At 71.5% G+C, this 112,133-nt stretch carries 108 protein-coding genes and 3 pseudogenes (1 of these 111 cut by a window edge); 55 read left to right on the top strand and 56 right to left on the bottom strand.

Annotated features, from left to right (window positions below):
• Window positions 1-171 precede the first annotated feature (171 nt).
• The 4 genes from ABT057_RS01050 to ABT057_RS01035 all read right to left on the bottom strand — a co-directional run bounded on the left by ABT057_RS01050 (window position 172) and on the right by ABT057_RS01035 (window position 4,823).
• Window positions 172-1,164, bottom strand: coding sequence for a LacI family DNA-binding transcriptional regulator (locus tag ABT057_RS01050; protein ID WP_352340584.1), 993 nt, complete (start codon window positions 1,162-1,164; stop codon window positions 172-174).
• Window positions 1,165-1,439: 275 nt separating this feature from the next.
• Window positions 1,440-2,894, bottom strand: a complete 1,455-nt coding sequence (locus ABT057_RS01045) for a glyceraldehyde-3-phosphate dehydrogenase (protein ID WP_352340126.1) — start codon at window positions 2,892-2,894, stop codon at window positions 1,440-1,442.
• A 167-nt stretch (window positions 2,895-3,061) separates the two neighbouring features.
• The gene (locus ABT057_RS01040; RefSeq protein WP_352340125.1) at window positions 3,062-4,504 is read right to left on the bottom strand and encodes an MFS transporter; all 1,443 of its coding nucleotides are present in this window, start codon (window positions 4,502-4,504) and stop codon (window positions 3,062-3,064) included.
• Window positions 4,505-4,532: 28 nt separating this feature from the next.
• Entirely contained in the window at window positions 4,533-4,823 is a 291-nt protein-coding gene (locus ABT057_RS01035) for a DUF3291 domain-containing protein (protein WP_352340123.1), read from the bottom strand.
• Between the two features lie 118 nt (window positions 4,824-4,941).
• On the opposite strand from ABT057_RS01035, the gene ABT057_RS01030 reads away from it, so the two are divergent.
• Entirely contained in the window at window positions 4,942-5,559 is a 618-nt protein-coding gene (locus tag ABT057_RS01030; RefSeq protein WP_352340121.1) for a MerR family transcriptional regulator, read from the top strand.
• A gap of 116 nt (window positions 5,560-5,675) precedes the next feature.
• Here ABT057_RS01030 and ABT057_RS01025 read toward each other — a convergent pair whose 3' ends face one another.
• From ABT057_RS01025 to ABT057_RS01010, 4 genes are read right to left on the bottom strand one after another with little or no spacing between them, the layout of a single operon-like run.
• Window positions 5,676-6,941: an ABC transporter permease gene (locus ABT057_RS01025; RefSeq protein ID WP_352340119.1), complete on the bottom strand. Its 1,266-nt coding sequence runs from the start codon at window positions 6,939-6,941 to the stop codon at window positions 5,676-5,678.
• The gene (locus ABT057_RS01020; RefSeq protein ID WP_352340117.1) at window positions 6,938-7,627 is read right to left on the bottom strand and encodes an ABC transporter ATP-binding protein; all 690 of its coding nucleotides are present in this window, start codon (window positions 7,625-7,627) and stop codon (window positions 6,938-6,940) included. Before ABT057_RS01020 ends, ABT057_RS01025 begins: the two co-directional genes overlap by 4 nt.
• Entirely contained in the window at window positions 7,624-8,958 is a 1,335-nt protein-coding gene (locus ABT057_RS01015) for a peptidoglycan-binding protein (protein WP_352340115.1), read from the bottom strand. The genes ABT057_RS01020 and ABT057_RS01015 overlap by 4 nt, the downstream gene beginning before the upstream one ends.
• Complete coding sequence (locus ABT057_RS01010; protein ID WP_352340113.1) at window positions 8,948-9,544, bottom strand: hypothetical protein; 597 nt, start codon at window positions 9,542-9,544, stop codon at window positions 8,948-8,950. The genes ABT057_RS01015 and ABT057_RS01010 overlap by 11 nt, the downstream gene beginning before the upstream one ends.
• A 145-nt stretch (window positions 9,545-9,689) precedes the next feature.
• On the opposite strand from ABT057_RS01010, the gene ABT057_RS01005 reads away from it, so the two are divergent.
• From ABT057_RS01005 to ABT057_RS00990, 4 genes are all read left to right on the top strand, one after another.
• Window positions 9,690-10,388, top strand: coding sequence for a response regulator transcription factor (locus ABT057_RS01005; protein WP_352340111.1), 699 nt, complete (start codon window positions 9,690-9,692; stop codon window positions 10,386-10,388).
• Window positions 10,378-12,162: a sensor histidine kinase gene (locus tag ABT057_RS01000; RefSeq protein WP_352340109.1), complete on the top strand. Its 1,785-nt coding sequence runs from the start codon at window positions 10,378-10,380 to the stop codon at window positions 12,160-12,162. The genes ABT057_RS01005 and ABT057_RS01000 overlap by 11 nt, the downstream gene beginning before the upstream one ends.
• A 153-nt stretch (window positions 12,163-12,315) precedes the next feature.
• On the top strand, window positions 12,316-12,750 hold the full coding sequence (locus ABT057_RS00995) for a VOC family protein (protein ID WP_352340107.1): 435 nt from the start codon (window positions 12,316-12,318) through the stop codon (window positions 12,748-12,750).
• Window positions 12,751-12,911: 161 nt separating this feature from the next.
• Entirely contained in the window at window positions 12,912-13,310 is a 399-nt protein-coding gene (locus ABT057_RS00990; protein WP_352340105.1) for an SseB family protein, read from the top strand.
• Window positions 13,311-13,319: 9 nt separating this feature from the next.
• Here ABT057_RS00990 and ABT057_RS00985 read toward each other — a convergent pair whose 3' ends face one another.
• The 9 genes from ABT057_RS00985 to ABT057_RS00945 are packed head-to-tail and all read right to left on the bottom strand — an operon-like array spanning window position 13,320 to window position 22,075.
• Entirely contained in the window at window positions 13,320-14,690 is a 1,371-nt protein-coding gene (locus tag ABT057_RS00985) for an FAD-binding oxidoreductase (protein ID WP_352340103.1), read from the bottom strand.
• The gene (locus ABT057_RS00980; RefSeq protein WP_352340101.1) at window positions 14,687-15,850 is read right to left on the bottom strand and encodes an acyl-CoA dehydrogenase family protein; all 1,164 of its coding nucleotides are present in this window, start codon (window positions 15,848-15,850) and stop codon (window positions 14,687-14,689) included. Before ABT057_RS00980 ends, ABT057_RS00985 begins: the two co-directional genes overlap by 4 nt.
• A complete protein-coding gene (locus ABT057_RS00975; RefSeq protein WP_352340100.1) occupies window positions 15,847-16,845 on the bottom strand; it encodes an ABC transporter substrate-binding protein in 999 nt (332 codons plus the stop codon). Before ABT057_RS00975 ends, ABT057_RS00980 begins: the two co-directional genes overlap by 4 nt.
• A gap of 10 nt (window positions 16,846-16,855) precedes the next feature.
• Entirely contained in the window at window positions 16,856-17,953 is a 1,098-nt protein-coding gene (locus ABT057_RS00970) for an LLM class flavin-dependent oxidoreductase (RefSeq protein WP_352340098.1), read from the bottom strand.
• Between the two features lie 22 nt (window positions 17,954-17,975).
• The gene (locus tag ABT057_RS00965) at window positions 17,976-18,956 is read right to left on the bottom strand and encodes an ABC transporter substrate-binding protein (RefSeq protein ID WP_502973742.1); all 981 of its coding nucleotides are present in this window, start codon (window positions 18,954-18,956) and stop codon (window positions 17,976-17,978) included.
• Window positions 18,953-19,669, bottom strand: coding sequence for an ABC transporter ATP-binding protein (locus ABT057_RS00960; protein WP_352340096.1), 717 nt, complete (start codon window positions 19,667-19,669; stop codon window positions 18,953-18,955). The genes ABT057_RS00965 and ABT057_RS00960 overlap by 4 nt, the downstream gene beginning before the upstream one ends.
• Window positions 19,670-19,674: 5 nt before the next feature.
• Window positions 19,675-20,559, bottom strand: coding sequence for an ABC transporter permease (locus ABT057_RS00955; RefSeq protein ID WP_352340094.1), 885 nt, complete (start codon window positions 20,557-20,559; stop codon window positions 19,675-19,677).
• Window positions 20,556-21,395 carry a sulfurtransferase gene (locus tag ABT057_RS00950; RefSeq protein ID WP_352340092.1) on the bottom strand — a complete coding sequence of 280 codons (840 nt, stop codon included), beginning with the start codon at window positions 21,393-21,395 and terminating at the stop codon, window positions 20,556-20,558. The genes ABT057_RS00955 and ABT057_RS00950 overlap by 4 nt, the downstream gene beginning before the upstream one ends.
• On the bottom strand, window positions 21,392-22,075 hold the full coding sequence (locus ABT057_RS00945; RefSeq protein ID WP_352340090.1) for an alpha/beta hydrolase: 684 nt from the start codon (window positions 22,073-22,075) through the stop codon (window positions 21,392-21,394). The genes ABT057_RS00950 and ABT057_RS00945 overlap by 4 nt, the downstream gene beginning before the upstream one ends.
• A gap of 305 nt (window positions 22,076-22,380) precedes the next feature.
• On the opposite strand from ABT057_RS00945, the gene ABT057_RS00940 reads away from it, so the two are divergent.
• A complete protein-coding gene (locus ABT057_RS00940) occupies window positions 22,381-23,265 on the top strand; it encodes a LysR family transcriptional regulator (RefSeq protein ID WP_352340088.1) in 885 nt (294 codons plus the stop codon).
• A gap of 4 nt (window positions 23,266-23,269) precedes the next feature.
• Entirely contained in the window at window positions 23,270-24,361 is a 1,092-nt protein-coding gene (locus tag ABT057_RS00935; protein WP_352340086.1) for a hypothetical protein, read from the top strand.
• Here the strand turns inward: ABT057_RS00935 and ABT057_RS00930 are convergent.
• The 6 genes from ABT057_RS00930 to ABT057_RS00905 all read right to left on the bottom strand — a co-directional run bounded on the left by ABT057_RS00930 (window position 24,358) and on the right by ABT057_RS00905 (window position 29,454).
• Complete coding sequence (locus ABT057_RS00930; RefSeq protein ID WP_352340084.1) at window positions 24,358-24,750, bottom strand: MarR family winged helix-turn-helix transcriptional regulator; 393 nt, start codon at window positions 24,748-24,750, stop codon at window positions 24,358-24,360. The genes ABT057_RS00935 and ABT057_RS00930 overlap by 4 nt on opposite strands.
• A 65-nt stretch (window positions 24,751-24,815) precedes the next feature.
• Entirely contained in the window at window positions 24,816-25,166 is a 351-nt protein-coding gene (locus ABT057_RS00925; protein ID WP_352340082.1) for a VOC family protein, read from the bottom strand.
• Between the two features lie 106 nt (window positions 25,167-25,272).
• Complete coding sequence (locus tag ABT057_RS00920; protein ID WP_352340080.1) at window positions 25,273-26,307, bottom strand: LacI family DNA-binding transcriptional regulator; 1,035 nt, start codon at window positions 26,305-26,307, stop codon at window positions 25,273-25,275.
• The gene (locus ABT057_RS00915; protein ID WP_352340078.1) at window positions 26,304-27,209 is read right to left on the bottom strand and encodes a carbohydrate ABC transporter permease; all 906 of its coding nucleotides are present in this window, start codon (window positions 27,207-27,209) and stop codon (window positions 26,304-26,306) included. Before ABT057_RS00915 ends, ABT057_RS00920 begins: the two co-directional genes overlap by 4 nt.
• Entirely contained in the window at window positions 27,206-28,129 is a 924-nt protein-coding gene (locus tag ABT057_RS00910) for a carbohydrate ABC transporter permease (protein ID WP_352340076.1), read from the bottom strand. The genes ABT057_RS00915 and ABT057_RS00910 overlap by 4 nt, the downstream gene beginning before the upstream one ends.
• Window positions 28,126-29,454: an ABC transporter substrate-binding protein gene (locus ABT057_RS00905; protein ID WP_352340074.1), complete on the bottom strand. Its 1,329-nt coding sequence runs from the start codon at window positions 29,452-29,454 to the stop codon at window positions 28,126-28,128. Before ABT057_RS00905 ends, ABT057_RS00910 begins: the two co-directional genes overlap by 4 nt.
• Window positions 29,455-29,684: 230 nt before the next feature.
• Between ABT057_RS00905 and ABT057_RS00900 the strand changes: the two genes are divergently transcribed.
• From ABT057_RS00900 to ABT057_RS00830, 15 genes are all read left to right on the top strand, one after another.
• On the top strand, window positions 29,685-31,706 hold the full coding sequence (locus ABT057_RS00900; protein ID WP_352340072.1) for a beta-galactosidase: 2,022 nt from the start codon (window positions 29,685-29,687) through the stop codon (window positions 31,704-31,706).
• 97 nt (window positions 31,707-31,803) lie between these two features.
• Complete coding sequence (locus tag ABT057_RS00895) at window positions 31,804-33,363, top strand: glycosyl hydrolase 53 family protein (RefSeq protein WP_352340070.1); 1,560 nt, start codon at window positions 31,804-31,806, stop codon at window positions 33,361-33,363.
• A 182-nt stretch (window positions 33,364-33,545) separates the two neighbouring features.
• The gene (locus ABT057_RS00890; protein ID WP_352340068.1) at window positions 33,546-33,833 is read left to right on the top strand and encodes an ArsR family transcriptional regulator; all 288 of its coding nucleotides are present in this window, start codon (window positions 33,546-33,548) and stop codon (window positions 33,831-33,833) included.
• A 180-nt stretch (window positions 33,834-34,013) separates the two neighbouring features.
• A complete protein-coding gene (locus tag ABT057_RS00885) occupies window positions 34,014-34,982 on the top strand; it encodes an SMP-30/gluconolactonase/LRE family protein (protein WP_352340067.1) in 969 nt (322 codons plus the stop codon).
• Window positions 34,983-35,052: 70 nt separating this feature from the next.
• Complete coding sequence (gene crcB, locus ABT057_RS00880) at window positions 35,053-35,508, top strand: fluoride efflux transporter CrcB (protein ID WP_352340066.1); 456 nt, start codon at window positions 35,053-35,055, stop codon at window positions 35,506-35,508.
• A complete protein-coding gene (locus ABT057_RS00875) occupies window positions 35,505-35,885 on the top strand; it encodes a DUF190 domain-containing protein (protein WP_352340064.1) in 381 nt (126 codons plus the stop codon). The genes crcB (ABT057_RS00880) and ABT057_RS00875 overlap by 4 nt, the downstream gene beginning before the upstream one ends.
• Window positions 35,882-36,247: a fluoride efflux transporter CrcB gene (crcB, locus tag ABT057_RS00870; protein ID WP_352340062.1), complete on the top strand. Its 366-nt coding sequence runs from the start codon at window positions 35,882-35,884 to the stop codon at window positions 36,245-36,247. The genes ABT057_RS00875 and crcB (ABT057_RS00870) overlap by 4 nt, the downstream gene beginning before the upstream one ends.
• A gap of 82 nt (window positions 36,248-36,329) precedes the next feature.
• The gene (locus ABT057_RS00865; RefSeq protein ID WP_352340060.1) at window positions 36,330-37,166 is read left to right on the top strand and encodes an undecaprenyl-diphosphate phosphatase; all 837 of its coding nucleotides are present in this window, start codon (window positions 36,330-36,332) and stop codon (window positions 37,164-37,166) included.
• Between the two features lie 166 nt (window positions 37,167-37,332).
• Window positions 37,333-38,010 (top strand): FadR/GntR family transcriptional regulator, encoded by a 678-nt coding sequence (locus tag ABT057_RS00860; protein ID WP_352340582.1) that lies wholly within the window; start codon window positions 37,333-37,335, stop codon window positions 38,008-38,010.
• On the top strand, window positions 38,007-39,446 hold the full coding sequence (locus tag ABT057_RS00855) for an amino acid permease (RefSeq protein WP_352340059.1): 1,440 nt from the start codon (window positions 38,007-38,009) through the stop codon (window positions 39,444-39,446). The genes ABT057_RS00860 and ABT057_RS00855 overlap by 4 nt, the downstream gene beginning before the upstream one ends.
• A 43-nt stretch (window positions 39,447-39,489) precedes the next feature.
• Window positions 39,490-40,506: an asparaginase gene (locus ABT057_RS00850; RefSeq protein ID WP_352340057.1), complete on the top strand. Its 1,017-nt coding sequence runs from the start codon at window positions 39,490-39,492 to the stop codon at window positions 40,504-40,506.
• 204 nt (window positions 40,507-40,710) lie between these two features.
• Window positions 40,711-42,123, top strand: coding sequence for an aspartate ammonia-lyase (gene aspA, locus ABT057_RS00845; protein ID WP_352340055.1), 1,413 nt, complete (start codon window positions 40,711-40,713; stop codon window positions 42,121-42,123).
• Window positions 42,124-42,179: 56 nt separating this feature from the next.
• Window positions 42,180-43,109, top strand: coding sequence for a glutaminase (locus ABT057_RS00840; protein WP_352340053.1), 930 nt, complete (start codon window positions 42,180-42,182; stop codon window positions 43,107-43,109).
• Between the two features lie 164 nt (window positions 43,110-43,273).
• On the top strand, window positions 43,274-44,671 hold the full coding sequence (gene mptB / locus ABT057_RS00835) for a polyprenol phosphomannose-dependent alpha 1,6 mannosyltransferase MptB (RefSeq protein ID WP_352340051.1): 1,398 nt from the start codon (window positions 43,274-43,276) through the stop codon (window positions 44,669-44,671).
• The gene (locus ABT057_RS00830) at window positions 44,668-46,032 is read left to right on the top strand and encodes a glycosyltransferase family 87 protein (protein ID WP_352340049.1); all 1,365 of its coding nucleotides are present in this window, start codon (window positions 44,668-44,670) and stop codon (window positions 46,030-46,032) included. The genes mptB and ABT057_RS00830 overlap by 4 nt, the downstream gene beginning before the upstream one ends.
• Window positions 46,033-46,067: 35 nt before the next feature.
• On the opposite strand, the pseudogene ABT057_RS00825 reads toward ABT057_RS00830, so the two are convergent.
• The 4 genes and pseudogenes from ABT057_RS00825 to ABT057_RS00810 all read right to left on the bottom strand — a co-directional run.
• Window positions 46,068-46,961: pseudogene (locus tag ABT057_RS00825) on the bottom strand (D-alanyl-D-alanine carboxypeptidase family protein); the annotation flags it as partial.
• Between the two features lie 83 nt (window positions 46,962-47,044).
• Window positions 47,045-48,190, bottom strand: coding sequence for a transcription termination factor Rho (gene rho, locus ABT057_RS00820; RefSeq protein ID WP_352340047.1), 1,146 nt, complete (start codon window positions 48,188-48,190; stop codon window positions 47,045-47,047).
• 398 nt (window positions 48,191-48,588) lie between these two features.
• Window positions 48,589-50,889 carry an eCIS core domain-containing protein gene (locus tag ABT057_RS00815; RefSeq protein ID WP_352340045.1) on the bottom strand — a complete coding sequence of 767 codons (2,301 nt, stop codon included), beginning with the start codon at window positions 50,887-50,889 and terminating at the stop codon, window positions 48,589-48,591.
• 110 nt (window positions 50,890-50,999) lie between these two features.
• Window positions 51,000-51,458, bottom strand: a complete 459-nt coding sequence (locus ABT057_RS00810; protein WP_352340044.1) for a MarR family winged helix-turn-helix transcriptional regulator — start codon at window positions 51,456-51,458, stop codon at window positions 51,000-51,002.
• A gap of 110 nt (window positions 51,459-51,568) precedes the next feature.
• Here ABT057_RS00810 and ABT057_RS00805 point away from each other — a divergent pair, with 110 nt between their 5' ends.
• The 5 genes from ABT057_RS00805 (at window position 51,569) to ABT057_RS00785 (ending at window position 56,329) form a co-directional block, all read left to right on the top strand.
• Window positions 51,569-52,390 carry an alpha/beta fold hydrolase gene (locus ABT057_RS00805; protein ID WP_352340042.1) on the top strand — a complete coding sequence of 274 codons (822 nt, stop codon included), beginning with the start codon at window positions 51,569-51,571 and terminating at the stop codon, window positions 52,388-52,390.
• Between the two features lie 166 nt (window positions 52,391-52,556).
• Window positions 52,557-53,327, top strand: coding sequence for an SDR family NAD(P)-dependent oxidoreductase (locus tag ABT057_RS00800; protein WP_352340040.1), 771 nt, complete (start codon window positions 52,557-52,559; stop codon window positions 53,325-53,327).
• 6 nt (window positions 53,328-53,333) lie between these two features.
• A complete protein-coding gene (locus ABT057_RS00795; RefSeq protein ID WP_352340038.1) occupies window positions 53,334-53,750 on the top strand; it encodes a VOC family protein in 417 nt (138 codons plus the stop codon).
• Window positions 53,747-55,264, top strand: coding sequence for an MFS transporter (locus ABT057_RS00790; protein WP_352340036.1), 1,518 nt, complete (start codon window positions 53,747-53,749; stop codon window positions 55,262-55,264). The genes ABT057_RS00795 and ABT057_RS00790 overlap by 4 nt, the downstream gene beginning before the upstream one ends.
• A gap of 162 nt (window positions 55,265-55,426) precedes the next feature.
• On the top strand, window positions 55,427-56,329 hold the full coding sequence (locus tag ABT057_RS00785) for a hypothetical protein (protein ID WP_352340034.1): 903 nt from the start codon (window positions 55,427-55,429) through the stop codon (window positions 56,327-56,329).
• Between the two features lie 41 nt (window positions 56,330-56,370).
• Here ABT057_RS00785 and ABT057_RS00780 read toward each other — a convergent pair whose 3' ends face one another.
• The 8 genes from ABT057_RS00780 to ABT057_RS00745 all read right to left on the bottom strand — a co-directional run bounded on the left by ABT057_RS00780 (window position 56,371) and on the right by ABT057_RS00745 (window position 64,126).
• On the bottom strand, window positions 56,371-57,153 hold the full coding sequence (locus ABT057_RS00780) for an SDR family NAD(P)-dependent oxidoreductase (protein WP_352340032.1): 783 nt from the start codon (window positions 57,151-57,153) through the stop codon (window positions 56,371-56,373).
• A 44-nt stretch (window positions 57,154-57,197) separates the two neighbouring features.
• Entirely contained in the window at window positions 57,198-58,172 is a 975-nt protein-coding gene (locus ABT057_RS00775) for a LysR family transcriptional regulator (protein ID WP_352340031.1), read from the bottom strand.
• Window positions 58,173-58,322: 150 nt separating this feature from the next.
• A complete protein-coding gene (locus ABT057_RS00770; RefSeq protein WP_352340029.1) occupies window positions 58,323-59,279 on the bottom strand; it encodes a fumarylacetoacetate hydrolase family protein in 957 nt (318 codons plus the stop codon).
• 3 nt (window positions 59,280-59,282) lie between these two features.
• Window positions 59,283-60,653 (bottom strand): FAD-binding oxidoreductase, encoded by a 1,371-nt coding sequence (locus ABT057_RS00765; RefSeq protein ID WP_352340027.1) that lies wholly within the window; start codon window positions 60,651-60,653, stop codon window positions 59,283-59,285.
• Between the two features lie 11 nt (window positions 60,654-60,664).
• Window positions 60,665-61,633: a cyclase family protein gene (locus ABT057_RS00760; protein ID WP_352340025.1), complete on the bottom strand. Its 969-nt coding sequence runs from the start codon at window positions 61,631-61,633 to the stop codon at window positions 60,665-60,667.
• Window positions 61,630-62,664, bottom strand: a complete 1,035-nt coding sequence (locus ABT057_RS00755; RefSeq protein WP_352340023.1) for an amidohydrolase family protein — start codon at window positions 62,662-62,664, stop codon at window positions 61,630-61,632. Before ABT057_RS00755 ends, ABT057_RS00760 begins: the two co-directional genes overlap by 4 nt.
• The gene (locus tag ABT057_RS00750; RefSeq protein ID WP_352340021.1) at window positions 62,661-63,785 is read right to left on the bottom strand and encodes an FAD-dependent monooxygenase; all 1,125 of its coding nucleotides are present in this window, start codon (window positions 63,783-63,785) and stop codon (window positions 62,661-62,663) included. The genes ABT057_RS00755 and ABT057_RS00750 overlap by 4 nt, the downstream gene beginning before the upstream one ends.
• A 35-nt stretch (window positions 63,786-63,820) precedes the next feature.
• Entirely contained in the window at window positions 63,821-64,126 is a 306-nt protein-coding gene (locus tag ABT057_RS00745; RefSeq protein WP_352340019.1) for an antibiotic biosynthesis monooxygenase family protein, read from the bottom strand.
• A gap of 248 nt (window positions 64,127-64,374) precedes the next feature.
• Here ABT057_RS00745 and ABT057_RS00740 point away from each other — a divergent pair, with 248 nt between their 5' ends.
• From ABT057_RS00740 to ABT057_RS00720, 5 genes are read left to right on the top strand one after another with little or no spacing between them, the layout of a single operon-like run.
• Entirely contained in the window at window positions 64,375-65,343 is a 969-nt protein-coding gene (locus ABT057_RS00740) for a fumarylacetoacetate hydrolase family protein (protein ID WP_352340017.1), read from the top strand.
• Window positions 65,340-66,272 carry a VOC family protein gene (locus ABT057_RS00735; protein WP_352340015.1) on the top strand — a complete coding sequence of 311 codons (933 nt, stop codon included), beginning with the start codon at window positions 65,340-65,342 and terminating at the stop codon, window positions 66,270-66,272. Before ABT057_RS00740 ends, ABT057_RS00735 begins: the two co-directional genes overlap by 4 nt.
• A 35-nt stretch (window positions 66,273-66,307) precedes the next feature.
• Window positions 66,308-67,609 carry a histidinol dehydrogenase gene (gene hisD, locus ABT057_RS00730; RefSeq protein ID WP_352340013.1) on the top strand — a complete coding sequence of 434 codons (1,302 nt, stop codon included), beginning with the start codon at window positions 66,308-66,310 and terminating at the stop codon, window positions 67,607-67,609.
• Window positions 67,594-68,376: an SDR family NAD(P)-dependent oxidoreductase gene (locus ABT057_RS00725; RefSeq protein WP_352340011.1), complete on the top strand. Its 783-nt coding sequence runs from the start codon at window positions 67,594-67,596 to the stop codon at window positions 68,374-68,376. Before hisD ends, ABT057_RS00725 begins: the two co-directional genes overlap by 16 nt.
• Before the next feature lie 18 nt (window positions 68,377-68,394).
• Window positions 68,395-68,604: a hypothetical protein gene (locus tag ABT057_RS00720; protein WP_352340009.1), complete on the top strand. Its 210-nt coding sequence runs from the start codon at window positions 68,395-68,397 to the stop codon at window positions 68,602-68,604.
• A 15-nt stretch (window positions 68,605-68,619) separates the two neighbouring features.
• Here the strand turns inward: ABT057_RS00720 and ABT057_RS00715 are convergent, their stop codons facing one another.
• Window positions 68,620-69,027, bottom strand: a complete 408-nt coding sequence (locus tag ABT057_RS00715) for a nuclear transport factor 2 family protein (RefSeq protein WP_352340007.1) — start codon at window positions 69,025-69,027, stop codon at window positions 68,620-68,622.
• A gap of 106 nt (window positions 69,028-69,133) precedes the next feature.
• Between ABT057_RS00715 and ABT057_RS00710 the strand changes: the two genes are divergently transcribed.
• Both ABT057_RS00710 and ABT057_RS00705 read left to right on the top strand, forming a co-directional pair.
• Complete coding sequence (locus ABT057_RS00710) at window positions 69,134-69,697, top strand: PadR family transcriptional regulator (RefSeq protein WP_352340005.1); 564 nt, start codon at window positions 69,134-69,136, stop codon at window positions 69,695-69,697.
• A 5-nt stretch (window positions 69,698-69,702) separates the two neighbouring features.
• Window positions 69,703-70,428, top strand: coding sequence for a class I SAM-dependent methyltransferase (locus ABT057_RS00705; protein WP_352340003.1), 726 nt, complete (start codon window positions 69,703-69,705; stop codon window positions 70,426-70,428).
• A gap of 16 nt (window positions 70,429-70,444) precedes the next feature.
• Here ABT057_RS00705 and ABT057_RS00700 read toward each other — a convergent pair whose 3' ends face one another.
• The 4 genes from ABT057_RS00700 to ABT057_RS00685 all read right to left on the bottom strand — a co-directional run bounded on the left by ABT057_RS00700 (window position 70,445) and on the right by ABT057_RS00685 (window position 73,825).
• On the bottom strand, window positions 70,445-71,611 hold the full coding sequence (locus ABT057_RS00700; protein ID WP_352340001.1) for a serine hydrolase domain-containing protein: 1,167 nt from the start codon (window positions 71,609-71,611) through the stop codon (window positions 70,445-70,447).
• A gap of 106 nt (window positions 71,612-71,717) precedes the next feature.
• A complete protein-coding gene (locus ABT057_RS00695; protein ID WP_352339999.1) occupies window positions 71,718-72,122 on the bottom strand; it encodes a nuclear transport factor 2 family protein in 405 nt (134 codons plus the stop codon).
• Between the two features lie 10 nt (window positions 72,123-72,132).
• The gene (locus ABT057_RS00690) at window positions 72,133-73,101 is read right to left on the bottom strand and encodes an acetylxylan esterase (RefSeq protein ID WP_352339997.1); all 969 of its coding nucleotides are present in this window, start codon (window positions 73,099-73,101) and stop codon (window positions 72,133-72,135) included.
• Window positions 73,102-73,231: 130 nt separating this feature from the next.
• Window positions 73,232-73,825: an Rv1733c family protein gene (locus ABT057_RS00685; protein WP_352339995.1), complete on the bottom strand. Its 594-nt coding sequence runs from the start codon at window positions 73,823-73,825 to the stop codon at window positions 73,232-73,234.
• Between the two features lie 310 nt (window positions 73,826-74,135).
• Between ABT057_RS00685 and ABT057_RS00680 the strand changes: the two genes are divergently transcribed.
• Together ABT057_RS00680 and ABT057_RS00675 are read left to right on the top strand one after the other, a co-directional pair.
• Window positions 74,136-75,068 (top strand): NADP-dependent oxidoreductase, encoded by a 933-nt coding sequence (locus tag ABT057_RS00680; protein ID WP_352339993.1) that lies wholly within the window; start codon window positions 74,136-74,138, stop codon window positions 75,066-75,068.
• The gene (locus tag ABT057_RS00675) at window positions 75,065-75,766 is read left to right on the top strand and encodes a GNAT family N-acetyltransferase (protein ID WP_352339991.1); all 702 of its coding nucleotides are present in this window, start codon (window positions 75,065-75,067) and stop codon (window positions 75,764-75,766) included. Before ABT057_RS00680 ends, ABT057_RS00675 begins: the two co-directional genes overlap by 4 nt.
• Before the next feature lie 47 nt (window positions 75,767-75,813).
• On the opposite strand, the gene ABT057_RS00670 is transcribed toward ABT057_RS00675, so the two are convergent.
• A complete protein-coding gene (locus ABT057_RS00670; protein ID WP_352339989.1) occupies window positions 75,814-76,242 on the bottom strand; it encodes a MarR family winged helix-turn-helix transcriptional regulator in 429 nt (142 codons plus the stop codon).
• A gap of 223 nt (window positions 76,243-76,465) precedes the next feature.
• Here ABT057_RS00670 and ABT057_RS00665 point away from each other — a divergent pair, with 223 nt between their 5' ends.
• A complete protein-coding gene (locus tag ABT057_RS00665; protein ID WP_352339987.1) occupies window positions 76,466-77,284 on the top strand; it encodes a putative protein N(5)-glutamine methyltransferase in 819 nt (272 codons plus the stop codon).
• Here the strand turns inward: ABT057_RS00665 and ABT057_RS00660 are convergent.
• Together ABT057_RS00660 and ABT057_RS00655 are read right to left on the bottom strand one after the other, a co-directional pair.
• Window positions 77,277-77,993 (bottom strand): hypothetical protein, encoded by a 717-nt coding sequence (locus ABT057_RS00660; protein WP_352339985.1) that lies wholly within the window; start codon window positions 77,991-77,993, stop codon window positions 77,277-77,279. The two genes, ABT057_RS00665 and ABT057_RS00660, sit on opposite strands and share 8 nt — an antisense overlap.
• Window positions 77,994-78,101: 108 nt before the next feature.
• Entirely contained in the window at window positions 78,102-80,162 is a 2,061-nt protein-coding gene (locus ABT057_RS00655; RefSeq protein WP_352339983.1) for a SpoIIE family protein phosphatase, read from the bottom strand.
• 279 nt (window positions 80,163-80,441) lie between these two features.
• Here ABT057_RS00655 and ABT057_RS00650 point away from each other — a divergent pair, with 279 nt between their 5' ends.
• From ABT057_RS00650 to ABT057_RS00635, 4 genes are all read left to right on the top strand, one after another.
• Window positions 80,442-81,326, top strand: a complete 885-nt coding sequence (locus ABT057_RS00650; RefSeq protein WP_352339981.1) for a hypothetical protein — start codon at window positions 80,442-80,444, stop codon at window positions 81,324-81,326.
• Window positions 81,327-81,429: 103 nt separating this feature from the next.
• The gene (locus ABT057_RS00645) at window positions 81,430-81,798 is read left to right on the top strand and encodes a hypothetical protein (RefSeq protein WP_352339979.1); all 369 of its coding nucleotides are present in this window, start codon (window positions 81,430-81,432) and stop codon (window positions 81,796-81,798) included.
• Window positions 81,799-81,897: 99 nt separating this feature from the next.
• Window positions 81,898-83,913, top strand: coding sequence for an oxidoreductase (locus ABT057_RS00640; protein WP_352339977.1), 2,016 nt, complete (start codon window positions 81,898-81,900; stop codon window positions 83,911-83,913).
• A 21-nt stretch (window positions 83,914-83,934) separates the two neighbouring features.
• Window positions 83,935-84,489, top strand: a complete 555-nt coding sequence (locus ABT057_RS00635; RefSeq protein WP_352339975.1) for a PadR family transcriptional regulator — start codon at window positions 83,935-83,937, stop codon at window positions 84,487-84,489.
• Between the two features lie 21 nt (window positions 84,490-84,510).
• Here the strand turns inward: ABT057_RS00635 and ABT057_RS00630 are convergent, their stop codons facing one another.
• Entirely contained in the window at window positions 84,511-85,053 is a 543-nt protein-coding gene (locus tag ABT057_RS00630; protein WP_352339973.1) for a hypothetical protein, read from the bottom strand.
• A 162-nt stretch (window positions 85,054-85,215) separates the two neighbouring features.
• Entirely contained in the window at window positions 85,216-86,181 is a 966-nt protein-coding gene (locus ABT057_RS00625) for a fibronectin type III domain-containing protein (protein WP_352339971.1), read from the bottom strand.
• A gap of 310 nt (window positions 86,182-86,491) precedes the next feature.
• On the opposite strand from ABT057_RS00625, the pseudogene ABT057_RS00620 reads away from it, so the two are divergent.
• Window positions 86,492-87,163: pseudogene (locus tag ABT057_RS00620) on the top strand (glycoside hydrolase family 75 protein); the annotation flags it as partial.
• 345 nt (window positions 87,164-87,508) lie between these two features.
• Here ABT057_RS00620 and ABT057_RS00615 read toward each other — a convergent pair.
• Window positions 87,509-88,270 carry an SDR family NAD(P)-dependent oxidoreductase gene (locus ABT057_RS00615; protein WP_352339969.1) on the bottom strand — a complete coding sequence of 254 codons (762 nt, stop codon included), beginning with the start codon at window positions 88,268-88,270 and terminating at the stop codon, window positions 87,509-87,511.
• Window positions 88,271-88,420: 150 nt separating this feature from the next.
• On the opposite strand from ABT057_RS00615, the gene ABT057_RS00610 reads away from it, so the two are divergent.
• Window positions 88,421-89,065 (top strand): TetR/AcrR family transcriptional regulator, encoded by a 645-nt coding sequence (locus ABT057_RS00610; protein ID WP_352340581.1) that lies wholly within the window; start codon window positions 88,421-88,423, stop codon window positions 89,063-89,065.
• Between the two features lie 90 nt (window positions 89,066-89,155).
• Here ABT057_RS00610 and ABT057_RS00605 read toward each other — a convergent pair whose 3' ends face one another.
• The 4 genes from ABT057_RS00605 to ABT057_RS00590 all read right to left on the bottom strand — a co-directional run bounded on the left by ABT057_RS00605 (window position 89,156) and on the right by ABT057_RS00590 (window position 92,652).
• Window positions 89,156-89,566, bottom strand: a complete 411-nt coding sequence (locus ABT057_RS00605; RefSeq protein ID WP_352339967.1) for a PTS-dependent dihydroxyacetone kinase phosphotransferase subunit DhaM — start codon at window positions 89,564-89,566, stop codon at window positions 89,156-89,158.
• 7 nt (window positions 89,567-89,573) lie between these two features.
• Window positions 89,574-90,182 (bottom strand): dihydroxyacetone kinase subunit DhaL, encoded by a 609-nt coding sequence (dhaL, locus tag ABT057_RS00600; RefSeq protein ID WP_352339965.1) that lies wholly within the window; start codon window positions 90,180-90,182, stop codon window positions 89,574-89,576.
• A 33-nt stretch (window positions 90,183-90,215) separates the two neighbouring features.
• On the bottom strand, window positions 90,216-91,208 hold the full coding sequence (gene dhaK, locus ABT057_RS00595) for a dihydroxyacetone kinase subunit DhaK (RefSeq protein WP_352339963.1): 993 nt from the start codon (window positions 91,206-91,208) through the stop codon (window positions 90,216-90,218).
• A gap of 367 nt (window positions 91,209-91,575) precedes the next feature.
• A complete protein-coding gene (locus tag ABT057_RS00590; protein WP_352340580.1) occupies window positions 91,576-92,652 on the bottom strand; it encodes an endonuclease/exonuclease/phosphatase family protein in 1,077 nt (358 codons plus the stop codon).
• Between the two features lie 412 nt (window positions 92,653-93,064).
• Here ABT057_RS00590 and ABT057_RS00585 point away from each other — a divergent pair, with 412 nt between their 5' ends.
• Window positions 93,065-93,760: a response regulator transcription factor gene (locus tag ABT057_RS00585; protein ID WP_352339961.1), complete on the top strand. Its 696-nt coding sequence runs from the start codon at window positions 93,065-93,067 to the stop codon at window positions 93,758-93,760.
• The gene (locus ABT057_RS00580; RefSeq protein ID WP_352339959.1) at window positions 93,753-94,895 is read left to right on the top strand and encodes a sensor histidine kinase; all 1,143 of its coding nucleotides are present in this window, start codon (window positions 93,753-93,755) and stop codon (window positions 94,893-94,895) included. Before ABT057_RS00585 ends, ABT057_RS00580 begins: the two co-directional genes overlap by 8 nt.
• A gap of 36 nt (window positions 94,896-94,931) precedes the next feature.
• Here the strand turns inward: ABT057_RS00580 and ABT057_RS00575 are convergent, their stop codons facing one another.
• Entirely contained in the window at window positions 94,932-95,132 is a 201-nt protein-coding gene (locus ABT057_RS00575; protein WP_352339957.1) for a type II toxin-antitoxin system VapB family antitoxin, read from the bottom strand.
• A 75-nt stretch (window positions 95,133-95,207) separates the two neighbouring features.
• On the opposite strand from ABT057_RS00575, the pseudogene ABT057_RS00570 reads away from it, so the two are divergent.
• Window positions 95,208-95,333 (top strand): annotated as a pseudogene (locus ABT057_RS00570) (IS5/IS1182 family transposase); the annotation flags it as partial.
• Between the two features lie 141 nt (window positions 95,334-95,474).
• On the opposite strand, the gene ABT057_RS00565 reads toward ABT057_RS00570, so the two are convergent.
• Entirely contained in the window at window positions 95,475-96,185 is a 711-nt protein-coding gene (locus ABT057_RS00565) for a TetR/AcrR family transcriptional regulator (protein WP_352339955.1), read from the bottom strand.
• A gap of 359 nt (window positions 96,186-96,544) precedes the next feature.
• Between ABT057_RS00565 and ABT057_RS00560 the strand changes: the two genes are divergently transcribed.
• From ABT057_RS00560 to ABT057_RS00540, 5 genes are all read left to right on the top strand, one after another.
• Window positions 96,545-97,576 carry a hypothetical protein gene (locus ABT057_RS00560; protein WP_352339953.1) on the top strand — a complete coding sequence of 344 codons (1,032 nt, stop codon included), beginning with the start codon at window positions 96,545-96,547 and terminating at the stop codon, window positions 97,574-97,576.
• Window positions 97,561-100,623, top strand: a complete 3,063-nt coding sequence (locus tag ABT057_RS00555) for a CHAT domain-containing protein (RefSeq protein WP_352339951.1) — start codon at window positions 97,561-97,563, stop codon at window positions 100,621-100,623. The genes ABT057_RS00560 and ABT057_RS00555 overlap by 16 nt, the downstream gene beginning before the upstream one ends.
• Window positions 100,624-100,813: 190 nt before the next feature.
• Window positions 100,814-101,704 (top strand): alkaline phosphatase family protein, encoded by an 891-nt coding sequence (locus tag ABT057_RS00550; protein WP_352339949.1) that lies wholly within the window; start codon window positions 100,814-100,816, stop codon window positions 101,702-101,704.
• Between the two features lie 5 nt (window positions 101,705-101,709).
• On the top strand, window positions 101,710-102,984 hold the full coding sequence (locus tag ABT057_RS00545; protein WP_352339947.1) for an MFS transporter: 1,275 nt from the start codon (window positions 101,710-101,712) through the stop codon (window positions 102,982-102,984).
• A 10-nt stretch (window positions 102,985-102,994) separates the two neighbouring features.
• Window positions 102,995-104,017, top strand: coding sequence for a TolB family protein (locus tag ABT057_RS00540; protein ID WP_352339945.1), 1,023 nt, complete (start codon window positions 102,995-102,997; stop codon window positions 104,015-104,017).
• 30 nt (window positions 104,018-104,047) lie between these two features.
• Here ABT057_RS00540 and ABT057_RS00535 read toward each other — a convergent pair whose 3' ends face one another.
• Both ABT057_RS00535 and ABT057_RS00530 read right to left on the bottom strand, forming a co-directional pair.
• Window positions 104,048-104,860 (bottom strand): SigB/SigF/SigG family RNA polymerase sigma factor, encoded by an 813-nt coding sequence (locus ABT057_RS00535; RefSeq protein WP_352339943.1) that lies wholly within the window; start codon window positions 104,858-104,860, stop codon window positions 104,048-104,050.
• 459 nt (window positions 104,861-105,319) lie between these two features.
• Window positions 105,320-106,183: an isocitrate lyase/PEP mutase family protein gene (locus tag ABT057_RS00530; protein ID WP_352339941.1), complete on the bottom strand. Its 864-nt coding sequence runs from the start codon at window positions 106,181-106,183 to the stop codon at window positions 105,320-105,322.
• 179 nt (window positions 106,184-106,362) lie between these two features.
• Between ABT057_RS00530 and ABT057_RS00525 the strand changes: the two genes are divergently transcribed.
• The 4 genes from ABT057_RS00525 to ABT057_RS00510 all read left to right on the top strand — a co-directional run bounded on the left by ABT057_RS00525 (window position 106,363) and on the right by ABT057_RS00510 (window position 110,392).
• Entirely contained in the window at window positions 106,363-107,109 is a 747-nt protein-coding gene (locus ABT057_RS00525; RefSeq protein ID WP_352339939.1) for a cobalt-precorrin-6A reductase, read from the top strand.
• Window positions 107,110-107,220: 111 nt separating this feature from the next.
• Window positions 107,221-108,336 (top strand): Nickel transporter NicT, encoded by a 1,116-nt coding sequence (gene nicT / locus ABT057_RS00520; RefSeq protein ID WP_352339937.1) that lies wholly within the window; start codon window positions 107,221-107,223, stop codon window positions 108,334-108,336.
• A 201-nt stretch (window positions 108,337-108,537) separates the two neighbouring features.
• Complete coding sequence (locus ABT057_RS00515; protein WP_352339935.1) at window positions 108,538-108,876, top strand: hypothetical protein; 339 nt, start codon at window positions 108,538-108,540, stop codon at window positions 108,874-108,876.
• A 166-nt stretch (window positions 108,877-109,042) separates the two neighbouring features.
• Window positions 109,043-110,392 carry an FAD-binding oxidoreductase gene (locus ABT057_RS00510; protein WP_502973759.1) on the top strand — a complete coding sequence of 450 codons (1,350 nt, stop codon included), beginning with the start codon at window positions 109,043-109,045 and terminating at the stop codon, window positions 110,390-110,392.
• Between the two features lie 133 nt (window positions 110,393-110,525).
• On the opposite strand, the gene ABT057_RS00505 is transcribed toward ABT057_RS00510, so the two are convergent.
• Together ABT057_RS00505 and ABT057_RS00500 are read right to left on the bottom strand one after the other, a co-directional pair.
• Window positions 110,526-111,872 (bottom strand): DUF3500 domain-containing protein, encoded by a 1,347-nt coding sequence (locus ABT057_RS00505; RefSeq protein WP_352339933.1) that lies wholly within the window; start codon window positions 111,870-111,872, stop codon window positions 110,526-110,528.
• Window positions 111,873-112,067: 195 nt separating this feature from the next.
• On the bottom strand, window positions 112,068-112,133 hold the end of the coding sequence (locus ABT057_RS00500; RefSeq protein ID WP_502973739.1) for a sensor histidine kinase. 1,422 nt of this gene lie beyond the right edge of the window; only the last 66 of its 1,488 coding nucleotides appear in the window; its start codon lies beyond the right edge, outside the window; it ends in the stop codon at window positions 112,068-112,070.

Below are 112,133 nucleotides of genomic sequence, written 5' to 3'. Positions count from 1 at the left end.
AACATGCGCGGCTGGCTCAGTGGCTGAGATTTCTAGAACCGTGGCTTCACCAGCATCAGCGAGCACTGCCCGCACTCCAGTAATGCGGACTGCACAGGTTTCGAGTTCGGCGCATGATACTGAGCCCTGACGCCCGGAACGTCCTTGAAGGCCTCCTGTTCCGCGCGCGGCTCAGCCCCGCGGCACCGCCGACTGCCGGATCACGAGCTGCGTGCTCAGTACCACATGGTCGTCCCCGGAGACCCGTTCCTCCCGCTCCAGCGCCAGCCGTACGGCGGTCCGGCCCAGGTCCTCGTAGGGGACGCGGACGGTGGTCAGGGCCGGTGTCAGATCGGCGGCGAACGGCACGTCGTCGTAGCCGATCACCGAGACGTCGTCGGGCACGCCGAGGCCGAACTCGCGCAGCGCGGCCAGCGCCCCGAGGGCCACCATGTCGGTGCCCGCGAAGACGGCCGTGAACTCCACCCCGGCGCGCAGGGCGTTCCGGGTGCGCAGATAGCCCGAGGTGCGGGTGTACGGACCGGGCACGTCCAGTTCCTTCTCGTACGGCACCCCGTGCGCGCGCATCGCGTCCTGGTGGCCGGTCCGGCGCTCCTGGGCGGTGCTGAGGGTCGGTTCGCCGCCGAGGAAGAGGACGCGCCGGTGCCCGGCGGCCATCAGATGGGTGGCGGCCTGGAAGGCACCGCCGCGGTTGTCGTACTCGATCACCGTGGCCGGCAGGCCCCCGGGCAGCGGCGGGCGGCCGACCAGAACCAGCCGGGACCCCGCCGAGGCCAGGCCCTTCGCGTATCCGGCCATGCGCGCGTGGTAGGCGTCGTCGATGTCCGCGCCGCCGACGAGCACCACCGCGGCCGCGTGCTGCTCCCGCATCAGCTGGACGAGGTCGTCCTCGCGGGCCGGGTCCCCGTGGGTGGCGCAGACCAGGCTGAGCCGCCCGCGGGCCGCCGCCTCCTGCTCGACCCCGGCGGCCACATGGGCGAGGGAGGGGCCGGTGATGTCGCGGATGACCAGCGCGACGGGGCCGGGGACGCCGCCCGACAGCGCCTTGGCGTGCACGTTCACCACGTAGTGCAGTGCCTCGACGGCGGCCGTCACCCGGGCCCGGGTCGCCTCGGAGACCGGGTAGTTGCCGGCCAGGGTCCGCGAGACGGTGGCCACCGACACGCCGGCCCTGGCGGCGACGTCGCGGATGGTGCTGGGCTTGTCCTGGCCGGCGGTGCCGCGGCGGCGCTTTCCGCCGCCCGTGGGACGTCGGCCCGCACTGTCTGCGGTTGCGTGATCCGTCACGGCCCGACGTTACTGCATCGGGGTCGGCACCAGGGGTGCCGAGACGGGAAAGCGCCTTACCGGAAGCCAGAAAACGTTTCCTGCCGCCCTCGCCCCCATCACCCCGGCGCGCCGCGCCACCGCCCGGCCGGGTGGACGCGGCTGGACAGCCCTCAGAGGCTCGTCGCCGGATACGTCGGGTATTCCACCCCGGTGACGTGCTGGACGACGCGGACGACCTGGCAGGAGTATCCGAACTCGTTGTCGTACCAGAGGTAGAGGATGGCGTTGTCGCCGTCGACCTTGGTGGCGCCGGCGTCGATGATCGAGGCGTGGCGTGAGCCGATGAAGTCCATCGAGACCGCGTCGGGCGCCGTGGTGAAGTCGATCTGGCGCCTCAGCGGCGAGGTCAGCGAGACCTCGCGGAGGTGGTCGAGGACCTCCTCGCGGGTGGTCTCGCGGCCGAGCCGCAGGCTGAGGATCGCGATCGAGACGTCCGGCACCGGGACCCGGATGGAACTGCCGGTGATCGGCGCCTTGAGGTCGGGCAGCGCCTTGGCGACTGCGGAGGCCGCGCCGGTCTCGGTGATGACCATGTTCAGCGGCGCCGAGCGGCCACGGCGGTCGGCCTTGTGGTAGTTGTCCAGCAGGTTCTGGTCGTTGGTGAAGGAGTGGACGGTCTCCACGTGGCCGCGGAGCACGCCGTACTCGTCGGCCATCGCCTTCAGCGGCGGGACGATCGCGTTGGTGGTGCAGGAGGCGCAGGACAGGATCCGCTCGTCCGGCTTGACGGTGTCGTGGTTGACGCCGTGGACGATGTTCGGGACGTCGCCCTTGCCCGGCGCGGTGAGGACGACCTTGTCGATACCGGGCCGCAGGTGCTTCGACAGGCCCTCGCGGTCGCGCCACTTGCCGGTGTTGTCGATCAGGACGGCGTTGCGGATGCCGTACGCGGTGTAGTCGACCTCGGTCGGGTCGTCGGCGTAGATCACCGTGATCTCGTTGCCGTTGGCGATGATCCGGTTGTTCGCCTCGTCGACCGTGATCGTGCCCTGGAACTGGCCGTGGACGGAGTCGCGGCGCAGCAGCGAGGCGCGCTTGACGATGTCCTCGGCGGCCCGCTCGCCGCCGCCGCGCACCACGATGGCGCGCAGCCGCAGACCGTTGCCGGAGCCGGACTTCTCGATGAGCAGGCGGGCCACCAGCCGGCCGATGCGGCCGAAGCCGTACAGGACGACGTCGCGCGGCTCGCGGCGGTCGATCTTGTTCGCGCCCGTGGCGCCGGCGACGGCCTCGGCGGTGAACTCCAGCACCGACAGACCGCGGTCGTCGGCCCGGTGGGCCTCGGCGAGGATGCCGATGTCGATCTGCGAGGGGCCGAGGTCGAGGGTGGTGAGGGCCTCGAGGAACGGCAGGGTCTCGGTGACCGAGAGTTCCTCGCCCGCGATCTGCCGGGCGAACCGGTGGGTCTTGAGGATGCTGACCACCGACCTGTTCACCAGGGAGCGGCTGTGCAGCAGGATCGTCACGTCCCGCTCGCGGTGCAGCTTCCCGATCATCGGGATCATCGACTCCGCGATCTCCTCGCGGTTCTTCCAGTTGGTGAACGAGTCGTCGTTGAGCGTCACGGGCCTATCTTTCGAGCTAGGTGGCGCTCAGATGCTAACCCGATGGTCATTTGATCATTCAAGCGGGGGTCCGCTCAGGTGTGCAGGGGGCCGGAACGGACGCCTCGGCGGGGGAGGGCGGAGGCGTCCGCCCCGGTCTCCGGTCGGGGGAGGGCGGGGCTGTGGGGTCAGGCCTCCTCGGGCGCCCGCTGCCGGCGCGGGACGGCCAGGGCGCACAGCGCGCCGGCGAAGACCACCGCGACACCGATCCACACCGCCGGGTGCAGGCCGTCGACGAACTGCTGCGGGCTCTCGGTGCTGCCGTACGCCACGAACACCGTGCTCAGCACGGCGATCCCGAGCGCGCCGCCGATCTCGCGGACCGTGGTGTTGGCGCCGGACGCCTTGCCCGCGTGTTCCCTGGCGACCGAGCCGAGCACGACCGCGGCCGTCGGTGCGAACACGAAGCCCATGCCGGTACCGGCCACGATCATGGGCCCGACCAGGGACGAGTACGCCGTGTCGACGTCGGCGGCCAGGTTGATCCAGCCCAGGCCGACGCCCTGCAGGAAGAGCCCGAGTGCCATCAGCCGGCCGCCGCCGACCTTGTCGGTGAGCAGGCCGGCGACGGGGGCGACGAACATCGGCATCAGGGTCCAGGCGAGAGTGCGCACCCCCGCCTCCAGTGGGGTGCGCGCAGGCACGATCTGGAGGAACTGGGCGAGCAGGAACAGTGAGCCGAAGACGCCGAAGTACATCGTCGCGGACACGATGTTGGTGAGGGTGAAGGAGCGCACCTTGTAGAAGGACAGCGGCAGCATCGGCTCGGACACCCGGGCCTCCCAGGCGACGAACACCGCCAGCAGTACCGTGCCCGCCGCGAACGCGCCCAGCACCTTGCCCGAGGTCCAGCCGTCCGCCTCGCCGTGCACGATCGCCCAGACCACCGCGCACAGACCGGTCGCCGCCAGCGCCATGCCGACCAGGTCCAGCCGGACGCCGGGCAGCGAGCTCTCGCGGAGCGCGAACAGCACCAGCGGGATGGCGATCACACACACCGGCACGTTGATCCAGAAGATCCACCGCCAGTCCAGGCCGTCCAGGACGGCGCCGCCGACCACGGGGCCCATCGCCACGGCCAGACCGCTCACGCCGGACCACACGCCGAGCGCCATGCCGCGCAGCCGCTCGGGCACCGCCTGCGAGAGCAGGGTCAGGGACAGCGGCATCACGGCGGCCGCGCCGAAGCCCTGGACGGCACGGAAGGTGATCAGCTGGGTGCTGGTGTCGGCGAGGCCGCAGCCGATCGAGGCCAGCGTGAACAGGGCGATCCCGAGCACGAACACCAGTCGCCGCCCGAACCGGTCGCCGAGCGCGGCCCCGGTCATCAGCAGACAGGCGAAGCTCAGGACGTACGCGTTGACGAACCACTGCAGTTCCTGCGTGTTCGCCTTCAGGTCGACGGCCAGCGTGTGCAGGGCCGTGGAGACGACGAGGTTGTCGAGCGCGACCATGAACATGGGCACGCTCGCCGCGACGATCGCCGGCCAGAGGGGTGCCCGGCGGCCCTCGGTGGACGGGGTGGAGGCGGCCGCCCCGTCGAGGACGGGGTTCTCTTCGGACAGCGTCATGGTGAGGGTCTCTCTCGGGTGAGGGGTGTCAGGCACCGGCGCGTTCCTGCTCCGCGAGGCGCCGCCGGGTGTCCTCCCGGTCGATCGGCAGGTCCGCCGCGGGGACCTGCCAGAAGGTGAAGGTGCGCTCGAGGGGCTGGGCGATCAGCGAGGCGCCGTACGCGCCCGGCGCGCCGGACACCTGCTTCCACGCGAGCAGGGACTTCAGGAAGACACGTGGCACGTCGTCGAGCGAGCGGACCTCGAACCGGGACGCCATGGCGAACGCGTCGGTGTCGGATGCGGGGGTGCTGACAGTGGTCCAGCGCAGGGTGGGCATGGCTGCGGCCTTCTCTCCGAAGACACGGGGAAATATTGGATACCTCTACTATCTATGTTAGACAGTAGAGGTATCCAGTTTTCAAGTGCGGGGCCGAACGAAGTCGGAGCGGAACCGAATGCGCATCTCCGAGTTGAGCCGCCGCAGCGGCGTCTCCGTGACGACGATCAAGTACTACCTCCGCGAGGGCCTGCTCCCGCCCGGCCGCCAGACGGCCGCCACCCAGGCCGAGTACGACGACCAGCATCTGCGCCGGCTCCGCCTGATTCGCGCCCTGACCGGCGTACGGGGCCTGTCCGTCAGCACCACCCGTGAGGTGCTGGACGCCCTCGCCGAGCACACCGGCGACACCCACCGACTGCTGGGTCTCGCCCTGGGCTCGGTCCGGGTGGGGGACCAGCCCGCCGAGGACGCCCCTGAGTCGGCCGAAGTCGACGCCCTCGTCGAGGAGTTGGGCTGGGACGTGCATGAGAAGGCGCCCGCCCGCACCACCCTCGCCGAGACCCTGCGCTCACTGCGCGCCCTGGGTGTCCCGCTCGACTGGCGGACCCTCCTGCCGTACGCGCACCTCGCCGAGCGCACCGCGGTCCTCGATCTCGACCAGCTCAAGGGGCTCGAAGACCCGTTGGAGACCGCCGAACGCGCCCTGCTGCTGACCGTCCTCCTGGAACCCGCGCTGATGGCCCTGCGGCGCATGGCCCAGGAGAACGAGTCGGCACACCGCCACACGACCTGACGGCCGAACCCCACAGAAATGACGGTGCCTCACCGAGGTCCGCCACGAGGGCCGCACCGCCGTCCACGGCACTCTCGCGCCCGACGGCGTCGGCGGGTGGTACCGCCGCTCGCCGCTCACGTCGACGCCAGTGCCTCCGTAGGAGGAAGGCGTGCCGCGCGGACCGAGGGATAGACGCCGGCCGCCATGCCGATCAGCACCGCGCCGAGGCATCCGCCCGCGACCGAGAGCAGGGGGATCACCGTCGGCCAGCCCTGGTAGGCCGCGTAGCCGATGTCGGCCAGGACGCCGAACAGGGTTCCGGCGACGGCGCCGAGCAGCGACAGTCCCACGGACTCCGTGAGGAACTGGACGCGTATCTGACCGCGGGTCGCGCCCAGCGCCCGGCGGAGCCCGATGTCCTTTCGGCGCTCCAGGACCGAGATGACCATGGTGTTCGCCACGCCGATTCCACCGACCAGCAGGGCGACACCGGCCAGGCCGAGGAAGAGGGAGGAGAAGGTGTTCTGCGTGGCGCGCTTGGCCGCCAGGGCGTCGGACGGGCGGCTGACCTGGACCTGACCGGGCTGCTCCGGGAACACGGTGGCGGGAAGTACGCTCCGTACGTCCTCCAGATAGGTCTCCCGTGCCTTGACGTAGATCACCGTGGGGTTTCCCTCGAAGCGCAGTGTCTTCTTGGCGGCCGGCCATCCCGTCAGCACGGCGTTGTCGAGGTCGTTGGCCAGCGGTATCGAGTGCAGGATGCCGATCACGGTGAACCACGACTTGTTGATCTGTATCTGTGGAGCCGGGTCGTTCTCGGGGATTTCCCCGATGCCGAGTTGGCCGGCGGCCCGGTAGCCCAGTACGGCCGTGGGGAACTGTTCGTCGGCGGCGCTGAAGAACCTTCCCGAGAACACCTTTCCGCCCACCACGCTCAGCAGATCGCGTCGTGCCGCGAGCACGCTGAGTCCCGCACCGGAGAAGTCGTCGTCACCGATGAGGTCGGAACGCCGGACCTCGGCATGGGTGTTGGCCACCGCGCTCACCTCGGTGACCGGTTTGATGCGACGCACCATGTCGACCGATTCCTCGGGCAGCAGAACGGGCTCGTTCTGTCCCGAATACGGCTGCACCCGCAGCATGTTGGACCCCAGCGCCGATATCTCGTCCATCAGCGCCCGCTGGCTGGAGGCCGGGATCCCGGTCACCACCACCATCGTGGCGACGCCGATCGAGATACCGAGCGCCGACAGCGCGGCGCGCAGCTTCCGGGTGCGCAGGCCGAGGAGTCCCAGGCCCAACAGGTCGAGAAAGGCGAGACGTACCGGCTTGATCCTCTCTTCGGCACGCCGGCGAGAGCGTCGCAGCGCGGCGCGTGACGGCTTGGCGGGGGCGCTCATGACGGGCTCTCGATCAGTGCGGTGTCCGCGACCAGGCGGCCGTCACGCATGCTGACCCTGCGTGGCAGCTGGTTGGCGATGTCACGGTCGTGGGTGATGATCGCGATCGTGGTGCCCGCCGCGTTGAGTTCGGTCAACAGGGCGAGCGCCGCGACGCCGTTGGCGGTGTCGAGTGCGCCGGTCGGCTCGTCGGCGAGGACCAGAGCCGGCTCATGGACGACCGCGCGGGCTATCGCGACCCGCTGGCGCTCTCCTCCGGAAAGCTGCCCTGGCAGGTGGTCGGCCCGGCGGGCGAGCCCGACCCGGGCCAGGGCCTCCTCGGCCAGCTTCTTGCGGTGCTTCCTGGGCACACCGGCGTACAGCAGGCCGGTCGCCACGTTCTCAGCGGCGGTGAGTCCGTCCGTCAGATGGAAGTGCTGGAAGACGAAACCCAGGCGCCGCCCCCGCAGGGCGGACAGTTGACGGTCGGACAGCTCCGCCACGTCCTGCCCCTCGATGACCACGCTGCCGCTGGTGGGCGAGGCCAGTGTGCCCATGATGTTGAGCAGCGTGGACTTGCCGGAGCCGGAAGGGCCGACGATGGCCAGCAGTTCGCCCTGCGCGACGGTCAGGGAGACCCGGTCGAGGGCTCTCACCGCGGGGGGATAGGTCACGCTCGCCTCGTGCACGCTGATGACCTGGGTCATGCCGTGGTCTCCACCTTCATGCCCTCGCTGACGCCCTGGCCGCTGATCTCGACCAGCCCCTTGGCGAACATGCCCGTGTCGACCGGGACGAGCCTGCCGCCGGAGAGCCGGACCGCGTACCCTCCCTCGCGCAGGGCGAGCAGGGCGCCGACCGGGACGGCGAGTACGCCCTTCTTCGACTCTCCCTGGAACTGGGCCTGTACGGGAGCGGAGTCGATGCCCTTGACGGCCTGCGGGTCGTCCAGCGACACGGTGACGTTGGTCTTGGTCTGCCCCGTGTCGCCGGCGGCATCCTGGCTTGCCTGCACGACGGAGCCGATCGCGGAGACCCGGCCCGTGGCGGTGGACCGGTCGGGCAGCACCACGGTGACCTGTTGGCCCGACTTGATGGACCCCATGTCGAGCGACCCCACCGGCACGGTCACGGACTTGGTGGTGGAGGTCACCGTCATCAGGTCCCTCGACGCGTCGTCCCCCGGCTGGGCGAGGACGTCCGAGACCCGCACCGCCGACTTCGTCACGACCACGTCGGAGACGTCGAGGATGCCGGTCTGGTCCATGCCCACGGCCTTCTGCCAGCGCTTGATCGCGGACATCAGGGACGTGGTGAGCACACCGTCACCCTCCCTGACCGTGGACTGCGACGGACTCGGGCTCGCCGGCTGTTCCTGTGGCGCATCGGTTGCCTGGCCGCTTCCGCCGTCCGGCGGCGAGGACTGGCCGGCCGGGGGTGTGGTCTCCCCCTGCCCAGGGGCCGTTGTCGTGGGTGCGGGGTCGCCCGCGGGGGTCTGCTGCCGGACGACCGCGCCCGGCGCCGGCTGTACACCGATGTCGTAGCCGAGAGCCTTGAGGTTGTCGGCGACGACCCGTATGTCACGTCCGACGCTGCCGGGGGTGTCGAGCCTGCGATACAGCGGTGTGCTGCCGTAGAAGACCACGGCGGGACGCTCGTCGACGCGGTACAGCTGCCCGCCGCGCTTGACCGTCGCACCCCGGTTCGCAAGCCAGGTGATCCGTCCTTCGCCGGCACTGCGGATCGTGCGCGGGGAGTCATAGCCGAGCGTGCCGTCCATCTCTCTGCTGCCCGACAGATCCGTCCTGACCACGGCGATCTGTTTGACCTTCGGGCCGGACTCGGGTTCGGAGCCGTTCCCGCCCCGGCCGGCCCACAGCAGACCGGCGCCCGTTCCTCCTGCCAGCAGCACGGCGACGAGGGCGAGATACAGGGCCTTCTTCTTCCGGCGGCCCGCCCTCGGCTCACGGGGGTCCGTCCCTTCCTGGACCGTCACCCGCAGGGCCATGGTGTCCCCGGAGTCGCGCTCACTTACCACTGAACGCCTCTATCATGCATTCCTTGTCGATCTGGTCCTCGTTCCTGGGCTGAGTCGCACCGGCCTTGTAGTTCCAGCCGCCTCCGTCAGGAAGGGGGTTCACCTTGAGCCCTCTTCGGTTGTCGCACTCGATCCACTTGGTGTAATCGTCCATGTAGTCGGGGTTTGTCTTCGGGTCCAGCTCCGGGGGCGGCAGCGGCCTCTTGCCGTGACATGCCTTTTCCGCGTCGGGACGCTCTTTGGCCACGTCTATACCGGGGAACCACAATGTTCCGGGGGCGGCTTCCGGCATTTTGTTCCCCGGCCCCGAAATGGGCACTCCGTGATCCTTGAGGCAGCGCAGGTAGCCCTGGAACATGCGTATTTGCTCGACTTCTGTGGTGTCCAGCCGAATCTGGGGAGCGCCGGACTCGGAATCGTCGGCCGCCGGACTCTTCGTCGCCGTGCTCTTTCCACCTCCGTCGGACTCCGCGACGGAGACGACCCCGTCGTCCTTGCCCTCGGCGTCTCCCCCTGAGGAGCAGCCGGTGATCAGTGTCACCGCCAGCACGGCGCAGGGGACAAAGAGGTTCTTCTTGTTTCGCATGCCGGGAAGCGTGCCAAGGCTTTGTCAGAAAGATGTCAACCCTTCCCTCCCGCCGAACCCTTCACGCGATTGTCAAGAAGTTGTCAGAGAATTGAGCCGAGAGTTCCGTCGTTCACTCCGCGCTCCGCAGGTTTATCATCGGGCCATGTCCGCATACGTACTGGTGGCCGAAGACGACGAAAAGCAGGCAGAACTGATCCGTCGTTACCTGGTGCACGACGGCCATGCCGTAACCGTGGTGCACGACGGTCCGACAGCCCTCGATGCAGCCACCCGGCGGCCACCCGACCTGCTCGTTCTCGACTGGATGCTGCCCGGTCTCGACGGGCTGGAGATATGCCGACGTATACGGGCCACGGGCGATATGCCCATTCTGATGCTCACCGCTCGCTCCACAGAGGACGATCTGCTCCTCGGCCTGGACATCGGGGCGGACGACTACATGACCAAGCCGTTCAGGCCGCGCGAACTGGTGGCCCGCATCAGGACCCTGCTGCGGCGCACCCGGCACCAGGAGCAAACGGAGGAAGTGCTGCTCAAGGCCGGACCGCTGACCCTGGCCCCGGACCGGCACGAGGTGTCCGTCAACGGCCGTCCGGTGAACTGCACTCCCGGCGAATTCCGCCTGCTCAGCACGTTGGCGGCCGCACCCGAGCGGGTCTTCACCCGGGCTCAGCTGCTGCACTGCATCACCGACCACGGCCGAGTGGTCACCGAACGCACCGTGGACATGCACATAGTGAACCTGCGGAAGAAGATCGAGACCTCGCCGCGCAGACCGGAGTTCCTGCTGACCGTCCACGGCATCGGCTACAAACTGTCCCGAGGCCGCCGTGACGTCTGAAGTCCCGCTCCGCAACAGCCTGCTGTTCCGGCTGCTGGTCACCTCCGTGCTGATCTCCCTGGTGTCCATCGGGGCCACGGCCTGGCTGACGGTACGCGGCACCACCGTCGCCATCGAGCAGGAGCGGGGCCAGGTCCTCGCGGACGACGCCACCATCCAGGAGCAGCTGGAGGGCTTCGCCGCGACGCACCGAGACTGGGACGGTGTCGAGCGCACCGTCCTCGATCTCTCCCGGTCGACGGGGCGCACCATCATCCTGACCACGCGGGCGCGCCGGGTCATCGCCGCGTCGCAGCGGTCGGCCGCGCAACGGCTGCCCCTCAACGAGAGCGCGGTGATCGATCCGCTGCACCTCGCTCCGTCCAAGGATCAGGGTGTCGGCGAGACGGAGCAGGCCTCCCGCATCGACCCACGCGCCGTCGGCCCCTACCGCCTGCCCGCCGAGGAGCGGGCGAAGCTGCGAAGGGTCGCCCGCGACGAGGCCAAGTGCATCTACGACCAGACGCGAATACGCCCGTACGTCGTCGAGGAGGCCAGCGGCAGACCCGCCCTGCGCACGGCCACCAACCCGGTGGACTTCATCCCGGTCTGCGCGACCAAGCTTCTGCTGGTACCCACCCCGACCGAGGCCACGGCCCTCGCCGAACTCGCCGGACTCGTCCGTGACTGCGCCGAGCGCAACCACGTACGCCTGCCCGACCCGCTGACCATCACCGTGGACTTCCGGGTGGAGGGCGACGACTCCGCGGAGGGTTCCGCCGCTGTCGACGACTGTGTGGAGGAAGGCCGGCGGGAGCAGTTGGCGGCGTATGTCGCCCCCGCTGCCCTCCTGTTCGTCACCAGCCCGCCCCGCACGGCCACCGCCGCCTTCGACCTGTCACCGGCCGGTACCCTCCGGATCCTGGCCACCACCGGTCTGGTCCTGGCCGCGACCATCGCCGTGACCGCCGTCATCGCGATCAGGCTGGTACGTCCGCTGCGCGCGCTGACCAACGCGGCCCGCGCCCCCTCTGGCCGGCACCTCCGTATCCCCGTCACCGCCAAGGACGAGACCGGATATCTGGCCGCCGCCCTCAACGACCTGTCGGAACGCCGCGAACGCACAGACGAGCAGCGCCGGGTCATGGTCAGCGACATCGCCCACGAACTGCGCACGCCCCTCACCAACATCCGCGGCTGGCTGGACGCGGCACAGGACGGCCTGGCAGAGCCCGACTCGGCGCTCCTCGCCTCGCTCCAGGAGGAGGCGGGCCTGCTCCAGCACATCGTGGACGACCTCCAGGTGCTCGCCGCCGCCGACGCCGGCACCCTGCGTCTGCGTCCACAGGAGCTCGACCTCCGGGAGCTGATCGAGCAGACCATCGGCGCGCACCGGGCGACCGCACACGCCGGCGGTGTCGAGACCGCCGTCCATGCCCCGGACGGCCTCTTGATCCACGCCGACCCGGTCCGCCTCCGCCAGGTCCTGGGCAACCTTCTGTCCAACGCGATACGCCACACCCCGCCGGACGGCCGCGTCACCCTCAGCGCCCGCCGTGTGGCAGGCGCCGTCGCCATCGAGGTGAAGGACACGGGCAGCGGCATCCGTGAGGAGGACCTGCCCCGGGTCTTCGACCGCTTCTGGCGGGCCGAACAGTCCCGCAGCAGGCGGACCGGAGGCAGCGGGCTGGGGCTGTCCATCGTCAGACAGCTGGTGCGGGCACACGGCGGAGATGTCTCCGTGGTCAGCCGGCCGCACGTGGAGACGGTGTTCCTGGTGCGGTTGCCGTGCTGATCCGCGCGTCATGGTCCTGGCGGCTGCCCCGCGGCCGGCAGACCGGCGACCGGCTCGGCGGCCCCGAGCGCGGATCCGCGCCGTGGACGGTCCGAGTGGCCCTGGCCAGGGGCGGGGCCCGTGGCGACGACGACAGACCCCTACGATGGACCGATGGCGTCGATCAAGAAGGTCCAGGTCACCTTCGACTGCGCAGAACCTGAGCGCGTGGCTCGTTTCTGGTGCGAGGTGCTGGGATACGTCGTACCGCCGCCACCGGAGGGGTTTGCCGCTTGGGGCGATTTCGATCGCACACTGCCGCCGGAGCGTCAGGGCTCGGCGTTCGCCTGCATCGATCCCTCGGGTGTCGGCCCGCGACTGTTCTTCCAGCGCGTTCCCGAAGGCAAGATCGTCAAGAATCGGCTGCATCTTGATGTACGGGTCGGCACCGGGCTCGTGGGCGAAGAGCGCGTGGCCGCGCTCGAGGCCGAGTGCGCACGCCTGGTCGCGCTGGGCGCGACACGGGTGCGGCTACTGGTCGCCGATGGATTCAACGAGTCGTGTCTCCGCATGCAGGACATCGAGGGCAACGAGTTCTGTCTCGACTGAGTGGGGTGCGCCGCTTTCGTGGGCCCGCCGCCCCGGACGCAGGGGAAACGCCGAGGCAGGTGGGGATTGATCCTCGCCCGACCGGGTACGCGAGGCCGGACCCCGCCTGGAGGGAAGGATTCCGGAGCGGGCCGCCTGCGACCGCGACGAGGAGACCCGTCATGGAGACACCCGCCCACGACCGCAACGCCAACCCCGCCCGGTGGGCGCTGGACGCGCTGGCCCTGGACACCGAGGACACCGCGGCACTGGACACGCTCGCGCACTGCGACGTGCTCGTGCCGGTGCCCGACGACGCCACCGACGAGGACGTGACCGACCCCGCCACCGTGGCGCTGCCGGTCCTGGAGAACCCCGGCGGCGCGCCCGTCGTGCCCGTGTTCACCTCCGAACCGGAGATGGCCGGACTGCTGCCGGGCGTCGACCGCTACCGTCTGGTGCCCCTCGGCGCGCTCGCCGCCCAGTGGCCGACCGGAGAACTGTCGCTGGCCATCGACGCGGCCGGCGACCACCCGCTCACGCTCACCTCGGAAGGTGTCCGCACCCTGCTGGCCCGCTGAACGAGCACGTCACAGGCCTTTGCCGGGATTGAGGATCCCGCGGGGATCGAACGCGTCCTTCAGCCTGCGCTGGAGCGCGTGCGCCGCGGGTCCCAGTTCCTCGGCGACCCACTGCCGCTTGAGCACGCCCACCCCGTGCTCACCGGTGAGTGTGCCGCCCAGCCGCAGGGCCAGCGCGAAGATCTCCCCGGCCGCCTCCCAGACGGCGTCGGGCAGTCCGTCCTGCGCCGGATCCACCACGACGATCGGATGCAGGTTGCCGTCCGCTGCGTGTGCGATCGTGAACACGGGCACGTCGTGGCGGGCGGAGATCGCCCGGATCCCCGCGGCGGCCTCCGCCAGCCGGGAGCGGGGCACCGCGATGTCCTCTATCAGCGGCCGCCCCAGCCGCTCCAGGGCGGGCAGTGCGAGCCGCCGGGCCGCGAGCAGCGTCTCCGCCTCCGCGGGATCCTCCGTCGTCTCCAGGCGCGCGGCCGTCGGCGCCAGCAGGGCGGCGACCGCCGCCGCCTCCACGGCCGCCCCGGCCCCGTCGCACTGCACGATCAGCAACGCCGCACCCCGGGCCCGCAGCGCCGGGTCCACGGCCTCCAGCACCGGCCCGTCGACCAGCTCGGCCAGCGCGGGCACGACCCCCGCGCGCCCGATCGCGTACGAGGCCTCGGCGGCCGCCTCGAAGGTGGCGAAGTACGCGGCGACCGTGGCCGTCGCCACCGGCACGGGCCGCAGCCGCAGCGTCGCCGAGGTGATCACCGCGAGCGTCCCCTCGGAACCGGTGAGCAGCGCCGTCAGGTCGTATCCGGTGACTCCCTTCACGGTACGGCGGCCCGTGCGCACCACCGTGCCGTCGGCGAGAACGGCCTCCAGACCGAGGACGCTGTCCCGGGTCACCCCGTATTTCGCGCACCGCAGACCGCCCGCGTTGGTCGCGATGTTCCCGCCGATCGTCGACCAGGCGGCACTCGCCGGGTCGGGCGCGTAGCGCAGCCCGTGCGCGGCGGCCGCCCGGTCCAGGTCGGCGGTGACGACACCGGGGCCGACCACGGCGAGCTGGTCCTCGGCGGACAGCTCGTGGATCCGGTCCATCCGGGACAGGTCCAGGACCAGCGTGCCCTCGCCGGCCGTCGCCCCGCCCGACAGACCGGTGCCCGCGCCCCGGGGCACCACCGGGACACGCAGGGCGTGCGCGTGCCGGAGCGTGACCGTCACCTCCTCCGTGCGCCGGGCGTGCACCACCGCGAGCGGCAGCCCCTCGGGGGGCGTGCCCGAGCGGTCGGCGGCGTGCGCGGCCAGCACGCGCGGGTCGGTGGCCAGCCGGTCGGGCGGCAGGTCCCGGGCGAGGAGGCCGAGGAGGCGGGCGGTGGTGGGGAGTACGAGGGTCACAGCGCCGGCGCCTTCGTCTCGGGGACCTCGGCCGGGTCGTCCGCCGTGAGGGCCTTCGTGCCGATCGCGAGCAGGGAGACGTCCTCCTGGGGCGCGTGCACGGGCGCGCACTGGATGTCGCGCCAGTGCCGCTCCAGCGCCTGGCCGCGGGCCAGGCCCGGATTGCCCAGCAGCCGTACGGCCAGCTCCACGGCCCGCACCCCGTGCCGGTCGGCCAGCACACGCGCGCCGAGCGCCTGCTCCGGCGTGTACGAGGCATCCCGTGCGTCGATGCGCCCCGCCCCGCCGAACACCAGCTGCTCCGCGCCCGCGAGCAGCACCTCGATCTCCCCGGCCGTCCGCCGGAACCGTTCCGTACGGGCCACGGCATGACCGAGGTTGGCGGGCACGCGCGTGTGGGCGAAGGCGTGGAAGGCCGACTGCGCCGCCCGTGCCACGCCCAGGTACAGCGCGGCGAGCGGCAGATGCAGGGAGGCGCCCGCCCGGTTGTCCTGTTCGGCGGCGGGACCGTACGGCCCGAGTCCGATCACATGCTCGTACGGCACCTCCACCGCGGAGAAGGTCACGTCGTGACTGCCGCTCGCGCGCAGGCCCAGCTGGTCCCAGCGGCCGGTGACCTCGACGCCGGGGGAGCCGCCGGGCACCAGGAACGTGCCGACGCGGGGCTCGGGTTCGTCGGTGGTGGCCCACACCAGGAACCAGTCCAGTCCGTCCGCGCCGGTCACGAAACGTTTCGTGCCGCTGAGCGCCCAGCCGTCCGCGGTGCGCCGGGCGCGGGTCGCGGGCAGCCCGCCACGGGCGGGGGAGCCGAGTTCGGGCTCCACACGCGCGTGGTTGATCAGAACGGGCCGGGCGAAGGACTCCTTCACCACGCGCGCGTACAGCTCCGCCGGCCAGTGCGGCTGCGCCGCCTGACGGGCGTGGGTGGCCAGGGTCATCGCCGTGATGAGCGCGACGGAGGGGTCGAGCCGGCCCAGCCGGTGCAGGATCCGCGCCGACTCCTCGACCCCGGCGCCCCGGCCGCCGTACTGCTCGCCGATGGTCGGGGTGAGCAGTCCCGCCTCGTGCGCGAGGCGGAGCGACTCCTCGGGGAAGGCGCCCGAGCGGTCGTACCCGGCGGCCAGTCCGGCGATCCGGGCGGTCACGGTGTGGGCGGTCACAGGGCTTTCCTCAGGTCGGCGTCGAGGGTGTTCGTCCAGAACGACTTCACGTCGAGCCGGGACTTCAGCGCCCCGAGTTCGGTGAAGGCGTCCGCGACCCGCTGCTGCGAGGCGGCTGCCGCGTCGGTGACCGGCTGGGCCTTCGTCGGCCGCTGCTTCTGCTGCGCGACGAGATCCGACTCGGCCTGGGCGAGCGGCTGGTGGGTGTTCCGGGCGATCACTTTCGCGAACTCCGTCTCGTGTCCGGCACGGACGTACGCGTACGCCTTCGTGATCCGGGCGATGAGATCCGCCGCGGCCGCCTTCCGCGCATCGCTCTTCAGGACGCTGTCCCTGGCGGACCACAGGAAGTTGCCCGACAGGATGTCCGCACCCGAGCCGATCGTCGTCGCGCCCTGCTGGTGGGCGGTGATGACCGAGGTGCCGTAGGAGGCGAAGGCGTCGATGGAACCGCCGCCCAGGGCGGCCAGCCCGTCGTTGGGCAGGAGCGGCTTCGCGTCGATGTCGGACCACTTCAGACCCGCCCGCTTCAGCAACTCGTAGAGGAAGTAGTGGGCGGTGGTGTTCTGGACGTAGCCGACCTTCCTGCCCTTCAGGCCGGCGATGCCGGTGATCTTCGAGCCCTTCGGGACGACCACCTCCTGGTTGAGGGTGGCGGCCCGCTGCACGGCGACCACCTTGAAGTTCGGCCTGCCGTCGGCGGCCGCGAAGACGGGCGGGATCTCGCTGGAGGAGGCCAGGTCGAGCGCCCCGGCACGGACGGCCTGGAGCTGCTGGTCGCCTCCCTGGAACACGCTCCACTTCACGGTGTAAGGGGTGTCGTCGAGGTGGGCGAACTTCAGCACCGCCTCCTCGACCTTCCACCCGGTGGCACCGACGTGCAGGGTGACATCGGCCGGGGAGTCGGCCTGCGCGTCGCCGCCGCAGGCCGCCGCGAACGGCAGGAGCAGGGCGAGCACGGCGGCGGACGTGCGCAGGGAACGGCGGAACAACACGGGATCTCCATCAGGCTGCGTGGGTGGTGGCGCGGTGGGCGAGCTCCTGCCGGACCAGCGGCAGGATGTGACGGGCGTAGTCGATGGCGTCGTTCAGCGGGTCGTAGCCCCGGATCGACAGCAGGTCACAGCCGATGTCGACGTAGTCGAGCAGTGCCTTGGCGACCGTCTCCGGCGAGCCGACGAGCGCGGTGGAGGCACCGGCCGCGTTGGTGGCGACCGCCGGGGCGGTCCACAGGCAGCGGTCGTGGACCTCCCCGCGCTCGGCGATGTCCAGCAGCCGCTGGGAACCGACGTTCGCCGGGCGGCCGGTGGTCCTGTAGTGCCGCAGCAACTCGGTGTTGCGTGTCCGGTCCCTGAGCACACCCAGCGTGCGGTGCGCCTTCTCCCAGGCCAGCTCGTCGGTGGGCGCGATGATCGGCCGGAACGACACCCAGATACGGGGGCGGGGACGGCCGGCGGCGTCCGCGACCGCGTTGACGGCGGCGATCTGCTCCGCCGTCTCCTTCAGCGGCTCACCCCACAGCCCGAAGATGTCGCCCTGCTGCCCGCCCACCCGGTAGGCGTCCTGCGAGGAGCCGCCGACCGAGATCGGCACCAGTCCGTTCACCGGCTTCACGTCGGAGTGGTAGCCCTCGAAGCGGAAGTACTTCCCCTCGTGCGAGACGGGACCCTCGGCCTGCCACACCTTCCTGAGGATCTGGATGTATTCGTCCGAACGCTCGTACCGCTCCGCCTTGTCGAGATAGTCGCCCTCGCGGCGCTGCTCCTCGTCACTGCCGCCGGAAATGATGTGCAGGGTCAGCCGGCCGTCGCTGATCCGGTCGAGTGTGGCCAGCGCCCGGGCCGCGTGCGTCGGGAAGATCACCCCCGGCCGGTGCGCCAGGATCGGACGGACCCGCTCGGTGTGCGTGGCGACGAACTGAGCGATCTGGAAGGCGTCGGGCGAGGCCGAGTGGTAGGCGACCAGGGTGTGGTCGAAGCCCCCGTCGTCCAGCGCGCGGGCGTACTTGCGGAGATGGCGGACATCGAGGCCGGTGCGGCTCGAGGCGGCCGGCCCGGAGGCGGCGGAGTCGGTGTGGACGGCGCTGATGAACTCGACAGGCATGAGCAACTCCTTCTGAGAACGCCTACTTGAGGACGGATGTGTCGGCCGACTTCGCCACGTCGACGTTCGGGTCGAGGACGCCGATGCCGTTCATGAGGTCGGCCACGTCCTGCACGGTCGTGTTCACGTCGCCGTTGATCGGCAGCACCTTGCTGTACGCGGCCGAGGCGAGCGTCTTCGCGACGGAGGCGTCGGCGCCGTTGCGGGTCTCGATGGCCTTGGCGTACGCGTCCTGGTGGGTGCTGGTCCACTCCAGGGCCGTACCGAGACGCTTCAGGAAGTCGCCGAGCGCGGTCTTCTTCGCGCTGTCGGCGAGTACCTTGTCCGAGGCGCCGATGAAGCCGTAACCGCTGACCCGGCCGTCGGCGCCGTCGACCAGCAGCCTGCCGCCCTGCTCCAGACCCACCGCCTGGTAGACCCCGAAGGTGGCCCAGGCCTTGATCCTGCCCGAGGCGAACGCCGCCTGTGCGTCGGTCGGCAGCAGGTACTGCACCTTGACGTCGGAGTACTTCAGCCCGTTCTGCTGGAGCACATTGGCGAGCAGGTACTCGGAGACGCTGCCCTTGGCCGACGAGACGACGACCTTCTGCCCCTTGAGGTCCTCGACGCCGTCGATACCGGAGTCCTTCCGGACGACGATGCCGACATGCGTCCCGTCGTTCTTGAGCGCTGCCACGTTCTTGAACCGCACGCCCCCGCTCAGCGCCTGGAGCGCCGGCAGGTCCGCGGAGTACGTGGTGTCGGCGGCGCCCGCCTGCACGGCCTGGTACAGCGGGGCCGCGCCCTCGAACTCGGCCCACTTCACCTTGTAGCCGGCGCCCTTCAGGGCGTCCGACGCGGCGAGGATCGTCTGGAGCGTCTTGGCCTGGTCTCCGATGGTGAGCGTGACCTGGCCCTTGGCGGAGGCGTCGGCGGAGGAGTCCGCGCCGCAACCGGCCAGCGCAAGCAGGACGGTGAGGCCGAGCGCGGCGGGGCTGAGCCTGCGGATCACAAGGGGGGTCACGAGGAGGTTCCTTCCAGGGTGCGGGTGACGCCGAGCCAGCCGAGGAGGCGGGCGCGCAGGGACACGAAGTCGGGGGTGGTGAGGTCACGGGGACGGGGCAGATCGACGGTGAGTTCGTGCGCGATACGGCCCTCGTCCATCACCAGGACCCGGTCGGCGAGCAGCAGCGCCTCCTCCACGTCATGGGTGACCAGGAGGATCGCGCAGCCGTGCAACCGCCAGAGTTCGGCGACGAGTTGCTGCACCTTGCCGCGGGTGAGGGCGTCCAGCGCGCCGAACGGCTCGTCGAGCAGCAGGAGTTCGGGTTCGCGGACCAGAGCGCGGGCCAGCGACACCCGCTGGGCCTGGCCGCCGGACAGGGTCTTGGGCCAGACCTCGGCCCGCTCCGCGATGCCCACCTCGTCGAGCGCCCGGCGGGCCAGTGCCCTGTCGGGCCGCCCGGGCAGCCCGAGCACGACGTTGCGCCACACCTTCAGCCAGGGCAGCAGCCGCGGCGACTGGAACGCGGCACTGCGCCGCGCGGGTACGGTCACCTCGCCGCCGATCTCCTCGTCCAGCCCGGCCAGGATCCTCAGCAGCGTCGACTTTCCGCAGCCGCTGTGCCCGAGCAGGGCGACGAACTCGCCCTCACGGATGTCGAGATCGAGATCGTGCAGGACGGTGTTGCCGTCGAAGGCCCGGACGAGTCCGCGTATCTCCACACTGTTGGCCATGACGCTCACGCCTCACCCTCGAAGTTGGCCCGCCAGGTCAAGAGCCGCCGCGACAGGATCCGTACGGCGAAGTCGCAGGCGAGACCGAGCAGGGCGTAGACGACGAGACAGAGCACGATGACGTCCGTACGGAAGTACTGCTGGGCGTTGCTCATCAGATAGCCGAGGCCCGCGTCCGCGTTGATCTGCTCGGCGAAGACCAGGGCCAGCCAGGCGGTGGAGAGCGCGTACCGCAGGCCCACGAGGGCGCCGGGCAGGGCGCTCGGCAGGATCACGTACCTGATCAGACCGAGCCTGCCGAGGCCCATCATGCGTGCCGCCTCGACGAGTTGGGCGTCGGTCGAGCGGATCCCGCCGTAGATGTTGAAGTACAGCGGGTACGTCACCCCGAGCGCGACCAGGGCGATCTTCGGGGTCTCCTCGATGCCGAACCAGACGATGAACAGCGGGATCAGACCCACCCAGGGGATCGCCCGGAACATGCCCATCGAGGAGTCGATGACGTCCTCGCCGAGCCGGAACAGCCCGGCCAGCAGCGAGAGGCTCAGCGCGATGGCGGCGCCGATCAGAAAGCCGGTGGCGGCCCGGCGGCCCGACGCGGCGACCGCACTGGGGAGTTCGCCGTTCCCGGTGAGCTCGATCGCCTGATGGACGACGTCCACGGGGGAGGCCAGTACGGATTCCGGGAGCACGCCGGTGGCCGAACCAAGGAACCACAGGAGGACGAGGCCCACGGGACCCGCGGCCCGGCGCACGGAACGGGGGACGGTGAAGCGGCGGTCCGTCCTGGCGGTGCCGCGGATGGTGACGCGGGCGGACGGGGCAGGAGCCTTGCCCGCGGGCACCGCCTGCTGCGGCAGCACCCTCGCGTCCAGTGGTTTCGTCGTCATGGGCGGCTTCCCTTCGCGGCCGGACGGTCGGGATCGGCGGACCAGGCGGACCAGGAGCCGGGGAAGAGGACGGCCTCGAACCCGGCGAGCTCCAGGGCGGCGATCTGGTGGGCGGCGGTGACACCGGAGCCGCAGTACACGCCGATCACCGAAGCGGCGCCCGCCCCCTTCTTCTCGAACCGCTTGCGCAGTTCCCCGGCCGGCAGGAACCGTCCGTCCGCCGCGAGGTTCTCCCCGGTCGGCGCGGACACGGCACCCGGGATGTGCCCGGCACGCGGGTCCACCGGCTCCACCTCGCCTCGGAAGCGCTCGGCGGCCCGGGCGTCCAACAACAGCCCGCTGACCGCGAGTTCGGCGGCACCGTCGGCGTCGGTGACCGGCAGCCCGCCATACCGCAGTACGACGTCGCCGGGCACCGGATCCGCCGGGATCCCGGACTCGAGGGGCAGTCCGGCTGCCCGCCAGGCACCCAAGGCCCCGTCGAGCAGGGTCACTTCACCGACACCCGCGTGTCGCAGGAGCCACCAGGCCCGCGCCGCGGCCGTGTTGCCGAGGTCGTCGTACACCACGACGGACCGGTCCTCGCCGATGCCCCAGCGACGGGCCGCCCGCTGCAGGTCGGCGACGTCCGGCAGCGGATGCCGGCCGCCGTCTTCGCCGGGCGACGCGGCCAGTTCGCGGTCCAGGTCGACGTAGACCGCACCCGGGATGTGCCCCTCGGCGTAGTGGTCGCGGCCGTGCGGGTCGCCCAGCGCCCAGCGGACGTCCAGGACCACCGGCGGGCGGTCCGCGGCCGACCGCGCACGAAGTTCCTCGACCGTGATCGTCACGCTCATGCGAGACCCTCCGCGATCACCGGCAGCTCCGGCGAGAGCCGCAGCCGCTCCAGGAACAGCACGACCGTCGCGGCGACCGTGCGGTGCAGGGCGTCGTTGAGGACGTCGTGCCGGCCGCCGTGGAGGATCACCGGGCGGACCGACGTGCCCGCGTAGGCCGAGTCCACGGGGCTCACCGTGTCGTCCGCGCCGTGCAGTGCGAGTACCGGAATCCGTACCAGGCCCAGGGAGTGCGTGACCGGAGCCTCGGCGAGAGCGCCGCGCCGGAAGGCCGGGTCGTTCGTCAGCCGACCCCGGTGCGTCGGGCAGGCGGTCCGCGCCTCGACCTCCTCCTCCCAACTCCCCGCGGCCCACGCGCCGGTGGGCAGTCCGGCCAGGATCAGAGCGTCCACGCCCGCGGTCCGCTCGGCGGCGAGCCGGGCGGCGTACGAGGCACCCGTGTCGGAGCCCACGAGCACCTTGGGCCCCGGCAGCGTCTCGTCGGCGAGGAGCTTGGCCGCCTCGTCCAGCACGGACGGGTCGGCGGACGGGTCGCCGAGGGCGCGCACACGGTAGGCGTCGAAGGCGAGCCGGCGGCCGAACCGCTCGTACACACCGCCGTGTTCACCGCGCCCGGCCAGCACGATCAGCGTGCCGCGTGGAGCGAGGCCTTCGGGTTCGTCCCAGGAGAAGGAGGGCATGAGGGGGCAACTCCCATGTGAGGGCAGGGGAAAGGGCAGGCCGCGACGGCTGTCACGTGTCAGTGATCAGCGAGGGCCGAGGAGAGGGAAAGAGCGCCGGGAACGGCGGAAGAGGTCAGCGACAGCGCGCGCTGCACGCCACGCCGAAGTCGATGACTCGGCGCTGCGTCAGAAAGGCAGCAGAAGCGGTCGCGTGCACCATGCGCTCATCATGACCGACCGTGACCGGGTGCGTCCAACGATGATTCCGCATCGAAACCGATCAGGTATCGCGATCGAACGGCGGAGCGACTACCGTCACCGCCATGCCCCGACCCGTACTCGACATCGTGGCCCTGCGCAGCCTGACCGCGATAGCCGACTGCGGCGGCTTCCACCGCGCCGCCCGGGCCCTCGCCCTGAGCCAGTCCGCGATCAGCCAGCACGTGCGCAAACTGGAGAAGACCCTGGGCAGGCCGGTCGTCGAACGGGAGGGCCGCGGCACCCGGTTCACCCCGGCCGGACGCCTCCTGCTCGAACAGGCGCGCCGTGTCCTCGCCGTCCACGACGAGGCCGTCCGCGTCCTGCTCGACGTCGACGGCGACACCGTCACCATCGGCTCCACCGAACACGCCGCCGACCAGTTCCTGCCGCGGCTCACCGCCGCCGTGCAGGAGGTGCGCCCCGGCTGCCGGGTCCGCTACCGCATCGACCGCTCCGCCCGCCTGGTCGAGGCCGTCCAGCGCGGCAGTGTCGACGTCGCGGTCTACGTCACCGAAGCCGCCGCCACCGAGGGCACCCCCGTCGGCGGACTGCCGCTCACCTGGCACGCCACCCCGGGCTGGCGGCCCCCGCCCGCCCCCGTGCCCGTGCCGCTGGTCGCCGTCGAGGACCCGTGCGCGATCCGCCGCCGTGCCATCGTCACCCTCGCCGAGCACGGTGTGCCCGCCACGGTCGTCGGCGACGCCGGCTATCTCGCGGGCGTCCTCGACATCGCCCGCACCGGTCAGGGCGTGGCGCTGCTGGCCGCCGTCGGCCCGGCCCCCGACGGCCTCACGCCGTGCACCGACCTGCCCGCCGTGCCCCCGATCCCGATGAGCGCGCTGGCCCGCCCGGGCGCGGATCCGGCGACGGTCGAGGCGGCCTTCGGCGCCGTACGCGAACTCCTGCACCGAGAGCACACACCGCTCCGCACGGGTGATCCAGAATGACGGCATGATCTGGCTCTCCGGTGCGGCCGGCGCACTCGTGCTGGCGCTGGTCCTCGGCAGCATCCTGCGCACCCTGGTCGTCCCGCGCGGTCTGTACTCACTGGTCGTGTACCGGCTGTGGTCGGCCCTGCGCGGCCTGCTGCACCTGCTGGCGCTGCGCCGCGGCTACGAGGCCATCGACCGGTGGCAGGCCTGGCTCGCCCCGCTGATGCTGGTCGGCATGCTGGCCATCTGGCTCGGCGGCGCCCTGACCGGCTACGGCCTGCTGCTGTACGCCCTGTCCCCGCTCGACTGGACGACGTCCTTCCGGGAGGCCGGCTCCAGCCTCTTCACCCTCGGCTTCGCCGGCGGCGCCCGGATCAGGCTGTCCGCCCTCGACTTCGCCGCCGCGGCCACCGGGCCCGTGGTCATCGCCCTGCAGATCGCCTATCTCCCCACGCTCTACGCCGCCTACAACCGCCGGGAGCTGGAGGTCACCCTGCTCCAGTCCCGGGCCGGCGAACCCGCCTGGGGCCCGGAGATCCTGGCCCGGCAGTGGCTGGTCGACACCGAGAGCGCGCTGCCCCAGCTGTACCGGGCCTGGGAGCGGCTCGCCGCGGACATGGGGGAGAGCCATTCGACGTACCCGGCCCTGCTGGCGTTCCGCTCGCCGCGCCCCCACCGCAGCTGGCTGGTGGGGCTCATCGCCGTGATGGACGCGGCGGCCATGCAGCTCGCGCTGGCCCCGCGCTCGGCCCCGCCGGAGGCCCGGCTCGTACTCCGGGCCGGCTTCACCGCCCTGCGGGACATCGCCCGCGCCCTGCGTTTCCCGTTCGACGCCGACCCCTCACCGGACGCCCCGATCCGGCTCACCTTCGTCGAGTTCGACGCGGCCGTGTCGATGCTGGAGTCCGCGGGCTTCTCCGCCGAACGAGGCACCGAGGAGGCCTGGGCGCACTTCAGGGGCTGGCGGGTCAACTACGAGGCGGTCGGCTACGAACTGTGCCGCCGCTGCGACGCGGTCCCCGCCCTGTGGACGGGCCCACGGGACTTCCCGTCCACCCCGATCCCGCCATATCGGCCGGCGGACCGCAGACCGGGCGAGAGGCAGCCCTAGGCGCTGCCCAGCATCCGCTCGAGCACCGCACGCTGCAGTGGCAGCACGTCGGTGTGCAGGTCACGGCCCTTGCGGGTGAGGGTGACGTACACCCCGCGCCGGTCCTCCAGGCAGACCGCCCGTTCCACCAGGCCGTCCTTCTCCAGCCGGCCGATCAGCCGGGACAGCGCGCTCTGGCTGAGATGGACCCGCCCGACCAGGTCCTGTACCCGGCACTGATCGCCCTGCCGGGGAACCTCCGTGGCAAGGACGTCGAGCACCTCGAAGTCGCTCGCGCCGAGGCCGTGCGGGTGCAGCGCGCGGTCGATCTCGCACATCGTGCGCGCGTGCACCGACAGGATGTCCCGCCACCGCTCCTCAAGGCCCGCGTCGGCCGTCTTCACTGCCATACCCGCACGTTAACACCGTTGCGCCGTTTGTTTACAGTGCAACTAGTGTGGTTGCAAGCACTTTTCTACGAGGGGTCCTGGAGCAGCCCGACCAGGTTGCCGTCCGCATCCTTCACGGCGGCGATCAGTCGGCCGTTGCCGACGTCCTGCACGTCCTGGAGCACCTCTGCCCCCGCCTCCACCAGGGCCGCGAGCCGCCCGCGGAGGTCGGAGACGTGCCAGTAGGGAACCGGCCCGGTCAGCCCCTGGGCATGGCCGTGCGGGTTGAGGCCGACGTCCTGGCCGGCGGCCCTGAAACCGACGTAGTAGGGCTCGTCGGCGTACGGCTCGACCTCGAGCAGCGCGCTGAACAGCGCCTTCGCCCGGTCGACGTCCTTGACGGGGTAGATGACGGTCTGAACGCCCGTGGTGGTCATCGTGGTCACTCCTCGGTCCTCGCGTGGTCCGGCGGGATGCGCCGGTGGTTTCACGCTAGGCCCGAACACCCCGCGACCGCTTCTCCGATCCTGACCGGTGCGGTCCTCACGTGGAGTCCCGTTTCACCAGCTCCGTCGGCAGGATCACCGCCGCCGGGTCCTCGCCCCCGATCTGGGCGAGCAGCACCCGCACCATCTCGTTGCTGATGCGGTCGTAGGGCTGGCGGATCGTGGTGAGCGCGGGGGTGGCCTCGATCGCCGCGACGGAGTCGTCGAAGCCGCCCACGGACACGTCCTCGGGGACCCGGCGGCCCGCCCGGCGCAACGCTGTGAGAGCGCCCTGCGCCATCAGGTCGGAGGCCACGAACACGGCGTCCATGTCGGGGGCCCGCTCCAGCAGACGTTCGATGCCCGCCTCGCCGCTGGCCCGGCTGTAGTCGCCCGAGGCGATGAGCCGCTCGTCGATCTCGACGCCCGCCTCCGTGAGCACCTCCTTGTAGCCGGCGAGGCGGTCGACGCCGCCCGGCGTGTCCAGCGGGCCGCTCACCATGCCGATCCGGCGGCGGCCCAGCGACAGCAGATGGCGCACCATGTCACGGGCGCCGTCCCGGTCGTCCGCCGCCACATAGCTCACCTTCGAGCCGGGCCCCATGGGCTTGCCGCACTGGACGAGGGGCACCCCCGCCTCACGCAGCTGCTCCGCGACCGGGTCGCCGGAGTGGCTGGAGACCAGCAGCACTCCGTCGACGTGACCGGCCGTGATGTAGCGCGTTATGCGCCGCCGCTCGTCCTTGGTGCCCGCCAGCATCAACAGCAGCGGGATGTCGTGCGCCGCCAGCGCCTGGGTGCAGCCGCTGAGCAGCACATTGAAGTTCGGGTCCTCGAAGAACCGCTCCTGCGGCTCGGTCAGCAGAAAACCCACGGAGTCCGAGCGGCCGGTGATCAGGGAGCGCGCGTGCCGGTTCACGACGTAACCCGTCTTGCGGATGGCCGCATTGACCGCCTCCGCCGCACTCGGGCTGACGTAGTGCCCGCCGTTGAGCACCCTCGAGACGGTGCCCCGTGAGACCCCTGCCTCGCGGGCGACGTCGTGGATGGTCGGCGGTTTGCGGCGGCCCCCCGCACCATTGTTCATGGTCATGACTTTACGGCTCCGGACAGCAGATCCAGGCTCCAGAACCGCTGAACGACCAGGAAGAGCGCCACCAGCGGGATCACGGCCAGAAACGCGCCGGTGATCACCAGCGTGTACAGCGCGGGCTGGTTCGAGCCCTGTTCCAGCAGCGTGAACAGACCCAGCGTGATCGGGAACTTCTCGTCGTCGCTCAGCATGATGTACGGCAGCAGGAAGTTGTTCCACACCGCCACGAACTGGAACAGGAACACCGTCACCAGTCCGGGGATCATCATCGGCAGCGCGATCCGGGTGAAGATCCGCCACTCGCCCGCCCCGTCCATCCGCCCGGCCTCGACCACGTCACCGGGCACGGCCGCGGCCGCGTAGATGCGCGAGAGATAGACGCCGTACGGGGAGAGGATCTGCGGCAGCAGCACGGCCCAGTAGGAGTCCGTGAGGTCGGCCTTCGCCATCAGCAGGTACTGCGGGACGGCCAGGATGATCGGCGGCATCAGCACGCCCGCGAGCAGGACGTTGAAGATCGACTCACGGCCGCGGAAGCGGTAGGTGGCCAGCGCGTAGCCGCTGACGGCCGACACACACGTCGACAGCAGCGCGCCGAGACCGGCGTACAGGGCCGAGTTGCCCATCCACTTCCAGTAGACGCCGTCGCGGTAGGCGCTGAGCTCCTTGACGTTGTCGGTGAAGCCCGTGCCCGGCAGGAAGGTGAACGTGGAGAACAGCTCGCTGCCGGACTTGGTGGACGCGATCACCACCCACGCCACCGGCAGGAGGCAGTAGAGCGCGCCGAGGAGCAGCGTGACCGTCGGGACCAGTGCGATCCGACTGCGAAGCGGCGGACGGCCCTGCGCCGTGCCGGCCGCACCGGCCGCCGACGGAATCTTCTGTACGGCAAGAGAACTCATCTCGCTGCCTCCTGCCTGTTGCGACGATTGGCCGCCCGCAGGAAGCCGAAGGACAGCACCAGCGTGGCGAGGGCGATGATCACGGCCTCGGCGGCCGCCTGGTAGATGTCGCCCGTGCCGAACGCGTCCCGGTACACCTTCATCAGCGGACTCCACGTCGTGGACACCGAGTTGGTGAGCGGTTTGAGGGTCATCGGCTCGTTGAACACCTGGAGCGTGGCGATGATCGAGAAGAAGAAGGTCAGCACCAGCGAGGGCGCCACCATCGGGATCTTGATCCGCAGCGCGATCTGCAACGGGGTGGCGCCGTCGAGCTTCGCCGCCTCGTACACCTCGGCCGGGATGGCCTGCAGCGAGGTGTAGATGACGATCATGTTGAAGCCGGTGCCGCCCCAGACCGCGATGTTCGACAGTGCGAGGTAGAGGGGGCCGCCGCTGAGCAGGTCCGGCTGCGGCAGGCCCAGCTTGTCCAGCACGAAGAAGAAGGGGCTGACGGACGGCAGGTACAGAAAGCCCCACAGCAGCGCCGCCACCACACCGGGAATGGCGTACGGCAGGAAGATCGCGAGCCGGGTGAACGGCGCGAGCCGCACCTTCTCGGAGTCCAGGGTCAGCGCGAACAGCAGGGCGAGACCCAGCATCACCGGGACCACGATGCAGCCGTATCCCAGCACACGCAGCGTGCCGTCCAGCAGCTCGCTGTCGGTGAAGGCGTCGGTGTAGTTCTCGATGCCGGCCCAGATCTCTTTCCGGGCGCCCGCGCCCAGGCCGAGCCCGGACACCTTCACCTTGTGGAAGCTGAGCCAGACCGCGTACCCGATGGGCAGTGCGAAGAACAGGGCGAAGAGGATCGTCGCGGGGAGGAGGAAACCGTACGGGGCCCCTTTGACCCCGTACGACGTCCGGCGGGCGCTGGTCACTCGGAGACCTCGAAGCCCTGCTTCTTCAGATCGTTGACCGTGGCCTGCTGCATCTTGGCCAGGGCGGCGGAGAAGTCCGACTTGTTCTTCGCGGCGGCGCCGAAGGCGTCGTTGAAGGTCGTGTAGGCGACGTTCACGTTCGGACCCCAGGCCGAGGGCGCCGTCGTCTTCGCGATCTCCGCGGCCTTGGTGTAGAAGTCCGCCTGGTTCGAGAAGTAGTCCGGCGGGGTGGCGAACGCGCCGCTGGTCTGGGCGTTCGTGGCCGCCGGGTAGATGCCGCTCTCCTTGGCCAGCGCCTGCAGGGCCGTACCGTCGGTGTTCAGCCAGGCGGCGAACTTCGCGGCGGCCTCCTTGTGCTTCGAGTCCGTCGTCACGGCCGTGGAGGACCCGCCCCAGCTGCCGGTCACGTTCTCACCGGCCGACCACTGGGGGAGCGGGGCCATCGCCCACTTGCCCTTGGTGTCGGGTGCGGCGGTGGTCAGGGTGCCGGGTGCCCACACGGCGGAGACCCAGGCGATCTGCTGGCCGGTGTCCAGCGCCTTGTTCCAGGCCGGGGTGTACATCGGCTGGTTGTCGATGGCGCCCTCCTTGACGAGGCCGCCCCAGAAGTCGGCGACCTTCTTGGTCGCCGCGTCGTCGATGCCGACCTTCCACTTGTCGCCGGAGGTGGTCCACCACTTGGCGCCGGCCTGCTGGGCGAGACCCGCGAACAGACCGGAGTCGTTGGCGGAGAACGTGGTCAGGTCCTTGTCGGGGGCCTTCTTCTTCAGCGCGCGGGCTGTCTGCGCGAACTGCTCCCAGGTCGTGGGGACCGTCAGGCCGTACTTCTTGAAGAGGTCGGCGCGGTAGTAGAACATCATCGGGCCGATGTCCTGCGGCACCGCGTACACCGCGTCCGTGCCCAGCGTCGTCTGCTGCCAGACGCCGTCGGCGAACCTGCTCTTCGCGTCGCCGACGTTCTTGGCTATGTCCGCCAGCGCGTCGTTGCTGACCAGCGTCGGCAGAGCCTGGTACTCGGCCTGGACCAGGTCGGGCGCCTTGCCGGCCTTGTGCGCGGTGAGGATCTTGGTGACCAGCGTGTCGCCGGACGCCTGCTTCTTCACCGTGACGGTGATCTGGTCCTTCTTGCCCTGGCCCTTGTTCCAGAGGTCGACGACCTTGTCCATGCCGGGCGTCCAGGTCCAGTACGTCAGCGAGACCGGACCGGACTGGGCACCGCTGTCGTCGTCGGACGAGCCGCAGGCGGTGAGGGCGGTGCTGCCGAGGGCGACGGCAACAGCGGTTGCTGCGTATCCAAGGAACCGACGGCGCTTCGTGATGGGCATGGATCTCTCCCCTGACCTGGGTCCCCGCCGGATGCGGAAACCTGCCATGCGAATGGCACGACCTGGGTCCCCGCCCGTCGCGAGGCCCCGTCATGCTCTCTGTGAGCGTTCACAGTAGAGAAACATCCCGGACACTTGTCAATGGTTGTTGCTGTGCGGTTATGTGGGGCCAGCACCGCCACCGTGATGTGTGCACGTTCCCAAATGTTCGATCAAACGGGAGAAAATCCATGCCGGAGACCACCCCCAGGGGCCTCACCAGGCTCGCCTTCGGTGGGGACTACAACCCCGAGCAGTGGCCGGAAAGCGTCTGGCAGGAGGACGTCCGGCTGATGCGCGAGGCCGGCGTCACGATGGTGAGTCTCGGAATCTTCTCCTGGGCCCTCCTGGAGCCCTCGCCGGGGGTGCACGACTTCGGCTGGCTGGACCGGATCATCGGCCTGCTGCACGAGAACGGCATCCGAGTCGACCTGGGCACCCCCACCGTCGTCCCGCCGGTCTGGTTCTTCCGCAACCACCCCGAGGCGCTGCCCGTGACCCCCGAGGGCGTCCGCTACGAGTTCGGCTCGCGCGGGGCCATCTGCCACAGCAACGCCGACTACCGCGCCGCGGCGGCGGACATCACCACCAGGCTGGCCGAGCGCTATGGCGACCACCCGGCGCTCGCCATGTGGCATGTGCACAACGAGTACGGCGTGCCCGTCTCCGCCTGCTACTGCGACTCCTGCGCCGCCCACTTCCGCCGCTGGCTCGAGACCACGTACGGCACCGTCGACGCGGTGAACGAGGCCTGGGGCACCGCCTTCTGGGGCCAGCGCTACGCGAGCTTCGAGGACGTCAACCCGCCGCGCGCCACGCCCACCGTGGGCAACCCGGGCCAGGCGCTCGACTACAAGCGCTTCGCCGACGCCACCATGCGCGAGAACTTCGTGGCGGAGCGGGACATCCTGCACCGCCTCGCCCCCGGTGTCCCGGTCACCACCAATTTCATGACGGCCCTCAGCCAGTGCGACTCCGTCGACTACTGGGCCTGGGGCCGCGAGGTCGACATCGTCACCAACGACCACTACCTGATCACCGACGGCCGCCGCACCCACGTCAACCTCGCGATGGCCGCCGACCTCACCCGCTCCGTCGCCGGCGGCGCCCCCTGGATCCTCCTGGAGCACTCCACCTCGGGCGTCAACTGGCAGCCGCGCAACCCGGCCAAGGCCCCCGGCCAGATGGCCCGCAACTCCCTCGGCCATGTGGCCCGCGGCTCCGAGGGCGCGATGTTCTTCCAGTGGCGGCAGTCCCGGCGGGGCGCCGAGAAGTTCCACTCGGCGATGCTCCCGCACGGCGGCACCGACACGCGCGTGTGGCGCGAGGTGGTCGAACTCGGCGCCTCCCTGGACTCGCTGAGCCCGATCCGCGGCACCCGCACGGAGGCCGACGTCGCCGTGCTCTGGGACTGGCACTCCTGGTGGGCGCAGAACCTCTCCTGGCGGCCCAGCGAGGACCACGACGCCCGCGAGCGCGCCGACTCCTTCTACGAGGTCCTCCACGACCGCCACCTCACCGTCGACTTCGCCCACCCGGAGTCCGACCTGTCGTCGTATCCGCTGGTCGTGGTGCCCGCCCTGTACCTGATGACGGAGGCGGCCGGGAACAACGTCAGGGAGTACGTCGAGAACGGCGGCACCCTCGTCGTGTCGTACTTCTCCGGCATCGTCGACGAGCACGACGCCGTCCACGAGGGCGCCTACCCGGGCGCGCTGCGGGATGTCCTCGGCCTGACCGTCGAGGAGTTCTCGCCGCTCCTCCCCGGCGAGGCCATCCGGCTCACCGGGCCGGACGGCTCCGAGCTGAGCGGCGACGTGTGGAGCGAGTTCGTGGTGCCGCACGGCGCCGAGACCGTCTGGACGTACGCCGACGGCCTCACCGCGGGCCACCCGGCCGTCACCCGGCACCGCCTCGGCGAGGGCACCGCCTGGTACGTCTCCACCCGCCTCGGCCACGAGGGGCTGGACGCCCTGCTCGGCTGGGCCGCCGAGGACGCGCGCCTCGCCCCGCGCGCCGATCTGCCCCACGACGTCGAGGTCGTCCGCCGCTCCGGCGAGAGCGGCAGCTATCTGTTCGCGATCAACCACACCGCCACCGACGCCAAGGTGCCGCTGGACACGTCCGGCACCGAACTGCTGACGGGCGAACGTGCCGCCGGCCGCCTCGCGGTCCCGGCGGGAGCCGTCCGGGTCGTCCGACTCGACGGCTGAGCCGACTCCCCTCCGCCCGTGGAGCCGCGAGCCGCGGGCGGAGGGGCCCTCCCCGAGGGAACCCACCCCCATCACGTCGAAGGGACGACGGACGACGATGTTCCATCCCAGACGCACTCTCAGAGCCCTGCTGCTCCCGCTCCTGGCCGGGCTCGCCCTCACCGCGCTGCCCGCGCAGACCGCCCGGGCGGCCGCCACGCTCACCAACGGCGGCTTCGAAGCCGACGGCGCGGGCGTGGGCTCGCCCACCGGCTGGTCGGAGTACGGCGACACCGGCGCCTCGTACACCGAGTCCGGTGGACACGGCGGGAGCTACCGCCTGAGCCACTACTCGTCCTCCGCCTACAAGGTGGAGACGTACCAGTACCTGTCCGGATTGACCAACGGCACCTACACGCTCACCGCCTGGGTCCGTTCCGGCGGCGGCCAGAACTCCGCCTACATAGCCCTGAAGAACTGCGGAAGTTCGGAACAGCGCACGGCCCTGCCGGTGTCCACCAGCAGCTGGGTCCGGATCGTCACGTCGGTCAATGTGACGAACAACCAGTGCACGATCAGCATCAACAGTGACGCGAAAGCTGGCAACTGGATCAATGTCGACGACCTGACCTTCGCGTCGGGCTCGACCGGCCTGTCCATCAAGGGTGCCGACATCTCGTCGCTCGCCAAGAGCGAGGCTCTCGGCGGTGTATACAGGACCAGCTCCGGTACCGCCGGCGACGCGGTCACCATTCTGAAGAACGCCGGTATGAACTACGCGCGCCTGAAGGTGTGGGTGAACCCCGCCGACGGCTACAACAACAAGACGCGCGTGCTGGCCATGGCCAAGCGGATCAAGGCCGCCGGCATGAAGCTGCTGGTCGACTTCCACTACTCGGACACCTGGGCCGACCCGGGCAAGCAGACGAAGCCGGCCGCCTGGTCCGGCCACTCGTACAGCCAGCTGAAGACGGACGTCTACAACCACACCTACGACGTCCTCAATGCCCTCAAGTCCCAGGGCACCACGGCGGACATGGCCCAGGTCGGCAACGAGATCAACGGCGGCATGCTGTGGTCCGAGGGCTCCACCGACAACTGGGCGCAGCTCGCCGGCCTCATCAACTCCGGCTACAGCGCCGTCAAGGCGGTCTCCTCCGGCACGCAGGTCGCGCTGCACCTCGCCAACGCGGGTGACGACTCCACCGTCCGCTGGTGGTTCGACAACGCCAAGACGTACGGCATCAACTACGACCTGATCGGCCTGTCGTACTACGGCTACTGGCACGGCTCGCCGGCCGCCGCCCAGACCACCCTCGACGACGTGGCCTCCCGGTACGGCAAGCCGGTCTTCATCGCCGAGACGGCCTACCCCTTCCGGCTCGACAGCGACGACTCGCTCGTCAACCAGATCGACACCACCGGCGAACTGGTCACCGGCTACCCGGCGACCGCCGCGGGGCAGCTCGCCTGGATGAACGCCGTCGCGAACATCGTGGAGGCCGTCCCGAACGGCCGCGGTCTCGGCGTCTTCTACTGGGAGGCGACCTGGACCGCCGTCTCCGGCAACGGCTGGGACCCGGCCGACGCCACCTCCGGCAACGGATGGGAGAACCAGGCCCTGTTCGGCTACGACGACAAGGCGCTTTCCTCGATGGCGTGGTTCAGCCACCGCTGATCCCGGCCGTGTGAACCGGAGGCCCGGCCGCACCACGCGGCCGGGCCTCCGTGTGCAGCGGACATCCTTGTCCGGCGGGACCGTTCGCCGGGGCGACCTCACAGAGTCCGGGACACGGCGCCCCCGACTGCGGAAGAGTGGGAAGACACGGTACGAGGAGGACCGGACGGAGGGGAACGACGATGCTGAGGGCTCCCGTTGGTGAGAGACGACTGGACATCCTGGAGTGGCTGAAGGACCCCGCCCGGCACTTCCCGCCCCAGCGCCACGGCGACCTCGTCGAGGACGGCGTCACGGCGGACGCCGTCGCGGCGAAACTCGGGGTGCGCCGCCGGGTGGCCGACACCCACCTCGCCCTGCTCACCCGCATCGGCCTGCTGCGCGTCAAGCGCGTCAAGCGGCGTGTGTACTACCGGCGAGACGAGATCCGTATCGCCGAGGTGGCGCGGATGTTCGAGAAAGGCTGGTGACGGGCGGCGGGCCGGAGCGGCGGAGAACCGCGGACAGCGAGAGGGGAAACGAGGAGAAACCAGGAGAAACCGGCAGAGCAGTTTCCGGAAAAAACCCGGCACAAGACCATGAACGCGACATAATTCCTCCGACCCTGTCTGCGAGGATGGCCTTCTCCTCGAGGAAGGGCGGACCCCCCCATGGACCGTCGGACGGCCCTCGTCCCGATCAGGTACCTCACTCTTCCCGGGCACGGGCCCGAAGACGTCGTGGCCGATCCCGGAGGGCGCGTTCTGACCGGGGTGTCGGACGGACGGATCCTGCGGATCCACGGGCTGGACGACCCGCCCACGGCCCGGGTGGAGCACATCGCCGAGATCGGCGGCCGCCCGCTGGGCCTCGAACTCCTGCCGGACGGCGACCTGTTGGTGTGCGACGCCGACGGTGCCCTGCTGCGCGTCGACCCCGAGGGCGGCACCGGGAACGTCCGGGTCCTGACCGACTCGGCGGCGGGGGAGCGGCTGCGGTTCTGCAGCAACGTCGTCGCGCTGCCCGACGGCACGGTCTACTTCACCACCTCCAGCCGTATCCACCCGCTCGAGGACTGGATGGGCGACATCGTCGAACACACCGGCACGGGACGCCTGTTGCGCCTCGAAGCAGGTGCCGCCCAGGCCGAAGTCCTCTTGGACGGGCTGCAGTTCGCGAACGGAATCGCCCGCAGCGCCGACGACTCGTTCCTGATCGTCGCCGAGACCGGCGCCCGCCGCCTCACCCGCTTCCACCTGAGGGGTCCCCGGGCCGGACAGGCCGAGCCCTTCGTCGAGAACCTGCCCGGCTTCCCGGACAACCTGTGGCGCGGAGCCCCCGACGGGCCCGTGTGGGTCGCCCTGGCGGGCCCGCGCGTCCCGCCCCTCGACCTCCTCCACCGCGCCACCCCCGCCGTACGCCGCCGCGCCGCCCGGCTCGCCCTGCGCGCCCCCTTCCGTCCCTCGGGGACGACCGGGGTGCTCGCGGTCGACGACGACGGCCGGATCACCCGGCACCTCACCCGCCGCCGCTCCGGCTACCGCATGGTCACCAGCGTCTGCGAGACCGGCGGCCGGCTGGTCCTGGGCAGCCTGTGGGAGCGCGGCCTCGCGGTCTGCGAGGCGCCGGTGACCGGATAGGACGGCCCGGGCGGACAAGGCCTACCCTGGTGCCCAGCCGTGATCCAGGGCCGGGCAGGAGACCTACGACATGACAGCCCCGGAGGCCGAGAGCCTCCGTACCGGCGCCCCGCGCAGGAACGCCGGGACCAGTCAGGTCCCGGTGGTCGCCGTGGTCGCCGCAGGCGGGGCGATCGGCGCCGTCGCCCGCTACGCGGCCTCCCTGTGGTGGCCCACGGAGGCCGGGGGCTTCCCGTGGACGACCTTCTGGGTGAATGTCGTCGGCTGCGCGGTGATCGGCGTCTTCCTGGTGCTGGTCACCGAGGTCCGCACCACACACCGGCTGGTGCGGCCCTTCTTCGGCACCGGTGTCCTCGGCGGCTTCACCACCTTCTCGACCTACGCCGTCGACATCCAGCGGCTGGCCGACGCGGGCCGGGCCGGCACCGCCCTGGCGTACCTCGCCGCGACCCTGTGCGCGGCACTCGCGGCGGTGTGGCTCGCGGCCCTCGCGACCCGCCGCCTGTTCGGCGGGAGGCAGCGATGACCAGACTGACCGGCGGTGCCCTGCGGCTGACCGTCCTCGTCGGCGAGAACGACATCTGGCACCACAGGCCCCTCTACACGGAGATCGTCCACCGGGCCCACGCGGCCGGTCTCGCCGGTGCCAGTGTCTTCCGGGGCATCGAGGGCTTCGGCGCTTCCTCCTTGATCCACACCTCCCGGCTGCTCTCGCTCAGCGAGGACCTGCCGGTCGCCGTCGTCGTCGTCGACACCGAGGAGCGCGTCCGCGCCTTCCTGCCCCAGCTCGACGAACTCGTCACCGAAGGACTCGTCGTCCTCGACGAATGCCAGGTCATCCGGTATGCGGGCCGCGGAGGAAACCCGGGCGAACCGGACACGAAGGGTAAGAACTCGTTGTGAACTGGCTGGTGGTCGTCGCGGGCGGCATGATCGGCGCCCCGCTGCGCTATCTCACCGACCGCGCGGTGCAGTCCCGGCACGACTCGGTCCTTCCCTGGGGCACCTTCGCCGTGAACGTCGTCGGCTGTCTGGTCCTCGGCATCCTCACCGGAGCCGCCCACGTAGCCCCCGACCTGCGATTGTTCCTGGGAACGGGCTTCTGCGGGGCGCTGACGACGTACTCCACGTTCTCCTACGAGACCCTGCGGCTGACCGAGGCCGGCGCGGGCCTCTACGCTGCCGTCAATGCCGTCGGGAGCGTGCTGGCGGGTCTCGGGGCCGCGTTCGCCGGAGTGGCGACCGGTCAGGCGCTGTGGCCGTGACCGGTATGGCGCGTCCGCGCCCGCAGGCCCTCGACTGGTAGGACTGTCCACCGCAGTTGTCGACCACCCAGAACTGGATTCCATGAGCGCCATCTCCGTCGGTCAAGCCGTCGTCCTCGGAGCCGTCGAGGGAGTGACCGAGTTCCTCCCCGTCTCCTCCACCGGCCACCTGAAGATCACCGAGGGCCTGATGAGCATCCCGGTCGACGACGACGCCGTCGTGGCGTTCTCGGCCGTCATCCAGGTCGGCGCGATCGCGGCCGTCCTCGTGTACTTCTTCAAGGACATCGTGCGGATCGTCTCCGCCTGGGGCCGCGGACTGCGGAACAAGGAGGAGCGCCACCACCACGACTACAAGTTCGCCTGGTGGGTGATCTACGCGACGATCCCGATCGTCGTCGTCGGCCTCGGCGCCAAGAAGCTCATCGAGGGGCCGCTGGCCTCCCTTTGGGTGGTGGCGGGCTCGCTGATCGTCGGCAGCGGTGTGATGTGGGCGGCCGACCAGATGGGCCGCCACAAGCGCGGCGAGGACGACACCACGTTCAAGGACGCGATGCTGGTCGGCAGCTCCCAGATCCTCGCGCTGCTCTTCCCCGGTTTCTCCCGCTCCGGCGCCACCATGTCCACCGCGCTCATCCTCGACCTGGACCGTGTCGCCGCAACCCGGCTGTCGTTCTTCCTGGGCATCCCGGCCCTCACCGGCGCCGGCCTGTTCGAGCTCAAGGACGCCCTCGGCGCGGGTGTGGGCGCCGCCCCGCTGGTCGTCGGCACCGTCGTGTCGTTCGTGGTGGCGTACGGCTCCATCGCCTGGCTGCTGAAGTTCGTCGCCAAGCACTCCTTCAACGCGTTCGTGGCCTACCGGCTCGTCGTCGGTGTGCTGCTGCTCGGGCTGCTGAGCACCGGAGCCCTGAACAGCTGACGGTCCTCGTCGCCGCGCCGGGCGGGAAGTCTGCATTCAGGCTTCCCGCCCGTTGAATTTCTCATTACACCGCTCTTGACATCACCCGCCCGGCACCCGGAACATCACTCTCGTGAACCTGTCAGACAGCCAGACAGCTGGTTCGGCCCCGCGGCGCGTCAGCGCCATGGAGGCGGTGCTCGGCCACCTCCGCGGCGCCATCGAGCGCGGTGACTACGCCATCGGCGACAAGCTCCCCTCCGAGGCGGAGCTCTGCCGCACCCTCGAGGTGTCCCGGCCCGTGCTGCGGGAAGCCCTGCGCGCCCTGCAGACCATGGGCCTGACCGTCGCCAAGACCGGCAAGGGCACCTTCGTGATCGCGAACACCGTCGAGGACCCCACCTTCGGCGACTACGCGGCCAGCGACCTGCTGGAGGTGCGCCGCCATGTCGAGGTCCCGGTCGCCGGGTACGCGGCACAGCGCCGCACCCCGGAGAACCTGGACCACCTGGCCCATCTGCTCGAGCGCATGGAGCGGGAGACGGACACCACCGCGTGGGTCGCGATGGACACGCTCTTCCACCTGGCCGTCGCCGAGGCCGCCCAGAACCCGGTGTTCCGCCGGGTCATCGAGGAGATCCGCGACGCACTGGCGCGCCAGTCGGCCTTCCTCAACGAGCTGGGCGGCCGCCGCGAGCAGTCCAACCGCGAGCACCGGGCCATCGTCGAAGCGCTGATCGACGGTTCCGAGACCGACGCGGTGGAGGCGATGAGCCATCACCTCGACCGCGTCGAGACGACCCTCACCCACATCGTGCGCACCCCCGGCACGAGCACCCCCCTGGAAGGCGGACCCGAGGCGTGAGCGAACAGCACCTCAAAGACGAGACGCGCCCCTCGTCCCGTCACGTCGACGCCGGCGACCACGGCTACAGCAAGTCGCTGAAGCACCGGCACGTCAACATGATCGCCATCGGCGGTGCCATAGGCACCGGCCTCTTCCTCGGCGCCGGCGGCCGGCTCGCCGACGCCGGGCCCTCCCTCTTCGTCGCGTACGCCGTCTGCGGCGTCTTCGCCTTCCTGGTCGTACGCGCCCTGGGCGAACTCGTCCTGTACCGCCCGTCCTCCGGCGCCTTCGTGTCGTACGCCCGGGAGTTCCTCGGCGAGAAGGGCGCGTACACCGCGGGCTGGATGTACTTCCTGAACTGGGCCACCACCGGCATCGCGGACATCACCGCGGTGGCCACCTACACCCACTACTGGGGCATGTTCTCCGACATCCCCCAGTGGGTGATCGCGCTGATCGCGCTGGCCGTGGTCCTCACGGTGAACCTGATCTCCGTGAAGATCTTCGGCGAACTGGAGTTCTGGTTCGCCATCGTCAAGGTCAGCGCCCTGGTGATCTTCATGTGCATCGGCATCTACCTGCTGGTCACCCAGCATCCCGTGGACGGCGCCACCCCCGGCCCCTCCCTGATCACCGACAACGGCGGCGTCTTCCCCAACGGCCTGCTGCCCATGCTGCTGATCATCCAGGGCGTCGTCTTCGCGTACGCCTCGGTCGAACTGGTCGGTGTCGCGGCCGGCGAGACCGAGAACCCCGAGAAGATCATGCCGAAGGCGATCAACTCCATCATGTGGCGCGTGGGCCTGTTCTACGTCGGCTCGGTGGTCCTGCTGTCGATGCTGCTCCCGTGGAACAAGTACACGGCCGGTGAGAGCCCCTTCGTGACGGTCCTGTCCAACATCGGCGTCCCGGCGGCGGGCGGCGTGATGAACCTGGTGGTCCTGACGGCGGCGATGTCGTCGCTGAACTCGGGCCTGTACTCCACCGGCCGCATCCTGCGCTCCATGGCCGTGAACGGCTCCGCCCCGCGGTTCACCGCGAGGATGAGCCGCAGTCAGGTCCCGTACGGCGGAATCCTCCTCACCAGCGGTATGTGTGTTCTGGGTGTCGGCCTGAACTTCGTCGTCCCGGCGGACGCCTTCGAGATCGTCCTGAACTTCGCGGCGATCGGCATCCTCTCCACCTGGGGCATGATCATGATCTGTCACCTGCTTTTCTGGCAGAAGACCCAGAAGGGCGAACTGACCCGGCCCTCCTACCGGCTGCCGGGCTCTCCCTGGACCGAACTCGTCACCCTGTTCTTCCTCGCCTCGGTCCTGGTCCTCATGTACGCCGACGGCGGCGCCGGACGCACCACCGTGCTGTGCCTGCCGCTGATCGGCGCAGCGCTCGTAGCGGGCTGGTACGCCATCCGCGGCCGCCTCGCGCGCACCTCGGCCAAGGCCGACGCATGACCCCCGCGCCGGCCCACGACAACCCCCAAGTGATCAGGCAGTGATGTACAGCAGTTCCCTCGCCCACGCCCCGTCGATCCGCGAACCCCTCCACGCACCCGTCGCCCACCTCGTCCGCGGCGGGGTGACCGAGGGCATCCACTACGGCTCCGTCGTCGTCCTCGGCACGGGCGGTGAGGTCGCGTTCCAGCTCGGCGACATCGAGGCGGCCTTCTACCCGCGTTCGGCGCTCAAGCCCGTCCAGGCCGTCGCCATGCTGCGGGCCGGGCTGCCGCTCGACGGCGAGCTGCTCTCGCTCGCCGCCGCCAGCCATTCCGGCGAGGAACGCCACCTCGCCGGCACCCGGAAGATCCTCGAGCTGGCCGGCGTCACCGAGGACGACCTGCGCAACGTCGAGGACATGCCGTACGACCCGGAGGTCCGCGACACCTGGGTACGCGAGGGCCGCGGGCCCTCCCGCCTCGCCCAGAACTGCTCCGGCAAGCACGCGGCCATGCTGTACACCTGCAAGCTCAACGGCTGGTCCCTCGACGACTACCTCGATCCGGAGCACCCGCTCCAGCAGGCGATCGCCGAGATCGTCGAGGACCTCACCGGACAGCGGATCGCCCAGGTCACCGTTGACGGGTGCGGCGCGCCCCTCTTCTCCATCTCCCTGCACGGCCTCGCCCGGGCCGCCGCCCGCATCACCACCGCGGCCCCCGGTACCCCGGAGGCCCGGGTCGCGGACGCCATGCGCGACCACGCCGAGATGGCCTCCGGCGCCGGCCGGGACGTGGCCGCCCTGATGCGGGCCGTTCCCGGCCTGCTCGCCAAGGACGGCTTCGAGGGCGTAGAGGTCGCCGCACTCCCGGACGGCAGGGCCGTCGCCGTCAAGATCTCCGACGGCGCGAACCGGGCTCGCGTCCCGGTCACCGCGGCCGCCCTCGCCCGGGCCGGCGTGAACCCCGCCCTGCTGACCGAGTTCGCGGGCGAGCCCCTGCTCGGCGGGGGTGAACCGGTCGGCTCCGTCCGCCCGGCGCGGGCCCTGGACCCCGTCATCGTCCGGGCCTGCGCCTGACAGGCTCCGGTGGCCACCGAGTGTGCGCGGTGGCCACCGGCGGACCGCCGGATCCGTCCGGCCCCCTTACCGCCGGCCCGGTCACCACCGGGCCGGTGCCCGACCGGCTCGGGCGGGCGTCATCCCGCACCGCCCGAGCCGGCACCACCCCCATCGGACGTCACCCGCTCCCCACCCCCACCTTCAGAAAGAGGCCGCACCCTCATGACCGCCGCCGCCACCCGCAGCGAACACGATCTGCTCGGCGACCGGGACGTCCCCGCCGACGCGTACTGGGGCATCCACACCCTGCGCGCCACGGAGAACTTCCCGATCACCGGCACCACGATCTCCGCCTACCCGCACCTCGTCGACGCGCTCGCCGCCGTCAAGGAGGCCGCCGCCCTCGCCAACGAGGAACTCGGGCTGCTGGCGCCGGAGAAGGCCGCCGCGATCGTCGCCGCCTGCCGTGAGATCCGCGCGGGCGGACTGCACGGACAGTTCGTCGTCGACGTCATCCAGGGCGGCGCCGGCACCTCGACCAACATGAACGCCAACGAGGTGATCGCCAACCGGGCGCTGGAACTGCTGGGGTACGAGAAGGGGCAGTACCAGTACCTTCACCCCAACGAGGACGTCAACCTCGGGCAGTCGACCAATGACGTCTACCCGACCGCCGTCAAGACAGCGACGGTCTTCGCGGTACGTGGACTGCTCAAGGCGATGGCTGTACTGCAGGACTCATTCGCCCGCAAGGCCGTCGAGTTCCGCGATGTGCTCAAGATGGGCCGTACACAGTTGCAGGACGCGGTCCCCATGACGCTCGGTCAAGAGTTCTCGGCCTATGCCGTCATGATTGACGAGGACCGCAATCGTCTTGACGAGGCCGTCCAGTTGATCCATGAGATCAACCTGGGTGCCACGGCCATCGGCACCGGACTCAACGCTCCCGCCGGATACGCGGAGTCGGCCCGCCGACACCTCGCCGAGATCACCGGCCTGCCGCTCGTCACCGCCGCCAACCTCGTCGAGGCCACCCAGGACTGCGGCGCGTTCGTCCAGATGTCCGGCGTGCTCAAGCGCATCGCCGTCAAGCTCAGCAAGAGCTGCAACGACCTGCGGCTGCTGTCCTCCGGGCCGCGCGCCGGACTCGGCGAGATCAACCTCCCGCCGGTGCAGGCCGGATCGTCCATCATGCCCGGCAAGGTCAACCCGGTGATCCCCGAGGTCGTCAACCAGGTCGCCTTCGAGGTGATCGGCAACGACGTCACCATCACCATGGCCGCCGAGGCCGGACAGCTGCAGCTCAACGCCTTCGAGCCGATCATCCTGCACTCCCTGTCGGAGTCCATCACCCACCTGCGCGCCGCCTGCCTCACCCTCGCCGAGCGCTGTGTGGACGGCATCACCGCCAACACGGAAGCGCTGCGCGCGAGCGTCGAGAACTCCATCGGCCTGGTCACCGCCCTCAACCCGTACATCGGGTACACGGCGGCCACCGACATCGCCAAGGAGGCCCTCGTCACCGGCCGCGGGGTCGCCGAACTCGTCCTCGAGAAGGGCCTGCTGCCCGCCGACCGGCTCGCCGGCCTGCTCCGCCCCGAGGTCGTGGCGGGCAGCGGAGCACCCCTCGTCTGACGCACCTCTCACCTGCGGCGACACGCCAGGACCGGCGCGGAGGCACAATAGTGATCATGACAACGAGGTCGTCCCGCACCTTCCAGCCGGTCCTGGAACGCATAGCCGAGGAGATGGAGCGCACGCCCGGCCGCGGCCGCCCCGCCGACTACATCCCGGCGCTCGCCGCCCGCGATCCGGGCAGCTTCGGCATGGCCGTCGCCGAACTGGACGGCACGGTGTACGGCGTGGGGGACTGGCGCGAGCCGTTCTCCACGCAGTCCATCACCAAGGTCTTCACCCTCGCCCTGGACCTGGCATGCGAGGGCGACGAGCTCTGGGAGCACGTGGGCCGCGAACCGTCGGGCAACCCCTTCAACTCGCTGGTCCAGCTGGAGTACGAGCAGGGCATCCCGCGCAACCCCTTCATCAACGCCGGCGCCCTGGTCGTCACCGACCGTCTTCACAGCCGCACTTCGGACGCGGCCGGTGAACTCCTCGCGTTCCTGCGCGCCGAGAGCGGCAACCCCGCGCTCCACTTCGACGCCGAGGTCGCCGCCTCCGAGGCCGCGCACGGCGACCGCAACGCCGCCCTCGCCCATTTCATGGCGTCCTACGGCAACATCGACAACCCGGTACCGGTGCTGCTCGAACAGTACTTCCGCCAGTGCTCGCTGACCGCGTCCTGCGCCGACCTCGCGCTCGCCACCTCCTTCCTTGCCCGGCACGGCGTCCGCGCCGAAGGCGGGCGACTGCTCACCCGCAGCCAGGCCAAGCAGGTCAACGCGGTGATGCTGACCTGCGGGACGTACGACGCGGCCGGAGAGTTCGCCTACCGGGTGGGGCTGCCCGGCAAGAGCGGGGTCGGCGGCGGCATCATCGCCGTCGTACCGGGCCGCTGCACCCTGTGCGTATGGAGCCCCGGGCTGGACGAGCGCGGCAACTCGGTGGCGGGCGTGGCTGCCCTGGAGCGCTTCACGACCCTGACCGGGGTGTCGGTGTTCTGACAGAAGTGCCCGGGATCCGGGGCGAGGAGTGGTCGAGGGAGCGGACCTCATCGCTCATCGGCCGGGCCGCGGGATCACATACCGGTCACGCGCAGGCCCCCGCCCGGAGGGCGGCACGTCAGGTTCCGGCCACCCGGCGTTGACACGCTGACCGAGTGTTGGCCATGGCTTTCCCTGTCGATCTCCGCCGCTGCCAGGTCCTGGGCCTGGCCGGAACGGCCTGTCTCGCGCTGGGCGGCGAGAGCGCCGGCGCCCTGCCCGCGCGGGAACTCCTGGCCCCGTCGTCCGTGCATGCCGTGCTGGGCCTCATCGGCGTGTACTTCGGGCTGGTGGTGCTGACCGCGGCCTGGATCCTCCTCGGCCGCCTGGTCCGCGGCTCGGATCCGCCGACCCCGCGTGCCCTGGTCCTGGTCCTTGCCGTCTGGGCTGCGCCGCTGCTGATCGGACCGCCGCTGTTCAGCCGGGACGTCTACAGCTACCTCGCCCAGGGCGCCATGGTCGACGCGCACATGGACGTGTACGCGCACGGCCCCGCCCACCTCGGCGGCCCGCTCGCGGCCGAGGTCGCCCCGCTGTGGCGGCACACGGGAGCGCCGTACGGCCCGGTCTTCATGGCCGTCGCGGCCGCGCTGTCCGGGCTGACGCACGGCGAGCTGCCCGCCGGGCTGCTCGGCATGCGGCTGGTCGCGCTGTGCGGGGTGGCGCTGATGGCGGCCGCGCTGCCCCGACTGGCCCGGCACAGCGGCGCCGACCCGGCCGCCGCGCTGTGGCTGGGCGTCCTCAACCCGCTGGTGCTGGTGCACCTGGTGGCGGGCGCCCACAACGACGCGATCATGCTGGGCCTGCTCGGGGTGGGGCTGGTCGCCGCGCTCGGCCGCCGTCCGATACCGGCCGCCGTCCTCGTCACCCTCGCCGCCCTGGTCAAGGCGCCCGCGATACTCGGCCTCGCCGCCGTCGTGGTGCTGGCCGTGCGAGCGGGCCACCGCCCCGCGCGGGCCGTCCTGACGACCGCGGCCGCCTGCGCCGCCACCACGGTCGCCGCGACCGCCGTCGCGGGCACCGGCTACGGCTGGATAGCCGCCCTGAACACCCCGGTCTCGTCGCAGAACTGGGCCCTCACCAGCCTCCTCGGGCGGGCCACCGGCGCTCTGCTGGAACACCTCGGCAGCGACCTGGCCCCGCTGGCGGTCCCCGCCTGGCACGCCTTCGGGCTCGCGGTCACCGCCGTGGTCCTGGTCGCCATATGGTGGCGGCTGCGCCCGCGCCCGGTGTACGCGCTCGGGCTGAGCCTCGCCACGGTGGCCGCGTTCGGCCCCGCGATCCGCCCCTGGTACGCCCTGTGGGGCCTCTTCCTCATCGCCGCCGCGGCCCCGGACACCTCCGTACGGCATCGTATGGCGGCGGTGGCGGGCGTCCTCGCCCTCGCCGTGCTGCCCGACGGCGGCCCGGCCGACACCGGCCGCCTGCTCCTGGCGGTCTCCGGCGGCGCGCTCGCGGTGGTCGTCCTGTGGCAGGCCCGGCTCGCGTCCGAGGCCCCGGTCGCGGTGGGGCGTACGGCATGAGAGCACCCGCCACCGACCGTGGCCGGCTACTGCTGCTCGGCTGTCTCGTCACCGCCGTCACCCTCTTCACCGCGACGGTCCCGCTGCTTCGGGACTGGTTCGACCTGCGGGTCTACTACGGCACCGTCGACAGCTGGATCCACCACGGCGGCCGCGTCTACGACTACCGGGTGCCGGGCACGCCGTACGGCTTCACCTACCCGCCGTTCGCGGCCGTCATCATGCTGCCGATGGCGCTGGTCGGCCTGCGGACGGCGATCGCGGCCGCCCTGCTGCTGAACCTGGCGGCGCTAGCCGTCGTCGTGCGCGTCCTCGCCGGGCCCGGCTGGCGGCGGCACGGCTGGTACGGCGTCGTCCTGGGTGCCTGTGTCCTCGCGCTGTTCGAACCACTCCGGGACACGTTCAGCTTCGGCCAGGTCAATCTGCTCCTGCTGGCCCTGGTGCTGACCGACGGCCGGCTGCTGGCGAGCGGCCGGGGCCGCTGGGCCGGTGTCGGCATCGGGCTCGCGGCGGCCGTGAAACTCACGCCCGCGGTCTTCATCGGCCTGCTGCTAGTCGCCCGGCGGTGGCGCGCGGCCGCCGTCGCCACCGGCGTCGCGCTGGCCGCCACGGCGCTGGCGGCCCTCGTCGCCCCCGACGCGTCCCGCTTCTACTGGACACGCGCGTTGTGGGACACGGGCCGTGTGGGCAGGCTCGACTATGTCTCGAACCAGTCCCTCCAGGGTGTCCTGGCCCGGCTCGGCCTGGAGAGCAAGGCCGTGTGGGCGGCGCTCGTCGTGGTGGTGCTGTCCGTGTGGGCGCGGCGGGCGCGCCGGGCGGTGGGCGCGGGGGACTGGCAGGCGGCCTTCGCCCTCACCGGTGCCGCCGCCTGCCTGGTCAGCCCCGTCACATGGGTGCACCACCTGGTGTGGCTGCTCCCGTCCTTCGCGGTCCTGATCCGCGCCGGGCAACCGCGCGTCGCGGGCGCCCTGTACGCGGTGCTGTGCACCAGCGTGGTGTGGCTGTGGTTCGACGACGCGTCCGGCATCGACGGCTTCCTGGGCAGCAACACCTACACGTGGGTCACGCTCGGTCTGCTGCTGTTCCTGCCGGTCGGTCATCCCTCCACCGGACGGCGGCCGGCCGGCCACAGCGCCAGTGCGACGGCGGCCCCGCCCAGCAGGGCCGCACCCCCGATCACCCCGGCCTCCGACCAGCCCGGACCCTCTTCCCCGGACGCGGTGACGGGCACCGCCACCGGCTCCGCGGCCGCTCCGGGAGCGGGCCTGGGGCGGGCCCGCAACGCGTCCAGCGAACCCACCGGATCGACCCGGCCGACGGCCTCGAAACCCCAGTCCAGCAGTGCGCGCGCCTCCTCGTAGACGGCGAACACGCCGCCCGCCTGAGGGTTCATCACCGTCACCACGAGGGTGCGCGAGCCCCGGTGGGCTGCGGCGACCAGGGTGTTGCCTGCGTTGGTCGTGTAGCCGTTCTTGACCCCGATCAGGCCCGGATAGGGTTCGACGCCGTCGTTTCCGGTCAGCAGCCGGTTGGTGTTCGCGATGTCGTACGGCCGTCCCGCGTCGCCGGGGAACCGTGCCTCCGCCGTGCCGCAGTACCGCGTGAAGTCGGCCCGGCGCAGGCCGGCCCGGCCGAACACCGCCAGGTCGTAGGCCGACGACACCTGGCCGGGGGAGTCGTAGCCGTCGGGGGAGCGGACCTGGGTGTCCAGGGCGCCGAGCGCGCGTGCCTTCGTCTGCATCTGCTCGGTCGTCGCGCGCCAGCCGCCGTTGAGGGCGGCCAGGACGTGCACGGCGTCGTTGCCGGAGTTGAGGAACACCCCGCGCCACAGGTCGGTCACCGAGTACGTCCGCCCCTCGGCGACCCCGACCAGACTGCTGCCGGCCCCGATGCCGCTCAGTTCCTCCTCGCTGACCTCGTGCCGGATCCCGCCGGGCAGGGCCGGCAGAACCGTGAGCGCGAACAGGGTTTTGAGGGTGCTGGCGGGCGGCAGTCTGCGGTGCGCGTTCGACGCGGCGAGCACCTCGCCGGTGCGGGCGTCGGCGACCAGCCAGGACAGCGCCGAGACGTCGGGGACCTCGGGTGCGCCCCGATGGGGCCTGACCTGCGTACCGGGGCGGTGCAGGAGGGAGGGCCGCGGGAGGTGGGTCCGTGCGGTGCCGGGTCCGTCCGTCGGACCGGGGTCCGCTCCGGCCGGGGTGGCGGCCGTGGTGGGTCCGAGGGTCAGGGCGCCTGCCGCACAGAGGGCGCAGGCCGACAGGGCGACCCGAGAGGGGATTCCGAATTTCATATGATCAACGTAGGAATTGACTCGGTCTTCCCCGTGCTGCCCGTGCCGTGGACGGGGCCGCGAGCACCCGGATGCCACACGCCCTACTGGGCGGAGGGCAGCGTCGGCTGGATCCGGCGCAGGAACGTGGCGTTGTCCGGGGTCTCGCGCATCCGCTCCAGGAGCGTTTCCAGGTTCCCCTGGCCGTCCCGGGTCTGCAGGGCCCGGCGCAGTCCGTGCATGGTGGCCAACTCGCCCGGGGAGAGCAGGAGTTCTTCGCGGCGGGTGCCGGAGGTGTTGATGTCGAGGGCCGGGAAGACGCGCCGCGAGGCCGGTTCGCGGTCGAGGCGGAGCTCCATGTTGCCGGTGCCCTTCAGCTCCTCGAAGAAGTAGTCGTCGGCCCGTGAACCGGTCTCGACGAGGGCGGTGGCGAGGATGGTCAGCGAGCCGCCCTCCTCGGCAGCCCGTGCGGCGCCGAAGAACCGCTTGGGGCCGATCAGCGCGGTCGCGTCCACGCCTCCGCTGAGGGTGCGGCCCCCGGCGGCGGCCGCGTTGTTGTGCGCCCGGCACAGCCGGGTCAGCGAGTCCAGGAGGATCACGACGTCCTCGCCGGCTTCGACGAGCCGCCTGGCCCGCTCGACGACGAGTTCGGCGAGGGCGATGTGCTGCCGGGGCGCCTGGTCGAAGGTGGAGGCGTACACCTCGCCGCGCACCGAGCGCCGCATGTCGGTGACTTCCTCGGGGCGTTCGTCGAGCAGCAGCACCATCAGCCGGGCGTCGGGGTGGTTGCCGGCGACCGCGGCGGCGATCTGCTGGAGCAGTACCGTCTTGCCGGTCTTGGGCGGCGCGACGATCAGCCCGCGCTGTCCCTTGCCGACGGGTGCGAGCAGGTCGGTGACCCGCCCGGCGAGACCGGACGCGGGGTGTTCGAGGCGCAGCCGCTGATGAGGGTGCAGGGGGGTGAGGTCACGGAAGTGCCGGCGATTCCGCAGGGCCTCGGGGGTGCGGCCGTCGACGCGCGCCACCTCGGTCAGGGCGCGCTGGGTGCCGCGCACCCCTTCGACGAGGTCACCTTTGCGCAGGCCGTGACGGCGGATGAGCGCGGCCGGGACCTGGAGGTCCGCCGGGGTGGGCAGCAGGTTTGCGGCCCGCAGGTGCCCCTTCCCGCTCGCGTCGATGTCGAGGACACCGGCGGCGACCCGGGCCGGAGGCTGCTGGTGGAGAGGGGGGTGTTCGAGTGTGGTGGTCATGGTGGTCGGTCCTTTCACGGACGGAAGGCATGGGACATGCGGAAGAAGGGGGTCACGGCCGCGAAGGGAGGGCGCGGAGCGCGCCTCGGGCGGCGGGAAACAGCACCTCGGGTGCGGTAGTACTGCGCCGCTGGTGAGGTGGTGCGGGAAAGCCACTGCGCCGACCGAGCGAAACGGTGGGCGGATGGGCAGAGTGAGAGTGAACTGGTACCGGCGCCCTACTGCTGGGCGTGCACGAGTACTGACTGCACAGTACCACGGTGAGCCGTGACGCAAACGAAGGACCGGTTTCCGCCGAGGGGTTCCGCGGTGGCGGGCGTAGGAGTCGACTCGGCGGGCGGGGGCCAACTGGTCCCCACCCATGGCCGGTTGGCGGCCGACGACGCGACGACGCCGTGTCAGGAGGGCAGGAGGAGGTGGGCGACCTTCTGGGCGTGGAGGTTCCGCGCCCGCAGCGCGTCCAGCGTGCCGTACCGGGCGCACAGGTTCCGGAAGCGCTGTGCCTCCCCGTCGACGACCGGTCGGCACCGGGCGATGGCGGCGTTCTCGGCCGCGATCGCCTGATCCCGCCGACGCGCCGCGGCGGTCGACTTCTGGGGATCCTGTGCCACGGCGAGGCAGGCGTCCGTCGCCTTCTCGGCCGCCTCCCCGGCCTTGGTCAGCTCCTCCGCGGCCGGCCCGCAGGTCGAGGCGATGTTCTTGACCTGTTCGACCAGCTCGGGCGCGAGTCCCTGTCCGGCGTCTCCATGGACCAGGTAGGCGTCGATGTTCGCGAGGTCCTCGTCGGCGAACCCCCTGGGAAGAAAGCTTCCGTTCGGATCCTGCCCCGCCCTCTTCAGGTGCCTGTACTGCTCCTTGTCGGCGCGGTGCCAGTCCGCGTGTTTCTGGTCCCCCTTCTGCTCCTTGAGGGGGAGTGACTTCTGGTAGTTGCCGGAGCGGGTCGGCGGTGAGCTGACCAGGAGGCGTTCGTAGCCCGGCGCCATGCCGTCGGCGCCGGTCCGGGTCCCGTCGGCCGCGTGCCACGCCTCCATGCGGCTGCCGCCCATGACGCTGTGCGGCTCCTCCATGTACATGACGTTGAAGCCCATGAGGGCCATCGCCTCGAGGTTTCCGCTGCGGAAGCCCAGGTGGCGGGTGGTCGCGGTGCGGTGCAGGAAGTCGAACACCAGGAACTGGCCGGTGCGACTGTCGCCGCCCCACTTCTTGGCCTCCCCGTCCTTCCAGAACTCGGTGAGGTCGACCACGTTGGCCTTGAAGTCCGGCACCTTCAACTCGCCGGCCTCGACCTTCCTCCGGTGGTCTTCCTCGCCCTCGCGCCGGTAGGCGTCCGCCATGACCTCGTACTTCTTCTTCTCCTCCTTGGGCCTGGTCTTCTCCTTCGGCCCGGCGTCGCCCACGATGACCACCGTGTCCACAGCGCTCAGCCCGGCGATGATCTGAGCCATCCCCAGGTAGCTGGAATCGTGCTCGATGTGGACCTCGCCCTTCTTGCCGCTGAACCTGGACCAGAGGATCGCGACCGTCCCTCCTGTCTTCACGCCCTTGCCCGCCAGCCAGTTCGCGATCTCCTCGTCCTTCGCATGCCCGGCGGTCCTGTCCTCCTGCATGCCCCAGCCGGCCCGGACCTTCCCGCGCATGCCGTCGTCGAACCTCTCGCCCACGTACTTCGTCGCGTCACCGACGGAGATGAGGTTCTTCCTGGCTTCCGTGGCGGAGATCTCCTTCCCGTCCGCATGCGCGAAGTCCTGCTTGTACTGCTCCACGACCTTGTTCCTCGCCTTTTCGTCGGCTGCGACAAGGTGGATCCGGGCATCCTCGATTCCTGATTCGACGTAGAAATCCCGGATCCTGTCGGCGGCCCCGGACTCCCTCGGCGTGGCGGTGAGGTAGACGTGCCGCGTCCTGTCGTGGATCAGCATCGCGGCGATGGCGAACTGGTCGCCGGAGGCATAGCCCGGCTGGACGATCGCCACAGCGGGCTCGGGCTTCGCCGGGGCCGGGGCCGGAGCCGGGCCCTCGTCCTCCGTGGTCGCCCTCATCCGCTGGACCGAGGGCGTCCCGGCGGTGCCGGGCGCCGTCGGATTCCGGTCCGACGGTCGGCGCTGCACCGGTGCCTCGCCTCGCAGCACGCGCGCGGCGTTGGACTCCGCCTCCCGCTCGAACCGGTCCGAGGGGTCGGAGATCCTCAGTCCCGCGCCGTTGTCGGTACCGGCGACGGGCCCCTGGCGCTGCTGGACGACATGCGTCAACTCGTGGGCGAGGGTGTGCCGGTCCGCCCCGCCCTCGCCGATCACGATGTGGTTCCCGGAGGTGAAGGCGCGGGCCCCCACCTCGGCCGCCGAGGACCGCGCGGCACTGTCGTCGTGGATGCGGACGTCGGAGAAGTCGGCGTCCAGACGTGCCTCCATGTCGGTGCGGGTGGCGTCGTCGAGCGGCCGGCCCCCGCTGTGCAGGACGTCATGGACGGCCGAGCGCTGCACGGCCGGCTGCTCCTGGTGTCCGCAATCCGGGCCGTGTTCGTGGCGCTCCTGGGCCCCGGGGTGCCCGGCCTGGCGGAGCAGCTGGACGACGGCCGTGTTCCCCGCGGTGCATTGCAGAGCGAGAAGACCCGGGCGCGGTGCGCCGACTCTGGCCGGCGGGCGGGCCGGGGCCCGCCCACTGTCGGCCTCGGGCTGTCGGGCGTTGTCCTGGGCGTGCACGGGTCCTCTTCGGGTGTGGGAACTGACGCGACGCTCCCTGCTTACGCGATGAGGGGCACGGGGACCAGGTACCCGAGGGCAATGGAGAGGGGCCGTACGGGCAGGAGTGGTCAGGAGCCTTGTCGCAGCCGGCCCAGCACCTCCGGCGAGAGGCGTTCGGCGAGCTCTTCCAGGAGCGTGACCGTCCGCGCGATCTCGTCGTCGTCCGACGTGCCCAGTGCCGCCCCGAGCGCGGCTTCGACGGGGGTCGCCGCGACCTGGGCGCGGCGACCCGAGACCTCCGGGTTGCGGCGCAGCAGGGTGCGGCGGCGGTCGGCGGGATCCGGGGCGGTGAGCACCGACCCGACCTCCTTCAGCCGGGCCACGCACCCGGACACCGCGCTCTGCGGCAGGCCCGTGCGGGTGGTGATCTCGCCGACGGTGGTGCCCGGGTGCGCGTAGACGTCGAGCATCACGATCAGCACGGAACGTGTGCTGGTCGAGTGGGTGCCGACGCCCTCGGTGGGGATGGCCTCCTCGCCGATCTTCATCAGGGTGCGGCCCAGCAGGAAGAGTTCCACTCCGTTCATGGCCACAGGTTACATCCGATCTGATGCATCAGTCTTGATGTATCAGAAATGATGCAATAGCCTGATGGATGTCAGCCCGTCAGTCCGTCGGCATTCATCGAGGAGTCCCCATGCAGGCCACCCTGGCCGTCCCCGGCGCGACCCTGTACTACGAACTCCGCGGCAGCGGACCCCTGTTGCTCGTCGCGCAGAGCGGCGAGGGCGATGCCAACCGCAGTGACGCGATGGTCGACCACCTCGTGGACACGTACACCGTGGTGACGTACGACCGCCGTGGCCTGTCTCGGAGCGTGCTCGGCGAACCCGGCGCCGGCGCCACCCTCGACGAGCACGTGGACGACGTGCACCGCCTGCTCGCCGAAGTCACCGACCGCCCCGCGCTGATGCTCGGCTGCAGCATGGGAGCCGTCATCGGCCTGCGGCTCGCCGCCCGGCACCCGGGACAGCTCGCCACGCTCGTCGCGCACGAACCCGCCATCCCCGGCCTGCTGCCCGAAGCCGAACGGCTCCGCACACGGGCCGAGCTGGACGAGATGCGGGCCGTCTTCGAGCGGGACGGCTGGATCGCGGGCGTGAAGCGGATCGGGGAACTGCTCGGCATCGATCCCGCCCGGCAGGAGACCGAGCCCGGCGCCCGGCTCGCCCCGCTGGACGCCTCCCGCGAGGCGAACTTCGACTTCTTCATCCGCCACGACGCCCTCACCATGCGCCACGCCGACCTGACTCCGGCCGAACTCGACGCCCTCAAGGCCGGGCCGGTCCGCATAGTGCCGGCCGCGGGGCACACCACCCCCCGGACCGTCTTCGACTACCGCTGCGCCGAGCAGCTTGCCGCCGGACTCGGCGCCGCGCTCACCCACTTCCCCGGCGGCCACAACGGCAACATCACTCACCCGAAGGGATTCGCGGAGGTGCTGCGCGGCCATCTGTGAGCGGGCGGAATCAGAGGCCGTACGGCCCGGCTCGCGGCGCCCGCCGCATACCAGCCATACGAACCCCCGATGCCCCCGCACTGACACATTTCTTGTTCCGGCCAAAGGCCCTCCCTACGCTGCCACCACCGCACTCCGGCGGCACGAACAAGGGGCTTGGGCAATCATGGGTCGACTGGCCGGGAAAATCGCCTTCATCAGCGGCACGGGAGCCGGAATAGGACGGGCCGCGGCGCAGATATTCGCCGCAGAAGGCGCCCGGGTATTCGGCTGCGACATCGACTCCGACAAAGACGCGGAAACCGTGGAACTGGTGGAGAAGGCCGGGGGAGTGATGCGCTCCGGGGCACCGGTCGACCTGTCCACGGAATCGGGCGCGGGGGAGTGGGTCGAGGCCGGAATCGCCGAGTACGGCGGGATCGACATCCTCTACAACAACGCCTCCGCGCTGCGGAACGGACCCTTCGACACCCAGCCCGTGGAGGACTGGTACTTCACCCTCCGCAACGAGCTGGACATCCCCTACCTCTGTACCCGCGCCGCCTGGCCGCACCTGGTCGCGCGCGGCGGCGGCGCCGTCCTCAACGTCGCATCCGTGGCCGCCGTACGCGGTGCCCCGTTCCTGCCGATGGTGCCGCACGGCGCCGCCAAGGGCGGGGTGCTGGCGATGAGCAAGCACCTGTGCGCGGCGGGCGCCCCGCATCGTATCCGGGTCAACACCATCGCCCCCGGTATGACCCGCACCTCGGCCACCGCCCCCTTCCTCGACGACCCCGAGGGGCCCAGGGCGCGGCTGGAGGCGCGGATCCCGGCCGGCCGGGTCGCCGAGCCGGAGGACATCGCCCGGGTCGCCGCCTTCCTCTGCTCCGACGAGGCGGCCTTCGTCAACGGCGCCAACCTCATGGTCGACGGCGGCGACAGCGCGATGGCGGGCTGAGCGGACGTGACCACGCGACTCGACCACGTGGGCGTCAACGTCCGGGACCTCGCGGCCCAGACCGCCTGGTACAAGGGCGCGTTCGGGCTGGAGACCGTCTTCGAGTTCCGGCTCGACGGGCCCGGCCTCAGTGGCGTCGTCCTGGCCCATCCGGACGGCTGGCGCCTCGAACTGCTCGCCCGAGCCGGCTCCACACCCGGCCTGCGGGCCCCGGACCCGGTGACCGCGGCCCTCACCGAGGGATACGGCCACTTCGCGGTCACCACTCCCGCACTCGACCCCGTCCACGCGGCCCTGCTGGCCGGCGGAGCGGGCGAGGCCCTCGCACCCGGACCCTCCCCCGAGCCGGGTGTGCGCATGGCCTGGGTCACCGACCCCGAGGGAAATCTCATCGAACTCATAGAGCGACGGAGTACGGAATGACAAGCGTTCTGAAAAGGCTCGACAGAGGAACACTCATTGCCTGCTGTCTGGCCGTTGCCGCCGCACAGTTGTGCATCACCGTCCCCTCTCCCATCAACGGAGAGATCCAGGCGGCATTCGGCGCCTCGGGTTCCCAGGTCGCCTGGGCCACCTTGGCGTTCATTCTGCCCACCGCCATTCTCGAGCTGAATTTCGGCGTGGTGGGCGACCTCTTCGGCCGAAAGCGCCTGCTGGTGCTCGGCGGACTCGTCCTCGCGCTCGGTGAACTCCTCAACGCCACCTCCCAGAACCTCACCATGCTCTGGATCGGCCAGGCCCTCGCGGGCATCGGCGCGGCCGCGCTCTTCCCGAGCTCCCTCGCCGTCATCGCGGCCGCCACCCCGGACGAGAAGGACCGCGCCAAGGCCGTCTCCACCTGGGCGCTGAGCATCTCCCTCGCCTCGGCCGCGGGCCCGCTCTCGTCCGGTCTGCTCGCCACCGTCGCCGATTTCCGCTGGGCGTTCGTGCCGCCGGTGATCCTCGGACTGGCCGTCGCCGTCACCAGCCGCCTCCTCGTCACCGACTCCAAGGCCCCCGAGGGCCGAACGCTGGACTGGCCCGGCCAGATCACCGTCGCCGTCGGCCTCACCGCCCTGCTCTGGGGCATCATCGAGGGCGGCGAACGCGGCTGGAGCAGCCCGGCCATCGTCGGCTCCCTCACTCTCGCCGCCGTGGCACTGATCGCCTTCGTGGCCGCCGAGAAGCGCTCCGCCTCACCCATGTTCAACCTCGACCTGCTGAAGATCCCCTCCTTCGCCGCGGCCGCGGTGGTCGCCCTGGCCGGCATGTTCGGCTTCATCGGCACCGCCTACTGCGTCTCGATCCGCCTCGGTGCCGTCATGCACCTCAGCCCGCTGCGGGCCGGCATGCCCTTCGTGATCCTCCAGCTCGTGCCACTGCTCCTGGCGCCCGTCCTGAGCCGGATGCTCACCCGCGTCGAACCCCGCTGGCTCCTCATGGGCGGCCTGCTGCCGATGGCCGTGGGCCAGTTCTGGATCGCCGCCCTGCCCATCACGACCACCTCCCTCGCCGCGTTCATCGGCCCGGTACTGCTGCTCGGCGTCGGCTTCATCTGCGTCGTCTCCTCGCTCACCTCCGCCGCCGTGAACGCCGTACCGATCCACATGACCGGCATGGCGAGCGGGGCGACCAGCCTGGTGCGGGAGTTCGGGCAGGGCCTCGGCCCCGCCGTCATCAGCACGGTCGCCATGAGCGCCGCGTCCTCCGCGCTGGTCGGCAAGCTGAGCGGCCCCGACGCCGGGATGGAGGCCGCGGCAGGGCCTCTCGCCGTCGTCAACGCCGGCAGTGACAGCGCCCGCGCCGCCGCCCAGACCGCCCTGGCCCACGGTATGGCGGTCGGTGTGGTGATCTGCGGCTGCGCCTCCCTGCTGGGCGCGCTGGTCACCCTGCTGCTGGTGCACAGGAACACCGCCCGGGCGGCGGTGCCCGCACCGGTGCAGGCGGCGAACGCATAACCGCTCCGGCACGACTCCGGACAACCGGTTCGTCAGGGTTTCGCCACAGAAGGGGCCGGGTGAAAAATCCGGCCTCTTCGAGGTTTACCTCAGATGTCCCCAGAGGGTAACGATCCGTGACGTCAAGGGACTTGACCGCCTTCAGTGCACTATCTTCACGCCATGTCCACGCCGCCTGAGCCTCCGCAGCAGCCGTCCGACGCTACGGCCCAGCCGAGCGCCTACCCGTATCCGCATCCGCAGTCGCCCGGCCCCGGCGGGCCGATGGGATTCCCGCCGGCCGCGCCCGTGCCCCAGGCGGGCCAGCAGAACACTCATGCCCAGCCGACCCTGGTCGGTGTGCCCGCCCAGCCCGGTCAGCCGGGACAGCCCCAGCCGGTCAACCCGTACCTCCAGCAGGGCCCGTACCCCGTGGTCGGCCCGCCGCCGCCCCCGAGAGGCGGCGGCGCCGGCAGAGCAGTCCTGTGGGCCGCCGTGGGCGCGCTGGTGGCCTCAGCCGGCTGGGCGGCCGGTGTCTTCCTGCTCGGCACCGGATCCGACCCGGACCTCCGCGGTTACTCGGCGCCCTCGAACCTGTGCAACGCAGCCGACTACTCGTCCTTCCGCGAGGAGTACCCGGACAACGACACCGCCCCGACCCACAACACCCTCGAGGACGACGCCCTCGACGAGGGGCTGTGCAACCTCAGCCTGAAGAAGTCCTCGTCGAGCTACGCGGACGCGTACCTCTACCTCCAGCTGGACCGGCACAAGAAGACCGACCCCGGGCCGGAGTTCACCGCGAACTGGAAGAACTACGGTGACAGTCACACGGGTTACGACGTCGACGTCGTCACGGGGATCGGCGACGAGGCCTATCTGGTCAGCGACGACACCACGTCCGGTTCGTCGAGCGGTTCCATGTACGCCACACTCGCCGTACGCGACGGCTGGGTGACGTACACGATGACCTACAGCGCCTACTACTCCTCGTACGACGACGACACGGACCCGCCGACCCTCGACGAGGTGTCGGACTGGCTGAAGGCGGACACGCGGACGACGCTCGGGGACCTCAGGGACTGAGATCCCGGCGAGCGCACCACGACACGGCGGCCGGACCCACCTCAGTGGCCGGCCGCCGGTGCGTCCAGCGCGTTCGTGATCGCCTTCACCCCGCCGTGCGCCGCGTACCCGCCGTCCACGGTGATCTCCGCGCCGTTGACGTACGACGCCTCGTCCGAGAGCAGATACACCACGAGCGGGGCGACCTCCTCCACCGAACCGGCCCGGCCCTGGGGCGTCATCGCCAGGTGCGCCGCGACGAACACCGGGTTCGCGGTGGCCATCAGCGGAGTCTCGATGTACCCGGGATGCACCAGGTTCGTCCGGATGCCGCGCGGCGCCAGCTCCAGCGCGGCCACCTTCGACAGACCCCGCAGCGCCCACTTGCTCGCCGTGTACGCCACCGCGTGATGGGCGGTCAGAGCGGCGACCGACCCCACATTGACGATGGCAGAGCCGGCCGGCATCAGCGGCGCGAGGGCCTGGATGCCCAGCAGCGCACCCGTCGCGTTCACCGCGAACGCCCGTTCCCAGTCGGCGAGTTCAACCTCGCCGAGGCGGGCCCGCATCGGGATGCCCGCGTTGTTCACCAGACCGTGCACGACGTCCAGCCCGCCCGCGAGGGCGGCCCACTCGTCCGGTGAGGAGACGTCCAGATGCCGGTAGCGCACGTCCAGGCCGTCGGCACGCAGGCCCGCCGCGAGCTTCTCGCCGGCCTCGTCCAGGACGTCGGTCGCGACCACCGCCGCGCCCTCCCGGGCGGCCGCCGCCACCTCCGCGGCCCCCTGGCCCTGCGCTGCTCCGGTGACGACGACGGTACGGCCCGCCAGGCGCGTACGGCTCACGGCTCCTCCAGTGCGTAGGGGACTCTCGGGCTCTCCCCTCCACGCTAGGAAGCCGCGGTCAGCTCCGGAAACGCGCGTTCCCCATGGCTGTCATCCGCGCCGGCGATCTCCGGCTCGTCCAGACAGGCACCGACCCTGCGCACGGTCTCCCGCAGCCAGCGGTGCGCCGGGTCCGCGTGCCGGTTGTGGTGCCAGTACATGGCCTCCACCAGCGGTACGTCCGGGAAGGGCGGCTCCACGACGGCACAGCGCGCGAAACCCTCGTAGCGCCGCGCCAGCCGCTCCGGCACGAGGGCCACCAGGTCGGTCCCGCTCACGAGGAACGGCAGAACACTGAAGCCCGGCGTGCTGACCTGCACCTTCGGCATGATGCCGAGGGTCTCCAGCTGCCGGTCGGCCGGTGTGAGGCTCTTGCCGATGGCGCACGCCGCGTGCGGCATCTCCGCCAGGTCGCGCAGCCCGAGCCGCCCGTCCACGACCCGCGGATTGCCGGGGTCGACCAGACAGACGAACCGGTCGTGCATGACCGCCTCGCTGACGCCGGGCAGCTGATAGCCGAGCGGCACGATCATCAGGTCGTGGCAGCGCAGATGGGTCTCCGTCTCCAGCTGACCGTCGACGATCGGATGGAAGTCGATGCGCACCCCCGGCGCCTCCGCCGCGATGACCCGCAGCAGCGGCTCCACGAACACCGTCATCACGTAGTCGGACATCACCACGGAGAACCGCTGCCTGCTGCGCTGCGGATCGAAGTGGCGGGTCAGCGACAGGGCCTCCTCCGCTTTGTGCAGGGAGGCCTGCACGACGGGCAGCAGCCGTTCGGCCAGCGGCGTCAGCTCGTACTCGCGGCCGACCCGGACCAGCAGCTCGTCGTTGAAGTGACGACGCAGCCGGGCCAGCGAACCGCTCATCGCGGACTGGCTGGTCGACAGGCGCACACCCGCGTGGGTGACGTTCTTCTCCTCCAGCAGCGCTTCCAGCGCCACCAGAAGATTGAGGTCGATCGCTCCGAGACCCACGTGTGTCCCCTTCCGGCCGCGCCGCGTCCTTGAAGCTCGGCTGCATCGGAGGGTAACCAGTGCGGCCGAGGCGGGGAAGACTCCGGGACGCAACTCACAGGGATCCGATGACAGCCATCGGACTGCTGGATACCCGCAGGTCAAAGCCCGCTACGGGCGGGGCGTGCGGCCCCGCTTGCGGGCCCGCGGGAGGTAGGCGTCCGTCCGCCCCGGCACGATCCGGTTGCGCAGGGTGCCCAGCCGCTCCACGGTCAGCTCCACCTCGTCGCCGGGCGTGAGCGGCGGTGGGGTGCGCTCGCCGAGCCGGCCCCAGTGCTCGGCCAGCGCACCCCACCCGCAGGTCCCCGATCCCAGGACGTCCCCGGGCCGCACCCAGGTGTCCCGGGAGGCGTAGGCGACCATCTCCTCGAAGGTCCAGGAGGCGTTGGCGAGGCTGTCGCGGCCGATCAGCTTCCCGTTGAGGGTGACCGTCATCTCCAGGTCCAGGAAGCCGTCGGGATCGCGCCGGTCCTCGACCTCCTCGGCGGTCACGAGGTACGGGCCCAGGGTGTTCGCGAAATCCTTGCCCTTGGAGAAGCCCAGGCCCAGGTTCTTCTCCGGTTTCTGCAGGTCACGGGCCGACCAGTCGTTGAAGACGAGATAGCCGGCGATGTGCTCGCGTGCCCGTTCGGGCGTGAGGTCCCGCCCGGCGCGCCCGATGACCGCCCCGACCTCCAGCTCGAAGTCCAGCACCGAGCAGCCCGCCGGGACGCGCACGTCGTCATGGGCGCCGTGCCCGGCGTGCGGGTTGGTGAAGTAGAAGTTCGGTGCCCGGTACCACTCCTCGGGTACGTGCTCGAGTCCGTCCAGCGACTTCGAGACCCCCTCGATGTGTGCCTCGAAACCGACGAAGTCCCGGATGGACGGCGGCTTCAGCGGTGGCAGCAGTCGTACCTGATCGACCGTCAGTTCACTGGCGAGAGCCAGTGCTTCGGCGCCTGCCTCGTGAAGCCGCTCCTCCTCGAGGAGCGTCAGCACCGTCATGCCCTCGGGCAGCGGGTGGACGACCCCGTCCCGGACCGCCCCGGCACGCTCCATGCCCTCGTACTCGTACGCCGCGAAACGCATCGCTCAACTCTCCCAGTGGTTGGTGTTGGTGACAGCTCCGGCGCTGAGATAGCCCGCGAACACGCCTTTCGGGTCGCGGGCGGCCCGGATCTCCCGCAGCCGCCCCCATTGCGCGTCCCCCATGAACCTCAACTGCCGGACCGTGAAGTCGGAGTCGCCGAGGTACTGGCCCACGGTCACCGGCTGCATGTCCGCCATCGCCGAGTCCAGCCAGGCCCGCAGCTCGGCGTCCCGCGCCGGGTCGTCATGGACGACGTATGTGGCGCAGTAGATCTCGGACTGCAACGAGAAGGCCATGTCCGGCAGCCGGCGCAGAGGTGCCATCGAGAACCAGATGGTGAAGGTGCCCGGTGTGGGGTGCTCGGTGAACGCCTTGCGGATCGCGGGGACGACCTGATCCGCCGTCCCGGTCAGCCAGGCGTTGTCCACGAGGTAGCGGTGTCCCTCCGGGTTGGCCGTCCGCTGGTTGTCCAGCTGTTCGGCGAGGGTGGTGGGCCGGGCCTCCACGCGGAACAGGGCCCGGCCCGCGTACGGGCCCGCGTGCAGCGGGGCGAGCGCCTCGGCGGCCTGCTCCGGGGTGTCCGTCATCGAGACGCCCGTGACCAGCAGCACGGGCGTCGTGGAGCCGGGCGGGGTCTGGGTGAGCGCGACGATCTCCACCAGGTCCGACACCGTGTGGTGCATACCGTGCAGCCAGGTCATGACCTCGTCGAAGAGGTCCAGCGGGTAGGCGTGGACCGTGTGCGCGAGGTGCCGGGGGAGCGGGCGGGTGCGCAGGTGGAAGCGGGTGACCACGCCGAAGAATCCCGGGCCCGCGCCGCGCGCCGCCCAGAACAGGTCGCTGTGGTGCTCCTCGTCGGCGCGTACCGGCTCGCCCTCGGCGGTGACGACGTCGATCGCCACGATGTTCTCCGCCGCCCAGCCCCAGCCGCGCGCGTTCCAGCCCTGCCCGCCCTGGAGCAGGAAGCCGCCGATACCCACCGAGGGGCAGTGCCCGCCGTTGAAGAAGCGCCCGAACTCACCCAGGTACGGGTTGAGTTCGTCGCCGCCCTTGACGCTGGGAGTGGCGGTCACGATCCCGGTGTCCGGGTCGTAGGCCAGCTCCCGGAAGCCCCCGAGGTCGATCAGCAGTGCGTCGTCGCGCACCGACCAGGCGGCCCAGCTGTGCCCGCCGGAACGGACGGCGACCTGCCAGCCACGCTCCAGCGCGAGCCGTACCCCCTCGACGACGTCCCGCTCGCAGACGGCCTCCAGGACGGCCGCCGGCCTACGGTCCGAGGGACGGCGGGCGTTGAAGACCCGGCCGAAACAGGCCTCGTCGAAGCCGTCCTCGCCCGGGAAGCGCAGCGTGCCCGAGAACCGGTCCGTGTTCATGGCGGGTGTCCTCACTTGACCGCGATGGGGTTGACGGGGGCGCCGACCGCACCCGTCACCGGCAGCGGCGCCGCCACCAGCAGGAACTCGTACACTCCGTCGGCCGCGCAGTCCTCGGCGAGCGCCTCCAGATCCCACATCTCGCCCAGCGGCAGCCCCATGTTGGGGATGGCGATCTGGTGCAGCGGGGACATCGCCGGCCCGTCGAACTCGTACGGCCGCACCTCCAGGCCCCAGGTGTCGGAGGCGACGGCGGCGATCTCCGTGCGGTGCAGCCAGCCGAGCGACGTGAAGGACAGCCCCGGCGCGTCCCCCGCCGCGTAGCCGCCCCACCCGCCCAGCCGCCGGACCCGTCCCAGCTGCCCGGTGCGGACGAGGACGATGTCCCCGCGCCGGACCGTCGAGGTCGCTCCCTGCGCCTCGATGGTGGCGCGCAGGTGCTCCTCCAGGATGGGGAACCCGTCCGGGAGTTCACCGAGCTCGTCCCCGACCGACCGCCCGACGTCCAGCAGGACGCCCCGCCCGGTGAAGGCGTCCCGCATGTGCTCGATGCCGGTCACCGAGTCGCCGTTGCCGTCGACGATCGTGCACGGACGGCCGTTCCACGCCTGCTTGTTGTCGTAGATGTGGCCCAACCCGTCCCACTGCGTGGAGGCCTGAAGGGGCATCACCACATGGTCGTCCGCGCCGCCGAAACCGTGCGGGAAGCCCTGGGTGCCGGCCGCCGCGTCCGACCCGGTGTCCTTCATGTAGTGCACCGGGTTGATCCGGCCCCGGAATCCGCGTTGCGGCCCCGACTCGTTGAACTCCAGCGCGAGGGACAGGGAACGGCCCCGCCGGACCAGCCCGGCGGCGTGGGCGCGGATCGCGTCGTCGATGAAGTTGAGCGTGCCCAGCACGTCGTCCTCGCCCCAGCGGCCCCAGTTGCGGTAGGCGGCACGGGCTTTGGCGAGCTCTTCCTCGATGGGCCCCAGAGTCATCGCGTGCGTCCTTTCAGCAGCAGGTCGAGGGCGTTGCCCCCGGCGATCGCGGCCCGGTCGGGCGGGGCGAGGCCGGCGGCGTCCAGCCGGGCCAGCGGATCGTCGACACCCATGTCGAAGGGGTGGTCCGTACCGAGCACGACCCGGTCCGCGCCCACCTCCGCCACCAGATGGCGCAACGCGCGCGGGGTGTAGACGAGCGCGTCGAACCACATCCGTCGCAGATAGGCGCTCGGCGGCTCCGCGCAGCCGCGTGCGTCCTCCCGCACCCGCCAGGCGTGGTCGGAGCGCCCGATGTACGTCGGCAGATAGCCGCCTCCGTGTGCGGCCACCAGCTTCAGCCGGGGGAAGCGGTCCAGGACACCGGTGAAGATCAGGTGCGACAGGGCGACGGCCGTCTCCACCGGCTGTCCGACCGTGTTGCCCAGATAGTGCGTGGCGAGCCGCTCGCCCAGCGAGCACCCCCACGGATGCACGAACACGACCGCCCCCAGCTCCTCGGCCGCCGCCCACACCGGATCGTGCGCCCGGTCGGCCAGCTCCCGTCCGTTCACGCTGGTGGAGACGCTGATCCCGTGCAGCCCGTACTCCCCGACCGCCTCCTCCAGCGCCGTGACCGCCGCGTCGGGATGCTGGAGCGGCACCGTGCCGAGCCCGTACAGCCGCTCGGGCGCCAGGGCACGGTGTCCGGCGACCGCCTCGTTGACGGTCCGGGCCAGCCGCACGGCCGTCGCCCGGCCGGTCCAGTAGTGGTGCATGGGCATCGGACCCACCACCTGGATGTCGACGCCCATCGCGTCCAGATCGGCCAGCCGCTCCGACACGTCTGTCAACTTCGGCCTCAGCCGGTCCAGCTGGGCCCGGTTGACGGCGAGGGACGCCGGCGAGTGGGCGCGCTGCTCGGCGGCCAGTTCGGCGGCGAATCCGGGCGTTCCCGCGACGAGGGCGTCGGCGGCGGGGACGGCGAGATGGCCGTGGAAGTCCACCACGGGCGGGCCGGACCTGTGCTGCCCGTTCCGCGGCGCGCTCACGCGGCCGCCGTCAGTGAGTCCAGGGTCTCCGACATGATCCGTGCGGGGTCGGCGCCCGGCGTGCCCGGGTGGATCTCCCATTCGGCCAGCCGGAGCGAGTTCTCCAGCACCATCCGCACCCGCGGCGACCGCCGGGCCATGAAGTGCTCCAGCGCCTTCTGCAGCGGCTCCTCCCCGCAGACCAGTTCGGCCAGGAGCACCGCGTCCTCCATGCACATGGCGGCGCCCTGCGCGATCAGCGGCGGACAGGCGTGCGCCGCGTCCCCGACGACCACGGCCCGGCCGCGGTACCAGGGCTCGTCGACGAGCACCGCCTCGATCCAGCGGTAGTCGACCGCGGTGTCCTCCGGCAGCGCGGCGACGATCCGCCCCCACAGGCCGCCGTAGCCCGCCCCCCGCTCCCGCATCAGCGCCAGCGGGGCACGCGGGCCGATGAGCGCGGCGTCCAGGTTCTCGTCCAGGAGGTAGGCGTAGCACCGGTCGGCGGAGATCGGGCTGTAGCCGGCCTTGAAGCGCGGACCGCCGTAGTACACCTCGTGGCAGACCATCTCGGGAGGACGTTGAGCGACCACCCGGAAGATGGACATCCCGACCGGCGTCGGCAGGGTGTCGATGCCGATCAACGGACGCATGCGCGAGTTGATCCCGTCGGCACCCACCATCAAGTCGTAGCGGCCCGTCGTACCGTCCGTGAAGGTGACGTCCACATGGTCAAGAGACTGATCCATCCGGTCAACACTGAGGCCGAGGCGCACGGTGACGCCGTGCGCGAGCACGGCGTCACACAGTGCGTCCTGCAGGTCCGACCGCAGCGCACCCGCGGTCGACGGCAGGTCGGGCCCCCCGGTGTGCGGAGTGGGCAGCTCCGCGATCAGTCGGCCGTCGGCCTGCAGCAGCCGCAGCACGTCGAACGGCACGGCCCGCTCGAGGACCCGATCCAGCACCCCGACGGTCCGCAGCGCCTTCAGCGCGTTCCCCTGGAGGGTGATGCCGTGTCCCACGCCGAACCAGCGCGGGGAGATCTCGACGAGCTCGACCTCGACGCCGCGCTGGGCGAGCGCGACGGACAGCACGCTTCCGGTGATGCCGCCGCCGACGACGAGCACCTTCTGTACGGGCATGGGCGATCCTTGCGAACGTAGAAGCCGGTGAGAGGTCAGCCGAGGAGACGCGGGCCGAGCTCGTGGTAGTGCTCGACGGCCGGCGGCCCGGTGAAGAAGGGGCCGACGAGGGCGCGCCAGCGCCCGAAGCGCTCGGACCCGCGGAAGCCGACCGTGTGTGCCTCGACCGATTCCCAGCCGACGAGCAGGAGGTACGTCCGGGGCCGCTCCTCGCAGCGCAGCAGCTCGGCCCAGCGGAAGCCGTCGGCCTCGGCCAGTACCTCGCGGGCCGCGCCGAAGGCCTGCTCGAACTCCGCCTCGCGGCCGGCCTCGACGGCCAGCTCGGCATGCTCGACCACCATGGGGCCCTCCTGACGGTGCTGGGGTGCTCCGAGCCTGGTGGGCGGGTCGGTGCAGGTCAACGGATCGAGGCATCGGCAAGGGGGACGTCATCCATCCCTTACGGCGATGGACCCGCCGCACGGGCGCCGGTGATGGCAGGCATCGCCAACGGCCATTTCCGCCCCCGGCCCCGGCTGCCTAGCGTCGACGGCAAGCCCCGAACGGTACGGGGAGAGCCGCCCGTGCCCGACGACCGAGGAGAGCCGCCGTGCCCGACGATCCCCTGCCCTCACACGCCGGCCCCTTCGCGCTCGGCACGTTCCGCGACGGCTCCGGGCCCTTCCCGGGCCTGGTCACCGGCGCCCGGGTCCGCGACCTGTCGGACCTGGCACCGTCGGTGCGCGCCCTGGTCGAGGACTGGGACTCCTGGCTGCCCCGGCTGCACGCCCTCGTGGAGGGCACCGACGGCACCTGGCACGACCTCTCCGGCCTCGAGGTCCTCGCCCCGGCCGAGCCCGGCCAGATCCTGCAGAGCGGCGCCAACTACCGCAAGCACGTGGTCGATCTGGTCGCCGCCGAGAAGGAGAGCGTGCACGGGGCGACCCCGCAGGAGGCCCGCGCGGACGCCGAGACGATGATGGACGAGCGGATCCGCAGCGGAGTGCCGTACGTCTTCCTCGGCTCCCCGCGCGCGATGTGCGGCCCCTACGACGACATCGTGCTCCCCGCCCTCGGCGCACAGCACGACTGGGAACTCGAACTCGCCCTCGTCATCGGGAAGCCGGGCCGGAACATCCCCGCCGAGGAGGCGATGGCGCACGTCGCCGGCTACACCATCTGCAACGACCTCACCACCCGCGACCGCCTCTACCGGCCGGACCTGAAGGCCATCGGCACCGACTGGTTCACCGCCAAGAACGCCGACACCTTCCTGCCGACCGGCCCCTTCCTCGTGCCCGCCGACTTCGTCGGCGACCCGAACGACCTGCGGATCACCCTGCGGCACAACGGGATCGTCCGGCAGGACGAGTCGACCAAGGACATGATCTTCGACATCCCACGCCTGATCGCGTACGTCTCCACGACCACCACCCTGCGCCCCGGCGACCTGCTGCTCACCGGCTCCCCGGCCGGCAACGGCGCGCACTGGGGCGTCTTCCTGAAGCCCGGTGACGTGCTGGAGTCGCAGATCACGGGCCTGGGCCGGCAGCGCAACACCGTCAGGAGCGCACTGTGACCGACCTCATCACCCACCTCCGCCATGTCGACCTGGCCGTCCCCGACTTCGCCCGGCAGCGCGCCTTCTACGGCGGTACCTGGGGCCTGACCGAGGTCGCGAACGACGGGGGACTCGCCTTCTTCGCCGCCGAGGGCAGCCCCGAGCAGTACGTCGTGCGGATCCGCGCCGACGAGCGCAAGCGGATGGACCTGGTGGCGTTCGGGGCCGCCTCCGCGGACGCGGTCGACGAGCTGGCCGTGCGGCTCGGGCGGGCCGGGGTCCGACTCGTGCATGAACCAAGGGCGTTGGACACTCCGGGCGGCGGCTACGGTATCCGCTTCTTCGATCCGGAGGGGCGGGTCGTCGAAGTGTCGGCCGACGTCGCCGTCCGCGCCCACCGGAGGATCGAGGAACGCGAGGCGATCCCGGTGCGCCTCTCGCACTGCGTGGTCAACTCCCGTGACCCGGAGGGCCTCAGGGACTTCTACGTGAAGCACCTCGGCTTCCGGCTCACCGACACCCTGTACTCCGCACACATGGGCGACCTCATGTACTTCCTGCGATGCAGCCCTCTGCACCACTCGTTCGCCATCGCGCGCGGCCCCCATGTCTCCCTGCACCACGCCTCGTTCGAGATGCGGGGGGTCGAGGAGTACATGCGCGGCACCGGCCGCGCGCTGCGCGCGGGGACCCGGCTGACCTGGGGACCCGGCCGGCATCTCGCGGGCGACAACACCTTCTCCTACTTCCACGATCCGCACGGCAACACCGTGGAGTACACCACCGAACTCGCCGTCCTCGAAGAGGACCTGTGGCATCCCGGCCACCATGACGTCGACGACCCGATGACGCAGGACCAGTGGGGGACCGCCGACCCGATGAGCGAGTCGGTCGCCAAGGAGCAGTTCAACGATCCCGACGTGCTGTTCGAAGCGCCGCCCGTCTGACCCGGCTCCGCAACCCTTCGAGAAAGGCCGCAGTTGTGGCAGAGATCCTGAAGAACGCCGTGCCGAAGGCCGAGGTCACCGCCTCCCTGGACCAGGTGCGGACGACCGTGGCAGGCGTCATCGCCGACATCCGCGTGCGGGGCGACGAGGCCGTGCGCGAGTACTCCGAGAAGTTCGACAACTGGAGCCCGGACTCCTTCCGTCTCTCCGAGGAGGAGGTCGAGAAGATCGTCGCCTCGGTGCCCCAGCAGGTCATCGACGACATCCGTTTCGTCCAGGAGCAGGTGCGCGCGTTCGCCCGCCATCAGCTGGACTCCCTGAAGGAGTTCGAGGTGGAGACGCTGCCCGGGGTGCGGCTGGGACAGAAGCACGTCCCCGTGCGGGCCGCCGGTGCCTACATCCCCGGCGGCCGTTACCCGCTCACCGCCTCCGCGCACATGACGGTCGTGACCGCGAAGGTGGCGGGCGTGGAGCGGGTCGTGGCGTGCACGCCGCCGAGCCGGGGCGAGATCCCGGCGGCGACCGTCGCCGCGATGCACCTCGCGGGCGCGGACGAGATCTGGCTGCTGGGCGGGGTGCAGGCGGTGGCGGCGATGGCCGTCGGCACGGACACCATGGAGCCGGTCAACCTGATCGCCGGGCCCGGCAACGCGTACGTCGCCGAGGCCAAGCGGCAGCTCTTCGGCGAGATCGGCATCGACCTGTTCGCCGGCCCCACCGAGATCCTCGTCCTCGCCGACGACGCCGCGGACCCGTTCGTGTGCGCCGTCGACCTGTTGTCCCAGGCCGAGCACGGCCCCGACTCGCCGGCCGTCCTCATCACCACCTCCCGCGAGGTCGCCGAGCGGACGATCGCCGAGGTCGAACGCCTGCTGCCCGGCATGCCGACGCGGGACTTCGCGGAACCCGCCTGGCGCGATCACGGGCAGGTGCACGTCGTCGACTCGCTCGACGAACTCTACGAGCTGGCCGACGAGTTCGCGTTCGAGCATGTGGAGGTGCTCACGGCCGAGCCGCGTCTCGCGTTGCGGCGGATGACCCAGTACGGGGCGCTCTTCCTCGGTGAGGGCACCTGCGTGTCCTTCGGCGACAAGGTCATCGGCACCAACCACGTCCTGCCGACGCGGGGTGCCGCCCGCTACACCGGCGGCCTGTGGGTGGGGAAGTACCTCAAGACGGTCACCTACCAGGAGGTCACCGACACCGGGTCCCAGGCGCTGCTGGGCCGGCTGTGCGGCCGGGCCTCCCGGGTGGAGCTGTTCGAGGGCCACGCGCGCTCCGGGGACGTACGGGCCGCCCGGGCGGCGGGCGACGAGCTGCCGTGGAACAAGCCGTGAGGCTCGACGGGCGGACGGCGCTGGTGACGGGCGGGGGAGGACCGCTCGGCCGGGCCTTCGCCCTCGCGCTCGCCGGCGCGGGAGCGCGGGTGATTCTGGCCGGCCGCTCGCCGGGCGCCCTGGCGGAGGCGGCGCGGCACGTCGAGAAGGAGGGCGGCGCGGTCCGCACCGCACCGTGCGATGTCTCCGACCCGGCCTCCGTGACCGCCCTCGCCGCCGAACTGGCCGACGAGGACGTGTCGTTGCTCGTGAACAACGCGGGCGTGGCGGGCCCGGTCCGCCCGTTGGTCGACGTCGAGCCCGACGACTGGGACGAGGTCTTCGCGGTCAACGTCCGCGGGGTGTATCTGATGTGCCGGGCCTTCCTCCCGCCGATGCTGGCGGCCGGCCGCGGTGACGTGGTCAACATCGCCTCCGTGAGCGGCAAACGGCCGCTGCTGAACCGGACCCCGTACACCGCTTCCAAGATGGCCCTGCTGGGTCTGACCCGCACGCTGGCGGGCGAGGTCGGCCCGCGCGGCGTCGCGGTCAACTCCCTTTCTCCCGGCCCTGTCCGGGGACCGCGGATGGACCGCAACTTCCGTCTCACCGCCGAACTCACCGGCTGCACCGTCGAGGAGGCCGAACACGACTTCGCCTCCCGCGCGGCCCTCGGCCGTCTCGTCGAGGAGACCGAGGTCGCCCGGGCCCTGTTGGCGATGCTCGCGATGCCCGGCCTGTGCGGGGCGGACATCGACCTGTCGGCGGGGATGATCGCCCCCTCGTGAGCCCCCCCCGCCACCGCCGTGCGCCCCGGCACCTGCCGCGGTGACGTCGTCCTCACCGTGGCGCTCGCCCGCGACGTCACCTACGAGACCCTCACCTTCCCCTTCCGGCAGGCCCTCCACGCCGACGGCACCGGGGTCGACCGGCAACAAGGGCGTCGTACGCACCGGCGTCATCGCCGACGACGGCGCGAGCGTCGTCGTGAAGCCCTCGCGCTCACCATCTCCTGACCCCGGGAGGACGGTTCAGGAGGCGGAGGCCGACCGGGCCTCCGCCTCCTTCACGATCTCGTCGAACCGTGCGCCCATGGCCGCCGCGAGCGCCTGTGCGCCCGACAGCGGCCGGACCATCACGGTCAGTTCGTCGATCAGTCCCTCCTCGTCCAGGTGGATGAAGTCGCAGCCGGTCAGTGCCCGGTCGCCCACCCTGGCCGTGAACACCAGCGCGTGGTCGCGCCCCTCGCCCCCGGCGAGCTCCCGCTCGTACCGGAAGTCCTCGAAGACCTGGGACACCGCGCGCAGGATCGCCGCGGTGATGGCCTTGCCCGGGTACGGCTTGAATACGACCGGGCTGCTGAACACCACGTCCTCGGCCAGCAGCGCCTCGACGGCCTCGAGATCGCCGGCCTCGACCGCCTCACGGAACGCGCGCATCGGATCACCCCACAGAGACATGAGCACCCCGGAGATCCGGAGACCACATACTCAATTTGTTGATTAAGTGCGGATGACAATAATCAACCGCTGTTACCGTGTCCACATGTCCCTCAAGTACGCCGTCCTGGCCGCCCTGCTGGAGGGCGAGGCCTCGGGCTACGAGCTGTCGAAGGTCTTCGACGTCTCCCTCGCGAACTTCTGGCCCGCGACCCCGCAGCAGCTCTACCGGGAGCTGGAGCGCCTCGCGCAGGACGGACTGATCGCGGCACGGGTGGTGCGGCAGGAGCGCCGGCCCGACAAACGGATGTTCACCCTCACCGAGGCCGGCCGCGCGGACCTGGACGCGTTCGCCGCCGCCCCGCCCCGCAGGCCCACCGCGATCCGCGACGAACTCCTCATCAAGATCCAGGCCGCGGACGGCGTGGCCCCCGAGGTGAGCCGGGCGCTCATCGAGGAACGCCTCGGCTGGTCCCGTGGCAAACTCGCCCGCTACGAGCGGGTCCGCGAGCGACTGCTCGCCGGCCGCACCGAGGACGAGTACCTGAGGGAGGCAGACCGGATCGGGCCGTACCTCACCCTGTCGGCCGGCATCGCCTTCGAGGAGGAGAACGCGCGCTGGTGCGAGCGCGCACTCCTGCTCCTCGAGCGCCGCGCCGCCGTAGGCTGAGGGAGATGTTCAGTCCCGAAGGCCCCACGCTGCGCGAACTCGCCGTCCAGGCGCTGTCGTCCGTCGAGCACGGCTACGACCTCCTCGCGCCCAAGTTCGACCACACGCCGTTCCGCACCCCGGACTCCGTGCTGACCGCGGTCGCCGCCGCGCTGAAGGAGTCCGGCCCCTACGACGACGGCCTCGACCTGTGCTGCGGGACCGGTGCCGGGCTGGACGTCCTCGCGACGCTCTGCACGCGCAGTGCGACCGGGGTGGACTTCAGCGCGGGCATGCTCGACGAGGCCCGCCGGCGGTCGCACCCCGACGGGCCCCGTCTGTCCTGGGTACGGGCCGATGCCCGCGCCCTGCCGTTCACAGCGGCCTTCGACCTCGTCGTCAGCTTCGGCGCGTTCGGGCACTTCCTGCCCCGGGAGCTGCCGGGCCTGTTCGCCCAGGTGCACGGCGTGCTGCGGCCCGGCGGACGCTTCGCGTTCCCGGTGCTCGCCCCGCCGCGCCCGTCGTCCCCCGCCTTCTGGATGCTCCTCGGCTTCGACACCGTGATGCGGGTGCGCAACGCGGTGTGGCGGCCGCCGTTCGTCATGTACTACCGGGCGTTCCGCCTCGGCGAGGTGCGGCGCGACCTCGAACGCGCGGGCTTCCGGGTGGACCTGCGGGCGCTGCCCGAGTTCGGCGAGAGGAGCGACGGAAGCCCGCGGGTCCGTATGGTCGAGGCGCACCGGGCGGTCTGACCCCCTCCAGGCGCGGTCACACCACGCTGTAGAGCGCCTCGACCAGGGCCATCTTCCGCGGATCGTTCGCGATCCGCGGCCCCATGCGGTTCATGACGTATCCGAGCGACACCCCGGCCTCGGGGTCGGCGAGCCCGCAGGAGCCGCCGAAGCCGTCGTGTCCGACCGCGCGCGGGTTGGGCCCGTAGGAGCCGTCGGCGCCGCTGAGCCACAGGCCCAGCGCGACCTCCGTCTCGTGCTCGAACCCGGCGCCCAGCACCAGGTCCCGGCAGCCGCCCTGCCCCTCGCGCACCCGCTCGGCCGCCTCGGGGGACAGGACGCGGTGACCGCCGTGGGAACCGCCTCCGGTGACGATCCCGTACAGCGCGGCCACCGCCCGGGCCGTGCCGTGGCCGTTCGCGGCCGGAATCTCCGCGGCCCGCCATCCGGGCGAGTTCGCCTCGGCGGCGCCGACCACGGGGTTGGTCAGGGCGGCGATGGCCGCTGGAGCCAACTGGGCGAAGACGGCGGCCTGTTCGCTGGACGGCGCGGCCGGCGGATGCACCAGCTCGGCCGCCCGGTCCACCTCCTTCTCCGGCAGCCCGATACGGAAGTCGATCCCCAGCGGCCCGGTCACCTCCCGTTCCAGGAAGGCCCCCGGCATGAGCCCCGACACCCGCCGCACGACCTCCCCGACCAGGAAGCCGTACGTGAACGCGTGATACCCGGACCGGGTGCCCGGCTCCCACCAGGGCTCCGTGGCCGCGAGGCGTGCGGTCGTCAGCTCCCAGTCGTAGAGCTGCTCCAGCGAGTGCGGGATGCGCAGGCCGGACAGCCCGGCGCGGTGCGACAGCAGGTGCCGTACGAGTACGTTCTCCTTGCCGGCCGCCGCGAACTCGGGCCAGTACGCGGCCACCGGCGCGTCCAGGTCGAGCAGTCCGCGGTCGGCCAGGACGTGTGCGCACAGGGCCGTCGGGCCCTTGGACGTCGACCACACGTTGACCAGCGTGTCCCGCTCCCACGCGCGTGTGCGCGCCGCGTCGGCCCAGCCGCCCCACAGGTCCGCCACCGTCACCCCGTCGACCGTGACGGCCACGGCGGCGCCCAGTTCGCCCCGGTCCCGGAAGTTCTCCTCGAACGCCGTGCGCACCGCCGCGAAACGCGGGTCGCAGTGGCCGTGAACCTGTGGCACGTGCTCGGACATGGGTCCTCCGTGGTCCTCCGGAACCCCGGACCGCGACGCTGCGACCCGGGCTCCCCGAACATACCGACTGGTCGGACCGGAGGGAAGTTCCTCGCCCGCCGCGGGGTCACAGGAAGAACAGGTCCCCGGCCGGCTCCCGATGTCCCTCGGCGGTGTGCCAGTAGTCCCGTGACTCGACGACGAGCCCCGAGGCGTCGAACCGTACGAACACGCATCCGGCCAGCGTGCCCGGCTCCCCGTCCTCCTCCGACAGCACCCGGAACTCCGCCACCGCCACCCCGTCCGCGCCCACGACCGGCGCCGAGAACCGCACCTCCGTCACCCGCTCCGCGTCGAACGACCAGCGCAGGTAGTCGGCCAGTTCGCCCCGCCCCCGGTGTGGTTCACGGAACGGCATCGACCGGTGGACGCAGTTCTGGGCGTACAGCTCCAGCAGCGCGTCGACATCGTGCGCGGCCCAGGCCCGCTCCCACACCCCGACGAACCGCTCGGCGGCGGCGCGTGTCTCCACGGCACACCTCTCAGGCGTACGAGCGCAGCCAGCGCAGCTTGGCCGCCTCCTGGTAGGGGCCGCCGCCCTCGTGGTCGTTGAAGTCGTACACCTCGATCGCCTTGTCCGCGTGCGCCCAGGCGTTGAAGGCGGCGAACACGGTCGACGGCGGGCAGGTCTGGTCCTCCAGAGCCGCCGAGAAGAGGGCGGGCGCCGTGCCGCGGCAGGCGAAGTGGACGCCGTCGAAGTAGGACAGGGTGCGCAGCGCGTCCTCCGTGCGCCCGCGGTGCGTCTTGAGGAACAGGCCGATCTCACGGTAGGGGTGACGGTCCGTCAGCACCGCCGCACGCGGAAAGTCGCACAGGAACGGCACGTCCGGCGCGATCGCCACCAGGTCCGGCACCAGACCGCCCACGGCGATCGTGATGCCGCCGCCCTGGCTGGACCCGAGCGCCACCGTCCGGCTCGCGTCGGTCAGCGGGTGCGAACGGGCCGCCTCCACCGCGCGCACCGCGTCCGTGAACACCCGGCGGTAGTAGTAGTTCTCGGGTGCGTCGATACCCCTGGTCATGAAACCGGGGTACGAGGGCGCGCCGCCCACCGGGTCCGCCGTGCCACCGCCGCCGCCCCAGGCGCTGCCCTGGCCGCGGGTGTCCATCACGAAGTGGGCGCGGCCCGTCGACGCCCACAGCAGGTTCTCGTGCGGCAGCCCGCGGCCCCCGCCGTAGCCGATGAACTCCACGACCAGCGGCAGCGGTCCCTGTGCGCCGGCCGGCACCTTCAGCCAGCCCTTGACCGGGTGGCCCCCGTACCCGGCGAACGTCACGTCGAAGACCTCGACCGTGGTCAGGCCCGTGTCGACCGGCTCGAAGCGGGCGTCCAGGTCGTGCTCGCGGGCCTCCGTCAGGGTCTTCGACCAGAACGCGTCGAAATCCTCCGGCGCGACGGAAGCGCTGCGGTAGGCGTGGAGCTCCTCGAGGGACAGGTCGAACAGGGCCATGAAGGACCGCCTTTTCGTCGCGTGCGTGATCGCCGAGCGCTTTGCCGTCGCCTGCTTTTGTCAACGGGCCATACGAATGATCACACCGTACGTGGACCCGCGGAGCCCTCGCCAGACCCCGTCGGAGTCCTCAGGCAGGCCTGCGCCGCGTCCACTCCGGCTCGGTGCGCGCCCACTCCCGGTCCCACTCGCCGAGCCGGTGCCGCATCGCCACCCGGCGGACCACGCCGTACCCGAGCAGCACCACCGCGCCCGCACCGCCGGCCGCGCACACGCCCATGGTGAGCGTGTGCTGCCACACCACCGTCGTGGCCGCCGGCGGCGGAACGCTCCGCCCCCGTGTGTCGAACCAGACGTCCACGACGTCACCGCGGTGCGTGCCCTCGGGCACCCGCGCCGTGGCCGTCCGGGGCTTCTCACCGGCACCGGGTGGTGTCCAGCGCACGGTCACGCGGTACGTCCGCGCCCGGACCCCGTCGGCCGAGGGCAGACTGTCCGGCACCCCGCCGACGACCTGCGCCCGCACCCGGTGGCGCTCCGCGCTCTGCTGCTGCGCGATCCGCTGGGCCTCGTCGTGCGCCCAGCGGCCGGCGACGACCCCGGTCAGCGGGACGGCGACGAGCAGCAGTATCGCGACGGCCAGCGCCGTCCACGCCTCCACGACGTCCGACCGGCGCCGCAGCGGGTTCTTCCGCCAGCGCCAGCCGCGCACCCGGTCTCCCATGTCGGACCTCCTCGCGTGAAGCGAGTGCCCACATGCCAGTCGTACCCCCATCGGAGGACGACCGCCAACACGAGCGACGACCCGTCCGGTGTTCGGCCCGGCGGTGCGGCGATCGGGGGGCGGTGCCCCCCGGGGGTACCTGCCTGCCGCAGTCGGATGCCGTCGCTCCACCTGCTGCCTCCCTGGTCGGCGCCCCGATCATTGCGGCCGTATGAACATCGCACCCGTCCGGGAATAGTCGCCCGGCGCCGCTCCTTGGCGCTGAATGCCGAGGCGGTGCCCCGGCGGCACGAGGAGAGTGAGGAAGAAGATGCCCAAGGCGTACGTCTTCACGCGGTACGGCGGACCGGAGACCGAGGCGTTCGTGGATCTGGACCGTCCGGTCCCCGGACCCGGCCAACTGCTGGTCGCGGTGCGCGCGGCCGGGGTGAACCCCGTCGACTGGAAGCTGCGCGCGGGCTACCGCCGCCCCGGCGACACCGGTGAACGCGTCTTCCCCGCCGTGCTGGGCAGCGAGGTCGCGGGCGTGGTCGAGGAGACCGGTGAGGGCGTCACCGGGTTCGCGCCCGGCGACGAGGTGTTCGGCACCGCGGTCACGGGCGGCTACGCCGAGTACGCGCTGCTCACCACGGGGTTCGCGGCCCGCAAGCCCGCCGCCCTGTCCTTCGCCGAGGCGGCCACCCTCCCCGTGGCCGCCGCGACCGCCTACGACGGCGTCCACCAGCTCGCGCTGCCCGCCGGGGCGACGCTCCTGATCACCGGCGCGGGCGGCGGTGTCGGCGTGGCCGCCGTGCAGATCGCCCGGGCGCTCGGCGTGCGGGTCGTGGGCGTCGCGAGCGAGGGCAAGAAGGAGCTGCTGGAGTCCTTGGGGGCGATCCACGTGCCCTCACGCCCCGACTGGGACGAGCGGGCCCGCGCAGCGGCCCCGGACGGCGTCGACGGCGTCTACGACCTCGTCGGCGGCGAGGTGCTGCACCGGGCGGCCGTTCTGCCGGCGGACCGCTCGAAGCTGATCACCGCGGCGGCCCCGGCGGACGAGGTCGAGTCCCTCGGCGGAGCCCGGGTCGCCCGGGTCCGCGAGTCGTCCGTGCTCGAAGCGGTGGCGGCCCTGGTCGTGCGCGGCGACCTGGACCCGCACATCACCCGCGTCTTCCCGCTGGAGCAGGCGGGCGAGGCCCTGCGCACCGTCGAGGACGGGCACGCCCAGGGCAAGATCGTGATCGAGTTCGGAGCCGCGATATGACCGCGCACGTCCTGGACAACCCCGCCCTCGCCTCGCTCACCGGACCGCACGCCCACTTCGCCGAGCGCAGCGGCCGCGTGCTGCGCTACCCGGTCGACGTGTCGCCCTGGCTGGCCCTGCCGGACGAGCCGGACGCCCAGGACTGGGCGGACGTCGCCGCGCTCGCCGGACCCGGTGCGGAGGTCCTGCTGCCCGGTTTCGGGGGCGAGCTGCCCGAGGGCTGGGAGATCACCTTCCACATGGAGGGCGTGCAGTTCGTCGACGACGGACTGGCCGCCGCGCCCGAGCCGGAGGCGGTCCTCCTCGGCCCCGCCGACGTCCCCGAGATCCTGGACCTGATCTCCCGCACCCAGCCCGGCCCGTTCGAGCGGCGTACGGTCGAACTCGGCACCTACCTCGGAATCCGCCGTGACGGCGCCCTGATCGCCATGGCCGGCGAGCGCCTCCACCCGCCGGGCTGGACCGAGATCAGCGCGGTCTGCACGGACCCCGCCTTCCGCGGCGAGGGACTCGCCACCCGGCTGATCCGCGCCGTCGCCCACGGCATCCGCGAACGCGGCGAGACGCCCTTCCTGCACACCGGCGCCGGCAACACGAACGCCATCCGCCTCTACGAGTCCCTGGGATTCCGGCTGCGTCGCACAGTGGCCTTCCTGGCGGTCCGGGTGCCGGAGCGGCCGGCGGCGCTGGTGCCGTAGCGGGGTCGGGCGGCGCGCCGGTGCGGGACCGCCGGCGCGCCGCGAACTCACGGGACGGGATTCCCCGCGTTGTACCGCACCAGATACCCCGCGAACCGCTCCAGGTCCTCCTCGGGCCACCCGGACAGCCGCTCCCGGAACGCGTCCCGGCGGCTCTCGGTGACCTGGGCCAGGATGTCGCGGCCCGCGTCGGTGAGGTGGAGGACCTGGACGCGATGGTCCTCGGGATCGGGGCGCCGTTCGATCAGGTCCGCCCGCTCCAGGGCCGCGACCTGGCGGCTGACCGTCGACTTGTCCAGGGCGTGGTGCGCCGCCAGGTCGGTGGCCCGGCAGCCGCCGCTCTCCTCCAGATGACCGAGCAGCGTGTACGACACCAGAGACAGTTCGGGATGCAGCCGGCCGGCCGCGGCACGGGCCCGCCGGGCGAAGACCGTCATCTCCCGCTGGATGGTCTCCACGGCCTCCGCTGTGTCCACGCATGCTCCCTCACGTACCTGGTTGCATAGTACAACTCGGCGGTCGGGGCTGCGGTAGGGTGATCACCCGGCCGCGGAGGTTCCCGGCCGCCGGCTAGGCGAGGAGGTGGGACCCATCAACGCAGTGTCAAGTCGGGTGCTTCCCCCTCGGAGCGGCGCGGATCGCCGCCCGTAGGCGCCGCGCGGGAGCGCCCTTCGACTTCCGAAAGGCTCTCGGCTTCCCATGCCCATTCCCCCCTCGTCCGCTTCGTCCTCCCCTTCCGGGGCCTCGTCCTGCCATGACGCCGTCGTCGCCGCGTTGCGCGGCGCCGGGTGCGTCTTCGCCGAGGACGAGGCGGAGTTGATCCTCGCCGCCGCCCGAACGCCCGGCGAACTCGATGGCATGGTGGCCCGCCGGGTGGCCGGCCATCCCCTCGAACTCGTCGTCGGCTGGGCCGAGTTCCGTGGTCTGCGGATCACCGTCGAACCCGGTGTCTTCGTGCCCCGCCGCCGCACCGAGTTCCTGGTCGAGCGGGCCCTCGCGCACGCGCCGCACGCCCGCGTCGTCGTCGACCTGTGCTGCGGCTCGGGCGCGGTGGGTGCCGCTCTCGCCGCCGCCCTCGGCCCCGTCGAACTGCACGCCGCCGACATCGACCCCGCGGCCGTGCGCTGCGCCCGCGACAACATCGCCGCGCACGGCGGCCACGCCCACGAGGGCGACCTGTTCGAGGCGCTCCCCGGTCACCTGCGGGGGCGGGTCGACATCCTGGCCGCCAACGTGCCGTACGTCCCCACCGGCGAGGTCCCGCTGCTGCCGGCCGAGGCCCGTGAGCACGAGCCGCTCACCGCCCTCGACGGCGGCGGCGACGGTCTCGACGTACTGCGCAGGGTCGCGGGCGAGGCCCCCGGCTGGCTGGCACCCGGCGGGATCCTCCTGGTGGAGACGAGCGAGCGGCAGGCCGCGGACGCCCTCGGGGCCTTCACCCGCGCCAGCCTGACGGCGCGGCACGCCGAGGACGAGGAGCGCTTGGCCAACGTGGTCCTCGGCAGCCGGGTCAGGTAGCGGCGCCGCTGCCCGTGGGGCTGGGAGAGGGGGCGCCGTCGCGGTTCCAGGGGCCGTGGCCCGGGAAGCCGCCGTGGCGGTCGCCCTCTCCCGGGCCACGGTCGTCGAAGCTGCCGGACATCACGCGGGTGGCCGTGTAGGTGTCGCCCGAGCGGGAGCCGACGACGAACACCGTGTCGCCCTTCTTCAGTGCCGCGGCGCCGGAACCGGACGTGCCGTCGCCGGTCACGGACGTGTCCGACGCGACCGTCCAGGTCCATGTGGTGCCGTCGTCGCTCTTGACGCCGACCCGGTCGCCGTCCACCTTCTGCACGGTGCCCCGCTGCCAGACCCGCACGACCCACTTGCCGGTGTCCTGGTCCTTGACGGTCGCCTCGCCGTGCACCGCGTCACCGAACATCCCGAAACCGGACCACTGGCCCCCTCGGCCGTGGCCGTCACGCGGGCCTCCGGAAGGGGACGAGGACGACGAGGGCGACGCGGCCGCCGCACCGTCCGGCGAGCCGCCCGACGTGGCCGCGTACGCGACCGTGCCGCCGAGGGCCAGCACCGCGACGGTCGTCGCCGCGATCACCGCCCGCCCGCGCGCCGACCGGCGTTCCCACGCCGAGCGCAGCGAAGGACGCTCCTTCTCCTGGTCGCCCGGCCCCGAGAGCACCTCGTCGCCCGGCCCCGAGAACACCTCGACCTCTTCCGGCTCCTCGACCACGGCTCAGCCTCCTCGTCCGCGACGGCGGCACCGATGCCACGCCTCACTGCGATTGTCCGCGGGGCGCGGTAAAAGGCCGGTAACGAAGACCTGTGAATCGGGCCGCGCTCAGGTCAGTGCCCGTGCCACCAGCAGGGCCACGTCGTCGTGGTTGTCGGGGTGGTGCAGAGCGGTCAGCAGGAGATCGCACAGTTCCTCCAGCGGGCGCGTGGGGTCGTCGAGGAGCGCGAGCAGTTCGTCCAGGCGCTCGTCGAGGGAGTGCACGCGCGTCTCCACGAGGCCGTCCGTGTAGAGCACGAGCTGGTCGCCGGGCGCGAAGTCGACGTCGGTCGTGGAGAAGGCCACCCCGCCGACGCCCAGCGGCGCGCCCGTGGGCAGGTCGAGCAGCTCGGGGGGTGTGCCCGGGCGCACCCGGGCCGGCGGCAGGTGCCCGGCGTTGGCGATGCGGCAGCAGCCCAGCCGGGGGTCGTGGACGGCGTACACGCAGGTGGCGATGGAGTGGTCCAGACCCTGGGTGATCCGGTCCAGGTGCTCCAGGAGGACCGCCGGGTCGAGATCGAGGGAGGCCAGCGTGGTCGTCGCGGTGCGCAGCCGGCCCATCGTGGCGGCGGCGTCGATCCCGCTGCCCATCACGTCGCCGACGACGAGCGCGGTCTTGCCGTCCTCGAGCGGGATCACGTCGAACCAGTCGCCGCCCACCTCGGTGGTGGCGCCCGCCGGCTGGTAGCGGGAGGCGACCTCCAGGCCGCCCGTGACCGGGGGATGGCTGGGCAGCAGGCTGCGCTGGAGGGTGAGCGCGGTCGTGCGGGCGTTCTGGTACCAGCGGGCGTTGTCGATCTGCACGGCCGCGCGGGCGGCCAGTTCCCGGGCGAGCAGCAGGTCGTCCCGGCCGAACGGCATCGGGTTGTGGATCCGTTTGAGGTCCAGGGCGCCCAGCACCTCGCCGCGCGCGATGAGCGGCACGGCCAGATAGGAGTGGACGCCCGCGCGGGCCAGCAGCTCGGCCGACTCGGGGGAGCGGGCGATGCGCGGCAGGTCCTCCTCCTGGACCTCGGCGACCATGACCGGCTGCCCGGTGCGTACGCACTCGGTGACGAGCCGGTCGGGCCCGTAGCGGGCGATCTGCCCGGGCGGGTCGGCGGCGGCGAGGGCGTCGGGGGAGTTGTAGACCCGGACCGCCAGGGCGCGGATCACGGCCTCCTCGGCGGGCCCGAGGTGGCTGCGCCGGCCCGCCACCACCGCGTCGAGCAGGTCCACGGCGGCCACGTCCGCGAGCTCCGGCACGGCGACGTCGGCGAGTTCGCGGGCCGTGCGCTCCAGGTCCAGGGTGGTGCCGATCCGGGCGGAGGCGTCCGCGATCAGGGTCAGGCGCCGCCGCGCCTCCTCCGCCGCGGTGGCCGCCCGGTGCTGCTCGGTGACGTCCACGGCCATGCCCGCCAGACCGAGCACCGAGCCCGCGGTGTCCTCCAGCCGGTAGAGCGAGATGGCCCAGGCGTGCTCGGCGTCCGGATCGGCCGGGGTCCGGCCCACGGTGAGCTGGTCGACGAGGGGCCGGCCGGTCCGCAGCACCTCGCGCATCGCGTGTTCGACGGCCTCGGTGTCCATGCCGGGCAGCAGTTCCCGGACCGTCCGGCCGATGTGCTCCTTGGCGGGGATGCCGTTGAGCCGTTCCAGCGCCGGGTTCACGGAGACGTACCGCAGGTCGGTGTCCAGGACGGCCAGGCCGATGGGGGACTGCGCCACCACCCGCGTGGACAGCGCCACGTCCCGCTCCAGCCTGCGCACCGTCGACTGGTCCGCCGCGAGCCCCAGGGCGAAGACGTCGCCCCGGTCGTCCAGCAGCCGCATGTTGCGGAACTCCACCAGCCGCGTGGAGCCGTCCTTGCACCGGATGGGGAACGCCCCCGCCCAGCTCTGGCCGGTCGCCATGACGTCGGCGAACAGCTTCACCACCAGCTCGACGTGGCGTTCGTCCACCATGACCCGGGCCGCGTACTTCCCGAGGGCCTCCGCAGCCGAGTAGCCGAACAGCTCCTCGGCCTGCGGGCTCCACAGCACGATGCGTCCCTCGGTGTCGAGCACCACCGAGGCCACGTTCAGCACGTCCAGCAGCCCGCTGGGCCTGCCGGTGCCACCTCCCTCGGCCGCGGACGATCCCGCTGCACTCATGCCACGCACCGCCTCCGTACATCGACGCGGCACGTCGTCCCCCGTGCCGGCTCCCCCAGTTCTACCGTGTTCAACTCTTTTCTCCCACGGCTCGGGCGCCTTTCTCACACCGCGCGGACGCCTTCTCCATGCTCCCCCAGTACGACGGCGGGCGCTGTTCTCCTCAAGTCCCGGACCTGTCCACCGACTCGTCCCCTGGATTGGTCTGTACATGACCATCGAATAACGCCAGACTGACCGCCGACCGCACCCCCCATCGCCCCGTCGAGGAGCCCCCGCATGCCCCTGCGCCCCGCCCGGCCCCGCCGCCACGCGGTCCGCACCGCACTCGTCGCGCTGACCACCGCGACGGCCGCCGCCCTCTTCGCCGCACCTCCCGCCCACGCCGCCGACACGTGGACCGAGGTCGGCTCCGACCGCGCCGACCCGCTGACCGAGAGCCAGGGCCTCACCTCGGTCGAGGTCCCCGCGAACAGCGCCAACCGCTACACCGGCATCGGCACCATCCCGGTCTCGGTGTCCGTCCGGGGCTGGAACCACGTCGGCGACCCCGACGCCTCCTACGGCGGCTACTACGTCGAGCCCTACCAGAGCGACTCGGGCACCTCGAAGATGTACCGCGTGCAGGCTCCGGACGGCACCTGGTCCGAGTACGTGCACGCGCTCGGCTCGGGCGAGGCCCTCAACAACTCCTGGTCGGCGATCACCCCGGACAGCCAGTGGATGCTGTCCGGCGAGTGGGGCACCATGACCCGCTTCCTCGTCTTCCCCACCCCCGGCGCCAACGCGAGCACCGCGCCTTCGGTGAACCTGCCGCAGGTCTCGACCGTCCGCCTCGACCACGCCGTACGCGACGTCCAGGGCTGCGACTTCACCGGCCCGACCACCCTGCTGTGCTCCTCCGACGACCCCGCGGGCACCCTCTTCGGCGTCACCAAGCCGCTCCTGCAGATCGACCTGTCCGCCGCACCGAACGGCACCTCCGACGTCACCGGCCATGTCACGGCCCTGCGCCAGCTGCCGCTGAGCAGCTCCTGCTCGGGCACTTTCGAGGCGGAGGGCATCGACTACGACCGGCGCAGCGGCACCCTGCGCGTGATCGTCGTCTCGCCCGGCATCTGCGTGCTGACGGACAGCAAGACGTACCGGTTCACCAAGAGCTGAGCCCTCGCTGGTCCCCCGTGGTCAGGGGTGCTTTTCTGGGGTTGTGGCGCGGTTCGCGGGGAACCCGCACAGCCGCGCCACCGCCAGGAGAGGAGCGACCACGATGGATCGTGAGCGTCAGCACGAGGAGCCTGTCTCCCTCGAGATCAGTGGATGCAGCAAGGAGGACGCCCGGATCGTGTTCGATGTGCTGAACACGTGCTTCGAGTCCGACCGGGGCCCCGACGAGGCGCCGCAGCAGCTCCATGAGACCCGGCCGATGGTGTGGCTCGGCACGTTCGAGGTCACCGACGCCCGCGCCTGCCCGCCGCCCGCCCGGCTCTCGTCCTCCGTGGAGGCCGACGCGCAGGGCGGCTACTGGGCGATCGAGCGGCTGCGCGCCACGCTGGACTCCCTGTTCGCGGTGCGCGACCTCTCCTCCGCCTCCGGGGACCAGGAGCGCGAGCTGCACGTACTGCTCGAAAGCCGGTGACCTGCGGCACAGTCCGGCATCCGATTGTGCAACTAGTTGCATAACCCGTGCGCGGTCCTCTAGAACTGAGGGCGACCAACGCCGCGCACGGAGGCCGCCATGAGCCGATACCCCTACCTGCTGAGCCCGCTCGACCTGGGCTTCACCACACTGCCCAACCGCGTCCTGATGGGCTCGATGCACGTCGGCCTGGAGGAGGCCGAGCGCGGCTTCGAGCGCATGGCCGAGTTCTACGCCGCCCGGGCCCGCGGGGGAGTGGGCCTGATCGTCACCGGCGGTATCGCCCCCAACGACGAGGGACGCCCCTACGAGGGCGGTGCCAAGCTCACCACCGGCGCGGAGGCCGAACAGCACCGCCGGATCACCGAGGCCGTGCACCGCGAGGGCGGCCGCATCGCACTGCAGATCCTGCACTTCGGCCGGTACGCCTACCACCGCGACCTGGTCGCCCCGAGCCCCCTCCAGGCGCCCATCAGCCCCTTCCCGCCCCGCGAGCTCACCGACGCCGACGTCGAGCGCACCGTCGACGACTACGCCCGCACCGCCGGCCTCGCCCGCGAGGCCGGCTACGACGGTGTGGAGATCATGGGCTCCGAGGGCTACCTCATCAACGAGTTCATCGCCGCCCCGACCAACCACCGCACCGACCGCTGGGGCGGCTCGTACGAGAACCGGATGCGCTTCCCCGTCGAGATCGTGCGACGGGTGCGCGAGGCGGTCGGTGAGGACTTCATCGTCGTCTACCGGCTGTCCATGCTGGACCTGATACCCGGCGGCTCGACTCTCGACGAGGTGATCACCCTCGCCCGGGCCGTCGAGCAGGCGGGGGCCACGATCATCAACACCGGCATCGGCTGGCACGAGGCCCGCATCCCCACCATCGCCACCTCAGTGCCGCGCGGCGCCTACACATGGGTGACGAAGAAGCTCATGGGCGCGGTCTCCGTCCCGCTCGTCACCACCAACCGCATCAACACCCCGGAACTCGCCGAGCAGTTGCTCGCGGACGGCTGCGCCGACATGGTGTCGATGGCCCGGCCGATGCTCGCCGACCCGGACTTCGTCGCCAAGGCCGCCGCCGGCACCCCGGACGCCATCAACACCTGCATCGGCTGCAACCAGGCCTGCCTCGACCACACCTTCAGCGGAAAGATCACCTCCTGCCTGGTCAACCCGCGCGCCTGCCACGAGACCGAACTCGTGCTGTCCCCCACGCGGTCGCGCAAGCGCGTCGCGGTCGTGGGCGCGGGCCCCGCGGGTCTCGCCTGCGCGGTCGGCGCCGCCGAACGCGGCCACGAGGTCACGCTGTTCGACGCGGCCGCGGAGATCGGCGGCCAGTTGAACGTGGCCCGAAAGGTCCCGGGCAAGCAGGAGTTCGACGAGACGCTGCGCTACTTCCGCCACCAGCTCGACGCCCACGGCGTGGACGTCCGCCTCAACACCCCTGTCACCGCAGCAGACCTGGCGGACTACGAGGAGGTCGTGGTCGCCACTGGCGTCACCCCGCGCACCCCCGACATCCCGGGCGTCGACCACCCGAGCGTCGTCGGCTACCTCGACGTCCTGCGCGACAACGCCCCCGTCGGCGACCGGGTCGCGATCCTCGGCGCGGGCGGCATCGGCTTCGACGTCGCCGAGTTCCTGACCGACGGCGGCGACCGGGCGAGCGAGGACCCCGCGACGTACTTCCGCCAGTGGGGCGTCGACATGGACCACACCACACCCGGCGGGCTCACCGCCCCGAAGCGCCCGGCCCCGCCCCGCACGGTCCACCTCCTGCAGCGCAAGACCGGCAAGGTCGGCGCCGGCCTCGGCAAGACCACCGGCTGGATCCACCGCACCGAACTCAAGCACCGGGGGGTGACGATGGTCCCCGGCGCACGCTACGACCGTATCGACGACGCCGGACTGCACGTCACCGTCGGCGAGGAGAGCACGGTCCTGGACGTCGACACCATCGTGCTGTGCACCGGCCAGGACCCGCGCCGCGACCTCTACGACGAACTGCTCGCCGCGGGCGTGAAGGCACACCTCATCGGCGGCGCCGACGTGGCGGCCGAGCTGGACGCCAAGCGGGCCATTCTGCAGGGAACGGAGATCGCGGCCGGTCTCTGACCATCTCCCTAGGATGACCCCATGTCACTCCCGCACGCGATCCTCACCGCCCTGCTCGAGAAGCCTTCGTCGGGGCTGGATCTGACCCGCCGGTTCGACAAGTCGATCGGCTACTTCTGGTCGGCGACGCATCAGCAGATCTATCGCGAGCTGGGAAAACTGGAGGCCGAGGGCCATATCCGCGCGCTGCCCGCCGAGCAGCCCGCCCGGGGACAGAAGAAGGCCTACGAAGTGCTGCCGGCGGGCCGTGCCGAACTGGCCCGCTGGACGTCCGCGTCCCAGGACCCCAAGCCGCACCGTGACGCGCTGCTGCTCAGGCTGCGCGCCGCGGCCGTCGTCGGCACGGCGGGCCTGCAAGCCGACCTGCGCCGCCATCTCGAGCTGCACCGGCGGCAGCTGGCCGAGTACGAGGAGATCCAGAGGCGCGACTTCCCGCCCGGCGACACCGGCCCGCAGGCCAGGCTGCAGCACCTGGTCCTGCGCGCGGGCATCGAACTGGAGACCTTCTGGACCCAGTGGCTCACCGAGGCCCTCGAAGAGCTGCCGGTGATCGAGCGATCGAGCGGCGGTGACTAGTGCCCCGGCACGGGAGAGAGCCTAGAGGCGGTAGGGCTTGGAGCGGCGGCGCAGGAACCAGGCCGCCGCGATGACACCGGCGCCCACCAGCCCGCCGCCCACCGCCATGGTGACCGGGCCGACGTCGCGGGCCGTGCCGCCGAGGCCGCCCATCACCCCGCCGGAGGGCGAGGGGGACGTCGTCGCGGAGATCGTCGGGGTGGAGGGGGCGGACAGGATCACGGACTGGGTGCCCGCGGTGTTGCCGTTCGAGCAGACGACGATGACGGTGTACGTCCCCGGGGAGATGTTGGTCCAGGCCGCGGACTGGCTCACGGTCGTCCCCGAGAGCGCCACCTGGCGCCCCTGGGAGAAGCTCGCCTGTCTGCTGGTGAGCAGCGCCGCCGTGCCCCAGTTGCCGTTGATCTGGGTGCACGCGCTGGTCACCACGGACACGGTGGTGCCGGTGGTGCTCACGGAGATTCCCGAGACTGCGGCGGCCGGCTGGGCGGTCAGGGCGATCGGCAGCGCGGCGGCCGCTGTCACGGTCAGTCCTGAGCGGAGAAGAAGACGGGAAATGCGCATCGGATGTCCTCCGGGCGGCGGCACGGTTGGCGGTACATCCCTTGCGCCGCCGAGGATCGGGTACGCCCGTGCTGCCTCAGACGCAGCCAACGCGGCCCCGGACCGCCGCGCACCCGGACGGCCGCCGGGCAGGTGACGGATTCCTCCCAACGGCCCCAGGTGTCAGCCGCCCGCCCCCGTGGTCACCGTCCGCCGAGCCGAGTACGCGCCCCACGTCCCGTCGGGCAGCCGCGCCCGCAGCCGCACCCGGTGCGCGACCCCCTTCTCCGTCCCCGCGTAGAAGCTGTATGCCGCCCGGCCTCGCGGCGGCGTCCCGCCCCACACCAGTGAGGTCGCCGCCCGCCCGTCCAGCTCGATGCCGTACTCCGTCACCGTGCCGTCCACGCGCGGTGCCACCCAGGACAGGTCGATGTAGAACGCTCCGTCGGCCGCGCGGTGGGTCGTGGCCCGCAGCGCGGCGGGCGCGGTGTCCGGCCCCTCGGCCGCGCCGGAGGCGGTCCGCACGCGCAGGGGCGGACCGGCCGGCGAGAGGTTGTCCGCCGCGTCCCGCGCCCGGACGGTGAAGGAGTACCGGGTGCCGGGCCGCAGCCCCGTGACCACCGTCGCCGTCTGCGCGCCGCCGACGCTGTGGATCTTCGCCCCGCCCTGGTAGACGTCGTACGACACCACCTTCCGGTCGTCCGAGGACGCCGACCAGGACAGCTGGACCGCCCGGCTCCCGGCGGCGCGCCCGGTCACCGCGCCCGGCCGGGTCGGGGCCGAGGTGTCCGCCGCGGCCGCCGCCGGGGTGGCCGCCGGGACCTCCCGGCTGGGCGGACCGAGCCGCCCGTCGGTGTCGCGGGCCCGCACGGTGAAGACGTACGCGGTGGCGGGCGTGAGCCGGACCACGTCCAGCATGTGCGCGGAACCGGGCACCTCCCCGACCCTGGCCGTGCCCCGGTAGATCTCGTACGCGCCGACCCGGGGGCTCGCGGCGACCGCGTTCCACATGACGTGCACGCTGGTCGCGCTCCCCGCGTGCGCGGTCACGCCCGTCGGCGCGCCGGGCGTCCGCCCCTCGTCGTCCCCACCGGCCGCGCACCCGCACAGGACGGCCAGCACCCACCCGCACAGCAGTACGCGTCGCACGGCTCCACCTCCCGGGGCCCGGCGTGACGGCAATGGTCCGGACCAATATGGCGCGAGGGTACGAGCGCAGCAAGCCCGCGAGCCGGAGCGGGCATGGGCGCTTGCGCGACCGCTCGGGAAAGTTACGTATGCTGAAGTTCCTCCCGGCCGAACTCACCCTGAGGGTGGTGGAGTTCGGGCCGGTGGCGCGGACCGCTGTCGTCGCTGATCCCGCGCCGGCGCAGTGGCCGGGGGGCCGGAGCCCGACACGGCGCCGGCCCCCGGGCCCTGTCGGGCCGTCAGAAGCCTTGCACCGTACGGCCCCCTCGAAATGGCCCCCGAACGCGACCGGCACCACATTGGGCTGAGTGTCCGTCACCGTCCCACGAGAGGGTCCCCCATCGTGCGCGCCCAGTCGCTGACCCTGGCCGCGGCCGGCCTCGTCCTGCTGGCCCCGTCCGCCTCCTCCGTCGTCGCCCGGCAGACCCAGGGCAGCCCCGGGGCACCGGCGATACGGCAGGAGGGCACCGTCCGCGCCGCCGAGCTGCTGGCCCGGGTGCGGGGCTGCGTCGCGGTCTCCCGCGGCCGCTACCGCACCGACGACGGCGCACCCGCCACCGTCCCGGTCTGCGGCACCCGGGAGGCGGTCTACTGGACGGCCGACCTGGACATCGACTGCGACGGCCGCCCCGGCCCGAACTGCAACGGCCGCACCGACCCCCTGTTCTCCGACACCACGGCCTTCACCCAGTCCGACGGCCGCTACCTCAGCGCAGAGGCGCTGCCGTACATCGTCGTGCCCGACGCGAGCGGCATCTGGAACCACCGGGACCACGGGGTGCGCGGGGGCGCGGTGGCGGCGGTCGTCTACCGGGACCTGGTGCGGTACGCGGTCGTCGGTGACGTCGGGCCGTACGACATCATCGGCGAGGCGTCGTACGCCACCGCCAGGGAACTCGGCATGCGCGCCGACCCCGGAGGCGGCGGCGCACCTTCCGGGGTCACGTACATCGTCTTCCGGAACTCCCGTGCGACCCCCATCGAGAGCCACGCGTCGGCGGCGCAGGAGGGGGAGCGGCTGGCCCGCCTGTTCGTCGACGGCGCGGGGGCACGGACGGGCGAGAGGCCGGAGTCCGAGGGAGCCGCGGCGGGCAAGAGCCAGGGGGCTCAGGAGGACCAGGAGGACCAGGAGGAACAGGAAGCCGGGGCCGCTGGGGAGGCGGAGGAGTCAGAGGAGGCGGAGGAGGAGCAGGTGGCGTCGGATGCCGAGGCGGGGGAGGAGGGCTGGGAGGCGGGAGAGGAACAGGGGGAGCCCGGTGGCGTACGGTGCTGTCCGGCGTCCGGGGTGTCAGACCGCCGACCAGCCGTCGTCGACAGGCAGGACCACGCCGTTGATGTTGCTCGCCGCGTCCGAGGCGAGGAACACGATCGCGGCGGCCTGCTCCTCCGGCTCGGCGAGGCGGCCGACGTTGACGAAGTGCGGGCCGAGCGCGGCCGGGCCGTGCGCCGCCTGGTCGGCCTCCACGACGATCGCGGTCTTCGTGCCGCCCGGCGCGATCGCGTTGGCCCGGATGCCCTTGCCCCGGTACATCACCGCGAGTGACTTCGTCAGTCCGACCACCCCGTGCTTCGAGGCGGTGTACGCCGCGCCCGCCGCACTCCCCCGCAGACCCGCCTCGGAGGCGGTGTTGACGATCGCTCCCCGGCCGGCGGCCAGCATGTGCGGCAGCACCGCGCGGGTGAGGAGGAAGGGTGCGGTGAGGTTGACCCGGATGACCCGTTCCCACTCCGCGTCGCTGACATCCGCCAGCGCCGACATCCGGTCCATGATCCCGGCATTGTTGACCAGCACGTCCACGCCGCCGAAGCGCTCCACCGCCGTGGCGGCCACCTCGTCGACGACGGCCTGCTCGCTGAGGTCGCCGGTGACGGCGACGGCGGTACCCCCCGCCTCCTCGATCTCCTTGACGACGGCCTGCGCGCCGTCCGGATTGAGGTCGGCCACCAGGACCCGTGCCCCCTCGGAGGCGAAGGCCATGGCCGTGGCGCGCCCGATGCCCGAGCCCGCTCCGGTGACGACGACGCTACGGCCTTCCAGCCCAGTGGCCATGTGGTGCTCCCAGCTCCCCGAGTGTGCGGTTCCCGCGATGTCGGACGCCACCCTACGACTTAATGTCTGCGAGTGACATAAATCAATGGTGAAGAATCTCGGACGCACGGTGTTGTCGTGCCGGAGATGACGGAACCGGAGGCCGACTGGATGACCGCAACCCACGGACGCACGGGCCGGCCGCCCCTGACCGAGGAGCGCAAGGCGCAGATCCGGCTGGAGATCGCCCGCGCCGCGGTCGGCCTCTTCGTGGAACAGGGCGTGGCCGCCACCACCGGCGAGCAGATCGGCCGGGCGGTCGGGGTGTCCGCGCGGACGGTCTGGCGGTACTTCCCGAGCAAGGAGAGCTGTGTACGTCCGCTGCTGACGGCAGGTATCGACGCGATCGCCGCCGCTCTGCGGGAGTGGCGCCCGGGCCGCCCCCTCGGTGAGACCTTCGCCAGGAATCTGGCGGACGAGCGCCTGGTCGTCGGCCCCGAGCCCACCACGGTGGGCGCCCTCGTCCGGCTGACCCGCACCGAACCGGGCCTGCGCGCTGTCTGGCTGCAGACCTACGACGAGGCCGAGCCCGCGTTCGCCCGCGCCCTCGCCGAACGCGCGGAACGCGCCGGACTGCCGGCCGACGGCCTGCGGCCGGCGATCCAGGCGGCCATGTTCAACGCGGCCCTGCGTGCCGCCGTGGAGCAGCACGCGTGGCGGGGCACGGACACCGCGACGGATCCGGCGGCGGTACGGGCCGAGCTGGCGGAGGCCCTCCACGCGGCCCTCGCCGTGGTCTCGGAGGGACTGACCTGAGCCCAGTCCTCTCCGCGCGCCGAACCGGGCCTGCCCCGTGCCGGGCCGGACCCTTCCCGCGCACCAGGCCTGCCACGCACGGAACCGGCGTCACACCTTCCGGTAGCCGTACGCCTCCGCAGCCGCCGCCTCCACCGCGTCGAGGTCGGCTCCGGTCGCCGCCGTGACCACCGCGGCCACCGCTCCCTCCACGAACGGGGCGTCCACCAGACGGGCGGTGTCCGGGAGTTCGTCACCCTCGGCGAGCAGCGCCTTCACCGTGAGGACGGCGCTGCCCAGATCGGTCAGGAGGGCGACTCCGGCACCCCGGTCCACGGCGGCGGCAGCGGCGGTGACCAGTTCGGCGCTGGTGCCGAGACCCCCGCCCTCGGTACCGCCCGCCGCGGCGACCGGCACGACAGCGCCGCCGCCCGCGAGCCCGCGCGCCAGCTCGGCCACGGCGGTCGCCACGGCCGCGCTGTGGGACACCAGCACGATCCCGACCAGCTTCTCGTCGCTCACCTTCGTCTCACTTCCCGTCGGCTCCGCGGGCCTCCAGGAGCCCCGCGATCAGCAGGGCCGAGGACGTGGCCCCCGGATCCTGGTGCCCGATGCTCCGCTCCCCGAGGTAGCTGGCCCGCCCCTTGCGCGCCTGCAGGGGAATGGTCGCCTCGGCACCCTGCTCGGCGGCGACGCGGGCGGCGTCGAAACCGCCGTCGAGCGCGTCGAGGGCCGGAACCAGCGCGTCGATCATCGTCTTGTCGCCCGGCGCGGCACCGCCGAGCTGCATCACGGCGTCCACACCCGCGCGCAGCGCCTCGGCGAACTGCTCCTCGCTCACCTCGGCCGCGTCCCCGAGCGCCTTGCCGGTACGGCGCAGCAGAGTGCCGTAGAGCGGTCCCGAGGCCCCGCCGACGGTCGAGATGAGCTGGCGGCCGGCGAGGACGAGGACGGCACCCGGTGTCTGCGGTCCCTCCTTCTCCAGCGCGGCGGTCACCGCCTTGAACCCGCGCTGGAGGTTGCTGCCGTGGTCGGCGTCCCCGATGGGCGAGTCGAGGGCCGTCAGCCGCTCCGCCTCGCGGTCGACGGACGCGGCGGTCGCCGTCATCCAACGGCGGAAGAACTCGGCGTCGAGCACTGGATCTCCTTGCGTGGTCGGTACGGGGCCGCCTCAGACACCCCAGCGCAGCCCCGGCGTCTTCACCGGAGCGTCCCACAGACGCAGCAGTTCCTCGTCGACCTGGCACAGGGTGACCGAGGCGCCGGCCATGTCGAGGGAGGTCACGTAGTTGCCCACGAGCGTCCGGGCGACGGCCACCCCGCGCTGGGTCAGTACCCGCTGCACCTCGGCGTTGAAGCCGTACAGCTCCAGCAGCGGGGTCGCTCCCATGCCGTTGACGAGGACGAGCACCGGATTGCGCGGTGACATGTCATCCAGGATGGCCTGGACGGCGAAGTCGGCGATCTCGCCGGACGTCATCATCGCCCGCCGTTCCCGGCCCGGCTCGCCGTGGATGCCGATGCCGAGCTCCAGCTCGCCGGGCGGCAGGTCGAAGGTGGGGCTGCCCTTGGCGGGCGTGGTGCACGCACTGAGCGCGACGCCGAAGGTGCGGGAGTTCTCGTTCACCTGCCGGGCCAGCGACTCGACCCGCTCCAGCGGCTGTCCCTCGTCGGCGGCGGCACCCGCGATCTTCTCCACGAACAGCGTGGCGCCCGTACCGCGCCGCCCGGCCGTGTAGAGACTGTCGGTGACGGCCACGTCGTCATTGACCAGCACTTTGGCGATCCGGATGCCCTCGTCCTCGGCGAGCTCGGCCGCCATGTCGAAGTTGAGCACGTCACCGGTGTAGTTCTTCACGATGAACAGCACCCCGGCCCCGCTGTTCACGGCGGCGGCGGCCCGCAGCATCTGGTCGGGAACGGGGGAGGTGAACACCTCGCCCGGACAGGCCGCGGAGAGCATGCCCGGCCCGACGAATCCCCCGTGCAGCGGCTCGTGCCCCGACCCGCCGCCGGACACCAGGCCCACCCTTCCGGCCACCGGAGCGTCCCGCCGCACGATCACCCGGTTCTCGACGTCGACGGTCAGCTCGGGATGAGCGGCGGCCATCCCGCGCAACGCGTCGGCGACCACGTTTTCCGCAACATTGATCAACATCTTCACGGGTACCTCCCGGTGAGACTAGTGGATGAGCCTCTGATCTCCATTTTTGCAGGTCAGGCTGGGTTGGGCCAGTTGACGATCTTGGCGGCCGGCGGCGGTCGCAAGCGGTCCGTGACGGTACTGATGTTGACTTGATGCTCACGTTGATGACGGATCGTCAGACGGGGTCGCAGGGGGGACGGTCGGTTCCGGAAGGCCGCTCCTGGCAGTATCGGTGCCCACCGTGGCCCGGGTCACGCGTGTGAACGTAAAGGCTCGTGGCGTTGCGGCGAGCCACATGACGGCGTACTCCCGGATCATCAGCGTGTCGACGCGGACAAGTGCCATCCGCAGCAGGTGGAGCGCCGGCCCTTGGGTGTTCACGTGTTCACCAGCTGATTGCGGCCGCCACCGGCAGATGGTCGCTGCCGGTGGCCGGGAGCACCCATGAGCTGTCCGGCTCCACGCCGCGGACCAGGATCTGGTCGATCCGCGCCACCGGGAACTTCGCCGGCCAGGTGAAGCCGAAGCCGTCCCCGGCCGCGTCCTGGGCCGAGCGCAACTGTGAGGTGATGCCGGCGAACGCGCGGTCGTCCAATGTGCCGTTCAGGTCGCCGAGCAGCACCACCCGGCCACGCGGACCGGTGGCGACGGCCTTGTCCAGCACCCGCACCCCTATGTCCCGTGAGGCCGTCCAGAAGCCCGCCTCGGGATTCACCCGCACGGAACCCAGGTGGGCCACATACACCGTCAACGGCCCGTGGTCCGTGGCCACCGTGGTGCGCAGCGCCCGGTTCGAGGCCATCTTCTTGTCGACCGGCACGGTGTCCGCCAGCGGCCCGTAGTCCATGATGTCGATCGGCCGGGTGTCCGACAGCGGCAGCCTGCTCCACAGCCCGACCGTGCCCTGCACCGTGTGGTAGGGGTACGTCTTCGCCAGCTCCCTTTCGTACGTGCCCGTGGCCCGCGGGGTCAGCTCCACCAAGGCCAGCACGTCCGCACCGGAGGCGGCCAGGTCGCGGGCGGTGCCGACCGGGTCGGGGTTGTCGGCGTTGACGTTCTGCTCGGCCACGGTGAGGTCGCCGCCTGCGTGGGACTTGTCGCCGAGCAGCCCGCCGAAGAGGTTCAGCCACACCACGACCGGCAGCAGTAACGCGACCATCGCGGAGGCGGAGCGGCGCCACAGCGCGCCGGCCAGCAGCACCGGGACGAACAGGCCGAACCACGGCAGGAAGGTCTCCGCCAGGCTGCCGAGGCCCCCGATCCGGTTCGGGATCTTCGCGTGCAGCAGCATGAACAGCCCGAGCAGCAGCGCCAGTGCGGCGAGCACCGGGCCGCGCTTCCAGGGCCCCGGCCGGGAGCCGACGCGGATCGCCCGGCGGATGCCCGCGCGCCAGGTCCCGGCGCCGGAGTCCCGGCGGCCGACGGCGCCCTGTCCGGCCTCCGGCGTGTCCACCTGCGCCATCGTCTGTCCTCGCTCGCTGCCGGTCACTGCTGCATCCTCGGGTCCTGGTCGGGGTCGGCACACCTACGCGGGCAAACCACGATCGACCGCACTGCTGCGCGGGTCGTGGTGTCAGGGTTCGGTCCTGCGGATCTGGCACAGCCCGTACTCGCCACCATGCTGGGACGGCCACGCCGTCGCATCGGGGTGCCCGACGCCGACGGCGTCCCCCGGCACGCGGGACTCGACTCCGCCGTCCGCGGCAGCCGTTGCCGCCCGGCGGAGGGCCTTGAGCGGACCTGGATCGAGGGGGTCGGTGTTCGTGCTGACGGTGGGGTTCGAGTCATACCGCCAGTCAAGGCAGCACGGTGTTGCCGGCCCGTATGCGGTTTTCGATATGCCGACGATATGCGCCGGCTCGTAGCCTCGGAGCATGCGTGTGTTGATTGTCGAGGACGAGCCCTATCTGGCAGAAGCCATCCGCGACGGCCTGCGCCTGGAAGCAATCGCGGCCGACATCGCAGGTGACGGCGACACCGCTCTGGACTTGCTGGACATCAACGCCTACGACATCGCCGTCCTCGACCGCGACATCCCCGGACCGTCCGGTGACGAGATCGCCAAACGCATCGTCGCCTCCGGCAGCGGCATGCCGATCCTCATGCTCACCGCAGCCGACCGTCTCGACGACAAGGCCTCCGGGTTCGAACTCGGCGCCGACGACTACCTCACGAAACCCTTCGAACTCCAGGAACTCACGCTCAGGCTCAGGGCACTCGACCGCAGACGTGCCCACAACAGGCCACCTGTGCGGGAGATCGCAGGCCTGCGGCTGGACCCGTTCCGCAGAGAGGTCTACCGGGACGGCCGCTACGTCGCGCTGACCAGGAAACAGTTCGCCGTGCTCGAAGTCCTCGTCGCTGCCGAAGGCGGTGTCGTCAGCGCCGAGGAACTGCTGGAACGCGCGTGGGACGAGAACGCCGACCCGTTCACCAACGCCGTACGCATCACCGTCTCGGCACTGCGCAAACGTCTCGGAGAACCCTGGATCATCGCCACCGTGCCAGGCATCGGCTACCGCATCGACACGCGACCGGAGGCCGGACACGAGGGAGGCGGGCATGGATAGGGCACCCGGGGTGAGCGTTCGCCTCAAACTCACCCTCAGCTACGCCGGATTCCTCATGGTCGCAGGCGTCCTGCTACTCGCGGCGGTGTGGGTCTTCCTCCTGCGTTACGTCCCCGACCGTGCCACGCTCATCAACCGCGAAGACCACACGAATGGTGTTTTCCCCATCCGGTCCGGCCTCCTGGACGTTTTCGCGCCGAGGGCGACCGCGGTACTTGCGTTCCTGCTGGTGTTCGGCCTCGTGGGAGGGTGGATCCTCGCCGGCCGGATGCTCGCCCCGCTGACCCGGATCACGGACGCCACACGCACGGCCTCGAACGGCTCCCTCTCCCACCGCGTCCGGCTGCCGGGCCGCAAAGACGAGTTCCGCGAACTCGCCGACGCCTTCGACACGATGCTGGCACGGCTCGAAGCACACGTCGCCGAACAGCGGAGATTCGCAGCCAACGCCTCGCACGAGTTGCGCACCCCACTGGCGGTCTCGAAGGCACTTCTCGAGGTGGCCCGCACCGATCCGGACCACGACACCGGCGAAGTCATCGACCGCCTCCACGCCGTCAACACCCGGGCGATCGACCTCACTGAGGCGCTGCTCCTGCTCAGCCGTGCTGAGCAGCGGTCCTTCACCCGAGAACGCGTCGATCTGTCCCTCGTGGCGGAAGAGGCCACCGAAACGCTTCTGCCCCTCGCGGAAAAGCGAGGCGTCACCATCGAGACCTGCGGCGACATCACCCCCACGAGCGGATCGCACGCACTCCTGCTGCAGCTGACCACGAACCTCGTGCAGAACGCGATCGTCCACAATCTGCCCGAACAGGGCATCGTGTACGTGAATACCGGCGTCCGCCCCGACAGCGTGGTGCTCACTGTCGAGAACACCGGCGAGCGGCTCACCCCGCAGCTGGTGTCGACGCTCACCGAACCGTTCCAGCGCGGCACCAAGCGCATACACACCGACCACGCAGGCGTCGGCCTCGGCCTGGCGATCGTCAAGACCATCACCCAGGCACACGACGGCACACTCACCCTCACCCCGCGCTCCGCCGGCGGGCTCCGCATCACCGTGGAACTACCCGCGACAGACCCGCCCGCTCCTCTCCTCAGAAGCGAGGTGCCGTCCGCCGGCGCGGACTGAGCGGGCTGTAGGAACCCACCAGGCCGAGCAGGAGGCTCAGCCTTGCGGCTCCTGCGGCTTGGCGTCGAGCTCGCGCAGACTTTGGTCCTTGAGCTCGGTGCGGGCCTCCGTGCGGTGGCCGCGGGCGATGTAGTCCCGCACGATCGCCTCGATCGCGTCCTGGGGCGAGCCGATCCCCGCCAGGACCATCACTTCTACCACGAGTTCGGCGTCGAGACTGATATTGACCTTGGCCACCGTGCCCCCTTGTCGCGTCGCAGCCGCACTCTAGCCGCTCACGGTTCCTCAGCATGCGCTCACGATTCGATCTCCGTGGCTGCTGTGATCACGGCTTCGGAGCCACCGTGGATGGCCCCGTTCACCGGGCTGAGCCCGCATCGGTTCGGCAGGTTGGTCCCCGCGCTGCGGCGTGAAGGCGCAGACATGGTCCGCACCGGCCCCGCCTCAGGGTCCACCGGCCTCTCACGACGCCCCACCGACTTGCGCCCCCTCCTCCGCCGCTGATTGGGGCGTGAGCAGATCGGCGGGCACAAGTGCCGGGCGTGGCCGAATCGTCGGCGGAGTGCCCCGGCGAGGCTGCTACGTGGTGGGCGGGTGGGCCGCGGTGATGCCGGTGAGGATGAGAGCGATCCCTGCGAGGAACTGTTCCCGGTCGTCGTGCTCGCGCATCCGGGGCGCGACGGCTCTGAGGAACGGGTAGTCGTCGGGGTCGAGCTCTTCCCATGCCGTCGACACGCTGTCGAGGAACTCGGCGCGGTCCACATCGGGCCCGAGAGCGCCGGCGTTCGCGGCGTTCGCGGCGTTCTGGCCGGCGGCGCCGAGGACGTAGTGCACCAACGCGGAGGTCGCCGTGAACCAGCCGGCCTCGGGCACGCCCAGCGCGCGGACCTGTCGGCCGATGCTTTCGAAGATCCGCGGCGTCACCGACCGGGTGGGCCCTAGGGAGAGCTGCGTGGCGAGCTGCTTGGCCAGCCACGGGTGTTCGTCGATCGCGTCGAACAGGCCGAGCGCGACGGCGCGGATCTCCTCCTGCGGCGAGTCCCGGGACTCGGCGGGCTCCATGGCCAGCGCGGCCGCGACGACGGCTTCGGTCGCGGCGTCGAGCAGTTCGCTCTTGTTCGCCACATGCCAATAGATCGCCCCGGGCCCGGTGGCGAGGCGCTCGCTCAGCGCCCGAAACGTCAGCCCGCCCTCGCCGGCCGCGTCGAGCAACTCGACGGCAGCCTGGACGATGCGCCCGCGGGAGAGCGGTTCCTCGCGTCGCTCTGGACGACGTGTCCTGGTGGCCATGCACACATCCTGGCACAAGTTTGGAACCCTGTTCCATCTGGGCATCCGTGGGAGCACCACCCCGGGCCGGGGCGGGAACGGCATGCTGCAGACGGCCCCCGGGTGCCCGCCCGGGAGGACCGCGAGACGACACGGTGCCCGGCCGGGACGGCACACCGGTCCGGCCGCTGCTCTCCGACGCCACGCGAGTTACCGTGAAGCGCGAAGGGCGCGAGCGACGGGGGGCTTCGCATGGGGGAGTTGGCCAGGACGCGGGCCGGACGGATCCGGGCGCTGCTGGTGGTCCCGGCATCCCGGCGTCGTGGCGTCCGGAAGGACCGCCCTCGGCCGCGGACACTGATCCGCACGGCGAACTCGGCGTGTCCCGCGCGCCGCACAGCCGGGGCACCGCCCCGTACATACCCCGGCCGCGGGTGGACCGGGTGCTCGACGCGACCCTGTGGGAAAGCCGATTCGTCCTCGCCGCACGGCAGTTCGCGCCGATGGCCGTCGGGGAGTCCGCGCGTGAACGGGGCTGCGCGGGGAGCGGCCCCGGCCCCGATCTCAAGGAGATACGTGATGCCGACATGAGCGAGGACGGCGTGCCGGGCTTCGACGACAGTGCAGAGACCGGCCGTCACCCCTTGGACACGCGGCTCGGCGACATGGCCGAGGCCCTGCGCGCGCAGGGCCTGAACGTCGTACGCCGGAACGTGTATCACGACGAGGCCGCTGACGGCACCGGTGGCCTGGGCTGGCTGTGGCTGTGTGCCGAACCCCGCCGGTTCCCCGACGAGAGCCACGATCTCCTGGTCCGCTACAGCGAGGCGGACGCCGACTGGCAGGTCTCCGCTCCGGACGGCCGGGGCGAACGCGTCCGCGCGGCCTTCGCCTCTTCGGCCACCGCGACGACCGAAGCGATCGCCGCCGCGATCGCCGACGGCCCGGGTGCCGGCCACGGACGCTCGCCGTCCGGCTCCCCTGTACTGCGGGATCTGCCCGACTGGGTCTCGCTGGTGCTCGGCGGAGTCGCCACCTCGATGATCGTCCCCTTCGTCCAGGCCGTCGCCGGAAGATCCGCCGACGACGCCTACACCGGACTGCGCGCCCGGCTGACGGGACGAAGCGAACCCGACCCGGCTGTCACCGTCTCGCTCGAACCCGAACCCCAACCCGAACCCCAACCCGAACCCCAACCCGACCCCGAGTCCGAACCCGACTCCGGACCCCACGCCGCCTCTGGCTACCTCAGCATTCTCGACCCCGACACAGACCTCCAACTTGTCGTCCCCGACCCCGTACCTCCCGAAGCCGTACGGCAGTTGACCGCCATGGACCGGTCCGAGCTGCGGGGCCGCACGCTCGTGTGGGACGACGGCAGGCAGGAGTGGTTCCGTTGCCGCCGGGCCTGACCCCCGGAGGGCCGGCGGGCGCGGACGGCGACCCCGTCACGCGCCGCATCCAGGCGTACTCGGCCACCGGCGACATCGGCGTCCTGTGCCAGGCCGAGGCCGAGCAGGAGGCGGCAGCGCTGCTCGACACAGGCGTACGCGCCGCCATCCGCGAGTCCAGTGTCGATGTGCAGCCCCGGCTGCGTCTGCTGCACCTCACCGGCCTGCTGTTCTGGAACCGCGCTCTGTCCGGCCCGGAAAACGATCCGCTGCACGACCGGGACCTGGCCCTCGCGCTGGCGCTCCTCGCTCCCCTCCGGGACGCCGCGCCCGAGTCCGTGCCGAGGGCGGTGTCCGAGTCGATCGCGCCGCCGACCGTACCGGGCACTCCTCAGGTGGCCGCCTGGGTCGACTTCGCGGGCCTGCTGCTGGAGCGGGCGGGACCCTACGACCGGACCGCCCTGCTCGCCGCCGCCGCGGTGCTGCAACTGGGCATCGTCATGGCCGAGACGAGGCAGGACCTGCTGCGCAGCCTCAGCAACACCGTGCACACCCTGCTCCTGATGCACGAGCGCCGCTCCGATTCGGAAGCCCTGGCGGCGGCCGTCGCCCTGGCTCGCCGACTGGTGGCCGAGTCCGCGCGCGGAACCCCCGAACACGCCCACCACCTGGCCCGGTTGCGCGACGCCCTGCGCCATGCGTACGAGCTCGGCCGGGAGCCCGGGGTACTCGCCGAGGCCGTCGAGCTGACCCGCGAGGGGCTCGCCGCCCTGCCACCAGGCCACCCCCACCGGCCCGACGAGGTGACCAGCCTCGCCGGGCTGCTGCGCTTGCGCCACGACGACTTCGGTGACTCGGAGTCGCTGCGGGAGGCCGTCGCCCTCAACCGTGCCCTGGTCGACGAGCTGCCACCCGACCATCCCGCCCGCGCCCGCCGGCTCAACAACCTCGCCGTAGACCTCGAGGCACTGTCCGGGCTCGACGAGCAGAACCCGGAGAACCCGGAGAACCCGGAGAACCGGGAGAACCGGGAGAACCCGGAGAGCGGGGGCAGCGGGGACGCGACCGCGCTGGACGAGATCATCGACCTGGGCAGAGCCGCCCTCACCGCCAGCACCGCGCCGGGCGTCGACCCGGGACTCCGTACGACCGTCCACGCCAACCTCAGCCGCTGGCTGAGACAGCGCGCCCGGCACCCCCGCTCCGGCCGCGACCCCGACGCCGACCTCGCCGAGGCGCTCCGCCTCGCCCGGCAGGCCCACACGGGCGTCGCGGACCGCCCGGCGGGCGCGGCGCTGGAGGCCCTGGCCCAGAGCCTGTCCGAGCAGTACGCCCGCACCCGCGACCCCGCGGTGCTGGCCGAGGCCGTCGGCCTCCTGCGGGACGGAGCCGCCGCCGCGGGGGACCCCGCCCGGGCGGTCTCCTGCCGCTTCCTGCTCGGCGTCACACTCAACAACCGCTTCGTCGACCAGGGCGACACGGCCGACGCCCGCGAGGCGGCGGCCCTGTTCCGCGAGGTGGCCAGGGCTGAGACGGGAACCGTCCACCGACGGCTGGAGAGCGCCTGGTACGCGGGCAAACTGGAGATCCTCCTGGAGGACTGGGCGAACGCGGCCGAGGACCTCGCCCTGGCCGTACGCCTGCTGCCGGAGCTCGCGGGCTGGCAGTTGCAGGCAGGCGACCGGGAGCGGCGGCTGCCCGCATACGCGCCGCTGCCCACGCTGGCCGCTTTCTGCGCCCTGTCCGCCGGCGCTCCCGCCCGCGCGCTGGAACTCCTGGAACAGGGCCGCGGGGTGCTGCACGGGGAGGTGGCGGCGGTGCGGGTCGACCTGGACCGGCTGCGCGCCCGGGCCCCGCACCTCGCCACCGGCCTGGAGGAACTGCCGGAGCGGCTGCGGTCCGCCCCGGACGCCGACCGGCGCCACCGGCTGGCGGACGAACGGCGGCGGCTGATCGAGGAGATCAAAAGGGTGCCCGGATTCGCGGACTTCCTGAGTCCGCCGCGCATCGAGGAGATCCTCGCCGCCTGCCGGGCCGGTCCCGTCGCCGTTCCGATGTTCGGCCGCTACGGCTCCGACGCGCTGCTCGTCACCCGGGACCGCGTCCGCCGCCTGCCGCTGCCCCGGCTCACCTTCGACGCGGTGCGCCGGCTCGGCCGCGACGTCTTCGGCGGCACCGAGCTCGCCCTCGACCCCACGGTCTCCCCGGACCGACGGAGCCTGGGCGAGTACTCCCTCCGCACCGGACTGGCGGGCCTCTGGGACGCCGTCGTGGGCCCCGTCCTCGAAGCCCTCGGCGACGACCTCCACCCCACCGGCGCCGGCCTTCCCCGTCTGTGGTGGTGCCCCACCGGCCCGCTCACCCTCTTTCCGCTGCACATGGCGGAGCGGAGGGAGGAGGGCAGCGCCTTCGACCAGGTGATCTCGTCCTACACCCCCACCGTCCACGCCCTCGGACGCACCCGCCCCTGGCGGCCGGGACCGGACAGCCGTCCGCTGGTCGTGGCGCTGCCACGCACCCCCGGCGCCGCCGATCTCCCGGCCGCCGACGAGGAGGCCGCCGAAGTCGCCGGCTCGTTCTCCGGCACCCGTGTGCTCCGCGGTCCCGCCGCCACCCGTGCGCGGCTGACGACGGCCCTGCCGGACCACGACATCGTCCACGTGGCCTGTCATGCCGGCTACGACACCCACCGGCACTACGAGGGCCACCTCGTCCTGCACGACGGGCGGCTGCACTTCACCGACATCGCGACCGCCCGCACCGGCCGGGCGGGCCTGGCCTTCCTGTCCGCGTGCGGCACCGCCCGCAACCGCCTCGACCTCCCGGACGAGTCCCTGAACCTGCTGACGGCGTTTCAGCTCGCCGGATTCAGTCACCTGGTCGGCAGTCTGTGGCCGGTCGCCGACCAGGCCAACACCCACCTGGTGCGCGCCTTCTACGAACATCTGACCAGTCAGGAGGACGACGTCACGGTGGCCGGCTCCCTGCACCACGCGGTCGCCCGGCTCCGCGACCGCGAGCCCGACCGTCCCTCCCTCTGGGCCTCCCACCTGCACATCGGCCCCTGACCGGGATGGTGGCGGTCTCGCCGGCGGGACAGCGCCGACCGCGCCTTTTGCTGTGCGTTACCTTTGTCTGGGGGGACCTTTGCCCAGCGGGGTTCACCGTTCGTCTGTCCTTCACACAGGCCCGGTCTGGGGCTTCTAGGGTTGCGGCGCCGCTCCCCGTACTTCCGTCGCTTCTGTCCGGAGGACAGTCATGGCCGCCGTCAAGGCTCCCAAGCGCAACAGACACCCCCTCGCCGCCCTCGCCGGGGCCGTCGCCCTCACCGCCACGTCGCTGGGCGTGTGGGCCGCCACGGCCACCACCGCGCAGGCCGCCACGCTCCCCACCCCCGACCACGTGGTGGTCGTGGTGATGGAGAACCACGCCTACTCGCAGGTGATCGGCAGCTCCAGCGCCCCTTACCTCAACAACACCCTCAAGGCGGGCGGCGCGAGCCTCACGCAGTCCTACGGTCTCACCCACCCCAGCGAGCCGAACTACTACATGCTGTTCTCGGGCTCCAACCAGGGCCGCACCGACGACAGTTGCGTCACCGTCGGCTCCATCGGCCAGCCGAACCTCGCCTCCGAGCTGATCGCCGCCGGGAAGACGTGGGCGAGCTACAACGAGTCGCTGCCCAGCCAGGGTTCGACGACCTGCAGCAGCGGCAACTACGCGCAGAAGCACAACCCGTGGTTCGGCTTCTCCAACGTGCCGACGAGCACCGCGAAGACGTTCGCGCAGTTCCCCACCGACTACACGACCCTGCCGAAGGTCTCCTTCGTCACCCCGAACCTGTGCAGTGACATGCACGACTGCTCGGTCTCCACGGGCGACACCTGGATCAAGAACAACCTGGGCGCGTACGCCACCTGGGCCAAGACCCACAACAGCGTCCTCGCCGTCACCTTCGACGAGGACAACAAGCTCTCCGGCAACCGCATCCCCACCCTCTTCTACGGGCAGCACGTCACGCCCGGCAGCTCCAGCTCCACCACCTACAACCACTACAACGTGCTGCGCACGCTGGAGGACCTGGCCGGTCTGAGCGCGCACGCGGGCAATGCCGCCTCGGCCTCCGACATCACCGGCATCTGGAACTGACGCCGGTGTATCTCGCGGACTCCCGCAGCACCAAGGCCGCCGTCGTCCCGGACTCCCGTCCGGGGCGGTGGCCGGCCGCCGTGCCCGGCACCGTGCTGGCCCTGGGCGCGGTCAGCCTGATCACGGACGTCTCCTCGGAGATGGTCACCGCCGTCCTGCCGTTGTACGTGGTCGCGGGTCTCGGCCTGTCGCCGCTCGGGTTCGGGCTGCTCGACGGCATCAACAACGGCGTCGGGGCGCTGGTGCGGCTGGCCGGCGGACACCTCGCCGACCGGGGAGGCCGCCGGCACAAGGTCGTCGCGGGTCTCGGCTACGGCCTGTCGGCGCTGTGCAAGCCGCTGCTGCTCCTCGCGCACACCCTGCCGGTGATCAGTGCCGTGCTCGCCGTCGACCGCACCGGCAAAGGGCTGCGTACGGCTCCACGCGACGCGATGATCTCGCTCGCCACCGAACCCGGGCGCAGGGGGCGGGCGTTCGGGGTGCACCGCGCCATGGACACCACCGGCGCGCTGCTCGGCCCGCTCGTCGCCTTCGCCGTGCTGCGGGCCACCGTCGACGGCTACGACGCGGTCTTCGCGGTCAGCGGATGTGTCGCCCTACTCGGGGTCCTGGTGCTGGTGCTCTTCGTGCCCGGCCGCATCACCCCCGCCGGGGCCGTACCGCCGCCCGCGACGCAGCGGCCGACGCTGCGGGACGCCCTCGGGCTGTTGCGCCGCCCGTACCTGCGCAGGCTCACCCTTTGCGCGGCCCTGCTCGGCCTGACCACCGTCAGCGACTCCTTCCTGTACCTGCTGCTCCAGCGCGAAGAGGCGCTGCCCGCCCACCTGTTCCCGCTGCTGCCGCTGGGCACCGCCGCCGTCTTCCTGGTCCTTGCCGTCCCGCTCGGCGCGCTCGCCGACCGCATCAGCCGCCGACGGCTCTTCCTGGCCGGCCACGGCGTCCTGCTGCTCGGCTACTGCCTGGTGCTGAGCCCGTCGCACGGCGTCCCGGCCGTGATCGCCGTCCTCGTGCTGCACGGCACCTTCTACGCCGCCACCGACGGGGTCCTCGCGGCCGCCACCGCGGGGGCCGTCCCGGCGCGCCACCAGGGGGCCGGGCAGGCGCTGGTCGGCACCGGGCAGGCGCTGGCACGGTTCGCCTGCTCGCTCGCCTTCGGCGCGGCCTGGAACCTGTGGGGTGCCCACACCGCGCTCGCCGTCACCGCCGTCGCGCTGGCCGTCAGCGCCGTCGTCGCCTCGTTCGTCCTCCGTCCCGCCGACGAGGTGGCGCATGACCAGTGAGGTGTCCCGCATGACCAGAACCACCCGCCTCGTGCTCCTGCTGGCCGCCGTGCTGCTGCTGGGGACCGTCGGAACCGGTGCGGTGCTGCACGCAGCCCACCGGGCGGGCCTGCGGGACCGGCAGCAGGCCGACGGGCCGACCGTGCGGACCGGTACCGTCTCGCTCCGGCCGACCGGCGGCCGGCGCCTGCTGGTGCGCAACCTCGCCTGGGGCCCGCACCGCGACGAGATCGCCACCGTCCCCTCCGACCACCCGCAGGGCCCGCGCACCGCCTCCGGCGTCAAGTGTCTGCGCTTCCACGCGGCGGCCGGCACCGGCATCTGCCTGCAAGCCGTGCACGGCGCACTGGAGGACACCTACCGCGCGGTCGTCCTCGACTCGCACCTGCGCGAACTGCACCGCTTCCCGGCGGCGGGCATCCCCACCCGGGCCCGGGTCTCGCCCTCCGGGCACCTGGTGGCCTGGACGGTGTTCGTCAGCGGAGACTCCTACGCCGGTACCGACTTCTCCACCCGCACCGCCATCGTCGACACCCGCACCTGGGCGATCGACGACAACCTGGAGACCTTCCACGTCGTCAAGGACGGCCGCCCCTACCACGCGGCGGACACCAACATCTGGGGCGTCACCTTCGCCGACGACACCCGCTTCTACGCCACGCTGGCGACAGGCGGCCGTACCTACCTCGTCCGGGGCGACGTCACCGCACGCACCCTCACCACCCTGCACCGCAACGTCGAATGCCCCTCCCTCTCACCCGACGGCACCCGGCTCGCCTACAAGAAGCGCGTCAAAGGCGCCTCGCCCGACGCGCCTTGGCGTCTGTACGTCCTCGACCTGCGCACCATGAAGGAGACGGCGACCGCCGAGCGGCGCAACATCGACGACCAGGCCCTGTGGGCCGACGACTCCACCCTGGTCTACGCGCTCCCCGGCGACTACGGATCGGACCTGTGGACCGTCCCCGCCGACGGCACCGGTACGGCCCGCAGACTGATGACCTCCGCCGTCGCCCCCGCCTACCTGGGGTGACACCGCTGTCCCCGTCAGGAGTGCGGGGCCTCATGTGCCGAGGAGACCGGTGCGGAGCTTGCCGAGGGTGCGGGTGAGGAGGCGGGATATGTGCATCTGTGAAAGATTCAGTTCGCGGCCGATGTCCGCCTGGGTCATCTCCTGGCCGAAGCGCATCTCGAGGATGGTCCGTTCCCGCTCGTCGAGCCGCTGCAGCATCGGGCCGAGCGCGTGCAGGTCCTCGACGAGCTCCAGGGCCGGGTCGGCGTCGCCCAGGGTGTCCGTGTACCGGGGGCCGTCGTCGCCGGAACCGTCGTCGCCGCCCGGGTTGTCGATGGAGCCGGCGGTGTAGCCGTTCGCGGCCACGAGGCCCTCGATGACCTCTTCCTCGGTGAGGTCCAGATGCGCCGCGAGTTCCTTCACCGTCGGCGGACGGTTCAGCGTGGTGGCGAGGGTCTCCCGGCTCCTGGCGAGGACGACCCGCAGTTCCTGCAGGCGCCTCGGTACGTGCACCGCCCAGGTGGTGTCGCGGAAGAACCGCTTGATCTCGCCGACGATGTAGGGGATCGCGAACGAGGTGAACTCGACCTCGCGGGACAGGTCGAACCGGTCGATGGCCTTGATCAGCCCGATCGTGCCGACCTGGATGACGTCCTCCATCTCGCCGCTGCCCCGGTTGCGGAACCGGCGGGCCGCGAAGACCACGAGGGACAGGTTCATCTCGATCAGCGTGTTGCGGGCGTACTGGTACTCGGGTGTGCCCTCCTCCAGGACCTTCAGCCGGTCCAGGAACAGCCTGGACAACCTGCGCGCGTCCGTGGGCGCGACCTTGTTCCCGTCCTCGATCCACGGCAGAGCGGTCACACAGCCCCCGGACGCATCGGCTGCATGCGTCGCTTCCGTCGCTTCCTCTGCTTCCGGGGTGAGGGCAGTTGCTTCGCGGGCGTTCACGGAGGACGTCACGGTGCCGCCTTGGCTGGAGTGCAGGACGAGCGTCTCCTGCCCGCTCCGCCCGAAGACATGTCCGCCCGTTCGAATCCGCGTACGGAAGAACGCCGGTGGGGAACCGCGGGCAGGTGTGAGTGGGACGCGGCGGGACCTCCGCGCGGACCGACGGCCGGCCGCCGTGTCCGTACGAGCGGTGCCGGACCAGCGGACGTCCATGTCCGGTGCTCCGGCACAGTCCTCGTGTGATCCTCGTCCGGACCTCGGCTCAGTCCTTCTCGCGTGAGTCCGCCCCGCCGACGAGCGCCTCCGTCATGTCGACGGCGCTGCCGTCGTGGTCGCTGTCCACCGTCCTGCGCAGCAGCGGAGGACGGTGCCTCACACGCCCACCCGCTCGGGATCGGCGCGCAGGCGCGCGATGTTGCGTTCAAGCAGCGCGGTCGCCGCGCGCACCCCCACCCCGGCGTCCGCGTCGACCTCGGGCAGGCGGCCGTCGGCCTGTTTGAGGTCGGTCAGTGCGGAGTCCATCGCCCGGTGCGCCGCGAACAGGCACGGGGTGCTGTAGATCGCCACGTCGACGCCGAGGCCGGTCAGTTCGCTCAGCGACAGCCGGGGGGACTTGCCGCCGGCGATCTGGTTGAACAGCAGCGGCTTGTCGCCGACGACGGAGCGGATGCGGCGGATCCACTCGACGCTGCGTACGCCGTCGACGAGGACCACGTCCGCGTCGGTGGCGGCCAGCGTCCCGGCGCGGTGCAGGATGTCCTCCTCGTCGGTGGCGTCGGTGCGGGCCACGACGACCAGGTCGCGCCGGGTACGCAGCACCATGTCCAGCTTGGCGAGGTACTCCTCCAGCGGCAGCACCTGCTTGCCGTCGGCATGGCCGCAGCGGCGCGGCCGTTTCTGGTCCTCCAGGATGACGCCCGAGGCCCCGATCCGCTCCAGGCCCTCGACCACATGGCAGGCGACCTCCGGGTCGACGTAGCCGTCGTCGATGTCCACCAGCAGGTGGTGCCGTGGGAACGCGCCCCGCAGCCGCTGGGCGAACGCCACCATGTCCGGCCAGGCGATGAAACCGATGTCCGGCAGCCCGTAGTGAGAGGCCGCGAAGCCGAAACCGGAGACGAACATCCCGTCGTAGTGCTCGGCGGCGATCGAGGCCGAGTACATGTCGAACACGCCGATCAGCGGGGTCGTCCCGGGACGGGCGATCTGCTCCCGCAGCTTGTTGCCGTAACTCAACGTCCGACTCCTCCAATAAAGTTGAGGGTTGAACACACTGTGCGAGGGAAAGCCGCGATGACACGACAGTCCTTTGCCAAGGCAAAAGACTTTCAAGGTGGAGCTGTGACTTTGTCGGCAGGCCTGTTTTACTCACCCCGATGGCGCAACCGGTTCACCACGAACGGACCCCGACTCCCATGCGCGTACTGATCCTCGGCGGCACCGCGGAGGCCCGCCGGCTCGCCGAACTGCTGCACGGCACGCCCGGCCTGGAGCTGACCAGTTCGCTCGCCGGGCGAGTGGCCGCTCCCCGGCTGCCCCCGGGCGAGGTCCGGATCGGCGGCTTCGGCGGGGCCGACGGGCTGACGGCGTGGCTGCGCGAGCACCGGGTCGACGCGCTCGTCGACGCCACCCATCCCTTCGCGGGGACGATCGGCTTCCACGCGGCGCGGGCCGCCGCCGCCACGGATGTGCCCCTGCTCGCCCTGCGCCGCCCCGGCTGGTCCCCGGTCGAGGGCGACCGCTGGCACGAGGCGGGCTCGCCGGCGGAGGCGGCCGCGCTGCTCCCCGGTCTCGGCCGGCGTGTGTTCCTCACCACGGGGCGGACGAGCCTGGCCGCCTTCGCGGATCTGCCGGACGACCTGTGGTTCCTCGTCCGGTCCGTCGACGCGCCGGAGCCCCCGCACCCGTCCCGCATGGAAGTGCTCCTCGACCGCGGCCCGTTCACGCTGGGCGGGGAACGTGAACTGCTGCGCCGCCACCGCGTCGACGTCGTCGTGACGAAGGACAGCGGGGGAGCGGCCACCGCGCCGAAGCTGACGGCCGCCCGGGAGGCCGGGCTGCCCGTGGTCGTGGTCCGCCGGCCCCCGGTGCCCGAGGGTGTCCCCGTCGTGGCCGGCCCGGAGCAGGCGGCGGGCTGGGTCCGCGAACGCCTGGCTGACTGAAATCTTGCACGGACTTTGCCGCCTCATTCTTTTACTTGCAATCAATGTGCAGAAACATGGGGTGTGCGGCTGAAGACGGCCGTCCGTCGACAGGTAAGGCCCGCCCCCCACATGACCACGGCTCCTCGGCAGCGCATCCGTACCTCGATGACCCGCAAGGAGTGGGCGAACCTCGGTGGTATGGCCGCCTTCATCCTGGCGTTGCACGTCATCGGCTGGTTCACGCTCGTGGTGATCGTCGCCCCCGAGCACTACAGCCTCGGCACGAAGACCTTCGGCATCGGCATCGGCGTCACCGCCTACACGCTGGGCATGCGGCACGCGTTCGACGCCGACCACATCGCCGCCATCGACAACACCACGCGCAAGCTGATGCAGGAGGGGCAGCGGCCGCTGTCGGTCGGATTCTGGTTCTCCCTGGGCCACTCGTCCGTCGTCTTCGGCCTCTCCCTCCTGCTGTCCCTGGGCGTGAAGGCGCTGGCAGGACCGGTCGCGAACGACGACTCGACGCTGCACGGCGTCACCGGCTGGATCGGCACGACCGTGTCCGGGACGTTCCTCTACCTCATCGCGATCATCAACATCGTGATCATGGCCGGTATCTGGAAGGTCTTCCGCGCCATGCGGTCCGGCCACTTCGACGAGGACGCCCTCGAGGAACAGCTGAACAAGCGCGGCTTCATGAACCGGATCCTCGGACGCCTGACGAGGTCGGTGACCCGGCCCTGGCAGATGTACCCCCTGGGCCTGCTCTTCGGCCTCGGCTTCGACACCGCGACCGAGGTCGCGCTCCTCGTCCTGGCCGGCTCGGGCGCCGCCTCCGGCCTGCCCTGGTACGCGATCCTGTGCCTTCCCGTCCTGTTCGCGGCCGGCATGTCCCTGCTGGACACGATCGACGGTTCGTTCATGAACTTCGCCTACGGCTGGGCGTTCTCCAAGCCGGTCCGCAAGGTCTACTACAACCTCACCGTCACGGGTCTGTCCGTCGCCGTCGCCCTGATCATCGGCACGGTAGAGCTGCTGGGCCTGATCGCCGAGAAGGCCGGTCTGCACGGCCCGTTCTGGGACCGGGTCTCCGGCCTCGACCTCAACATCGTCGGATACGTCATCGTCGGCCTGTTCTTCGCCACCTGGGCGTTGGCCCTCGTGGTGTGGAAGGTCGGCCGGATCGAGGAGAAGTGGACGGCGGGCCTGGCCGGGCGGCCCGCCACCGGCGAGCAGAGCTGACACCCGCGTTGCACCGCCCAGATCCGGTTGATCCGCTCGCCCGCGAAGTCGAAGGCGGGCACCGACACCGTGACGCCGTCGAGCCGGGCGACCAGGCCGGGCCGGCCGTCGACCGCCCGCTGAAGGAGCGTCACGTCGGGCACCGAGCGAGCCCGGTCGGCGAAGAAGTGACGGCGGCGGGCTCGTGCCGGCCTCGGCACCGTGCACATGATCCTCGGCGGCGGTGGCGTCTCGGGCACCACGAACCAGAAGTTCTTCACCGACGGCACCGCCAAGGTGATCACCTCGGTGTCGGCGACCGCGGGAGCCAATGGCAAGCGCACCTCCACCTGCACCAAGGAGGAGGCGGTCTGGACGGGTGTCCGGGACATCGAACACCCCTATGGCTTCGCCTCCTTCACCGTCGGCCCCGGCCGGCACGCCGGGGACACCACCCGCATGCACGTGACCTACTACAACGTGAACAAGCCGAACGGCGACCTGTCGGTGTTCGAGACGTTCACCCTCCACCGCCGGCGCTCCGACGGCCGCACCGGGTAGCGCGCGACGCTCGCCCCCAAGGGAAGCAGGACCGGATCGGGCCGCTCCCACCGGCCGGTCCGGGTTCTGTCCGTTGCGGGGCGATGGCCGTCGGCTCGGCTAGCGTTCTTTCCAGTTGCCGCTGGGAGGACCTGTGAACACGGAGAAGACCGACGTGCTGGGCGACATCGCCGCGCACGTGCCCGGCCATCGGATCCTGCGTGATCCCGAGGTCGTCTCGGGGCTCAGTCACGACGAGGCCGAGTGGGCCCCGGTCGGCGCGCCGCTCGCCGTCGTCCGGGCGGAGTCGAGCGACGAGGTGCGGGAGGTCGTCCGGGCCTGCCACCGGCACGGAGTGCCCGTCGTCGCGCGGGGCGCCGGCACCGGTCTGTCCGGCGGGGCCAACGCGGTCGACGGCTGTGTGGTGGTCGCGCTGGACCGGATGGACCGGATCGTGGAGATCGATCCGCTCGAGCGGCTCGCCGTCGTCCAGCCGGGCGTGGTCAACGACCATCTCCGCGCGGCGGCGTCCGAACACGGCCTGTGGTATCCGCCGGACCCGGCGAGTTCGCCGTGGTCGACGATCGGCGGCAACGTCGCCACCAACGCGGGCGGCCTGTGCTGTGTGAAGTACGGAGTCACGCGTGACTACGTCCTCGCCGTGGAGATGGTGACCGGGACCGGTGAGCTCGTCCGGCTCGGCAGGCGGACGGCCAAGGGCGTCGCCGGCTACGACCTGGTCGGCCTGGTGGTGGGCTCGGAAGGCACTCTGGGCGTCGTCACGGAGGTCACCGTCCGGCTGCGTCCCCTGCCGCCGCCCGCGGTCACGGTCGCCGGGTACTTCTCCTCGATCGTCGACGCCGGCCGGGCGGTGCGCCTCACCGCGGCGGCGGGGCTCACTCCGGCCGCGCTCGAACTCGTGGACCGGCACTGTCTGCGGGCCGTGGACGCCTGGAAGAACATGGGCCTGTCCGTCGACGCCGACGTGATTCTGCTGGCCCGGCTCGACGAGCCCGGCGCGGCCGGGCAGACCGCGGCCGAGCGGACGCTCCGCTGCTTCGAGGAGGCCGGCGCCACCTGGGCCGCCTGCTCCACCGACGAGACCGAGGCGGAGGCGCTGTTCGCCGCGCGACGGCTCGCCTACCCGGCGCTCGAACGGCTGGGCCCGGTCCTGACCGAGGACGTCTGCGTGCCGAAGGGGCAGGTGCCGAGGATGCTGCAACGCATCGAGCGGACCGCCGAACGGCACCGCATCACCATCGCCAACATCGCCCACGCCGGCGACGGCAACCTCCACCCGCTGATCATCACCGAACCCGGCGACGAGGCCGCGCGGGTGCGGGCCCAGGCCGCGTTCGACGACATCATCGCCGACGCCCTCGCACTCGGCGGCACGGTCACCGGCGAGCACGGCGTCGGCCTCCTCAAGCGGCCCGGTCTCCTGGCCGAGCTTCCCCCCGCCGTGCTCGCCCTGCACCGCGCCGTCAAGGACGCACTCGACCCCGCGGGCATCCTCAACCCCGGCAAGATCTTCTGACGCCGGCGTGGAGGCGGCCGAGCCCGAGCGGATCGCCCCCCCTCCACCGGGAGCCGTCCGCGGCCGAGACGGGGACCGGGCCGGAATGACGGGGTCCCGGCCCGGTGGTCATGCGGTGGTCAGGCGGCCCTGGTCACTTGTGGTGCGGCGACGTGAGGTAGTGCTGGCGCAGGAGTTCCTTGCCGTAGTCGTTGCCGTTGGGGGTGCGGATGATGGAGTGGACGTGCTTCTGGGTGGCGCCGCTGCCCTGCGTGGCGCCGTAGGCACCGGCGAGCGGTCCCGGGGCCTGGCAGTCGACCTCGATCCATACGACGGGGCTGTGGACGCGGACGTAGAAGGCGTCGTCGTCGCCGGTCCCGCCGGCCCAGGTGACGTAGGTGTCGGCGAGGTGCTTGCGGACCTCGGCGAGCCTCACCTTCGCCACGTCGGCCTTGGCGCGGCCGGTGAAGGCCTGGACGATGCCGAGGAGCTTGGTCTTCTGGGCGCCGGTCAGGGCGTTGCCGCAGAGCCCGGTGTACTCCTGGACGGTGTTGTCGGAGAACGCGCCCGCTTTCATCGACTCGTTGGACTTGGTCGTCGACTCGACGGCGACGGCCTGCTGGGCCTCGGTGAGGGAGTTGATGAACGCCAGGCTCGCGACGACCTCCTCGTGGCAGACGGTCACGGTCTCGCCGTCGATCTCCATCGAGGTCGGTTCCGAACCCCAGAAGCAGGGGCTCATGACGACCTGGTCGCCGAGGACGAAGTAGTTGATGACGAGGTGGTGGCCGTCGAACTGGAAGCCCCAGGGCTCCGTCTCGGACGGGGTGCCCATCAAGGTCCAGTAGTAGGCGTCCTCGTTGAAGGAGGTGGTGTTGTCGATCGCCTCGCCGGCCGCCTGGTTGATGCGGCGGATCTTCTCCGTGGTCTCCAGGCCGTCGGCGCTGAGCGCGGACTTCAACAGGGCCGTGCCCAGGTTCTTCTGATCGTCGCTCAGATCGGCGAGGGAGACGCCCTGGCGTGCGTAGGAGTCGATGTTGCTCCACAGCCGCCACTCGGTGGAGTGGATCGTGAACTGCGTCGAGGACTTCTGGGTGTCGGTGAGGCCCTCCAGGAAGGCGTTCGCGGCGGCGATCACGGGGGCGGTGGCCACGCCCGTGGAGTGGATGGTGAACAGGTCGTCCACGCGCTTGCCGTCGGTGGTGAGACCGAAGAAGTCCTCGGTTATCGACTGGTTCCCGGGACCGCCGGTGCCGCCGCCCGGCCCACCGCTGGGAGCCCCGCTGGGGGCACCGCTCGGGGTGGCGGACGCGTCGGCGGAGGGGGTGGCGTCGTCGGCCATCGCGGCCCAGGCCCCGGCGCCTCCCATGGTCGCCACGGCCGTGGCCCCGCTGGCGAAGAAGACCTTGCGCATGAAGTTGCGGCGGCTCGCGTGAGCACGGCCGGCGGACTCGGACTGCGGTTCCCGGGCCGTCGGCTCACCGGTGTCGAGCTCGGTCATCGTCGCTGGGTTCCCTTCGTCATGGGCACATCCGGGGTGGACGGCCGCCTGGTGATCACTCTGGACGAGCGAACTTAGCCAGGCCTTAGGGGAGGGCGGCACGGCCGTCGAAAGACGTGCGAGGGTGCCGGGTGCGGGCAGCCTGAGCTGCGGTTCTGTGAGAGCGCTTAGAGTCTGGGAGAGGGTGACGCCGCGTCATCCGCCGGTCGGGAGCGTCACCGAGAACTCGGTGCGCCCGGGCTCGCTCTCGACGTCGATACG

Origin of the sequence: Streptomyces sp. NPDC002588 (assembly GCF_040295925.1) — a bacterium.
Taxonomy (GTDB): domain Bacteria; phylum Actinomycetota; class Actinomycetes; order Streptomycetales; family Streptomycetaceae; genus Streptomyces.
Note: the sequence above shows the minus strand (reverse complement) of the source record. Positions and strands in the feature narration are given on the sequence as shown.

Bases quoted from the DNA above. Each gene is read 5' to 3' on its own strand.
- ABT057_RS00900 (WP_352340072.1), top strand. From the start codon at position 29,685: ATGCCGGAGACCACCCCCAGGGGCCTCACCAGGCTCGCCTTCGGTGGG.
- ABT057_RS00645 (WP_352339979.1), top strand. From the start codon at position 81,430: ATGGATCGTGAGCGTCAGCACGAGGAGCCTGTCTCCCTCGAGATCAGT.
- ABT057_RS00565 (WP_352339955.1), bottom strand. From the start codon at position 96,185: ATGGCCACCAGGACACGTCGTCCAGAGCGACGCGAGGAACCGCTCTCC.
- ABT057_RS00760 (WP_352340025.1), bottom strand. From the start codon at position 61,633: ATGACTCTGGGGCCCATCGAGGAAGAGCTCGCCAAAGCCCGTGCCGCC.
- ABT057_RS00990 (WP_352340105.1), top strand. From the start codon at position 12,912: ATGGAGACACCCGCCCACGACCGCAACGCCAACCCCGCCCGGTGGGCG.
- ABT057_RS00705 (WP_352340003.1), top strand. From the start codon at position 69,703: ATGTTCAGTCCCGAAGGCCCCACGCTGCGCGAACTCGCCGTCCAGGCG.
- ABT057_RS00895 (WP_352340070.1), top strand. From the start codon at position 31,804: ATGTTCCATCCCAGACGCACTCTCAGAGCCCTGCTGCTCCCGCTCCTG.
- ABT057_RS00685 (WP_352339995.1), bottom strand. From the start codon at position 73,825: ATGGGAGACCGGGTGCGCGGCTGGCGCTGGCGGAAGAACCCGCTGCGG.
- crcB (WP_352340066.1), top strand. From the start codon at position 35,053: ATGACAGCCCCGGAGGCCGAGAGCCTCCGTACCGGCGCCCCGCGCAGG.
- ABT057_RS00700 (WP_352340001.1), bottom strand. From the start codon at position 71,611: ATGTCCGAGCACGTGCCACAGGTTCACGGCCACTGCGACCCGCGTTTC.
- ABT057_RS01030 (WP_352340121.1), top strand. From the start codon at position 4,942: ATGCGCATCTCCGAGTTGAGCCGCCGCAGCGGCGTCTCCGTGACGACG.
- ABT057_RS00580 (WP_352339959.1), top strand. From the start codon at position 93,753: ATGGATAGGGCACCCGGGGTGAGCGTTCGCCTCAAACTCACCCTCAGC.
- nicT (WP_352339937.1), top strand. From the start codon at position 107,221: ATGACCACGGCTCCTCGGCAGCGCATCCGTACCTCGATGACCCGCAAG.
- ABT057_RS00790 (WP_352340036.1), top strand. From the start codon at position 53,747: ATGACAAGCGTTCTGAAAAGGCTCGACAGAGGAACACTCATTGCCTGC.
- ABT057_RS00505 (WP_352339933.1), bottom strand. From the start codon at position 111,872: ATGACCGAGCTCGACACCGGTGAGCCGACGGCCCGGGAACCGCAGTCC.
- ABT057_RS00540 (WP_352339945.1), top strand. From the start codon at position 102,995: ATGACCAGAACCACCCGCCTCGTGCTCCTGCTGGCCGCCGTGCTGCTG.
- ABT057_RS00715 (WP_352340007.1), bottom strand. From the start codon at position 69,027: ATGCGCGCGTTCCGTGAGGCGGTCGAGGCCGGCGATCTCGAGGCCGTC.
- ABT057_RS00615 (WP_352339969.1), bottom strand. From the start codon at position 88,270: ATGGCCACTGGGCTGGAAGGCCGTAGCGTCGTCGTCACCGGAGCGGGC.
- ABT057_RS00690 (WP_352339997.1), bottom strand. From the start codon at position 73,101: ATGGCCCTGTTCGACCTGTCCCTCGAGGAGCTCCACGCCTACCGCAGC.
- ABT057_RS00840 (WP_352340053.1), top strand. From the start codon at position 42,180: ATGACAACGAGGTCGTCCCGCACCTTCCAGCCGGTCCTGGAACGCATA.
- ABT057_RS00860 (WP_352340582.1), top strand. From the start codon at position 37,333: ATGGAGGCGGTGCTCGGCCACCTCCGCGGCGCCATCGAGCGCGGTGAC.
- ABT057_RS00885 (WP_352340067.1), top strand. From the start codon at position 34,014: ATGGACCGTCGGACGGCCCTCGTCCCGATCAGGTACCTCACTCTTCCC.
- ABT057_RS00630 (WP_352339973.1), bottom strand. From the start codon at position 85,053: ATGCGCATTTCCCGTCTTCTTCTCCGCTCAGGACTGACCGTGACAGCG.
- ABT057_RS00850 (WP_352340057.1), top strand. From the start codon at position 39,490: ATGTACAGCAGTTCCCTCGCCCACGCCCCGTCGATCCGCGAACCCCTC.
- ABT057_RS00675 (WP_352339991.1), top strand. From the start codon at position 75,065: ATGACCGCGCACGTCCTGGACAACCCCGCCCTCGCCTCGCTCACCGGA.
- ABT057_RS01020 (WP_352340117.1), bottom strand. From the start codon at position 7,627: ATGACCCAGGTCATCAGCGTGCACGAGGCGAGCGTGACCTATCCCCCC.
- ABT057_RS00785 (WP_352340034.1), top strand. From the start codon at position 55,427: ATGTCCACGCCGCCTGAGCCTCCGCAGCAGCCGTCCGACGCTACGGCC.
- ABT057_RS00610 (WP_352340581.1), top strand. From the start codon at position 88,421: ATGACCGCAACCCACGGACGCACGGGCCGGCCGCCCCTGACCGAGGAG.
- ABT057_RS00810 (WP_352340044.1), bottom strand. From the start codon at position 51,458: ATGAACGGAGTGGAACTCTTCCTGCTGGGCCGCACCCTGATGAAGATC.
- ABT057_RS00940 (WP_352340088.1), top strand. From the start codon at position 22,381: ATGCCCCGACCCGTACTCGACATCGTGGCCCTGCGCAGCCTGACCGCG.
- ABT057_RS00865 (WP_352340060.1), top strand. From the start codon at position 36,330: ATGAGCGCCATCTCCGTCGGTCAAGCCGTCGTCCTCGGAGCCGTCGAG.
- ABT057_RS00915 (WP_352340078.1), bottom strand. From the start codon at position 27,209: ATGAGTTCTCTTGCCGTACAGAAGATTCCGTCGGCGGCCGGTGCGGCC.
- ABT057_RS00800 (WP_352340040.1), top strand. From the start codon at position 52,557: ATGGGTCGACTGGCCGGGAAAATCGCCTTCATCAGCGGCACGGGAGCC.
- ABT057_RS01025 (WP_352340119.1), bottom strand. From the start codon at position 6,941: ATGAGCGCCCCCGCCAAGCCGTCACGCGCCGCGCTGCGACGCTCTCGC.
- ABT057_RS00830 (WP_352340049.1), top strand. From the start codon at position 44,668: ATGAGAGCACCCGCCACCGACCGTGGCCGGCTACTGCTGCTCGGCTGT.
- ABT057_RS00920 (WP_352340080.1), bottom strand. From the start codon at position 26,307: ATGACCATGAACAATGGTGCGGGGGGCCGCCGCAAACCGCCGACCATC.
- ABT057_RS00680 (WP_352339993.1), top strand. From the start codon at position 74,136: ATGCCCAAGGCGTACGTCTTCACGCGGTACGGCGGACCGGAGACCGAG.
- ABT057_RS00955 (WP_352340094.1), bottom strand. From the start codon at position 20,559: ATGACGACGAAACCACTGGACGCGAGGGTGCTGCCGCAGCAGGCGGTG.
- ABT057_RS00935 (WP_352340086.1), top strand. From the start codon at position 23,270: ATGATCTGGCTCTCCGGTGCGGCCGGCGCACTCGTGCTGGCGCTGGTC.
- ABT057_RS00950 (WP_352340092.1), bottom strand. From the start codon at position 21,395: ATGAGCGTGACGATCACGGTCGAGGAACTTCGTGCGCGGTCGGCCGCG.
- aspA (WP_352340055.1), top strand. From the start codon at position 40,711: ATGACCGCCGCCGCCACCCGCAGCGAACACGATCTGCTCGGCGACCGG.
- ABT057_RS00650 (WP_352339981.1), top strand. From the start codon at position 80,442: ATGCCCCTGCGCCCCGCCCGGCCCCGCCGCCACGCGGTCCGCACCGCA.
- ABT057_RS00750 (WP_352340021.1), bottom strand. From the start codon at position 63,785: ATGCCCGTACAGAAGGTGCTCGTCGTCGGCGGCGGCATCACCGGAAGC.
- ABT057_RS01010 (WP_352340113.1), bottom strand. From the start codon at position 9,544: ATGCGAAACAAGAAGAACCTCTTTGTCCCCTGCGCCGTGCTGGCGGTG.
- ABT057_RS01005 (WP_352340111.1), top strand. From the start codon at position 9,690: ATGTCCGCATACGTACTGGTGGCCGAAGACGACGAAAAGCAGGCAGAA.
- ABT057_RS00640 (WP_352339977.1), top strand. From the start codon at position 81,898: ATGAGCCGATACCCCTACCTGCTGAGCCCGCTCGACCTGGGCTTCACC.
- ABT057_RS00890 (WP_352340068.1), top strand. From the start codon at position 33,546: ATGCTGAGGGCTCCCGTTGGTGAGAGACGACTGGACATCCTGGAGTGG.
- ABT057_RS00710 (WP_352340005.1), top strand. From the start codon at position 69,134: ATGTCCCTCAAGTACGCCGTCCTGGCCGCCCTGCTGGAGGGCGAGGCC.
- ABT057_RS00960 (WP_352340096.1), bottom strand. From the start codon at position 19,669: ATGGCCAACAGTGTGGAGATACGCGGACTCGTCCGGGCCTTCGACGGC.
- ABT057_RS00805 (WP_352340042.1), top strand. From the start codon at position 51,569: ATGCAGGCCACCCTGGCCGTCCCCGGCGCGACCCTGTACTACGAACTC.
- rho (WP_352340047.1), bottom strand. From the start codon at position 48,190: ATGACCACCACACTCGAACACCCCCCTCTCCACCAGCAGCCTCCGGCC.
- ABT057_RS00770 (WP_352340029.1), bottom strand. From the start codon at position 59,279: ATGCGTTTCGCGGCGTACGAGTACGAGGGCATGGAGCGTGCCGGGGCG.
- ABT057_RS01040 (WP_352340125.1), bottom strand. From the start codon at position 4,504: ATGACGCTGTCCGAAGAGAACCCCGTCCTCGACGGGGCGGCCGCCTCC.
- ABT057_RS00995 (WP_352340107.1), top strand. From the start codon at position 12,316: ATGGCGTCGATCAAGAAGGTCCAGGTCACCTTCGACTGCGCAGAACCT.
- ABT057_RS00875 (WP_352340064.1), top strand. From the start codon at position 35,505: ATGACCAGACTGACCGGCGGTGCCCTGCGGCTGACCGTCCTCGTCGGC.
- ABT057_RS00970 (WP_352340098.1), bottom strand. From the start codon at position 17,953: ATGCCTGTCGAGTTCATCAGCGCCGTCCACACCGACTCCGCCGCCTCC.
- ABT057_RS00945 (WP_352340090.1), bottom strand. From the start codon at position 22,075: ATGCCCTCCTTCTCCTGGGACGAACCCGAAGGCCTCGCTCCACGCGGC.
- ABT057_RS00905 (WP_352340074.1), bottom strand. From the start codon at position 29,454: ATGCCCATCACGAAGCGCCGTCGGTTCCTTGGATACGCAGCAACCGCT.
- ABT057_RS00745 (WP_352340019.1), bottom strand. From the start codon at position 64,126: ATGGTGGTCGAGCATGCCGAGCTGGCCGTCGAGGCCGGCCGCGAGGCG.
- ABT057_RS00590 (WP_352340580.1), bottom strand. From the start codon at position 92,652: ATGGCGCAGGTGGACACGCCGGAGGCCGGACAGGGCGCCGTCGGCCGC.
- ABT057_RS00925 (WP_352340082.1), bottom strand. From the start codon at position 25,166: ATGACCACCACGGGCGTTCAGACCGTCATCTACCCCGTCAAGGACGTC.
- ABT057_RS00930 (WP_352340084.1), bottom strand. From the start codon at position 24,750: ATGGCAGTGAAGACGGCCGACGCGGGCCTTGAGGAGCGGTGGCGGGAC.
- mptB (WP_352340051.1), top strand. From the start codon at position 43,274: ATGGCTTTCCCTGTCGATCTCCGCCGCTGCCAGGTCCTGGGCCTGGCC.
- ABT057_RS00665 (WP_352339987.1), top strand. From the start codon at position 76,466: ATGCCCATTCCCCCCTCGTCCGCTTCGTCCTCCCCTTCCGGGGCCTCG.
- ABT057_RS00585 (WP_352339961.1), top strand. From the start codon at position 93,065: ATGCGTGTGTTGATTGTCGAGGACGAGCCCTATCTGGCAGAAGCCATC.
- ABT057_RS00635 (WP_352339975.1), top strand. From the start codon at position 83,935: ATGTCACTCCCGCACGCGATCCTCACCGCCCTGCTCGAGAAGCCTTCG.
- ABT057_RS00655 (WP_352339983.1), bottom strand. From the start codon at position 80,162: ATGAGTGCAGCGGGATCGTCCGCGGCCGAGGGAGGTGGCACCGGCAGG.
- ABT057_RS00765 (WP_352340027.1), bottom strand. From the start codon at position 60,653: ATGAACACGGACCGGTTCTCGGGCACGCTGCGCTTCCCGGGCGAGGAC.
- ABT057_RS01035 (WP_352340123.1), bottom strand. From the start codon at position 4,823: ATGCCCACCCTGCGCTGGACCACTGTCAGCACCCCCGCATCCGACACC.
- ABT057_RS00525 (WP_352339939.1), top strand. From the start codon at position 106,363: ATGCGCGTACTGATCCTCGGCGGCACCGCGGAGGCCCGCCGGCTCGCC.
- ABT057_RS00550 (WP_352339949.1), top strand. From the start codon at position 100,814: ATGGCCGCCGTCAAGGCTCCCAAGCGCAACAGACACCCCCTCGCCGCC.